The organism is Rhizobium sp. YTU87027, from assembly GCF_050644135.1.
Lineage (GTDB): Bacteria > Pseudomonadota > Alphaproteobacteria > Rhizobiales > Rhizobiaceae > Rhizobium.
In genome coordinates, this window is sequence record NZ_CP098440.1 from 3234576 (window position 1) to 3348106 (window position 113531).

Below are 113531 nucleotides of genomic sequence, written 5' to 3' on the forward strand. Positions count from 1 at the left end.
GATGCGCTCGCCGTTGATCAACAGTGCAAAATCATCTCCGTGGGCGCCGCGATCGACGTCGATCCGCCGAAAACCTGTTCGCCCTGCGTGATGGGCAACACCGTCAACGACAATCGAGTAATCGTAAAGTTGAGGCGCGCCGTGCGTGTGCGGCCACCAGAGATCGACGTCCTTCAGCTTCAGGATTGCCGAGTAGTGGCTCTCTCCAATCTTTTCAAAGGCCTGCTCGATCTCTCCACACCGAAGCGTCAAATCCGGATTGTCGACATTCGTGTGAAGCGAAACGCTCAACCGCCCGGTGCCGTCCGCCTCAAGCACGGCACGAACGGCGACATTGTCGATCGAAACGACATCGCGGCGCACGAGCGTGATGGGACGCCACGGACCAACCGCATGAATTTCCGGACACCAGCCCGGCATCCGCCCAAGCAAGGTCGTGCGAACATTCTTCAGGCCTTGCGGCGTGATCATCTGCGGACGCCAGCGGGCGCGTGGGCCGGGTTCGGTCAGCTTCGGCGCCAAGGCTCGGAAGCACAGCGCCAGCTCGTCGCCGCCGGAGAGCGTCACCGGTATCTCGTGCGTGGTGAACATGCTTTCCGACGCCAGTATCTCCTGGCCATTGAGAAAGACATGACACAGTGTCGCCAAGCCCTCGAAGCGCAGGATCACATCGCCGGGCTGCGCGTCAAAAAGGCGGCAGAGATACCACGCGTCGCGGGTATCGAGCGGCTCCGGATTTTCACGATCGAAGCGTCCCGCCTTTTCCAATGCCGAAGCGACAGTCCCCGGCACTTCGGCAGCGATGAACTGAGCGGACAGGGGAATATCATGAGGCGTTGCGCAAGCGCCCGGCTCCGTAAGAACCAGATTCCAGCCTTCGGCGAGCAGAGTTTCCTCTGCACCGACACTCGCCAACCGTCCCCGCATGCTAGACTCCCGGCTTCACAAGCGCTCCTTGAGCGAAGCCATCATGGAATCCCATGCATCGGCTGCCGGATCAAGCGCTGTGCGCAGTGGATCATACTTCTTCCGCGTCACGGCCCGGGCGAGCTGGAACTGCACTGACTTTGCAACTTCGGAAATCCGGCGCGCGTCATCAATGGCAGACGAAAATTCATTGGCAGAGAGCCAGGCAAGATGATCACCGGCAAGTTCGAAATTGGCGCCAAACTGGCGTAGCGTGTTGAACGCATATTTGTGAAAGAAACCAAACGGTCGCTCTGCCACTGCTTCCACCTGCTGCGGAAACACTTTGGCGAAAGCCAGGATAGGATTCGAGACCGGCCGGCGACCGAAGTGAAGTCCGAGGAGTTTGCGCGCCGTGGTGCTGACATGCGCAGCCTCAGGAATACGGGCGGGAAGCTTTACAAATTCCGTGTACGGAAGGAACAACGGATCTTCTGGCGTCAGGTGAAGCTGGAACAGGCCGTCGAAGTCTTCGCCCTCGAGCTGAAAATAACCACCGTTGTGAAAGTACTCGACGCGCTTTCCGGCAAAATCGAACCTGTTGATTGCCACGGTGGTCTTGCCATGCTCGGTTCGATAGGCAGTGCCCTGCGTGTCGGGCATATAGAACGAGTCCATCTCGATCAGGCAAAGGCGCCCGCGCGCAATCTGCACCTCGATGTGCCGTTCGACGCGGTCGAAGATGGCAAGTTCGGTAACGCGGATATCGTAGAGTGCCTCAAGATCCTCGAGGGGCACCTTGAAGAAGGTGAATTGATCGCCCTCGAAGTCCTGTGTGAGTGTGAAGCCAAGCATCGCCTCCGGCGCGGTGCCGACGGCGTTCAGCACTTCGATCCAGAGGTCGACATAGCAATTGGTTTCAGGCCACATCCGCTCACTGGAATGCAGCGGATGCGGCTGATAGCCATCCGGGTGGACCCGCGGAAAGACGGCTCTCATCGCTGCGCTCAGCTCCACAGCGCTTGACGCACCTTGGAAGGCCAATGCTTGACCTCGAGCCCGTGGTGATGAAACAGCGCGAGCGCGATGCGCTCAAGGCCGAAGCCAACGCAAGCCGTGTGCGCAACGCTGCCGTCTTCGAGATATAGCTCCCATTTCGTGCCAAACGCATCCTGATGGTAGTTGAAGCTCATGCAGGCCGTCGGCTTGGCAACCGAAGTGATCGGAATGAGCAGTTCAAATTTCAGGTTCTGATCGCGCTGATTATTGGCCAGCATTTTGCCGGCGCGGCCAAAGAACGGGTCGTTCGCGACATCAATCGTCACATCCAGGCCGACTGCCTTCATCATTTCGACGCCGCGATCCATCCAGCGTTGCCGGAAATCCGTGACATGCTGCTCCGTACCCATGCAAATATATTCACGCATGCGGAAAAGCTGCTGGCGCGCGGGATCCTGCGAAGGCTCGTGGCGGAAGCAATAGGATTGCAGATCGAAGAGACCGCCGCCCATCGGCAGTTTGCCGCGGCGAGCAACAGTCGGATAGAGCGGATAGCACGCAGCAGGAGTCAAAACGATGTCGGTTGCCTGCTGATCCTTCGTCCAGTCGTCTCCCACTTCCATGCACTGAAGGAGGCTGATGTGGTCGAGTTCACTGCCGCAGAAACTGTGAACCGTGCCCGCGAGCTGCGGGAAGCTCTTCATGTAACCGCTCTTCTCGAAGAAGGCACGGTTCATTCCGGGCGGAAAACGCATCGCTTCAGCGCCATCGGCGCCGCCGAACTTGTCGATCAGGCGCTCGAAGGCGGCAATCACGTCTTCAAACTGTCCGCTGCGTCCGTAAAGACCGTCAACGCCCGTATCGATCAAGAGACCCGATTCAAAAAGCCTGTCCAGAAACGTTGTCTGCACGTCCATGTCGTCACCCCAGTAAGCTAGTGTCCTGCTTGTGGACAAGAAGCATGCTCGACGTGTTGCCGAGGATGCGGTCGTTCGAGATCATGAGTTGTGCGGAATGGGCATCGCGCAGGTGCCGGCCGACGCTGAATGGCGTGCCGTTCTTGTAACCCATGATCCCACAAATCAGCATCACGTGATTGACGATCTCGAGAATCGTCTCCGACGAGGCAATCTTCACGTTGTTCATCGTGACAGCGAAGCCCATCGAGGAAAGCTTGTCCGCGTCGCTCTTGGCATCTTCGTAGGCCTTCAGGCCGGCGACGACGTTCGAGCGAACCATCTGCAGAAGGTTGGAGACCTCGGCCAACCGCAGGGCTCCGGGCGGTGGCGCCCCTGGTGACTTGCGCGCCGCTGCTCGCACGAACGCCTGGGCGCGACCCACAGCGTCGACGGCGATGCCATACCACACGCCGCTCCAAAGAAGGTGCGACGACGCCAGCATCGATTGGGCCGCGATCTCCGCGAAGGGCTTCGGAAGGATTTGCGCTGTGGGCGCCTCGCCGCTGAAGAGGAAGCCATCCGAGCACGTGCCCCGCATGCCGAGCGTATCCCACGCGTGGGTTTTTTCCAGCGTGTACTGCTCCTTGAGAAAAACGGTCAGAACCTGATCGGAAGAAGCCGCATTGGCATGGGCGCGCGACGTAATCATGATCGCATCGGCGTAGGAGCCGTAGGATATGACGGTGGCGTCTTTCTCCAGACGGCAGGTATCGCCATCCACCTCGATCGCGCAGATGCTGTTCCTGAGGTTGCCGCCAATGCCACCTTCGGTCGTCGCCGACCCAATCAGCAATTGCTCGGCCGCCACGCGTTGCATAAAGGCCCGATGCCATTCGCTCTCGGCGCCGTGCTCGACCAGGCTGCAAAGCTTGATGTGATGCATGGCGAAAACCATGGCAGCCGCAGAACACGCCTGCCCAAGCATCGAGCACAGTTCGGCGATCCGTGCGATCGTCGCGCCTTCGCCGCCGAAGTGGCGTGGAATCTGAATTCCGAGCAACCGCTCGGCCCTCATGGCCTCCACGGCTTCGTGTGGGAACCTCCCGTCAAAATCGACGGAGTCCGCATGCCTTGCCGCGATCGCGGACACGCGGGCGACTCTGGCGGCAAGATCTTCTTCCGTGATTTTGACCGGAAAGTTCATTTAGGCGACCTTCCGGCTATCTTTGATCTGGTCGACGGTCTTCGAGATCGCCGAAATGCTGGCGAAAGACTTGCGATTGAGGAGATTGTCGGGAAATTCGATGTCAAAGGCTTCTTCGATGCCAAGCATAAGCTGCACCGAAGCGAAGGAAGTTAAGCCCACGGCATAGAGGTCGGCATCGTCGGCGACTTGGTCAACAGAAACGGGAAGCTTTCCGAATTTGACGAGGAGCTCACGGATCGTAGTATTCATTATGACTTCTCCAAGATGATCATATCTCGAGTGGCGAAACTGCCTTGTTCTCGCGATAGGCGTAGTCTGGAAAAGACAAAATTCTCCTAAATGACGTAGTTAAAGTGAGCTAATCACCTCAGCTAAATTCTTAGAAGAGAAACGGGAGGAAGCGGAACTTACGTTGGATTTCAATATCTTGACTGAGTCATATATTTTCGCGCCATCAGAGGTCTGGCAACACTGTGTCCAAGAACAACACTTCGCTCGCACCTTTTTTACTAAGCTCCCGGCGGATATAAGTGCTCGACACCGCGATAATCCGACACAGAATAGCAACCTTCACCCATCTCTCTGATCGACTGTTCGCCTATCACGACCTTGCCATGGCCACCGGGGATATCGAGTATGTAGGTGGGTTGGCAGAGGCCGGAAATCCGGCCGCGCAAAGCGGCGACTATCTTCTGTCCTTCTTCGATCGTCAGTCGAAAATGGCTTGTGCCGGGAGCCAGGTCCGGATGGTGCAGGTAGTAAGGTTTTACACGCGTCTCGACGAAGGCCTTCATCAACTCTGCAAGTACTGTCGGATCATCATTGACGCCCTTCAGAAGCACCGACTGGCTGACCATGACCATTCCGGCATCAATCAGGCGGGCACATGCCGCGCGCGCCTCATCGCTCAGTTCGCGCGGATGATTGGCATGCAGCGCCACGTAGACGGTCTTGCCGCTTGCTCTGAGGGCCGCAATCAGGGCCGCATCCACTTTTGACGGATCAACCACGGGAACCCGGGTATGGAACCGCGCGATCTTCACGTGGTCGATCGATGCCAGTTCGCGAAGAATTTCTTCCAGCCGTCGCGGCGACAACACGAGCGGATCGCCGCCCGTCAGGATCACTTCCCAGATTTCCTTATGGTCGCGGATGTAGGCGAAGGCCGCAGACATTGCATTGGGGTCAAGCGTGCCCAAGCCCTGCGGACCGACCATCTCGCGGCGAAAACAGAAGCGACAGTAGACCGGGCAGACGTGCACGGCCTTCAACAGCACCCGATCCGGATAGCGATGAACGATCCCCTGTACGGGACTATGGGCTTCGTCGCCGATCGGGTCGGCGCGCTCTTCGGGCGTCGTGATCAGCTCGGCCGGCTCAGGAACGAATTGCCGGGCGATTGGATCTGAATCATCGCCTCGGTCGATCAAACCTGCAACAGTCGGAGTCAATGCAATGGCATAGCGCGCGGCGACATCACTCAGCGCGTCCCGGTCTCTCTGACCCAGCAGTCCTGCGCGTTCCAGCCCTTCGACCGTCTTGATAGGCCCGTTGCTGTTCATCTGCCGTACTCCGCGACCGGAGCCCACATCACCTGATCGATCCGCGAGGCCCCGGTTGTCAGCATCACCAGCCGATCGAAGCCAAGAGCGATGCCGCTTGCCTCGGGCATGATGGCAAGCGCGTCCAGAAAATCCTCATCGAGAGGATAGCTTTCGCCGTAGATACGAGCTTTTTCAGACATCTCGATCTCGAAGCGGCGGCGCTGTTCCGCTGCATTGGTAAGCTCGCCGAAGCCGTTTGCAAGCTCGACGCCGCAGGCATAGACCTCGAAACGTTCGGCAACACGGGGATCAAGCGCCGATGGGCGCGCCAGTGCCGCTTCCGACACCGGATATTCGTCAAGAATGGTCACACGGTCGAAACCCAGATGAGGCTCAACCTTTTCGACCAGCACGCGGCTGAACAAATCCGCCCAGCCATCGTCGTCTGCAACGCGCATTCCGGTCCGCTTCACTTGGTCAGCGAGATGCGCCCGATCCGTCGCACCATCGGCGGAAACGGAGGCCAGCAAATCAATGCCGGCGTAGCGCTCGAAAGCTGCGGCGACACTGATCCGCTCCGGTCCGGCAAACGGATCGCAATCCCGGCCCCTATAGGTGAGCCGCGTCGTCTTCATGGTTTCCGCAGCCAGCGCCAGGATCCGAACGCAGTCCATCATCAGGCTCTCATAGCTTTCGCCCACGCGATACCACTCGAGCATGGTGAATTCCGGGTGGTGCAGAGGGCCGCGCTCGCGGTTGCGATAGACGTGGGCAAAACAGGCGATGCGCTGTTCGCCGGCCGAAAGCAGCTTCTTGCAGGCGAACTCAGGTGAGGTATGCAGGTAGAGCGGCGCCGCCGTCTGGCCGTCCGTCGTCAAAGCCTCGGTGGCAAATGCGTGAAGATGTGCCTCGTTGCCCGGCGACACCTGCAGCGTGGCGGTGTCGACCTCAAGAAAATCCTCGCTCAGGAAGTAGCCGCGCAGTGAAGACTGGATCGCATTGCGTCCAATCAGGAACGGGCGGCGGTCCAAATGCACGCTCGGCGTCCACCACGACGAGACTTTGGCGATTGAGGGATTCATTGGCATCATCCTGACTGACCTGTCCAACGCTGGGGCTGGCTATTTGCCGGATTTTAGGTTAGTTGCGCCCCCAAAGAACAATCAATCGCGTCTCCGGGGCTGTATCGACAGTCCTCTACGACGCCAAAAGCCGAGTTACAAGGAAGTCTTAATGGTCAAGGTCATCGCCTCTTCCGTCCGCAAGGGCAACGTTCTCGACGTGGATGGCAAGCTCTACGTCGTTCTGACGGCCCAGAACTTTCATCCGGGCAAGGGCACGCCGGTTACACAGGTCGACATGCGTCGTATCGTTGACGGCGTCAAGGTCTCCGAGCGCTGGCGTACGACCGAACAGGTCGAGCGCGCCTTCGTCGAAGACGTGAACTTCCAGTATCTTTATGAGGATGGCGAAGGGTTCCACTTCATGAACCCGGCGACCTATGATCAGGTGGTCGTGAACGATGAAACGATGGGCGATCAGAAGGCCTATCTGCAGGAAGGCATGACCTGCATCCTGTCAATCCATGAAGGCGTTCCGCTTGCGCTCGAACTGCCGCGCCACGTGACCCTCGAAATCACGGAAACCGAGCCGGTTGTTAAGGGCCAGACGGCTTCGTCCTCCTACAAGCCGGCAATGCTGTCGAACGGCGTGCGCACCATGGTGCCTCCGCACATCAACGCCGGCACGCGCGTCGTTATCGCGACGGAAGACAATTCCTACGTCGAGCGCGCAAAGGACTGATCGTCCGCTTCAGCGCTGAGAAACCACGGCCGCTTCGGAAACGACGCGGCCTTTTTCTTGTCAGTGGCTACGTTCGTATCGCGACCACCGTTCAAACAAAAAGCGCCGGCTCAAGACGGCGCTTTCGATTTCAAAAATGATAAGGCCGCCGAACGCCGGCCTGGGCTTTAGTAGCGCGGGCAACGTGCCTCGTAGCGACGGCCATACCGATCCCGGTAGACGCAGTAGCCACGGCGCTCAACGGACTGGCCGATCAATGCGCCAGCAAGACCACCGGCAACAGCACCCACTGCAGCGCCACCCCAACTGTTGCTAACAGCACCACCGATAATGGCGCCTGTACCGGCACCGATTGCGGTGCCCTGCTCGGTCGCCGTGCAGGAAGCAAGTGCGCCAACGAGGGCGCCAATGAGTACAATCTTCTTCATCATGACATATCTCCCAGTTTTTTCCGTCGTTTAGATACGACCGAGCAGCACAAGAATAATAATAATCAGGAGAACTAGCCCCAAACCGCCCGAAGGTCCATAGCCCCATCCGCGGCTATAGCCCCAATTCGGTAAGGCGCCGATCAACAGCAGAATAAGGATAATCAGAAGTATCGTGCCAAGCATGGTTCAAGTCCTCAGCCTCATTACACCTGGAATGGACAAGAAACACACATCACCGTTTTTTGTTCCAAATGTATCAACCGTTCCACTTTGGCGGGAAAACCACTCAATCAGGCCCCGTTTTCGCTTCCGGTGAGTAACGTTGACATCATCAGGCGAGACTCGAGCCCAAATGGATCGTCGATTTTCCGCCAAGGGCTGTTGACAGCCCGGATGCAAAGCGAGTCGCACGTATAGCGCGAATCTCGCGATTCAGCATCTTGTGGGAAAAAGTGATTCAAAATCAATACTTAGCCGTGAACAAACACTGAATCAGCCGGAGTCAGCGATTCGTCTCCGATTCGTTCTCAAGCTGTTCCGAATCGCAAAACGAGCAATCTGCAAGCTTTTCGCGCAACAGAAACCGCAGAGTAAATTCAAATCAGCACTTGCGTTTAGGGCAATGGCTGTCCATGTGTTGTCTGCTTCGGAGAGGAGCTGACTTGATCTGGGGCACCCTCGCCTCATCTGCAGGACCATGACACTGACATCGCAGCCGATGATACTGAGTGGGCGCGGAGTAACCGCGGTGCTCGGACCAACCAATACCGGCAAGACGCATTATGCCATTGAGCGCATGGTTGCTCATGGCACCGGCGTGATCGGGCTGCCGCTACGGCTGCTGGCGCGTGAGGTCTATACACGTGTCGCCGAAAAGGTCGGGGTTCAAAACGTTGCGTTGGTGACGGGCGAAGAGAAGATATCACCTCCCAACGCCCGCTTTTCGGTCTGTACTGTCGAGGCAATGCCACGCGAGACCAAAGCCGCTTTCGTCGCTATCGATGAAGTTCAACTCGCCGGTGACCTCGAGCGAGGACACATCTTCACGGACCGTATTCTTCACTTGCGCGGCCGCGACGAAACGCTGTTGCTCGGCGCCGGTACCATGCGCCCGATCCTGCAGCAACTGCTCCCCGGAATCACCGTCGTCGAACGGCCGCGCCTTTCCCACCTGTTCTATGCGGGTCAGAAGAAGATCACTCGCCTGCCGCAACGCTCGGCGATCGTCGCGTTCTCCGCCGACGAAGTCTATGCGATTGCCGAGTTGATCCGCAGACAGCGCGGCGGAGCAGCAGTCGTTCTCGGAGCTCTCAGTCCACGCACCCGCAATGCGCAGGTAGCGCTCTATCAAGCCGGAGACGTGGAATATCTGGTCGCAACGGACGCGATCGGTATGGGTCTCAATCTTGACGTCGATCATGTCGCCTTCGCGCAAGATCGCAAATTCGACGGCTATCAGTTTCGCAATCTCAATCCCGCCGAGCTCGGGCAGATTGCCGGCCGCGCCGGACGGCATGTTCGCGACGGGACGTTTGGTGTCACCGGCCAGGTCGATCCCTTTGATGAGGAACTGGTCGAACGCATCGAAGGCCACGAGTTCGACAATGTGAAGGTGCTGCAGTGGCGTACCAAGAACCTCGACTTCGGCTCGCTTCACGCGTTGCGCACGAGCCTTGAGACCGGTCCGACGGTCTCCGGCCTGACACGCGCTCTGCCCGCCGTCGACCAGCAAGCGCTGGAGCACCTGTCGCGCTACCCCGAAATCATCGATCTTGCCAATAACCCGGCGCGCGTCGAGAAGTTGTGGGAGGCCTGTGCGCTTCCGGACTATCGACGCATCGCACCGGCCCAACACGCCGATCTGATTTCCACCCTCTTTTCCGATCTCGTCCGCTATGGCACGGTAAACGAGGACTTCCTTGCCGAGCAGGTGCATCGCGCGGATCGAACAGACGGTGAGATTGACACGCTTTCGGCGCGAATCGCGCAGATAAGGACTTGGACCTATGTATCGAATCGGCCCAATTGGCTTGCCGATCCGACACACTGGCAGGAAAAGACGCGGGAAATCGAAGATCGATTGTCCGATGCGTTACATGAAAGGTTGACGAAACGCTTTGTTGATCGCAGGACATCTGTGCTCATGAAGCGCCTGAGAGAGAATGCGATGCTGGAAGCTGAAATCAGTGTAAATGGCGATGTCTTCGTTGAAGGACATCATGTGGGGCAACTGTCGGGATTCCGGTTCACGCCCATTTCGGGAGCGGAGGGACCGGACGCTAAGGCCGTTCAGTCTGCCTCGCAGAAGGCGCTCGCTCTGGAATTCGAGGCACGCGCGGCTCGCCTCCATGCAGCCGGCAATGGCGATCTCGCGATCAGCTCCGACGGTTCGATCCGCTGGTTGGGCGACCCGGTGGCGCGCCTGACAGGCAGCGATCATGTCATGCGTCCGCGCGTCATCATCCTCGCCGATGAGCAGCTGACCGGCAATGCCCGCGACCACGTGGCCGCTCGTATCGAGCGCTTTGTAAATCATCATATCAGCACCGTTCTGAAACCGCTTGATGACCTGTCTCGCGCGGAGGATCTGCAGGGTCTGGCAAAGGGCCTGGCATTTCAGCTCGTCGAGAACCTCGGCGTGCTGTTCCGGCGCGATGTGACTGAAGAGGTAAAGTCGCTGGATCAGGATGCGCGCGCTTCGATGCGCCGCTACGGTGTCCGGTTCGGCGCCTACCACATCTTCGTCCCCGCCCTTCTGAAACCCGCCCCGGCAGAGCTCATCACGCTCCTCTGGGCACTGAAGAACGACGGTCTCGACAAGCCCGGCTATGGCGATCTCATTCCCGTGCTGGCCGCAGGCCGCACGTCGGTTGTCACCGATCCAGGTTTCGAGCGCACCTTCTACAAGCTGGCCGGCTTCCGGTTCCTTGGCAAACGTGCAGTGCGCATCGACATCCTGGAGCGTCTGGCCGATATCATTCGCCCTCTGCTCCAGTGGAAGCCGGGCCAGGCCAATCGTCCGGAAGGCGCATATGACGGGCGCCGTTTCACGACGACGACCGCCATGCTTTCGATCCTTGGCGCAACGTTGGAGGACATGGAAGAGATCCTGAAGGGACTCGGCTATCGCGCCGATGCTGTTAAGGCAGAGGAGGCGGCCGCCCATCTGTCGGCCCAAGACGCTGCAGCAACGCCCGCAACCGAGACTACGGCTGAGGACAATGCAGAGAAGGCGGATCACGACGATGCCGACAGCGCATCGGAAGAAACCGCTTCGGAAGCTCCAGGTGTTGTTGAAGCGGTGGCTACCGAACAACCGGTCGCCGCAAACTCCGAAGAAGCGGAGGAGCCGAAGCCTGTTCTTCTCTGGCGCCTCGGTGGCCGTACGGACAATCAGCGCCAGGCTCGCAACCCAGGCGAACGCCGTGGCGGCAACAATCGCGGCCAGGACCGCGGATCCGACCATCGCCGCCAGGGCGGTGCAGGTGGAGAAGGCCGCGACGGCAATCGCCAGCATCATGGCAAGGATGGCGGCAAGCCACATCAGGGACGCGGCGACCGCAACGAGCAGCGCGGCGACCGTCAGGACCGTGGCGACCGCAAGGATCGCAACAACAACCGTGGCGGCCCACAGCCGTTGCGCTTCGAGGCAAAGCCCCCGCGTAAGGAAAAGCCGATCGATCCGGATTCTCCTTTCGCGAAGCTCGCTGCCTTGAAGGAGCAAATGAAAAAGTAAGCGGATGGGCGGGGAGACACAGCCAGGAAGCGGTTCGCGGCAACGCATCGACAAGTGGCTGTTCTTCACGCGCATGGTTAAATCGCGCTCGCTGGCACAAAGCCATATTCAATCCGGGCATGTCAGGATTAACGGCGAGCGTGCCCTTCAGCCGAGTCAGATGGTCAAGGTGGGCGACAGGGTCGAACTGGCGCTCGAGCGGCGAGATGTTGTCCTCATCGTCAAATCAGGCGGTGAGCGACGCGGCCCCTATGAGGAAGCCCGGCTGCTTTATGAGGATCTGACGCCGCCACCCGACGAGGTGAAGCGCCTCACACCTTATGAGCAGGCAATGCGGGCAACGGGAGCAGGGCGACCCACAAAAAAGGAACGCCGTGCAATCGACAAGCTGATGTCGGACGAGGATTAGAAAACTCTGTCCGAACTGCGGGGTTTTGCGATTTCTTTATTCTTGAAATCCGCAGATAAAGCCGATACGTGACAATCAACTTGCCGGATAGCGTGACTGCCTCCCAAGCATCTCACCGCTTCCTTTCCGGTTGGGGGAAACGCGCGACGTTCCAGGTTGCCCGGCCCCATTGTATGGAAGTCCTGGAGTTCTTCATGACCTATGTCGTGACCGACAATTGCATTCGCTGCAAATATACCGACTGCGTGGAAGTCTGCCCCGTTGACTGCTTCTATGAAGGCGAAAACTTCCTCGTCATCCATCCTGACGAGTGCATCGACTGTGGTGTTTGCGAGCCGGAATGTCCCGCCGAGGCGATCAAGCCGGACACGGAGCCAGGCCTCGACAAGTGGCTCAAGATCAACGCCGAGTATGCCAGCATCTGGCCGAACATCACGGTCAAGAAGGATGCCATGCCCGAAGCAAAGGAAATGGACGGCGAAAGCGGCAAGTTCGAGAAGTACTTCTCGGAGAAGCCAGGAGCCGGCGACTGATACTAGAGTTCCAAGCTTAGGCCTGAAACCGGGTTCAGTGACCAAGAAAAATAGCTGAAGTGTGCCTGCGGCATATGGGTGTCATGTGTTGCGCGCATGACTCAGCCGCAGTAAATTATTGATTTCCTCATATTTTTGTGATAGCTTCCTCATACTGATCCATTTGCGGCATGAAGCATGCCCAAACCACCACGAAAGCAAAACAAATCCAAAAACGCGGTTTCCGTGACATATCAACGCCTTGAGCCGTGAGGTTCTAAGCTTGTGCGCATGGATGTGTTTGTTTTTGTCCAGTGGGACCAGAAGTAAGTCACCCGACGGATCTGACCGTCTCATCCGGGCCTGACTGACCCGGCTCCGGCTGCAGCCGGAAGCGTAACAGGGAGTGTTTGAATAGAATGACGACCCAGCAGAAAAAACCTTCTTCCGCACGTCACGGCTTCAAGACCGGTGAATCGATCGTGTACCCCGCACATGGCGTCGGTACCATCAGCGCCATCGAAGAGCAAGAAGTAGCAGGCATGAAGCTTGAACTTTTCGTTATCGATTTTGAGAAGGACAAGATGCGCCTGAAAGTGCCGGTCGCTAAGGCCATGAGCATCGGCATGCGTAAGCTCTCCGAAACCGATTTCGTCGAGCGTGCGTTGAAGGTTGTGCAGGGCAAGGCGCGCGTCAAGCGTACCATGTGGTCCCGTCGCGCCCAGGAATATGATGCCAAGATCAATTCCGGCGACCTCATTTCCATCGCTGAAGTTGTCCGCGACCTCTATCGCGCCGAGAACCAGCCGGAACAGTCCTATTCCGAACGTCAGCTTTATGAAGCTGCTCTTGACCGCATGGCACGCGAAATCGCTGCCGTGAACAAGATGTCGGAAACCGAAGCTGTCCGCCTCGTAGAGACCAACCTTAACAAGGGTCCGAAGCGCGGCAAGGCAATCGAAGAAGACGAATCTCAGGATGAAGCTGCGTAAGCTTTCTGTTTTTTCTGCAAAAAACCCGGCCTAGCGCCGGGTTTTTTATTGGAACTTTTTCAGTGCTCGCGCGTTTCAAGGATGTAGCTGCGGACCGCGTCGGGAACTGACATCACCCTCGAACGCTCGCATCCCTGTAAACGTTCGATGAGGAGCGGATCATGCCTTCCACGTTCTGCCTATCCGGCAACTTGAAGAAACTGGTCCTACCCGGCCGTATTACCGGCGCATAACCCTAAGCTAGGGCCCCGTCTGGAAACGTCCAGAGTTCGGGGCCTTTATACGTTCAAGACATGAATTTGGTCTGGGCAGCGATGTCCGGAAGCAAGGATTCTTTGCCCTTTTTTGGCGTCACGTCACGCCTGAATTCAGGAGACCGATATGAAGAACATGTCAGCAGACCGGCGCATGATTAAAATCGCCATGGCGGCTCCCTACCTTGCCCGCGAAGAGGAACACGATCTCGCAATCCGCTGGAAGAACAATGATGACCGTGGCGCCCGCAATCAGATCGCCATGGCCCATATGCGCCTCGTCATCTCCATGGCGGGTAAATTTCGTAACTTTGGCCTGCCGATGAGCGACCTTGTGCAGGAGGGCTACGTCGGCCTGCTAGAGGCTGCGGCACGCTTCGAGCCGGAGCGTGATGTCCGCTTCTCCACTTATGCAAGCTGGTGGATCCGAGCCTCCATTCAGGACTACATCCTTCGCAACTGGTCGATTGTTCGCGGTGGTACGAGTTCTGCCCAGAAGGCTCTGTTTTTCAATCTTCGTCGTCTGCGCGCCAAGCTCGCCAGGGGCGACACGCAGCTCACGCTCCAATCCATCCACCAGGAGATCGCGGCCGCGCTCGGCGTCAGCCTTTCAGACGTCCAGACGATGGATGCCAGACTTTCAAGCAATGACGCCTCGCTACAGGCACCTTCGGTTTCCGGCGATGCCGACAGCGCCGAGAAGATGGACTTCCTCGTCAGCGATGAGCCTCTGCCTGATGAGCAGGTATCGAACATGATCGACGGCGAGCGTCGCCGCAACTGGCTCGCTTCTGCCCTAAAGCACCTCAATGAGCGTGAAATGAAGATCATCAGCGCCCGGCGGCTCGCGGAAGACGGCGCTACGCTTGAGGAACTCGGCGCGGATCTCGGCATTTCCAAGGAACGCGTCCGGCAGATTGAAAGCCGGGCGATGGAGAAACTGCGCAGCGCGCTCGTCAGCGCGGACCCCTATATGGCCGCATCCGCCTAAAAGAGCTTACTCCCAGTGATGGAACTGGCCCGGTGAAAGCCGGGCCTCTTTTTATTCCGCGATAATCTTGACGCGGTCGCCCGGAGAAACGGAGGCACCCGTCGGCAAAGCATTGATAAGCTTGAAGAGATCGAGCTTGCGATCCGTGCCCATCATCCGCGCAGCAAGCGTCGTGATGTTCTCGCCCGGCCGTACTTTGACGACCCTGACCCGCAATGGCTTCAAGGAAGCCGTTTCTTCCGGGGTCATGCGGCGGAAGCTTGCCCGCAATACATCGGCGGTTTGCTGCAGCGTCGCGCTACCCTTCGGCACGGCCGTCAGGAACCGGAAGATCTGTGCGTTGTTGCGGATGACGGTGACGTCGAAGTCCCAGCGATCTGCGCTCGCCCGCGCCGTCGCGGCCTCCATTCCATTGACCGTGATCTGCTGAATGGTCGACGGATCAAGGCCGGTAACCCAACCGCTCGAGATGTAGTTCGTCAGGCTCTGGTTCTGATTATCAGCGACGCCGTCAAAACGGATAGCAACATCGCCGGGACCGGTCGCCATGACCGCCTCGACCTTGTTGTCGATCTTGAAATCAGGAGGCACGTCGAAGCGAATACCGAGACCACCGTGCAGGAAGGTCTGACCGCGCACATACCCTTCCTCCGGACTGTCGCCGTAAAGTAGGCCGTCGATTCCGTCGAGATAGTAGTCCCTGCCCGTGTCGCCAACCTTGCCTTCCTGACCGAAAGCACGCGCATGGTCGCGCGCAAGTTCGATACGCTGTGCCGAGTTCGGATGGCTGGACAGGAAGTCGAGGCTCTGATCCGCCTCAGGATCGACCGACATGAAACGGCTATAGGCAGCCATGGAATCCAAGAACCGCGCAGCAGCATAGGGATCGTAGCCCGCTTCGCCGAGCATGCGGACGCCGATCACGTCTGCCTGCAGTTCCTGTTGCCGCGAGAACGCTGCCAGTCGCAGCTTGCCACGCGCCAGGGCCTGCTTTCCGGCAATGTCGCTCGACAACACTTCGGCAACGACACGGCTGGCGATAACTTCCGCTTCCTCGCGCTTCTGCCGTTCGATGCCATGATTTGCGGTAACGTGGCCCATCTCATGCGAAAGAACAGCAGCGACCTCGGAGGCGTCGTTGGCAAGCGCCAGCAAGCCACGCGTCACATAGAGATAGCCGCCGGGCAAGGCAAACGCGTTGATAGCCGGCGAGTTCAGGATGGTGATGCGATAGGACTGACTCGGATTCTCCGAGACCGCCGTCAGTGCGCCCGCGATACGGGCAACCAAGCGCTCGGTCTTAGCGTCCTTGTATTCACCGCCATAGCTCGCGACGATGCGCGGATGCTCGCGGGCGCCCATGGCAGCGCGCGGATCGTTCTTCTGCACTTCATCGACGATCTGCGGATTGGAGGAGGGTGCAACACTTGGCTGATAGGACTGCTCGAGAATGGATTGGCAGCCGTACAACGCAACGCTTGTCGCACACACAAATGACACCCGTTGTACCAAGCGGCACGCAGACGAGAGCAAATCACTGGAAGGCGCGGGGAATTTCCACGTCGGCATACTGTCCAGTCTGGCTCTCCAAGTCATTTTGCTTGTCGGCCGGTCCGCTTCCGCGACCCGGTCGGTCTCATGGTGATTCAACAGGCGTCCGTCCCCGTTCTTGCACTGCACAATCGGGGACACAAGTCTTTGCTGTAACTGATTTCCGCATCGGTTGCATAGCGAGACTCTGACTAAATGTGGCGCCGTTGTATTTTAGCAAGCCTAACGTGCTTTCGAGTTCCCTCGGTCGCCTCAAATTATGGCGAAAGTGCCGTTGCAGCTGCCAGATTCGTCAACTGCGGAGAAATTGCGCCAATCCGGGATGATCCTCGTGGCCCAGAAATTCATCCATCGGAGCGGCCACGACAATCCTGCCGTCTTCGATAAAAAGGCCGAAGTCTGCGATGCGTCTGACCTCGTCAGGATCATGCGACACGACGACGACGGTATTGCCGGTCTCGCGATGCATGTCGAGCAGCAGCGCTGCCATTCCATTTCTCAAGCCGGGATCAAGCGCCGCGAAGGGCTCGTCAAGCAGAAGCACTGGGCGATTGCGAACAAGAGCACGCGCGAAGGCCACGCGCTGCCGCTCCCCGCCGGAGAGCGTCCCCGGCATTCGCCGCTCAAAACCGGCGAGCCCCACCTTTTCAAGCGAAGACATGATCGATTGCCGATCAGCAGCCATGAGTTTCATTGCCGGGTCAATGCCAAGGCCGATGTTAGTAAAAACATCGAGATGCGCGAACAGATTATTGTCCTGGAATACGAGCGAGACGGCGCGTCGGGCCGGATGCTCGCCGGTTACATCTTTTCCCGCGATCAGAATCCGCCCTCGAATGGCCGTGTCGAAGCCGGCAAGCAGGTTCAGGAACGTCGACTTGCCAGCCCCCGATGCGCCCGTCACTGCAATCACCGCACCGGCGGGAAGCCGGCAATCGAAGTGAAACTCTTGCGCGCCAAGTTGGAGACCGACATCGCGCATCTCGACCGAGAACTGCGGATCACCCATGGAGAGCCACCTCTCGCCGCGCAGGCCCCATGGTGCCGGCGATCGTCAGCAGCAGGCAGACGATACCAAGGATCAGCGCCAACCCATCCGCATCGTTCGTCCGATAGCTCCCCATGCGGCTATATACGAGCCAAGGCAGCGTGACGAAACTATCCGAACCGAACAGCGCGACGGCGCCGAGGTCGCCGAGCGACAGCGCCATCGCGAATGAAAATGCCGTGAGGATAGGCTTGAACAGGGCGGGCATGTCGATGAGACGTAGCTGCACCCAACCTGTGACACCGAGGCTCGCCGCAAGTTTTTGCGTCCGGCGTTTATGAACGATGAAAGCGGGCTCGAGAACGCGCATCACAAAGGGCAGAGACATCAAAGCGTTGATCGCAACAATCAGCAGAGGAGCGGCTGCGCTCACGTCACTGAAGCTTCTCAGCGCGAGAAACCAGCCCGTCGCAAGGACGATCGGTGGCACGAGCAAGACCAGCGACGACGCGCCACCCATGGCGGCAAAGAATGCTCCCGCACCCGAGACCCCTGGACGTCGGAGAAGCACCGCCCGGCGCGCACTCACCAGCATCATCGAGATCAGCAAAGCGAGGACCGCCGCGGAGATCGAGATGGCAAGGCTGGTGCCTGCCGACTGCCAGAAAATAGGTTCGCGCAACAGCTTCATGAGATCAGACCGAAGGCCTGCGAAAACCACTGACATCAAAGGCAAGCCCAGAAACAGAATGGCAAGCAGCAGGACGCTGCCATCCATAAGCCGCGCACCCGGCAGTCCCCCATCCGGGCGCCTGACGGCCTTACCGGCCGTCGTCCCCTCATCCCTCGGGGCCGGAAGAAACGACAGCGCCCCAAGGATCACAGCTGTAATAACGATCTGGAGCAGGGAGAGCGCGACGGCCCTGCCTGGATCAAAATCGAAGCGCAGCGATTGATAGATGGCGACCTCGACGGTCGTCGCGGCTGGTCCACCACCCAGCGTCAGCACCAGCGTGAAACTCGTGGCGCACAGCATGAAGATCAGGCCCGCGATGCCGGGAATGACCGAGCGCAGAACCGGCCATTCAACGAAGCGGAAAATCGAGCCAGGCCGCATGCCGAGACCACTCGCCATCAGCCAATATTCCGCTGGCACGCGTTCCAGTGCCGCCAGCATCAGGCGGCAAGCGAGCGGCATGTTGAAAAAAACATGCGCCAGCAGTATTCCAGAAAGCCCGTATATGCTGATCGGTTCCGCCATACCAAGCTTGAGCAGCACCGAGTTCAGGATGCCCTGCCGTCCCCAGATTCCGATCAACCCAAGGGCCCCGATCAGAACAGGGAGCCCCATCGGCACCGCCATGAGGCGAATGATCCAGATACGGCCGGGGAAATGCCGCTGACGCGCCAGGGCTTGTGCGACCGGAATTGCGAAAGCGATGGAGAGCAGCGTCGAGAATAGGGCCTGCAACAACGTGAAACGAAGGACCCGCAGGACGTATGGCTCGAACACCGCCGTCAGAATGGACGAGGTATCGTTCGAGAGAAGCAAGGCAAAGATTGCAAGGCCGACGAAAACGGCAATGCCGGCGAGGCTCGCAGCCCCGCCCAGCATCGCATGTCGCATCTCCGTCTTAGTCGGAAGCATCAATTTATGCTCATGGCAGCCAGCCACTCATCGACCCAGGCCTTGCGGTTTTCGGCGACGTCATCCGAGCTCATCAGAAAGGTCTTTGACGGATTCACGAGCTTGCCGAACGCATCCGGCAGCGGCTGTGACGTCGCGGCAACTGGCATCATCCAGTTGTTGGTCGGAATGGTATCTTGGAAGCCCGGCGTCACCATGAACTTCAGGAACTCACGCGCAAGCTCCTTGTCGGGCGCATTCTTAAGCAGGCCTGCCACCTCGATCTGTATGTAATGGCCTTCTGAAAATGCGGCCGCCTGATAACGGTCCGTATTTTCCGCGACCATGTGGTAGGCAGGTGAGGTCGTGTAGGAGAGTACCATCGGCGCCTCACCCTTGGTGAAAAGCCCATAAGCTTCCGACCAGCCGGGGGTCACCGTCAGCACCCGCTTCTTGAGTTTTGCCCAAGCCTCAGGCGCCTTATCGCCGTAAACAGACTTCACCCACAGCAAGAGACCGAGCCCTGGTGTCGAGGTGCGCGGATCCTCTATGACGATCTTTTGCGAAGGATCGCCCTCAACCAGATCCTTCATGCTTTTCGGAGGATTTTTGATCGTCTGAGTGTCGTAGATGACGGCAAAGTGGCCATAGTCGTAAGGCACGAATACGTCGTCTTTATAGTTCCCAGGCACTTTAAGCGCGCCAACATCGACACCGCTCGCATCGAACAGGCCGGTTGCTTTCGCTTCCGTGGTCAGATTCGTATCCAGGCCGAGCACGACATCGGCCTTCGTGCCGGCGCCTTCGAGTTTGAGGCGCGACAACAAGGCCACGCCATCGGCCACGCTGACGAAATTGACGCTGCAGCCGCAGGTCTTCTCGAATGCTTCCTTAACCTTCGGACCCGGACCCCATTCGGATGTGAAGCTTTCGTAGGTGTAAATGGTGAGCGTCTTGTCTGCCGCCTGCGCGCCTGCACCGGCCAGGCCGACAGTCGCGACCAAAGCCGTAGCAAGCAGCGAACGGCTCTTGAACTTGAATTTGAACATGGCACCTCTCCTCTGGTTTTTGCTTGAAGGGGAAAAGGGCGGTGCCAGATGTCACGCGTCTAATCCCTCCGCCGGTGTTAGCCGGATCAGGTTCCGCGGGTTGGCTTTCAGCCTCTCAGCCGCATGCCTAATGGCACGGGGCACCCCGTTAGAGCGTTTGAGATGTATCGCCACGCTTGGCGTCTTGCAAGTGGTGGCCCTAGGCCGCGCTCGGCATTTACTCGGCGGCTTCGGCACTTGCCGCCCGCCGCACCTCTGTCACCCGCGGCAACTGCGTCGGCTTCAGCATCACCGCCGCGCAAAGGCCAATGAGAGCGATCGCGCAAGATGTCATGAAAAGCGGCGTGAACGCATTGGCATAGGCGTCTGCAACGGCCTGGCGCGCCTGCTCCGGCAAAGCGGCCAACATCTTTGGAGTCAGTTGCTCGATGTCGGTTACCCCCGGAATGGAAGCACCCGTCTTGCCGAGCCGCGAACCGACGATCGCCCCGTAAATGGAGATGGCGATCGATGCGCCGCCCATGCGTGACAGCGTCACCGATCCCGTTGCGGCGCCAACGTCGCGCGCCGGGGCGGCATTCTGAACACCGATCACCGGCACCTGCTGTGCGAGGCCGACGCCGAAGCCGTGGAGAGCCATTACCGCCCCGATCAGCATCACCGGTGTCCCGACATGAACCTGCGTGAGCAGCACGAATGCGATGGCACTGCAGGTCAGGCTTGCGATCGCGAACGGCTTGTAGCGTCCGGTCATGGAAATGATGCGGCCCGCGGAGAGCGACCCGCAAACGATGCCGCCGGTCAGAAGAATAAAGAACGCTCCAGCCGCCGACGGTGAAAGACCGGTCGTCGTTTGCAGGAACAACGCAAAATAATTGACCATGCCAATACCGATCGCACCACTCATGACAGACATAACAAGCAACAGGCTGAACGTGGAATTGCGAAACAGAGACAAGGGAACGATCGGTTCTGCAGCGCGACGCTCGACGAAAATCCAACCAATGACCGCCGCTACGCCAAGCGCCATGATGGCTAGATTTTGCGGCGCAACCAACGAGCCGAAGACCTGTGCGCCATCGGCGGCCAGAACGATGCTTGCCGTCGTCAAGGCGAGCAGCAGGGCGCCGGCGTAATCGATCTTCGGACGGCGGTTGGGCTTCCGGTAAGGCAGCATCGAAGCCAGACCGACAAGGACGACGAAACCGATCGGAACGTTGACGAGGAAGATTGAGCGCCAGCCGAAAAGATCGCTCATCGCACCACCGAGAACGGGCCCGATCGCACCGGATGCCATCAACACAAGGCTGGAATAGCTCTGGTACCGCGCACGTTCGCGCGGCTCGAACAGGTCCGCGTTGACGGCGAAGATCGACACCATGATGCCGCCCCCGCCAAGTCCCTGCAGCACGCGGGCCGCAATCAGCGTGTTCATCGATATTGCCAGCCCGCAGACGGCGGAGCCGACCGTGAAGATCATGATCGCGGCCATCATCACGTACTTGCGGCCGAAGAGGTCGCCGAGCTTGCCGTAAAGCGGCATCACCGCGCTCACGGCGAGCAGATACGCCGAGCCAACCCAACTGAACCGCTCGAGGTGGCCGAACTCTCCGACGATCGTCGGCAGAGCCGTTGCGACAATCTGGTTGTCGAGTGTCGCCATGAACATGGCGGCCATCAGGAAAAGGAAGAGGATGAACCGCCGGCGATGATCCGTCACAAGCGGCGCTGCAGCAATTTGAGTGTCCATGAAAGCGTCGTTCCAGATTAGGGAGTGGCCATTTATGTGCTGTTAGCATATATTTGTCAATGTCACCTGTTTGACATCGGCATATTCTCATTTGCCGCCTGAGATGCTATGTTTCCGCAATGAACGAGAGCTTGACGAACCTGACCGACACCGAGGCCGAGACCCACGAACCGGACATCCTGCGCATTGGTCAAAGCATGACCCGCATGCGCTTGATGACCGGGCGCAGACTGATCGGGAGGCTCGCCATCCAAAGTGTGGCGCCCGGGCTTGAACTGTCCCACCTCGACGTGCTGGACGCGGTGCGGCGCGCGCATGAGGTTGGCGACGTAACGGTTGGAACGATTGCCGAAATGATGCGGATCGACCCGTCGCGCGCAAGCCGCATCGTCGCGGAGATGGTGGGGCGGAACATTCTGCGGCGAAAGGCATCTCAAGCGGATGCGCGGCGGATTATCGTCGTGATGACGCCACTTGGACAGAGGCTGTTATCAGAGATACGTGCGCAAAAGCTCACATTCGTTTCCGAGGTGGTCAGGGACTGGAAGCCCGAAGAGATCGAGGCGTTCGGGGAGCTGTTCGAGAAGTTCATTTCCGGCTTCGAGAGTGTTTTTGAGGCCCGCATCAAGGATATCGCCGACGAAGGCTGAGCTGCGGCCCTTTCCCTTCCCCCCTGCTTTGCGCTAAGGGCAGTGCGCATGAACCAATCCACCTTCACCATTCTCCTTGGCGGCGAGCTGCAGATAACCGATCGCCTGCGAAATGCCATCTCGGGCAGCCGTTTCATTGCCGCCGACGGGGGAATGCGTCATGCGGCAGCACTCGGTGTCGTTCCAGAGTTGTGGGTCGGTGATTTCGACTCGACGCCTGCGGATCTCGAGGGGGCTTTTCCCGGCGTGCCCAGGCAACCTTATCCCGCCGCGAAGGCGTCCACTGATGGCGAGATTGCCGTCTCGGAAGCGATTGCGCGCGGTGCAAAACGTCTCGTCTTGGCGGGAGCCCTTGCGGGTGAGCGTTCCGATCATGCCATTCAGCACCTGCTCTATGCGGTCAGCCTCGCAGAACAGGGTTATGACGTGCTCCTGACGTCCGGCAGCGAGGAGGCAGTGCCGCTAGTTGGCGGCGCAATCGAGCTGGACCTGCCGCCTGACAGCCTCTTTTCGGTTCCTGGCTTCAGCGAACTGCGCGGCCTGACGATCGAAAACGCGCGCTACCCGCTGGCCGATTTCCATTTGCCCTTCGGCTCGTCGCGTACCATTTCCAATGTCGCGAAGGGCAAGGTGCGCTTTTCGCTTGAGAGCGGCCGCGCCATTGTGCTCGCCCGCCCCTATGACCTTTCCGGAGTCTGATCTTTGGCGCCTCCCATTCTGAAACTCGATGACATCTTCCTCAGCTTCGGTGGCACGCCATTGCTTGCCGGCGCGGCCCTGCAGGTGGAACCCGGAGACAAGATCTGCCTCGTCGGCCGCAACGGCTCCGGGAAGTCGACGCTGCTGAAAATCGCCGCCGGCCTCGTCGAAGCGCAATCGGGTGAGGTCTTCCGCCATCCCTCCTCGACTGTCCGCTATCTGGAACAGGCCCCGGATTTCGCAGGCTTCAATACCGTACAGGCCTATGCCGAAGCGGGGCTTGGTCCTGGTGACGATCACTACCGCGTGACTTATCTCCTCTCACACCTTGGGCTGACCGGCGAGGAAGACCCCAAAAACCTCTCGGGCGGCGAGGCGCGCCGCGCCGCGCTTGCGCGCGTTCTCGCGCCGGAACCCGACATCCTTCTCCTTGATGAGCCGACCAACCATCTCGATCTGCCGACCATCGAATGGCTGGAAGGCGAACTGCAGAAGAGCCGCAGCGCACTCGTCCTGATCTCCCACGACCGCCGCTTCCTCGAGAAGGTCTCGACTGCGACCGTCTGGCTAGACCGCGGCACATCGCGGCGGCTCGACAGGGGCTTTGCGCATTTCGAAGCCTGGCGTGACCAGGTTCTGGAAGCGGAAGAACTCGAGCAACACAAGCTCGGCAAGGCGATCGAGCGCGAAGAGCATTGGCTGCGCTACGGCGTCACTGCCCGACGCAAGCGCAATATGCGCCGTCTCGGCGAACTACAGACGATGCGCTCGCAGTATCGCGGCCACAAAGGCCCGCAGGGCGCCGTACAAGCAACGGTTTCCGACGCGCAGGAATCCGGCAAGCTCGTCATCGAGGCCGACAAGATCACGAAGACGTTCGGCGATCGGCCGATCGTCGCTCCCTTCTCCATTCGCGTGCATCGCGGTGATTGCATCGGTCTCGTCGGCCCGAACGGGGCCGGTAAGACCACACTGCTGAAGATGCTGACCGGACAGCTTGCGCCGGATAGCGGCACCGTCAAGCTTGGAACCAATCTGGAAATCGCGACGCTGGATCAGAAGCGCGAAGACCTCAATCCGGAAGAAACGCTCGCCCACTACCTGACGGATGGGCGCGGTGAGAACCTCCTCGTCAACGGCGAGCAGCGACATGTGACGGGCTACATGAAGGAGTTCCTGTTCCAGCCCGAACAGGCGCGTACGCCGATCAGGAACCTTTCCGGCGGCGAGCGAGCGCGGCTCATGCTGGCCCGCATCATGTCGCGCCCGACAAACCTGCTGATCCTCGACGAACCGACCAACGACCTTGATATCGAGACGCTGGATCTGCTGCAGGAAATCGTCGCAGGCTTCCCCGGTACTGTAATCCTTGTCAGCCACGACCGCGACTTCCTCGACCGCACCGTGACATCGACGATCGCGCCGGCAGTTCCAGATGCACCTGATGGGCGCTGGATAGAATACGCAGGCGGCTATTCGGACATGCTTGCGCAGCGAAAGGGCGCGGTCGAAGAGCGGAAGAAGGCTGAAAAGGCGGCGGAACGATCAAAGCCGCAGGAAGCAGCAGCTTCCTCCGATACGGCGAAAGGAAAGGGCAAGCTTTCCTACAAGCAGAAGTTCGCTCTCGATAATCTTCCAAAGGAAATGGCCAAAGCCGAAGCCGAGATCACCAAACGCGAGGAGCGGATGGCGGACCCCAGCCTGTTTACCAAGGACCCTACCACATTCAACCGCTTGGCAGCAGAAATGGAGAAGCTCCGGGACAGCCTGACGAAGATGGAAGAGGAATGGCTGGAGCTTGAGATGCTCCGGGAGGAATTGGAAGGCTGAGGCATCTCTCGCCCGCTAATTCCATCCGTCTGTTTGCTACGCAACCTGGCTTTCACGTTTCATTGATTCGTCAGCCTCCGATCGGCCGGACTAAGCTGCACCCGTATTCGCAGCTTGCACGACGGCAAGGAAGCAGACCATGCCACAAAATCTCAAAGGATCTACCGCGCTCCTCTGGGTCGCGGGTTTCCTCACTATTGCATCGCACGGCGCGCTTGCCCAAGAAGCGCAGCGTGTGCGTGGAGCCATTGAAAGCCTGAATGGCAACACGTTGGTGGTCAAAACACGGGAAGGCACCGATCAGACGATAACATTGAAGCCGGACTGGAAGGTCCGCGGCATCAAGAAGGCCTCTGTTGACGACATCAAACCGGGCGACTTCGTTGGCGTTGCATCGCTGCCGAAAGCAGACGGCGGCGACGGCGCTCTTGAGGTGCTGATCTTTCCAGCAGCCATGAAGGGCACCGGAGAAGGCAGTCGCCCCTGGGACCTGCAGCCAAACAGCACGATGACCAACGCAACCGTCGCTAAGGCTGTCAAGGCAGTCGACGGCCACACCATCACGCTCACCTACCAGGGCAAGGAAAAGACGATATCCATTGCCGACGATACACCCATCGTTGCCATCGCCCCTGCGGGAAAGAAGGACCTTGTCGCAGGAGCGCGCGTGATCGTGATGGGTGAAAAAGCTGCCGACGGTAGCGTGTCCGCGACAAATGTCACGGTCGGCACAAACGGCGCCATACCGCCGATGTAAGTGATCAGAGTGCTGGTGCCGGCGCGTTCGGGGCTTTTACCACAACCTTCGCTTCAGGCTTCGCGTGCAGGGCTTCGAGATGCAGCACGCGCGGCTTGAAAGTCTCGACGTAAGTGTCTGACCGGCCGATGTAGATCATCGTCGCCTCTGGCATGGAGGCGAGGACCTGCATCATTGTGGATTGCCATTCCGGCTCCATGCCCTCCAGCACTTCGTCGAAAACAATCCATTTCGGCCGCACGAGCAGCAAGCGAGCGAACCCGATCGCCCGCTGCTCGTCTGAGTCAAGCAGTTTGTCCCAGCGGGCTCGGGTATCAAGTCGAGAAACCAGATTTTGGAGACCTGCCTTTTCCAATGCCGCAACGACATCGGCATTCTGATAGGCGTCCACAGGTTCGGGAAACGCCAATGCTTCGCGAAGCGAACCACCCGGGATGTAGGCCGATTGCGGGATAAAAAGCATATCCTCCGTGGGCGGTAAGCCGATCCTGCCGCCACCGCACGGCCACAGCTCGGAGAGTGCAAGGAAAAGCAGTTTGCGATTCACGTTGTGATCGCCATTGATCATGACCTTTTCGCCGGCCTTGATCGTCACCGCGCTTTCCTGCACACGAAAGCCGCCGCATTGATCAATATCTTCGCCGATCTTGGCGGCAATCCGGACATGGTCCAGCGTCAGGATTCCGGGAGGATTCCGTTCGTACTTGATCGTGCCCTTCAGATTGATCTCATCGCTCATGCTGGTGAGCGCCTGCCGGAAATCGGTGACGCGCATCAGCGTGGCGCGCCATTCGGCAATGGGGCCAAAGTTCGCGACATACCAGCGAAGGGCGGTATTGACTTGGTTGAAGGCGCCGACCGACACCATCAGCTGCCCGAACGTCAGTCCGCCGGAGAAGTAGGCGGGTGCAGCGACGATGATCGGGATAACCACGACAAGCCAGCCGTAGCCGGCCGATACCCAGGTGAGGTTGACGTTGGCCATCGCCACCCGCTTGATAACAGCAAGCACCGCACTGATGTCGGTATTGATACGCTGCTGCTCATTCTCCTCGCCGCGAGCCACAGTAATCGCCGGCATGTTCTCATTGGCGTGCATCAGCGCGAAGCGAAGTTCCGCTTCCTTCGAAAAACGGTCGGCATTGAGCTTCACCAGCTTGCGGCCAACCAGCTGACTGAGAATCGATGCGGACGCCGCATAGAAGATTGCCGCCCAAACCATATAGCCCGGAATGGAAAAGGAGCGCGTGCCGAAATGGAAGACAAAGCCGCTGGAGAGGTCCCATAACACGCCGATAAAGCTGATAAGCAGAATCGTCGCCTGTACCAGCCCGATCATCAGGCTGGTTGTGCTCTCGGCGAGATTGCGGGCATCTTCGTGCAGGCGCTGATCGGGATTGACGCCGATGAGGCCGCTGGCTGAAAGCCGAAGCGCACGCTTGCGTTGGAGCCATTGGTTGACCAGATCGCGCGTCAGGCCTTCGCGCATATAGAGCGCGGTCATCTGGTTTAGCCATGCCTGTACGACATTGAGCAGCAGCAGCATGCCTGCGATCAGGGCAAAGACCTTCAGCTGATGAAAGAAACCAGGCAGATCGCGCCGAGCGATGCTGTCGTAGAAGGGCGCATTCCACTGGTTAAGGATGACGGTCGCATAGGCAGTGGCGAGAATAATGGCGATCAGCGCGGTCGCGATCACCAAGACCCTTCCCCGCACGGGCGAATGCCAGAAGGCCGAGAACATGACCCTCAAGCGATAGCCCAGGCTCAGATCGTATCCTACTCTGTCCTGCCCTTGAATGCTTGGCCTGCCTTCGAGGTCATCTGCCATTACGCGTCCCTAGCCATCATTCTACTTCAATAAACATGGTGTTTCGCTGTGTCCACCAACAGATTCTAGCAGTCATTAACGCTGCGGTGACTTCATATCGCCCCGACCTTTCGTTTGAGCAATTGATTCGCGGATCGAGTGACGCTATTTAAGACGCTCCGTGGTGATTTGGCCGGCCGGCTTGCAGCCACGTTAAAGAAGTTGCTAAAGGGCCGCGTGCGGACCGATAGCAATGTATTCGTTGTTTTGATCGAGTGACCGCAATGCCCATCAAGATCCCCGATACCTTGCCTGCGTTTGAGACCCTGGTTCAGGAAGGCGTGCGCGTGATGACCGAGACGGTGGCTATCCGTCAGGACATCCGTCCGCTGCAGATCGGGCTGCTCAATCTCATGCCGAACAAGATCAAAACGGAATTGCAGATGGCCCGCCTGGTCGGCGCCTCTCCGCTGCAGGTCGAGCTTTCGCTCATCCGCGTCGGCAACCACAAAGCAAAAAACACCTCGGAGGACCATCTTCTCGCCTTCTACCAGACGTGGGAGGAAGTGAAGCACCGCAAATTCGATGGTTTCATCACGACAGGCGCGCCGATCGAGACGCTGCCTTACGAAGACGTGAACTATTGGGGCGAAATGCAGCAGATTTTCGACTGGACGGAAACCAACGTCCATTCGTCGATGAACGTCTGCTGGGGCGCGATGGCCGCGATCTATCACTTCCACGGTGTTCCCAAGTACGAACTCAAGGAGAAGGCCTTCGGTGTTTACCGGCACCGGAACCTGAAGCCGTCGTCGGTCTACCTGAACGGCTTCTCCGACAATTTCGAGGTCCCTGTTTCGCGCTGGACGGAGGTCCGCCGCAGCGACATCGAGAAATCGGGAAGCCTGGAGATCCTGATGGAATCCAGCGAAATGGGCGTCTGCCTTGTGCACGAACGTAAGGGCAAGAGGCTCTATATGTTCAATCACGTGGAATATGATTCAACGTCGCTTTCCGACGAATATTTCCGCGACGTGAACGCCGGCGTGCCGATCAAGATGCCGCACAACTACTTCCCGCACAACGATCCGTCGCTGACGCCGCAAAACCGCTGGCGCAGCCACGCACACCTGTTGTTCGGCAACTGGATCAACGAGATCTACCAGACCACACCCTACGATCTCAACGATATCGGCAAGAGCGACTGACACGAGCTGATGCAAGGCGGCTGGCGCAACGAATGCCGGGTCCGGCCGCGTTTCTTTTCGACGACACCGTTGCGGTTTGTGGCAAATGGGGGCAGGTTCCTTGCCTCAATCGAAGATATATCTGGATGGTCGCTATGGCGGAAATGTTGAAACGGCAAGTTTTTGGGCAGACCCAGTCGGGCGAGACCGTCTATCGCGTCGAGATCAAGGGTGGCGGGCTCACGGCCAAGATCATCACCTGGGGTGCCGTCATTCAGGATCTTCGCCTTGACGGTCACGATGCGCCGCTGCTGCTCGGCTTCGATGATTTTGACAGCTACCCCGCCCACTCCTCCTACTTTGGCGCGACGCCCGGGCGCTGCGCAAACCGCATCGGCGGCGGCAAGTTCGCGCTGGACGGCAAGAGTCATCAGCTCGATCTCAACGAGAAGGGCGTGACCCACCTTCATGGCGGCAAGGACAACATCGCCAAGCGGAACTGGACAATCGTCGAGCATGATCTCGACCGCGTCGTGCTGAAGATCGTCGATCCGGACGGTCGCGGCGGTTATCCCGGCAACTGCACCATCCAGGCAACTTACTGGGTGCATGGTGACGGCGAATTTTCTGTCATCTACGAATCGACGAGTGATCAGCCGACAATCGCCAACGTCTGCCAACATGCCTACTTCAACCTCGACGGCCGCGAAGATGCGCTCGGCCACGACATCATGATTGCAGCCGAGGGCTACCTCGTGACAAACGAGTTGCAGATCCCGACCGGAGAGGTGCGGCCCGTCGCCGGAACGGTCTTCGACTTCCGCGAAATGTCGCCCATGAAGCGGTTCGACGGCAGCGAACAGGCGCTCTACGATCACAATTTCTGCCTCTCCACCGAACGCACGGCCAAGCGATCCGTCGCGCTTGCCCGCAGCCTGAATTCAGGCGTTTCGCTGGAAGTCCGCACGACGGAGCCCGGCATACAGTTTTACGCCGGCTTCAAGCTCGACGTGCCTGTACCCGGCCTGGACGGACGCAAGTACGGTCCGTTCGCCGGCTTCTGCCTGGAAACGCAGGTTTGGCCGGATGCAATCAACCACGAGGGCTTCCCCAATGCGGTTCTGCGTCCGGGCGAAGTGCTGCGTCAGGAAACGGATTACATTTTCTCGAAGAGCTAACGCCTCCGTTCGGCTCGAAGAAACAAACCCTTGCAGGTCGCCTGCGAGGGTTTTTCTTTTTCCGCCTGATTTTCCGGCTTGCGATTGGTTCTAAATAGGTTCTATTGTTGGTACATGGATAGAACCAGTCTGATAGCGGAGCTGAACAGCCGTGGCCTGCGCGGCGTGGCGCTTAGCGGGCCGCTTTACAAGCGGTTGGCGCAGGCCCTGACCGGCCTGGTCCAGGAAGGATTGCTGAAGCCTGGCACGGCGCTTCCCGGCGAGCGCGACCTTGCTGAAGCCCTGAAGGTCGGACGCGTGACCGTTCGGACCGCCTATCGCGACCTAATGAATTCAGGCACGCTTGAATCCCGGCATGGAAGCGGCACCTTCGTCTCGAGCAAGGTCGAGCGGATGGAGCAGTCGCTGTGGCGGCTTTCTTCGTTCTCCGCCGATATGCGCTCACGCGGTCGTGCGCCTGCTGCGAGGATCTTGTCTCGAACCGTCAATACGCCATCTCCTGACGAAGCCTTTTTGCTTGGGCTCGGCCTTGATGAACCTGTCCTTCGTTTGGATCGCCTGCGCCTTGCCGACGGCCTCCCGCTTGCGATCGAACGCGCTGTCGTACCGGTGAAGTTCCTGGGAGAAAATGCCGGCGGGGAAGGATCTCTTTACGAAGCGCTTACGGCAAACGGTCACCGCCCCGTTCGAGCGCTGCAGAGATTGACGGCGGTCACGCTCGATCCGTCATCGGCTGCGGCGCTGGACGTGAAGGCCGGTGCCCCCGCGCTGCTGATTGAACGTGTGTCGCGCCTGGAAGACCAGCGTGTCGTTGAATACACCCGCTCCCACTATCGTGGTGATGCATATGATTTTGTTGCAGAATTAAGAATCGGAGATGACCTATGAGTGAAAGCCATTCGCTGATGTTGCAAGAAGCCGGCCAGTCGCCGGAGGTCGTTGCAACGCTGCTTCAGAACGAAAAGCCCGTCTTCGACGAAATTGCGAAGCTGTTTGCATCGGGTGCGCCGACTGTGGTGACGACAGCAGCCCGCGGATCCTCGGACCACGCAGCGACCTTCTTCAAATACCTGTTCGAGATCACCTGCGGCGTGCCGGTCGCGTCGGTTGGTCCGTCGATCGCGTCGGTTTATGGCGCGTCCCTGCATCTCAAAGGCGGCATCCACTTCACCGTCTCGCAATCTGGTGCGAGCCCCGACATCATTGCCTTGCAGGATGCGGCAAAGCACGGCGGCGCAACAACGATCGCCGTCGTCAACGTCACCGACAGCCCGCTCGCCAAGCAGGCCGACATCGTTCTCGGCCTCAATGCAGGCCCGGAGAAGAGCGTAGCGGCAACCAAGTCCTTCATCGCTTCAGTCGCCGCGCTTTCCGGTGTCACAGCAGCCATCAGCGGCAAACGCGACCTGCATGCCTCGCTGGAAAAGCTGCCGGAAGCCCTGCAGGCGACCAGCGGGATCGATACGAAGGCAGCCGAGGATGTACTTTTCGAGGCCAGTTCGCTCTATACGGCCGGCCGCGGCCCCGCTTTCGCTATTGCGCTCGAGGCAGCTTTGAAAGCCAAGGAGACGGCTGGCTTGCATGCAGAGGCCTTCTCGCTTGCCGAACTGATGCATGGCCCGATGCGTCTTGTTCAGCCAGGCTTCCCGATCGTCGCCTTTACGCCAGATGATCCGGCATTCAGCAACAACGTCCAGGCGCTCGAGCGACTGCGGAAACTCGGCGCGACCACCGTGCCGTTCTCGGCGCAGCCAGTCTCCGGCATCAACCTGCAAGTGCCGACGACCGGCAGCGGCCTACTTGATCCGCTCGTTTCGCTGCTGGTCTACTACCGCCTGATTGAGTCGGTGACGCGCCGCAAGGGTTTCGACCCGGACAAGCCGGCCAACCTGCTCAAGGTCACGGAGACGATGTGATGGTTCGCAAGATCTTCTCCGGCGCGCGGATCTTCGATGGTCAGCGCTTCCACGACGACAAAGCGCTCATTATCTCGGACGGGCGCGTCGAGGCCATTGCGGCGGCGGGCGAACTGCCGGAGGGCGAGCACACGCGCTTTGAGGGCGGTGTCCTCTCAGCAGGCTTCATCGATGCGCAGGTGAATGGCGGCGGTGGCCGGATGCTCAACGACGAGCCATCCGCAGCCTCCATGTACATCATTGCCGACGGTCATCGGCCCTACGGCACGACCGCACTGCTGCCGACGCTGATCACCGATACGTCAGACGCGACCGCTGCGGCGATCGAAGCAGCCAAGGAAGCCGTCAAGGCGAACCGGGGGGTCGCGGGTCTCCACCTTGAAGGCCCGCATCTGGCGCCGGCGCGCAAGGGCGCCCATCTTGCTGAACTCATGCGCCCGGTCGAAGACAAGGACGTGAAAGCTTTCATTGCGGCAAAGGAGGCGATCGGCACACTGCTGGTAACGATGGCGGCCGAGCAGGTCACGGCGAAGCAGGTGCGTGAACTCAGCGAAGCCGGCGTCACCGTCAGCATAGGCCATTCCGATTGCTCCAGCGAGGCGGCAGAGGCGCGCTTCGACGCCGGCGCGCGTGGCGTGACACATCTCTTCAACGCCATGAGCCAACTCGGCCACCGGGCCCCCGGCCTTGTCGGTGCGGCCATCGACCATCCTTCAGTCTGGTGCGGCATCATTGCGGATGGTCACCACGTCGACCCGAAGGCGCTGCGAACCGCTCTTCGCGCCAAACGGGGCGAAGGTAAGCTCTTCTTCGTCACCGACGCGATGTCGCTGGTTGGATCGGAACAAGACTCCTTCACGTTGAATGGTCGGACCGTCCGACGCGAGAGAGGTGGCTTCTGCTCCAAACTGGTGCTCTCCGATGGCACGCTCGCCGGTTCTGACGTCGATATGGCGTCCACCGTCCGCTATGGTGTCACCTATCTGGAGTTGACGCTCGCAGAGGCCCTTCGCATGGCGACGCTCTACCCGGCGCGCTTCCTGCGCCTTGAGGATCGCGGCCATCTTTCGCCGGGTGCCCGAGCCGATCTGGCGCATCTGACCGACGCCCTGGAGGTCACAAGGACGTTCATCAGCGGCGAAGCAACCTAGAACGCGAGGACGTGATGACAGCGATCACCGATGCCTATTTTTCCAACCTGATCGGCCGACTAGAGACCTTGAAGGCGGAACTCGCCGGACCGATGACCCTGGCCGCCGATGCGATCCTGGAAGCCGCCCGCAATGACAAGCGGGTTTATGTGTTCGGTACGGGACACTCTCACATGCTGGCGGAAGAGGTCCACTATCGGGCAGGCGGCCTCGCTTTTACTGTTCCGGTTCTCGTCGGCTCCGCGATGCTGCACGAGGGCGCGGTGATCAGCTCCGTTTACGAGCGTACGGAAGGATTGGTGCGGCCGGTGTTGGAACGCTATGGAATGCAACCGGGTGACGTCGTCATCATCGCGTCGAACTCCGGCGTGAATGCAGCGCCGATCGAGGCTGCCGATTACGGCCGCGAGATCGGCGCCAAGGTGATCGCGCTCACCTCGGTCTCCTACTCGAGCGCAGTTGCGAACGGGCGGCGCCGTCTTGCGGACATCGCCGACATCGTCCTGGACAACGGCCTCCCGCCCGGCGATGCGGTGATCGAGCTCCCGGGCACGGAACTGAAGGTTGGTCCGGTTTCGACCGCTATTGGTGCAACGATTCTCAACGCCATCTTGGCGGAAGTGGCGTCAGAACTGTCGAAAGGCGGCGACGCACCAATTTATCTCAGCGCCAATATGCCCGGAGCTGCGGCAGTCAACCAGCGACTGGTCAAGAAGTATCGGCCGCGCAATCCTCATCTCTAAGAGCGCTCGGCGCCCGATTGTCAACGCCACGCCGACAGTCGGTCGCCAAAGTTCAATCTACCGGACCGTGAGGGTCGGGCGCATATTTCTTTCAAGAACAGCGGCGAGGCCAATGTCTCGCGGGCTTGGAAAGGAATGGTCCCATGACCCAGATCATCTTAAATTCAGCCGTCGCCATCCTCGTTGCGGTCGCCTTCGCAACAACAACCGCCGCCGCTCTTCGTGGCGAGAACCGCGCTATGCAGAAGGTGCCGGTCCGGGCCAAAGCAAGGCGCCACCCAAAGGGCTGAAAGACAGCCAAATAATTCCTCAAATCGGCCCCAATATCGACACCGGGTTGGACGACCAATGCATCGTGGGGAATTTGGAGTGCAGGGCAATGACCAGAATTATCGGCGCAGCCGCATTGTTGACCATCGCCATGGCGGCCTATGCGGCATACTTGAATCCGTACGATAAGCGCAGCCAGCAAGGCCGCTATTCGCAGCAGATCGAGAGCCGCGATAACGGCCTTACAGCGTCCATCCGTTAAACGAACAACTGACCGCCATTGGCGCTAAGCGTCGATCCGGTAATGAAGCCTGCGTCGTCGGAAACGAGAAAGACGACACAGCGCGCCACCTCCTCAGGTTCGCCGAGACGACCAACCGGTATCTGCGGAATGATTCTTTCGTTCAAGACTTTCTCCGGAACCGCAAGAACCATTTCTGTCCCGATGTAACCTGGGCAGATCGCGTTCACGGTGATGTTCTTGGCAGCACCTTCCTGCGCAAGCGCCTTGGTAAAGCCGAGGTCACCTGCCTTGGCAGCGGAGTAGTTCGCCTGGCCCATCTGGCCCTTCTGGCCGTTAATCGAGGATATGTTGACGATCCGCCCATAGCTCCGGTCGCGCATGCCGCCCCAAACCTGGTGCGTCATGTTGAAGAGACCGGTGAGGTTGGTGTTGACGACCTCATGCCACTGCTGCGGCGTCATCTTGTGGAACATTGCGTCCCGCGTGATGCCGGCGTTGTTGACGAGGACATCGATCGGACCAAGTTCAGCTTCAACCTTCGCGATACCCTCGCCGCATGAGGCGTAGTCGGAAACATCCCATTTGAAGACGGGAATGCCTGTCGCGCTGTTAAAGGCGTTCGCCTTCTCATCGTTGCCCGCGTAATTGGCGGCAACCGCATAGCCTGCATTCTTCAGTGCGACGGAAATTGCGGCGCCAATGCCGCGGGTACCACCAGTGACAACAGCCACTCTACTCATGTTCCGCTCCCTCATTTGAAGGCCCCGCTATCCCGCGGGGCTCAGGTTATAGTTGGATTGCCTGCTATTCAAAGAGCTTCAAAGCACATTGCGACACCCATGCCGCCACCGATGCAAAGTGTCGCCAGCCCCTTCTTCGCGCCGCGGCGCTTCATCTCGAAGAGGAGCGTGTTGAGCACGCGTGCGCCGGATGCGCCGATCGGATGGCCGATTGCAATCGCGCCACCGTTGACGTTGACGATCGACGGGTCCCAGCCGAGGTCCCTGTTGACCGCGCAAGCCTGTGCAGCAAAGGCTTCGTTCGCTTCGACGAGATCGAGATCGCCGACGGACCACCCCGCCTTTTCCAACGCCTTCCGCGATGCCGGGATAGGACCCGTTCCCATGACCTGCGGATCAACACCTGCGGTCGCCCAGGAAACGATGCGGGCGAGCGGCTGGATGCCCCGGCGGGACGCCTCGGCTTCCGTCATCAGCACGGCTGCGGCAGCGCCATCGTTGAGGCCGGAGGCATTCGCTGCAGTGACCGTGCCCTCCTTGTCGAAAGCCGGACGCAGTTTGGCCATCGAGTCCAACGTCGCGCCGTGACGGATGTATTCATCGGCATCAACCGTCACGTCGCCCTTTCGTGTCTGGATGACGTAGGGAATGATTTCATCGACAAAACGCCCGGCCTTCTGCGCGGCTTCCGCCTTGTTCTGCGATGCAACCGCGAATCGGTCCTGTTCCTCGCGGGAAAGCTGCCACTGGCGGGCGATGTTCTCGGCGGTGATGCCCATGTGGTAGCCATAGAAGGCATCCGTCAGGCCGTCCTTGATCATGGTGTCGACCATTTTCATGTCGCCCATTTTGACGCCGCCTCGCAGATGCGCAGCATGCGGCGCCATCGACATCGACTCCTGGCCGCCGGCGACGATGATCTTCGCGTCACCGAGCGCGATCTGTTGCATGCCGAGCGCCACGGCGCGCAGGCCAGAACCGCAGAGCTGGTTGACGCCCCACGCCGTTGCTTCCTTGGGAACGCCTGCCTTCATGGCCGCCTGCCGGGCCGGGTTCTGGCCCTCGCCAGCCGGGAGAACCTGACCGAGAATGACCTCGTCGACTTCGCTGGCGTCGACACCCGCACGTTGTAGCGCGCCCTTGACTGCGGCCGCACCCAGTTCATGGGCAGGGACGGTGGCGAAGGCCCCATTGAATGAGCCAACGGCAGTGCGACCTGCACTAGCGATGACGATGGATGAACTCGACATTACGATCTCCTCGTTAACTCGACCAGATTAGAGGAAACTGACAAAGCTTCACCGTCAAGTCAAACGACAAGAGTATGCCATTCAATTTTAGGGATTGCTTACGTTGAGACAAATTATCTCTGCCGCAAAAGGGGTTGCCGCATCGCACAAAGAGATTGTCACTGGGCTTCGTTTGCGTCTACATTCCTAGGTGGAGGAATTTCCATAACAATCAGACGGGCTTCGGGAGACTGATATGGCGAAGAATGACGGGCAGATCGTAATCAAGAAATACGCCAATCGCCGCCTCTACAACACAGGCACCAGCACATATGTGACGCTGGAAGATCTGGCGGAGATGGTGAAGAAGGGAGAGGATTTTACAGTTCAGGACGCAAAGAGCGGCGACGATATTACCCACTCTGTGCTGACGCAGATTATTTTCGAACAGGAATCCAAGACGGGCAACACACTGCTGCCGATCTCGTTCCTTCGCCAGCTTATTACCTACTACGGTGACCAGATGCAGATGGTTGTTCCGAGCTTCCTGGAACACTCCATGCGCGCCTTTACCGAGCAGCAGGCACAGATGCGCGAGCAAGTCACGCGTGCTTTCGGCGAAACGCCAATCGGCAAGAATCTGCAACTGCCGATGCAGATGGTGGAAGATCAGGTGCGTCGCAATACCGAGATGTTCCAGCAAGCCATGCAGATGTTCTCGCCATTCATGACCCCACCGGCCAAGGAAAGCCGCAAAGCGGAAGCAAAGGATATCGATGAGCTGAAGGAACAACTGCGCGCGCTTCAGAACAAACTCGATAACCTCTAAACTTCAGAGCCCAATCGAAACATCGCGCCCGGCGGTGCGAATAGATACGGCAAAGCCGCCAATCACGTCGATCAATGCAATCGTCATCAGGATGAAGAAAACCTGAGTGGCTGCATCCTGGACGAGGAGAAACTCGACCAGGAAGGCAATAAAAACGAGCATCGATAGCATGTGGTTGGTCAGGCTGCCGTCATTGCGCGTCGCCTTCAGGATCTCGAAGAACAGGACACCGAGCGCGACGACGATGAAGAGGTCGCCGAGCGACATGCTCCACATAGCTCCCGAAATCATCGACAAAACGATGATGTCGTTCTGCAGCGAGGGAAGCCCATCGCTGCCCATCAAGCCCAGCATCGACATATTGTAAAGAATGAATGGAATAATCATCAATGGCACGGCATTGAACATATGGCACAGCTCCCCCTCGGCCGGAGAATAGTGCCGTAAACAACCGCATCACTTCAAGATATCAGAAGAATGTATTTGTGCCGGGGGAAAAAGCAAAAGGCCGGCACATGGCCGACCTTGCAACTCTCGCTCAAGCAAGCGCAAAAGTATTATGCGCTTTCCTTTGGCGTCAAAACCTGACGGCCGCGATACATACCGGTCTTCAGATCGATATGGTGCGGGCGGCGCAGTTCGCCGGAGTTCTTGTCTTCAACGTAGGTCGGAGCCTTCAGTGCGTCTGCAGAGCGGCGCATACCGCGCTTGGACGGGCTCGTTTTTCTCTTCGGTACAGCCATTTCTCTTACTCCACTTCACGGGCAAACACATCCCACGGCCAGACTGGCGGCCGAAACGACGTATCGCGATTTCGGAAATTTTGCGCGCTTATACATGCCTTGAGGGTACTTGACCAGTCCCCAAGCTTATTTTTTGAGATTCCCGCGATTCATAGGTCAGACCTCGTCTTCTTCGACAATCCAGGGCTCGGATCGCGCCGCCTCTTCCCACTTCTTCCAGGCAGGATGCGCCTTGACGGCTGCAATATAACTTAGCGTGTCGCCGGCCGATACCAGGTCATAGACGTCGAACCGACTGACAACGGGTGCGAACATCGCATCGGCGCCAGAAAAATTGCCGAAAAGGAACGGCCCGCCGGAGTGGGCGCGCAGGTCACGCCAGATCGTCTCGATCCGGGCGACATCGGCCATCACACCGTCGGCAAGCGCGATCTTGCCCTTCGGCCGCCGGACATTCATCGGGCAAGCATTCCGCAAGGCCCTGAAGCCCGAAAGCATCTCCATGGAAACAGCGCGCGCGACCGCTCGCTTCTTGCGCTCACTTGGCCATATCCCGGCTTCCGGGAAAAGCTCGGCAACGTATTCGATAATCGCCAGCGACTGCCAGACCCGAATATCGCCGTGCTGAAGCACAGGAACCTGACCGGTCGGCGAAAACTCCCTGAAGCGCGGATTGCCGGCGGCGAAATCGAAGGGAACCAGCACCTCCTCAAAGGGAATGCCGGCGGCTGTCATGGCGATCCATGGCCGAAACGACCAAGACGAATAGTTCTTGTTACCGATGTAGAGCGTGAGCCTGTCCAACAAGATCTTCCTTTTACGTTTTGGGCGCGAACACAAGCCGCTCCTCGAAATGGTTCATGTCCTCGAAAGTGCAGAAGGCAGGCGGCCTCAATGCTATCACCGGAGTGGTTTCGCGCAGCGTGGCGAGCGCGCGGTCGAGCATGGCCTGCCATGCGGGAAGCGCTGCTTCCTGTAACCGCGCGATCGGGTAGCAGAATGTGATATGGAATTCATAGGTGTCATGATCCGGATGCCGGTAGCCGAACACATGTGCGAACGCGTCACGCCATTCCTTCATAATACGCCGATCCGCAGCCGTAACACCGTTCACGGTAAGCCCTACCGGCGTTACGTCGGTAACTTCAACATCGAAGGGGCCTAGCGGCCCGAAGGATTGCAACCGATCCAGATAGATCTCGCTCATGCGCTCGATCGCGGTATCAAGCGCCACATCCTGCGGCCAGTAAGGCAGCCTGCGACGATACTCGATAATACCCTGAAACAGGGTCATGTGCAGACTGGAGATCGGCGTGAAGGCGAACTGAGATGCCTCCGGCATCGCCAGAAAACTCTGGCGCGCCTCAATGATTGCCTGCTGCGATGGCGATCCCTCGACCAGATGGCAAACGACGGTATTGCCAGGCTCGCGCAGAAACGTGCCGGTTGCGTCATAGCGGGTCCCGAGATGGTTCGGCGGCGCCCGGTTATGAACGGCGGAATACGTGAGAAGGCTAGGCGAAAAGGCAGAAATCATCGCTGGCAGTCCAGTCATTGGTGGCGGGATTTCCGTCCATACGTTTGAAGCACGAATGCCAGATGACACTCATGAACACCAACGACTTATTGCGATATCAATCATAAATGCATCTGATGTAATCGCCTGACCCGCGCGCGCGCCGCTCGATGAGGCCGGCGAGCCGTCGCAATCCACGCCCGGGCTTGCCGGCGTTGCGATCGAAGGGATTGGGAAGCGACACGGCGAGAAGAGCTGCCTGCCGGCTGGTCAATTTCGATGCCGGCACCTTGAAGTGGTGACGTGCCGCAGCCTCGATGCCGTAGATCCCCGGTCCCCATTCTGCAATATTGAGGTAGATCTCCATCAGGCGCCGCTTGGACCAGATGAAATCCGCCGTCACAGCCAATGGCAGTTCCAGCGCCTTGCGAACGAAGGACCGGCTGTTCCACAGGAACAGATTCTTCACCGTCTGCATCGGGATCGTGCTGCCGCCGCGGGTCGCCTGGCCGCTCAGCGTATCCTCCAACAGCATCCGCATCTCACCCCAATCGACGCCGCCGTGGAAGCAGTACTGCCCATCCTCGGACATCATCACCGACTGAACGAGAACCGGCGAAATATCATCGAGTGATACCCATTGCCGGTCGTAGCCGCGCAGCAACACCAAATCACGGAGCATGAGCGTGGAAACGGGGTGAACGAAGGGGAGCAGATAAAGGACAATCAGGACATACGGAAGAATGACGAGCCCCGCCAGCGCGAGAGCGATGCGCGTGATCAAGGGCCGACCCTTGAGCCAAAGCAACGCGTGCCTGTGAAACGGCACGGTCATGCTTTCCTCTCTCTCCGGCGTTATGTCCAATTCCCCGACCCAGTCTCTTGCCCTTCTCCTCCATACCGTTTGCGAACTGGCATTGCCAGAGACAAAGGAAATCTTCACCGCACCATCGACAATTCCGTTGCAAGCAGAAGGCGGCTCATGCCAAACAGCGCGCCATGGACGCAAGCTCTGAAACATTCGAAGCCAGATTGACGACCACCGCACGCGAGGTCGAGGCTGTGCTCGGCGTTTTACTGTCGCCACCTGCGCTGAACGACGAAATCACCCGGCCGGAACGGCTGCGTTCAGCCATGCACTATGCCACCCTGAACGGCGGCAAGCGGTTGCGGCCCTTCCTTGTCGTGGAGGCGGCATCGTTGCTCGGTGGAAACAGGGACGCGGCACTGAGGGTGGGTGCGGCACTCGAATGCGTACACTGTTACTCGCTCGTTCACGACGACCTTCCGGCAATGGACAACGACGACCTGCGCCGAGGCAAACCGACCGTGCACATCGCCTATGATGAAGCGACTGCCATCCTCGCTGGTGACAGTCTGCTCACCTATGCCTTTGACATCATCGCCGCGTCCGAAACGAAATTGCCTGATGCCGCCAAACTGGCGTTGACGCTGGCTCTGGCCCGCGCTGCGGGCATTGGAGGCATGGCAGGCGGGCAGGCTCTCGACCTTGCCGCCGAGAAACAGGCGCCCGACGAGCAGGGCATCGTCACGCTACAGGCGATGAAGACCGGCGCCCTTATCCGCTTCGCCTGCGAGGCGGGCGCCATCATCGCCGGCGCTTCGCCGGACGATCGCGAGCGATTGCGTCAGTTCGGCGAGCGGATCGGCCTCGCCTTCCAGCTCGCGGACGACATTCTCGATCTCACCTCCGATGCTGCCACGATGGGCAAGGCGACAGGCAAGGATGCCGGTCGCGGCAAGGGCACGCTGGTGGCAATGCATGGCATGGCTTGGGCAGAAGCCAAGCTTGCCGAGCAGGTGCGCGAGGCAGAAGCATTGCTGGCGCCATACGCCGAGCGGAGCAGCATGCTTGCGCAAGCGGCCCGCTTCATCGCCGGTCGCAAGAGCTGAAAAGCGTCACCGGGACAATGTTTCCGCTAACAGACTCTATGCAGTCTCTTGTCTATCGCGGGGAACCACGCCTAAGAACGATGGACAGTCGCCGGCCAAACAAGAGACGCACGATGCATGAGATCCTGACCTACTTCCCGCAGATTCTGCCGGCCTACGTCGCCTATCTGATCGCCGTCATCAGCCCTGGCCCTGCGATCATGGCAATCGTGTCCACTTCGATGACGCATGGTCGAAAGGCAGGCATGACCATTTCGCTTGGCATCTTCGCAGGCTCGTTCACCTGGGCCTGTGCTGCCGCTCTCGGCCTTGCGACCATCCTCCAGACCTATGCCATGGCGCTGGAGATCCTGAAAATCTTCGGCGGCCTCTATCTGCTCTATCTCGCCTATAAGGCTTTCAGAGCCGTGCGCGCCAATCATGACCTGCCGCAGGCCGTCGTGCAAAAGAGCCTCACGACACGCGCCCTCTTGCTGCGCGGCTATGGTATCCACGTCACCAACCCGAAGGCCATCTTCGCGTGGTTGGCGATCATAGCGCTCGGCATGCCGCAGGGCGCCCCGGCATCGGTCGCCGGCCTGATCATCGGCGTATGCATGGTGACGGGCTTTAGCGTCTTCATGGGCTACGCGGTGGCGTTCTCGACACCGCACGCATTGAAGATTTACCGCAACCTGCGCCGCTGGATCGAAGGGGCTATGGCCGCTTTCTACTGTGTCGCGGGATTGAAGCTGCTGACCAGCCGCATCTGACGGTTTCGGTTGCGCCCTATTCGGCTGCGGTCTTCTGTCCGAACCGCTTTTCGATGTAGTCGACGACAAGCGCCTCGAAGTCCGAAGCAATGTTCGGGCCGCGCAGGGTCAATGCCTTCTTGCCGTCGATGAAGACAGGCGCAGCCGGCGTTTCGCCAGTGCCGGGCAGGGAAATGCCGATATCGGCGTGCTTGCTTTCACCCGGCCCATTGACGATGCAGCCCATGACCGCAACGTTCAATGCTTCGACACCAGGATATTTTTCGCGCCAAACCGGCATGTTCTTGCGAATGTCGTTCTGAATGTTTTGCGCCAATTCCTGGAATACGGTCGAGGTCGTGCGGCCGCAGCCGGGACAGGCCGCAACGACAGGCACAAACTGGCGGAAGCCCATCACCTGCAGCAGCTCCTGGGCAACCTGTACTTCGCGCGTCCGGTCGCCATTCGGCTCCGGCGTCAGCGACACGCGGATGGTATCACCGATGCCCTGCTGCAGCACATAGCCCATGGCAGCCGACGAGGCGACAATCCCCTTGCTGCCCATACCAGCTTCGGTAAGGCCGAGATGCAGGGCGTGGTCAGAGCGTTCGGAGAGCATCGAATAGACGGCAATCAGATCCTGCACCTGGCTGACCTTGGCAGACAGGATGATGCGGTTGCGCGGCAGACCGATTTCTTCGGCCAGATTGGCTGAAATCAACGCGGACTGGACGATCGCTTCGCGGGTCACCTGGCGTGCCGAAAGCGGTGAGCCAGCCTCGGCGTTCTGGTCCATCAGCGCCGTCAGCAACTCCTGATCCAGTGAGCCCCAGTTCACACCGATGCGGACAGGCTTATCGTATCGGATCGCCATCTCAATGATGTCGCCGAACTGCTTGTCCTTCTTGTCCTTGAAACCGACGTTGCCAGGATTGATGCGATACTTCGCCAGTGCCTCGGCGCAGGCCGGATGATCGGCAAGAAGCTTGTGGCCGATGTAGTGAAAATCGCCGACAAGCGGGACGTCCATGCCAAGCCGCAGCAGTCGCTCGCGAATCTTCGGAACCGCGGCCGCGCTCTCGTCGCGGTCGACGGTGATGCGAACGAGCTCGGACCCCGCCTTGAAGAGAGCCGCCACCTGCGCAACGGTGGAGTCAATATCCGCCGTATCGGTGTTCGTCATCGACTGGACGACAACGGGCGCACCTCCGCCCACGATGACGCCGCCAACGTCGACGGCGACAGATGCGCGGCGTGGTTTCGGATCAAAATCTGCAGCAGAAGACATATAGAGTTCTTGAACCCCTGAATTTCGTGTCTTTCAGGTGGATCATGCCTGCTTTGTTGTCAACCGCCCGCACATCACTTTTGCTTGGAGCCGTTTCAGTGGCCGCCACCCGATATGCCGTCGGCATAGCGCGCAAGGTTCGAGAACAACAGCACGACGACCAGCAAGACCGGCAAAGCCATGAAGACAACGCTGAAGCCGATATGCTCCGCCACGAAACCGATCGCCGATGGCGCTACCAGCATACCGGAATAGCCCATCGTGGTGACAACCGAGAGACCAATGCCGGCACGGAGACCGGGAATATTGCCGGCAGCGGAGAAAGCAATCGGAACCATGTTCGAGATCCCGATCCCACAAAGTGCAAAGCCTAAGATCGCAATTTCCGCATTGGGCGCGAAGGCGGCCAGCAGCATGCCTGATATTGCAAACAGCGTGCAGATCCGAAGCGTCATCACGCCGCCAAGCCGATCACGAACAAGATCGCCGCCAAAGCGCATGACTGCCATCGTCAATGAAAACGCCGCAAAACCGAAACCGGAAAGTGCCACCGACGCCCCCAGTTCCTGGCGCAAGTAGAGCGCACCCCAATCCAGCACGGCACCCTCGGGAACCATGGAAAACAGCGCCATCAGGCCGATCAGCCACGGCAGCGGAACCAATGGCAGCCGGAGCTTTTCCTTCTTCTCGTCCGGATGGGGAGGGTCGGCAAGGATCATCCTCCAGGCGATGCCCAGAACAATCGCTGCAAGCGCAGTCGCAATCTGCGCATGCCAGAGCACGCCGACCCTGGCGATCAGCAGGCCACCGAGACCGGCACCGATCAGACCGCCCAAACTCCAGAAGGCATGGCATGAAGACATGATCGACCGCCGCATCGATTGCTCGACCGCAACCGCGTTCGCATTCATGGCAACGTCCATGGCGCCCATAAAGCCGCCAAACAGGAAGATCGAAACCGCCCCCGTCACAACGTTGGGCGCAAGCGTCAGCGCGAGAAGCGCCGGCATAAGGCAAACCGCAGCGATCTGCGCGACAAGCTTCGAGCCATAGCGCGCAATTTGCGATCCGGCGATTGGCATGAGGGTAAGCGAACCGACGCCAAGAACCAGGATCATCAGACCCAACTGAAACTTGCTCAGTTGCAAGCGCTCCGCGAATTCGGGAATTTTCGGCGCCCAGCAGCCGACTATGAAGCCATTGATGAGGAACAGCAGCGAAACCGCAATCCTGTTCTTCGTTATGAAGCCGCTTCTGACCATCGGCGCTGTGTTAACGCGGTTGTCCATTTCTCTTCCCACAATGTCTCAACGCCGGCACTCGCGCACGACGCGTTCATGAATGATACTTACGTCGATCCGCCAGCCACGATCGTCCTGCAGCCGCTGTCGCGATAGCGAGCCAGCATGACCGGGTCTGCATCACCCTCGACCACCAGACATCCGCATTGCGCCACCGGAAGCACGCTATGAGGCGCGGCCGTGCCGAATTTGTCGGACGTCGCGGCGACAAGGACCTTCCTGCTTCGCGATGCCGCAAAACGCTTGAATTCGGCATCTTCGAAGCCGAAGGTTGTTACGCCGGCCGTCAGATCGATGCCGCAAGCACCGAGGATGCAAAGATCGGGTGACAGGGATTCCATGTCGCGCAGAGCCTTCGCACCGAGCGCGCCGCCGACCTGCCGGTCGATAAGGCCGCCAATCAGGATCACGTTGACGGCAGGCTTCTCGATCAGGGCGCCGGCGATCGCTGGAGCGTTTGTTGCAGCCGTCAGTGACAAATCCATTGGCAGGGCCATCGCAATTGCAAGATTGGTGCTGCCCGCATCGAAAAAGACCACTGAACCGGGAACGATCTCCGAGACCGCGGCCACGGCAAGCGCCTGCTTGCGATCCCGCGCGATACCCGTCCGATGATTGAGGCTTCCGCCAGCGGGGGAGAGCGGCAACGCGCCGCCATAGACGCGCTCGCACAGGCCTGCGGCCGCCATCTCACGCAGATCTCTGCGCACCGTGTCTTCGGATACACCGAATTCAACTGCAAGGTCTGCAGCAAGCACCCGACCATCGCTCCGCAGCTTCCGCAGGATTACGCTCTGGCGCTCCTGCAGGAGGAGTTCGTTCGTGTTCATGCCGATTTTAGCCCGATTGATACAGAATTGATATAAACATGCATAAACCGATGCAAACGTGCAAACAAGTGCACAACCCCCTGTCGGTCTTCACAAACTGAAACATGCCGCGCCAAATCCGTGATAAATGAGAAAAATATTCGCAGATGCCGATTTTCTTTGCAGTTTTCTACGCTTCGCATCGCCGGCTTTTCTGCGACTTTCTGAGCATCGAACACCCCGTGAATTGGATAAAAAATGAACCTTCTGAAGACCATCGCCGCAGCAGCACTCATCCAGGCCGCCGCGCTTCTTCCCGCTGTTGCCGGCGAGAACCTCGCCGCCATCAAGTCATCAGGTGTCTTCAAGATCGGCACCGAGGGAACCTATGCGCCGTTCACCTTTCATGACGACAGCGGCAAGCTGGTCGGCTTCGACGTGGAGATCGGCGAAGCGGTTGCCGCCAAGCTTGGCGTCAAGCCGGAATTCGTCGAAGGCAAATGGGACGGCCTGATCGCCGGTCTCGATGCGAAACGCTACGACACGGTTATCAACCAGGTCGGCATCACCGACGCGCGCAAGCAGAAGTATGATTTCTCCGAGCCCTACATCGCTTCAAAGGCTGTACTCATCATTCGCGATGGTGACGACAGCATCAAGGGCTTTGCAGACCTCAAGGGCAAGAAGTCGGCGCAGTCGCTGACCAGCAACTTCGGCAAGCTTGCTGAACAGTCGGGCGCCGAACTCGTCGGCACCGACGGCTTCGACCAGTCGATCCAGCTCGTGCTGACCAAGCGCGCGGACGCGACGATCAATGACAGCCTCTCCTTCCTCGACTTCAAGAAGCACAAGCCGGACGCTCCGGTGAAGATCGTCGCCCAGCAGGAAAATGCCGACTATTCCGGCATCATCATCCGCAAGGGCGAGCCGGAACTGCTGGAAGCGATCAACAAGGCGCTGGCCGACATTAAGGCTGACGGCACCTATAAGAAGATTTCCGACAAGTACTTCGGCCAAGACGTTTCGAAATAAGTCGCCACCAGAGGCGGCTTGCTGCCGCCGCTACATCCTTTATATGTGCGTGAAAAGCGTCCAGCGAAGCCTCGCTGGACGCATCTTTCTTTGAGGGTTTCACCTTGCAGCACTGGCTTCAACTGATGGCGGAGTCGCTTGGTCCGCTCCTCTGGGCCGGCCTGATCTTCACGATCCCGCTGACGCTCCTGTCATTCACATTCGGCCTCATCCTTGGATTGATTACGGCAATCGCACGGCTCTTCGCACCAGCGCCAGCTGCCGCGATCGCGCGCTTCTACGTCTGGGTTATCAGAGGCACGCCGCTTCTGGTGCAGCTCTTCGTGATCTTCTACGGGCTGCCGAGCATCGGCATCCTGCTCGATGCCTTTCCGGCAGCGCTGATCGGCTTCACCCTCAACATCGGTGCCTACAGCTCCGAAATCATCCGCGCCGTCATCTCATCCGTACCGAAGGGACAGTGGGAAGCGGCCTACTCGATCGGTATGAGCTGGCGTCAGGCAATGAGCCGCACGATCCTGCCGCAGGCGGGGCGCGTTGCGGTGCCACCACTCTCCAACACGTTTATTTCGCTGGTGAAGGACACGTCGCTTGCCGCCGCCATTACGGTGCCGGAGCTGTTCCAGGCAGCGCAGCGCATCGTTGCAACGACTTACGAGCCACTCATCCTCTACATCGAGGCCGCATTGATATACCTTGCTCTGAGCTCCGTTCTGTCAGCGCTACAAGTCCGCCTCGAGCGTCGCTTCGCGCGCTATGGCGGCATGCTGGAGGCAAACGCATGATCGAGCTTTCCCATATCGAAAAGCGCTTCGGCGACGCCGTCATCCTGAAAGATATCAGCATCCGTATTCCGGAAGGCAGCGTTACGGCACTCGTTGGTCCGTCCGGTGGCGGCAAAAGCACGCTGCTACGTTGCATCAACCTGCTGGAGATTCCGACAGCAGGCATGATCCGCCTCGGCGAAGAAAAGCTGAACTTTGCGCCGGGCCAGAAGACCGGCTGGCAGGCAATCCAGAAGATCCGCCGACAAACCGGCATGGTATTCCAGAATTTCCAGCTCTTTCCGCATCAGACCGCTATCGAGAATGTGATGGAAGGCCTTGTCACCGTCCTGAGGTGGCCGAAGGAGAAGGCGAGAGAACGGGCGATGGAATTGCTGACGAAAGTCGGCATGGCCCACAAGGCCGACGCCTGGCCGTCGACACTCTCGGGTGGCCAGCAGCAGCGTGTCGCGATCGCCCGCGCGCTCGCCCCGTCTCCGCGTGTTCTTCTCTGCGATGAACCGACATCGGCACTCGATCCCGAACTTTCGGCCGAAGTCGTCGATGTTCTCGGCCGCCTCGCCAGCGAGGGCACGACCATGGTGATGGCGACGCATGACCTGCGTCTTGCCTCCAAGATCGCCAACGACGTCGTCTTCCTCGAGGCCGGCAGCGTGGTCGAAACGGGAAGTGCGAGGAACATCTTCACGGCGCCGGAGCGCGAGCGCACCAAGCGCTTCATCTCGACGATCAACGCCGCCCATACCTACGACATTTAGGCACGGGCGGCGGGTGGAGCGTTAGATCGCGCGCGCCGCCTTCAGTGCTTTGCCCCACCAAACAAGCTGATCGAGCTGGTTCTTGGCGGCCTCGATGAGATGCGCGTAGTCGTTCAGGCTCCTTCCATCCTTGGCGACCGAGAGATATTCCGGGAAGGAAATATGGACGCCGGTCTTTACCGAGACGGCGCTCATTTCGACGAAGATCAGCCGCAATTGCTCGACCGCGCGTGCACCGCCGACGCCGCCGTAGCCGACGAAAGCGACCGGCTTATGGATGAAATCGCCAAGGTCGATCGCATTCTTGAGGACCGCGGTCGGGGCATGGTTGTATTCGGCGGCCGTGAAGATGTAGCCGTCGAATTCGCGCAGCTTCTTCTTCCAGCGCTCCGCCGTTTCGTTCTGGGCGTCAGTCGCGTTTGCCTGTCCGAGGAAGGACATCGGGTAGTCCAGGAGATCGAGGACTTCGACCTCGAGTTCCGGACGGCTTGCGGCAATCTCGGCGATCCACTTGGCCGGATGATCCGCAAAGCGTCCGATACGCGTGCTCCCGACGATGACGGCAATCTTGAGCTTGCTCATATCAATCCCTTTCGTAAAAAATAACGGGGCGGCCCAAAGGCCGCCCCGTCGTGTCGTTCCAGTCTCCATCAGCCGGTATAACTGACCAACAGGTCCTTGGCGTCGATCTGATCGCCGGCCTTGACGAGCACTTCGGCGATCGCACCATCCTTCTCGGCATGGATTGCCGTTTCCATCTTCATGGCCTCGATGGAAACAAGCACGTCACCGGCGTTGACCGCCTGACCCGGCGAAACGAAGACGCGGGAAATGACGCCCGGCATCGGCGCACCGACATGCGCAGCATTGCCCGGCTCTGCCTTGCGGCGGGCGGCGGCACCGGTCGCGCCATGCGCACGATCCGGAACCTTGATGCGACGCGGCTGTCCATTGAGCTCGAAGAACACCGTGACCATACCCTGACTGTCCGTGCCGCTCATCGCCTGGTTGACGATGACGAGCGTCTTGCCCTTCTCGATGTCGGCAAACAGTTCTTCACCGTCGCCTAGGCCATAGAAGTAGGCCGACGTCGGCAGAACGGAGACCGGGCCGTAGGTGTCGGAAGCCAGCGCAAAGTCGGTGAAGACCTTCGGATACATGAGATAGGATGCGAATTCGAAGTCGCTGACCACGCGCTCCAGCTTGGTCTCGATAACCTTGCGCTCGGCATCGAGATCGGCGTCGACAAGCAGCGAACCCGGGCGGACCGTATAAGGCGCATCGCCCTTCAGTGCCTTCTTCTGCAGCGCTTCCGGCCAGCCGGACGGCGGCTGTCCGAGGTCCCCCTTCAGCATCGAGACAACCGATTCCGGGAAGGAGACTTCCTTGTCGGCGCTGACGACATCGGCAACCGTCAGGTCTTGGCTGACCATCATCAGCGCCATGTCGCCGACAACCTTCGAGGATGGCGTCACCTTGACGATATCGCCGAACATCTGGTTGGCGTCGGCGTAGGCCTGCGCCACCGCGTGCCAGCGGGTCTCGAGACCCAGCGAACGGGCCTGTTCCTTGAGGTTGGTGAACTGGCCACCCGGCATTTCGTGCAGATAGACTTCCGACGCCGGTCCCTTGAGGTCGCTTTCAAAGGCCGCATACTGATGGCGCACCGCTTCCCAATAGAAGGAAATGCGGCGGATCCACTCCGGATCGAGGCCCGGATCGCGTTCGGAGCCGCGCAGCGCCTCGACGATCGAGCCGAGACAGGGCTGCGACGTATTGCCAGACAGAGCGTCCATCGCCGCATCGACGGCATCGACGCCGGCATCGACAGCAGCAAGAACCGTTGCCGCTGCAATGCCGGAGGTGTCGTGCGTGTGGAAGTGGATAGGCAGGCTGGTCGCGTCACGCAACGCCGTGAAGAGGACCTTGGCAGCAGCCGGCTTCAGGAGACCTGCCATATCCTTGAGCGCGATGATATGCGCGCCGGCCTTTTCAAGTTCAACAGCAAGGTCCGTATAGTACTTGAGATCGTACTTCGGGCGCGCGGAGTTCAGGATATCGCCAGTGTAGCAGATCGCTGCTTCACAGAGCTTGTTCTCTTCAGCCACCGCATCCATCGAGACACGCATGTTCTCGACCCAGTTCAGGCAGTCGAAGACGCGGAAGAGATCGATGCCGCCGGCCGCCGCCTGCCGGACGAAATATTTGACGACGTTATCAGGATAGTTCTTGTAACCGACGCCGTTTGCGCCGCGCAGCAGCATCTGCAAAAGCAGGTTCGGTGCGGCTTCGCGCACAAGCGACAGACGCTCCCACGGATCTTCCGTCAGGAAGCGCATCGAGACGTCGAAGGTGGCACCACCCCAGCATTCGAGCGACAGAAGATTCGGCAGGGCGTGCGCATAAGTACCGGCGATCCGCGCGATATCGTAGGTGCGCATGCGGGTCGCAAGCAGCGACTGATGGCCGTCGCGCATCGTCGTGTCGGTCATCAGGATGCGCTTTTCGTTCCGCATCCACTCGCCGAACTTCTTAGGGCCAAGCTTGTCGAGAAGCTGCTTGGTACCATCAGGGATGCCGCTGCCGTTCGTATAAGGGACGATCGGCTCGGCGATATCAGCCGACGGCTTCGGACGGTCCTTGGCTTCCGGATGACCGTTGACGGTGACGTCGGCGAGATAGGTCAGAAGCTTGGTCGCGCGGTCCTGTCGCTTGACTTGCTGGAAGAGCTCCGGCGTCGAGTCGATGAAGCGCGTGGTGTAGCTATTATCTTTGAACTTCGGATGCGTGATGATCGCTTCCAGGAAGGTCAGGTTTGTAGCGACGCCGCGGATGCGGAACTCGCGCAGCGCACGGTCCATGCGCGAGATCGCTTCAGACGGGCTCGGCGCCCAAGCCGTGACCTTGACCAGCAGCGGATCGTAGTAGCGGGTGATGATCGCGCCGGAATAGGAGGTGCCGCCATCGAGGCGAATACCGAAGCCGGAGGCCGAGCGGTAAGCGGTGATGCGGCCGTAGTCCGGAATGAAGTTGTGTTCCGGATCCTCGGTCGTGATGCGGCACTGCAGAGCGTGGCCGTTGAGGCGAATGTCCATCTGCTCGGGCACACCCGACTCCGGCGAGCCGATCGCAAAGCCGTCGAGGATATGGATCTGTGCCTTGACGATGTCGATGCCGGTGACGACTTCGGTGACGGTGTGCTCGACCTGGATACGTGGATTGACTTCGATGAAGTAGAATTTGCCCGTATCGGCATCCATCAGATACTCGACCGTACCGGCGCCGATATAATTCGTCGCCTGTGCGATTTTCAGCGAATAGGCCGCCAGTTCCTGGCGCTGCGCCTCGGTCAGGTAGGGAGCAGGCGCACGCTCGACGACTTTCTGGTTGCGGCGCTGGATCGAGCAGTCGCGCTCGAAGAGGTGAACGACATTGCCATGCGTATCGCCAAGGATCTGGCTTTCGACGTGGCGGGCGCGCTCGACGAGCTTTTCGAGATAGACCTCGTCCTTGCCGAAGGCGGCCATCGCCTCGCGCTTGGCTTCCGTCACTTCGCGCGCAAGATCGGCTTCAGAGCGGATGACGCGCATGCCGCGACCGCCGCCGCCCCAGGAGGCCTTCAGCATCACGGGGTAGCCGATCGCTGCGGCCATCTTGGCGACTTCGGCCATATCGTCCGGCAGCGGCTCGGTTGCCGGTACGACAGGGACGCCGACGGAAATTGCCAGATTGCGGGCGGCGACCTTGTTGCCGAGCTGGCGCATGGTGTCGGCCGTCGGACCGATAAAGATGATGCCGGCCTTGTTGCAGGCATCGACGAATTCCGGGCTTTCCGACAGCAGGCCGTAGCCGGGATGGATCGCGTCGGCTCCGGAAAGCTTGGCGACGCGGATCACCTCGTCGATAGAGAGATAGCTTTCGATCGGGCCGAGATCGCGAGCAAGATGCGGGCCGCGGCCAACCTGATAGCTCTCGTCGGCCTTAAACCTGTGCAGTGCCAGTTTGTCTTCTTCCGCCCATATCGCGACCGTTTTTATTCCGAGCTCGTTGGCCGCGCGAAACACGCGGATGGCAATTTCCGAACGGTTGGCAACAAGTATCTTGGAAATGGGCAATGCTGTCTCCTCACGGCATCGAAACGGGCAATGCTGCACCCGCGAAGAGAAGTCTTAACGTGCTGTCACGGAAAGTTCAATTTCTGGAACCGACCTAAATAGAATTTCTCTAGACTCTCGAAAACTAGGTGATGAGCCCATGCCGGAAAGCAACGGCAACCGCATGCTGTCTGTTTTTTGCCTTCAGCTTGTCTTGGAGGCCATTCATGTACCAGTCGACGGTATGGTTCGAAATCTTCAGACGTTTCCCGATCTCGACGGAGGTCATCCCTTCGGCAAGATACTGAAGGATCTCCATCTCTCGGCGCGTCAAGCGCGTGTCGATGCCGGAAACTTCCTCCAGTGCCGGAGCCTCTCCCTTGAGATCAAGGAGACGCCAGAAAGCCTTTCGAGCGACGGCGCCAAAGAGCGAGATCTCGACGGGAGAAAGATCCACGGGCATTCCCCCCATGCTCATGTTGCCAAGGATACCGTTTCGACCATGGATAGGAAAAATGTAACCGTCTTTCAGACCATGGCTATTGGCGTCAGCCATCATCTGCTCCATGCGCCGGTGATGCGGATCCTTGCGGAAAGCCGTCAGGCTGTCTTTCCAACGAAACGGTCTTTGCGCATGTGCGAGATAGCGCACCGTCGGGTCGGTCAGAACGTACTTCTTCGAAAGATAGATTTGTGCCCACTTCTCGGGCCAATGGCCAGCAAACATAAGGCTGACCGGATCTTCAGTCGCTCTGAGGTGTCGCATAAGACCATAATACTGGAAGCCATAGGAGTGGACGACATCCTCGAGTTCCGCGATGACGCCCTCCGCCTTCCGGCACTCCTCTAGAACCACAAGCAATTGAATTAACGAATGAATATTCACTAAGGCGCCCCCACCCCAACTGGGCTTCACATCGAACAGCAGGCCATGCCCCGATGGTGGGACGCCTTTCGATGCAATCAAAACATCAATCTAGAATATGTATTATCGTGTGCCAGTGTAGTCGTTCAACGCAAGCGAAAATTGCGAAATTTCCAAACCGCCCCAAAAAATTTTAGAACCAGGGCATTTACCTGCGCTTCGAGACCCAAAGAATCTTCATTGCGAGAGCCCCCTGAACGCTTCGTTAATCGCCGGTTCAGGTATCTTTCTGTAGCGTCACAACTCCACTATTTCGCAGATGCACAAGAGGTATCGCTGTGTCGCTATTCAAGGTCTATGCAAGAGCTTTGCGCTATCTTGGCGCCTACAAGCTCCGCGTATCCCTGGTCGTTATCGCGAATATCGTGCTTGCCGCGATCACAATCGCCGAACCCATTTTGTTCGGCCGCATCATCGATGCGATCTCGGGCAAGGGCGAAGTGAAACCCATCCTTTTCATGTGGGCCGGTTTTGCCGTCTTCAACACCATAGCATTTGTTCTGGTCGCGCGTGAGGCGGACCGGCTGGCTCATGGCCGCCGCGCCACGCTGCTGACGGAGGCGTTCGGCCGCATCATCTCGATGCCGCTGTCCTGGCATCATCAGCGTGGCACGTCGAATGCGCTGCATACGCTGCTGCGTGCATGCGAAACGCTCTTCGGCCTTTGGCTTGAGTTCATGCGCAACCACCTGGCGACCGCCGTAGCGATCGCGCTTCTGGTGCCGACCGCGATGTCGATGGACCTGCGTCTTTCGGGCGTGCTTGTCGTGCTTGGCGTGGCCTACTGGCTGATCGGCCGTCTCGTCATGAGCCGCACCAAGGATGGCCAGGCGTCGGTCGAGAACCACTACCATACGGTATTTTCGCACGTCAGCGACTCGATCAGCAACGTGTCGGTTCTGCACAGCTACAACCGCATCGAGGCGGAGACCAAGGCGCTGAAGTCCTTTGCCGACCGCCTGCTGCAGGCTCAGTATCCGGTTCTCGACTGGTGGGCGCTGGCCGGCGCAATGAACCGCATGGCATCGACCATCGCCATGATGATCATCCTGGTGATCGGTACGCTGATGGTTCAGTCCGGCGAGCTCCGCATCGGTGACGTCATTGCCTTTATCGGCTTTGCGAACCTGCTGATCTCGCGTCTCGATCAGATGCGTCAATTCGCCACGCAGATTTTCGAGGCCCGCTCGAAACTCGAGGATTTCTACTCGCTCGAAGACTCGGTCCGTGAACGCGAAGAGCCGGCAGGCAATGCCGATATCGCCGACGTGAAGGGCGAAGTCGAATTCCGCAACGTGTCGTTCCGCTTCGGCAATACCGCACAAGGCCTGCACAACGTGTCGTTCACCGCCAAGGCTGGCCAGACGGTTGCGATCGTTGGCCCGACCGGCTCGGGCAAGACGACGATGATCAACCTGTTGCAGCGCGTCTACGATCCGGACAGCGGCCAGATCCTGGTCGATGGCCACGATACGACGAAGATCACCCGCAAGTCGCTTCGCCGCTATATCGCAACCGTGTTCCAGGATGCCGGCCTGCTCAACCGCTCGATCAGTGACAACATTCGCCTCGGCCGGGAAGGCGCTTCGGATGAAGACATGCGTCGCGCAGCCGAAGCTGCTGCCGCAGCCGACTTTATCGAGACACGCGAAGATCAGTACGACACCCATGTCGGCGAGCGCGGCAACAAGCTCTCGGGCGGTGAACGTCAGCGTGTTGCGATCGCCCGCGCCATCCTCAAGGATGCGCCGATCCTGGTGCTGGACGAAGCCACGAGCGCGCTTGACGTCGAAACGGAAAACCGCGTGAAGGCCGCAATCGACAACCTGCGCCAGAACCGCACGACCTTCATTATTGCGCATCGCCTTTCGACGGTTCGTGAAGCAGACAAGGTCCTGTTTTTGGATGGCGGCCGTGTCGTCGAAGAAGGCAGCTTCGAAGAACTCAGCCAGAGCAACGGTCGCTTCGCTGCGTTGCTCCGTGCGAGCGGCATCCTGACGGATGAGGAAGTTCGCAAGGCACACACGACAGAAGCCGCCTGATCGGAAGCAGGCAAATCGATTGATCGAAGCCGGATGGTCCTGCCATCCGGCTTTTTTCTTGCCCACCGGCGATCATTTTCTAAATATCGGAAACGAAACCGCGGGGAGGTCGTATGCAAGTCAGACGAATTGTCGCCAATCTTCAAACTCCCAGCCCGGCCGTCGCAAGCGCATTCTATCGGGATATCCTCGGGCTGGATCTCCTGATGGATCACGGCTGGATCGCAACTTACGGCTCGAGCCAGCAGATGTCAGTTCAGGTCAGCTTCGCAAGCGAAGGCGGCGCTGGAACGCCGGTTCCAAGCCTGTCGATCGAGGTCGATGACGTCGATGAGGCACACGCAGCCATGCGTACTGCCGGTTTCGAAATTTGTTACGGCCCGACAGACGAGCCGTGGGGCGTACGCCGTTTCTATGTTCGCGACCCCTTCGGAACCCTAGTGAATATCCTTTCCCACAAGTCCTGAATGCTCCCTGCATCACGGCAAGCGCGCGACGGTTCTTGCCTGCGACAATCTGCGCGACGGCGTTAGACTAAAGTCATAATCCCAAAGCCGCTCTCTGTATGAGGGAGCTTTTCTGTCACACTCTCGTCAGGCGAACCGCGACCTCGGGGTATGCTTTGAGGAGAGTATGGTCGCGCGCCGCGTTTCACATCGCTCTGTGGAGGACAGAAAATGGCAAATGTCGCAAGCGTCGACGGCACAAAAGCCGGCCCGATGACGGGCGAAGAGAAGAAGGTTATCTTCGCCTCGTCGCTCGGTACCGTTTTCGAATGGTACGACTTCTATCTTTACGGTTCGCTCGCCACCTATATTGGCGCGACCTATTTCACGCAGTATCCGGAAGCAACACGAAACATCTTCACGCTTTTGGCCTTTGCCGCCGGCTTCTTGGTGCGCCCGTTTGGCGCGCTCGTCTTCGGCCGCCTCGGCGATCTCGTCGGGCGCAAGTATACGTTCCTGGTGACGATCCTCATCATGGGCCTCTCGACGTTCCTCGTCGGCGTCCTTCCCGGTGCAGCGACGATCGGAATCGCAGCACCCATCATCCTGATCGGACTTCGCCTGCTGCAAGGTCTTGCGCTCGGCGGTGAATATGGCGGCGCGGCAACATACGTGGCCGAGCATGCGCCAAATGGGCGCCGTGGCTACTTCACCTCATGGATTCAGACAACGGCAACGCTCGGCCTCTTCCTGTCGCTTCTCGTCATCGTCGGCGTCCAGTTCTTGATGGGCAAGGAAGCCTTTGCGGCATGGGGCTGGCGCATTCCGTTCCTCGTCTCCGTCGTGCTCCTCGGCGTTTCCGTCTGGATTCGACTGAAGATGAATGAATCTCCGGCTTTCCAGCGTATGAAGGCCGAAGGCAAGGGGTCTAAGGCACCGCTGACGGAAGCTTTCGGGCAGTGGAAGAATGCCAAGATCGCGCTGATCGCGCTTCTCGGCGCGACGATGGGTCAGGCAGTCGTCTGGTACGGCGGCCAATTCTATGCGTTGTTCTTCCTGCAGAACGTGCTCAAGGTCGACCTGCAGGCGGCAAACATCATGGTCGCCATTGCACTCTTCCTTGGCACGCCCTTCTTCATCGTCTTCGGCGGCCTGTCCGACAGGATCGGCCGCAAGCCGATCCTCATGGCCGGCCTCTTGATTGCGGCCGTCACCTACACCCCGCTGTTCAAGGCAATGACCTGGACCGCCAATCCGGCGCTTGCTGAAGCCCAGGCCTCGGTCCGAGCAACCGTGACGGCCGACGCTGCTGACTGCAAATTCCAGTTCAACCCGACAGGAACGTCGAAATTCACCAGCTCCTGCGACGTGGCGACGGCCTTCCTGACCAAGAACTCGGTACCTTACGATGTTGTGCCAGGCCCGGCGGGACAGCCGGCGACAGTCAAGATCAACGACGAGACAATCACCAGCTTCGATGCCGTTGCAGCCGGCGACAAGGCAAAGGCAATGACCGGCGCTTTCGAAAAGAGCGTCAATATCGCCCTGCATGATGCCGGTTATCCGCTGAAACGCGGCGCCGTCAAAGTTCCGGATGCAAAGCTGGACGCCTTCATCGCGGCCAACCCGGAACTTGCACTCAACGCCGATGCAGTACGCGCCGGCGACAAGCAGACGGTCCCAGCTGACAAGCTTGTCGCCGACAAGCTTCTGACGGCCGACGAAGCTAAGGGCGCCACCGACATGGCGGTCTACACCATCGCCAATGGCGGCAGCTTTGCGATGACGGCTGACCCGGCCCGCGTCAATTGGATCGGCACGATTGCCATTCTGTTCGTGCTCGTTCTCTATGTGACGATGGTCTACGGTCCCATCGCCGCCCTGCTGGTCGAACTCTTCCCGACCCGCATCCGCTACACCGGCATGTCGCTGCCTTACCATATCGGCAACGGTTGGTTCGGTGGCCTGCTGCCGGCAACGGCCTTCGCAATGAGCGCCGCTACCGGCGATATCTACTTCGGCCTCTGGTATCCGATCGTCTTCGCGGCGATCACGCTGGTCATCGGCCTGATCTTCCTGCCGGAAACCAAGGACCGCGATATCCACGCGATGGATTGAAACGGGGGAAGACTGCAAACGCGAACCCGGCGCTCACAAGGCGCCGGGTTTTTCATTTATGGAACTCAGAGAAGGCGGCTTAGCCGCGGTGTCGGCCAGCCGCCATCGCGATCGATGGAGAAAACTAGGCCGAAGCGCGCGAAGAGGACGGAAGTGGCAAAGGCAAACCAGGCGCCCAGCGCAAGGCCAGCCACAACATCGCTTGGATAATGCACGCCGATGATGATGCGCGTAGCGCCAAGCCAGAGCCCTATACCGATGAAACCAAGGCGAAAGCGCGGGAAGAGAAGCGCGAGCGCCACGAACAGCGCGCCAATGTTGGCCGAATGTCCAGAGGGAAAGCTCTGGTGTAGGAAATCCATGTTGAAGGGCGCGAAGCTGAAAATCCCCTCCTGATCATAGAGTAATGGTCGCGCCCGGCCGATCGCGTCCTTCAGGAGGTTGGCGGCGATGCTGGTGAACAGCACGCTCAGCGCGACATAGGCCGTCATCTGCCCAAAATAGACCATGCGAAACCGTCTCCGGACCTTCCAAAGTCGACGACGGACAAGATAGCCCGTGGCGAAGATCGTAGAGAGGCCGGCAAGAATCCAGGCGAGCCTGCCGACATCGGTAACATCGCCGGCAATCGAGATCAGTGGCGGCGCCAGATCCTTGGCTGCCAGGCCGAGCGGGCGATCGAAAACGAAGAAGGCGATGGCAATGGCATTGACTGCCGAAAACGCAAATCCCTTCCAGGGAACCCGCCGATGGATCGTGCGCCGCGCCTCGTAGCGCTTTCGCAGATAACTCCAGAAATTTGGCTTACGATCGACCGTCTCGCTCATTCCACTCCGCTCTTTCCTCAATGCAGAAGGGAGATAGGAGCGGTAACAACTGCCTTCAAGCAAAGACCTCCCGCATCGATCGATGCGAGAGGCCCAAAGCATGTTTCACGTGAAATATCAGGCAGAAAGCGCCTTGAACTCGGCGAGGATCGCGTCGCCCATCTCAATGGTTCCAACCTTCGTGCAGCCTTCGGCCATGATGTCGCCGGTGCGAATGCCCTTGTCGAGCACATTGGCGATCGCCTTTTCGAGGTTGTCGGCTTCCTTCACGAGGTTGAAGGAATAGCGCAGGCACATCGCAAAGGAAGCGATCATCGCGATCGGATTGGCAATGCCCTTGCCGGCAATGTCAGGAGCCGAACCATGCACCGGCTCGTAGAGCGCCTTGCGCTTGCCGGTCTTGGCATCCGGAGCGCCGAGCGAAGCGGAGGGCAGCATGCCGAGCGAGCCCGTCAGCATGGCGGCAACGTCGGACAGCATGTCGCCGAACAAGTTGTCGGTGACGATGACGTCGAACTGCTTCGGCGCGCGCACCAGCTGCATGCCGCCCGCGTCAGCCAGCATATGCTCGAGCTTGACGTCTGAATACTTGTCCTTGTGCGTCGCGGTGACGACCTGGTTCCACAACACGCCCGACTTCATGACGTTGCGCTTTTCCATCGAGCAGACGCGGTTCTGGCGCGTGCGGGCCATTTCGAAGGCCACGGCCGAGATGCGCTCGATTTCGTATGTATCGTAGACCTGCGTGTCGATAGCACGTTTCTGGCCATTGCCGAGATCGGTGATGGTCTTCGGTTCGCCGAAATAGACACCGCCGGTGAGCTCGCGGATGATCAGGATATCGAGGCCTTCAACGAGCTCCGGCTTCAGCGAGGAAGCGGAAGCGAGCGCTGGGTAGCAGATGGCCGGACGCAGGTTGGCGAAGAGCTCTAGATCCTTGCGCAGGCGCAGCAGGCCGGCCTCGGGGCGCACGTCATAGGGAACGTCATCCCACTTCGGGCCACCGACGGCGCCGAAGAGAACCGCATCAGCGGTAAGCGCCTTCTGCATGTCGCTTTCGGAGATCGCCGCACCATGCGCGTCATAGGCGCTGCCGCCGACCAGGCCTTCGTCGGTGACGAAGCCTGTATTCATTGCCTCGTTCATATAGGCAATGATCTTGCGGACCTCGCCCATGGCCTCTGGGCCGATGCCGTCGCCCGGCAGCAGGAAAAGATTGCGCGCTGTCATGAAACCCTCCGCGGAAAAACAAGTTGCGGCTTCTTAGACCCGCAAAAACGGCATTTCAAGCGAGTGGGAGGCCGATTCGGTACGGTTGCGGAATTACGGTGAGATCGCTCGTTGACCGATCAACGCAAGCGGGTCCACAAGGAGAGCATCGCCAAGCTCATCGGATACCGCCATGCCATCTGCACCACTCCACCTCGACACCCCGCTTTTCCGCACCTCCGCCGATTACAGCGCGAGCAACAAGCCGCTTTGGCTGAAGCTCGATGCGCTGCAGCCCTCAGGAAGCTTCAAGCTTCGCGGCGTCGGCAGGCTTTGCCAGCATGAAATCGAAAACGGTGCCCAAGAGATTTTCTGCGCCTCCGGCGGTAATGCCGGGATCGCTGCAGCCTATGCCGGACGAGCGCTCGGCATTCCGGTCACGATCGTCGTGCCCGAGACGACATCGGCGGAAGTGCGTCAATCGATCGAGGCAACCGGCGCCGCGGTTATCGTCCACGGAACGGTGTTCGATGAAGCCAACGCTTTCGCGATCGAGCAAGCGAAGGCCAGCAAGGCCGCCTATGTGCACCCGTTCGACCATCCGCTTCTGTGGGAAGGGCATGGCACATTGATCGACGAGGTTGTCGCCAAAGGTGCCTACTTCGATTGCGTCATCACGAGCGTCGGCGGCGGCGGATTGCTTGCGGGCATCGTTGCCGGCCTTCAGCGAAATGGCTTGTCTGATGTGCCCGTCATTGCCGTCGAAACCGAAGGGGCCGCGTCCCTCCATGCCAGCCTTGCCGCAGGAGAGCGCATCACCTTGCCGGGTATTACCTCCATCGCCAGCTCGCTCGGCGCACGCCAGGTAGCCCAGCACGTCTTCGACCTGCCAAAACACCACCCCATCGAGAGCGTGACAGTCACCGACGCACAGGCAGTCGCCGCCTGCCTGAAGTTCGCCGATGCCTATCGTATTCTGGTCGAACCCGCCTGCGGAGCCGCACTCGCGGTCGCCGACGTGCATCCCGATATCCTCGCCCGCTTCAACAATCCGCTGATCGAAGTCTGCGGCGGCATCGGCGTCTCGCTGGAGAAGCTCAAGGCCTGGAAAGAACGGCTGCTGTAAGCCGCCAAAGAAAAAGCCGGGCGAAAACCCGGCTTTGACCATGCTATGTTTTGTCAGACTTAAGCTGCCCAGGGGCGCGATGCCGTGTTCTTGGCTTCGAAGTTGTCGATCGCCTTGCCCTTCTCGAGCGTCAGGCCGATATCGTCGAGGCCGTTCAGCAGGCAGTGACGCTTGAACTCGTCGAGATCAAACTTGATCGAGCCACCGTCCGGACCGGTAATTTCGAGGTTTTCCAAGTCGACCGTCAGGATTGCGTTGGAACCGCGCGAGGCGTCGTCCATCAGCTTGTCGAGATTTTCCTGACTGACCTTGATCGGCAAAATGCCGTTCTTGAAACAGTTGTTGTAGAAGATGTCGGCGAAGCTGGTCGAGATGACGCAACGGATACCGAAGTCGAGGAGCGCCCACGGCGCATGCTCGCGCGAGGAGCCGCAACCGAAATTATCGCCGGCAACGAGGATCTTCGCATTCTGATAGGCCGGCTTGTTCAGCACGAAATCCGGGTTCGGCGAGCCATCTTCATTGTAACGAGCCTCGGCGAAAAGACCCTTGCCAAGACCGGTGCGCTTGATCGTCTTCAGATAGTCCTTCGGGATGATCATGTCGGTATCGATGTTGACAACCGGCAGAGGGGCTGCGACGCCCGTCAGCTTTACGAATTTGTCCATGGCCTGGCTCCAATATCAGCAGACGTAGTTTTGTTGATCAGCGTTTAGTCCAGATTGCCGCCGAAATGAAGGAAAATTTATATCGTAGGTGCGACTGCGCGCGGATTCGACGCGCAGCCGGCTATGGTCGACATGGGATCAGTTTGCATTCGCTGGCGCATTCATCGCCCAGAGAACCCCGAACGGGTCACGAAGCTGGCCGTATCGATCACCCCAGAACATCAACTGAACAGGCATGATCACCTCTGCGCCGGCAGCAACCGCACGATCCCACCAGAAATCGATATCGTCGATAACAAGCTGAAGGGTGAAGCCCTGGTGCCTTTCGAACGGGTGACCATGCTCGGGATAGGCATCGCATAGCATCAACGAGCTTCCGTTGATGTAGAGGTGGACATGCATCGTCCGCCCGTTTTCATCCGGAGGGACAACAAACGCCTCCTCGGTGCCAAACGCACGCCTGTAAAATTCCGCGGCCTTTAACGCACCATCGACCGTGACATACGGCAGCAAGCCGTTCTTGACCGGCGGCATCTTCATCGTGCCGGTTTCCGTTGCGGTATCCATACTGTCCTCCATCGTTTGATTGGTTCGGGCAGAAGCCCTGGCCTCTCAAAGACGCGGGAAGATCAGTCGAGCCGACAGCAATGTCGAAATTTTTCTGAAAGTGACCCGACGGTCAGAGGTCAATGATCGTGCCACGACCGTCATTCCAGATGCGCATGTTCTCGCCGGAATGAGATTTGGTCTTGGCGGTGGCGCGGATCGGCGCCGGTTTCATCTTCAACGAAAGCGCACGGCCAACCATAAGCACCGTCAGAATACCGCCGACTGCGAGCGTCACGGAAAAGGTGACGAACGCCAGCGCAACGAAGGCGGTGATGCCTGCGAGCAGGAGGAAGACGGAACGAATGCTTTGCATGAGTTTAGACCTTTCTTCGGAAAGGAATGTGGTCCTTCATTTCTTTCTCTGCAAGGTGAGCATGGCTTTTTGTTGTCTTGCCACCCATCACAAAGCTTGGCACACATTTGTGATGACCCGCAATTCTCCGACTCGTTCCTTGAATCTCCGCCGTTCGGTGCTGAGCGTTCCGGCCATCAATGCACGCGCACTGGAAAAGACCCGTGCACTCGATTGCGACGCCGTGATCTTCGATCTCGAAGACTCCGTGGCACCGGAGCGAAAGGCGGAAGCTCGCGAGAATCTGAAGGCCTTTTTTTCAGGCGCTCCTCTTCTGAACAAGGAGCGCATCATCCGCATCAATGCGCTTGACTCCATATTCGGCAATGCGGACATGGAACTGGTCCTGGCACTGGAGCCGGATGCCGTGCTCCTGCCGAAAGTGGACGAGCCTCAGGATGTGATGTCCATCAGCGACCGGCTCGCCGATGCCGACGCGCCGGAAAGCCTCCGCATCTGGGCGATGATCGAAACGCCCCGCGGCATTCTGAACGCGGCAGCGATTGCCGAAGCCGGGCGCACACCGGGCTCAAGACTCGATTGTTTCGTCGTCGGCCTCAACGACCTGCGCAAGGAAACAGGCGTCCTGCCGCAACCGGGCCGCACCTATCTCGTGCCCTGGCTGATGCAGGTGGTACTTGCCGTGCGCGCCTATGGCCTCGACGCAATCGACAGCGTCTTCAACGATTTCAAGGATGCCGATGCCTTTGATGCCGAATGCGCACATGCCCGTGCCATGGGCTTCGACGGCAAGATGCTGATCCACCCGGCTCAGATCGAAGCCGCCAATCTGCATTTCGGCCCCGATGAGGCGGCAATTGCCGAAGCGGAGGCGATCATCGCCGCCTTTGCCGACCCTGCTGCCGATGGCCTGAACGTCATCAATGCCAATGGTCGGATGATCGAGCGGCTGCACCTTGTCCAGGCGGAAAGTCTGGTTCATAAAGCTCGCCTGATTACAGAACGCCAAACGGCGAAGTGAAAGACGACTTTAGATGAAGCTTTATCGCCTTCTGACCGGCCAGGATGATGCCGCTTTCTGTCACCGCGTGACCGACGCCCTCAACAAGGGCTGGTCGCTGAACGGCTCGCCGTCGCTGACCTTCAACACCCAGACCGGCCAGGTGATGTGCGCTCAGGCGATCGTCAAGGAAGTCGAAGGCAAGGACTACCACCCGGACATGAAGCTGTCCGAACAGTAAGCGAAAGCTTAGCGTTCGCCCGCTTCTTCGGCGCTCGCCTCTATCCGTTCCATGTCGTCGTCGCTGAGACCGAAATGGTGGCCGATCTCATGGATGAGGACGTGAGTGATGATATCGCCCAGCGTCTCGTCGTTCTCAGCCCAGTAATCGAGGATCGGCCGCCGGTAGAGGCGGATACGGTTCGGCAATTCGCCGGTTTCCATCGTGAAACGCTCCGAGATGCCTCGGCCCTCAAAGAGGCCGAGAAGATCGAACGGCGTTTCCAGCGCCATGTCCTCGAACACGTCGTCGTCGGGGAAATCCTCGATCTCGATCGTCAGATTGGTGGTCAGCGAGCGGAACTCTTCCGGCAGGTGGCTATACGCCTCCATTGCCAACGACTCGAAAGTGCTGATCGTCGGCGCGTGGCGATCCCGCCAATCCTCGCTCTGGTCTATGCGGGCCATGAATATTCCTTCCTTTGCGGCCCATATAGAACCTTTGCGTACGATTTTCGAGAGCGGAATCAAAGGCAGGAATAAATTCACATCAAATGGCTGTTGACTCTTCGGCCCACCTCTGGAATCCATAAGAACATAACAGGAACATACGAGACTTGGAGAACGTCATGGCACAGTCGGCCGTGACGCGCGAGCGGCTTTTTGCGCTCCGCGAAACCATTGCAAAGCTTGAAGGAAAGCCCGCGCCGGCCTTGGCTGCCGCGGAAAGCGAAGCCTTGGTCGATAAGGGACTCTCCGCGAAGAACGAAAGCGTCCTGCGTCTCCCGCTTGGAATACCCGCGCTTGACGAGGCGATTGATGGCGGTCTACCGCTCGATGGGGTCACCGAGGTTCGCTCCGATCTTTTGCGCGAAGCCGGTGCCGGCAGCGGCTTTGTGCTGGCACTTGCCGCCATGCTGCAGAGCCAAGTGGAAGAGAGCCCCAGTGCATCGCTGCCGATCCTGTGGATCGCGGACATGGTTTCCACGATAGAAGCAGGCGTCCCTTACGCGGTGGGCCTGCGCGATTTCGGTCTGAAGTCGGACCAGTTCTTCTATGCCAGTCCACGCAAGCTTGAGGACGCTCTGTGGCTTGCCGAAGCGGCAGTCGAAAGCGGCGTCTTTTCTGCGACAATTCTGGAGGTTCGCGGCAATCCGAAGCCCTTCAGCCTTACGGAAAGCCGTCGTTTGAGCTTGCGGGCGAAAGCATCGAAACGCCCGCTTTTCCTGTTGCGGCAGGCTGGAGAGGAAGAGGCCAGCAGCGCTTGCCTCCGCTTCCTTGTCGCACCCGCGCCGGCGCAGGCGCGCCCCTTGCCGGATGGCACGATGCTGGGCGGTAGCATCGGCAATCCGGTTTTTCATCTCACCCTGGAGAAGAGCCGCAACCCGGCTCCCCTCTCCTTTCTACTGGAGTGGAACCCTCATGACCGCCGTTTTTTCGCCGTCTCACGATCAGTCGACCCTCGCCTTCCAGACGAACGCGCAGCGCATTCTGGCACTCCACTTTCCGCATCTTCCAACCGACCGGATATCAAGAAAGAAATGGGGGCTCTCCTGGCGTTCGCGCGGACGTCCTGAGGTCGCGCCGATTGTCTGTTCCAGCCGCCTCAACAATACCATGCGGCTGACAGCGCTCGACGAGGCAGCCGAAACCCTCAATCTCCGAAAGCATATGGGCGTCGCCGAAGCCCGCGCCATCTACCCCACGCTTGATGTGATCGAGGACGATCCGGCCGCCAACCAACGCTTCCTGGAAGCGATTGCCGACTGGTGCGATCGCTATACCCCGCTTGTCGCTCTCGACGGCGTGGATGGCCTGTTTCTCGACATTACCGGCTGCGCCCATCTGTTCGGCGGTGAGACGTCCCTTCTCAAGGATATTCTCGCAAGGCTCTTCCAGATGGGAATTGACGCCCGTGGCGCCATCTCCTCGTCGCCGGGATTGTCTTGGGCCATCAGCCGTTTCGGCCAAGGCGGCATTATCGAACATGGGGAGGCCGAGCAGGCGCTTGCGCCCTTGCCCGTCGCGGCCCTGCGTCTCGAAGAAGAAACCGTAAGCGCCCTGCATAAGATGGGACTCAAATATGTCGGCGATTTACTGAGTGCGCCACGCGCCCCGCTTGCCCGTCGCTTTGGAGGAGCATTGCTCTTGAGGCTCGATCAGGCGCTTGGAACAGATGAGGAGCCAGTCTCTCCACGCCTTCCGGTCGCGAGCCTCTCGGTCGAACGTCGCCTGATTGAGCCGATCGGAGCCGAAGACGATATCCTTGCGCTCACCGATCAGATTGCTGTCTCCCTGAAGCCCTCATTGGAAGCGCGTGGCGTCGGCGGCCGCATCTTCGAACTGGTACTATTCCGTGTCGATGGCAAGGTGTTCCGGATTTCTGCCGGGACCGCGCAGCCCTTGCGAGAGCCCAAGCGCATCGCCGCTCTCTTTGCCGAACGCCTGCAGGCAATTCACGACGATTTCGATGCCGGTTACGGATTCGAGATCCTTCGTCTCAACGTGCTCCTGCACGAAGATTTCGTAACGTCACAGGGTGATTTCGAACACCGCCAGCAGAAGGATGCGTCGCTTGCTGCCTTCGTGGATCGAGTTTCCGCCCGCCTTGGGGGGGACTGCTTGCAAACCTTCCAATTGCGGGAGAGCCACATACCCGAAAGAGCCGTCATTGCCGTGCCTGCAATCGATCAGCTATCCGCCCAGAAAACCCGAGAAGGACATCCGCCGCCGGCCAGGAACGAGCGACCCATCCGGCTATTGCGGAAACCGGAGCCGATGGACGCTTTTGCCGTCGAAGTCCCCGATGGCGCACCGGCAAGCTTTCGCTGGCGACGCATGCAGCATCGTGTCTTGAGGAGCGAGGGGCCGGAACGGCTGGCAATGGAATGGTGGCTCGATGGATCGGATGCTGAGGACCGAGACTACTTCCGGATCGAAGACGATCAGGGACGCCGCTTCTGGATCTATCGCCATGGCCATTATGAGCGTGACGCAGCACAGAACTGGTACATGCATGGGGTCATCGCCTGATGTCCGCCTTCTTCGAAATCGGCGCGAAGACCAATTTCTCGTTTCTGGAGGGCGCCTCCAAGCCTGAGGAAATGACCGTCCAGGCTGCCGTTTTGAAGCTTGGAGGACTTGGCATTGCTGACCGTAATTCGGTTGCGGGTGTCGTTCGGGCGCATGCCCAGTCAAAGGCGATCCAAAAGAAGTTCGAACGAATGAGAGCCGGACTTTTGGAGGAGCACGAAAAGAATGACGTCATTCTCGATCCGATCCGTTTCCAGCCGGGCGCCCGTCTGGTCTTTTCGGATGGAACCCCTGACATCCTTGCCTACCCCCGAAATCGTCAAGGTTGGGCGCATCTTTGCCGGTTGCTGAGCGCCGGAAACCTGAGAGCCGAGAAGGGAAAATGCATTCTGTCGGAAGCGGATCTAATGGAATGGGGCGACGACATGATGCTTGCGATCATTCCGCACCCGTCCATTGCTGATGATAACAATCACGCCGCGTTCGAAGCCTGTCTGGAGCGTTTCAGAAAGCGCTTCCAGAAAAACATCCACATGGCGCTCGCTCCCGCCTATGACGGCCGCGACAAGCGCATGTTTGCAACCGTCTCCATGCTGGCTGACCGCAGCCGTATCCCGCTGATCGCCACCAACCAGCCACTCTATCACGATACGACCCGCCGCCCTCTCGCCGATATCGTGACATCTATCAGGGAGCATGTTCCCATTCCCGAGGCTGGCTTTCTCCTGGCTCCGAATGCCGAACGCTATCTCAAGAGTGGCAGCGAAATTCTGCGCCTTTTCAGAGACTATCTGCACGCCGTAACAAACACAGGGAAGTTCTTTGGAAGCCTTTCCTTTTCACTCGACGAACTGGAGCACAACTACCCCCCCGAGAATGACGAGGGGGAAACGCCATATGAAACACTGGAACGTCTTACCAGATCAGGTGCCGCAAAGCGCTTCCCCGACGGCGTACCTGAGAAAGTTCGGAAGAACATTGAGTACGAGTTGAGCCTTGTTCGTCAGAAGCAATATGAACCGTACTTCCTGACGGTCCACAGGATCATCCAGTATGCCCGGCACGAGAAGAAAATCCTCTGCCAGGGTCGCGGCTCTGCGGCAAACTCGGTCATTTGCTATTGCCTCGAGATAACCGAGGTCAATCCGGAGAAGAGCACCCTGCTCTTCGACCGCTTCCTCTCGATGGACCGTGACGAGCCGCCGGATATCGATGTCGATTTCGAACATGAGAGGCGCGAGGAGGTCATCCAGCATATCTACGAAAAATACGGCAAGGAACATGCCGGCTTGACGGCAGGGGTAACGACCTACCGCACCAGGTCCGCCGGGCGCGAAGTCTCGAAGGCCTTCGGTCTTTCCGAGGACGTCCAGTCTGCCATCGGCAGCTTGGTCTGGGGCTGGTCGGAAGAGAAGCTGTCTGAGCGGGAAGCAAAAGCAGCCGGGCTCGAAACTTCCGATCCCATGACCAGGAACGTGCTGAAATATGCATCCGAGCTTCTCGGTTTTCCCCGGCACCTCACCCAGCATGTCGGCGGCTTCGTCATCACCAGGGACAGGCTGGATGAAGTCGTTCCGATCATGAAGACGGCAATGCCCGGGCGCTACATGGTCGAGTGGGATAAGGATGACCTCGACAATCTGAAGATCCTCAAGGTCGACATCCTGGCGCTCGGAATGCTGACCGCATTGAAGCGGGCATTCGATCTGCTTCTCCTGCACTACGACGTCAAGAAGACACTCGCCGATCTCGGCAACACCACGCATGAAGACGAGGAGCCGGTCTATGCGATGATGTGCCGGGCCGACACGCTTGGCGTCTTCCAGATCGAGAGCCGGGCGCAGATGAGCATGTTGCCGCGTCTGAAACCTAGAAAGTTCTACGATCTTGTCATCGAGGTTGCCATCGTCAGGCCCGGCCCCATTCAGGGCGATATGGTCCATCCATATCTCAAGCGCAGGGAAGAAAAGGCGCGCGGCATCCCGACGACATACCCGAGCCCTGAACTTGAGGGAGTCCTAGAGCGAACGCTCGGCGTACCACTGTTTCAGGAGCAGGCCATGCAGATTGCCATTACGGCAGCTGGTTTTAAGCCGGCTGAAGCGGATCAACTGAGACGCGCCATGGCAACCTTCAAACGAACAGGCACCATCGGCAATTTCGAAACGCGATTTATCGAAGGCATGGTCGCGAAAGAATACTCTCGTGATTTTGCCCAGCAATGTTTCAACCAGATCAAAGGTTTTGGCGAATACGGCTTCCCGGAAAGCCACGCCGCCTCTTTCGCCTTGCTCGTCTACGCCTCCTCCTGGGTAAAGGCTTACTATCCCGACGTTTTCTGTGCTGCGATGCTGAATTCGCAGCCAATGGGCTTTTATGCCCCCGCGCAGCTTGTCAGGGATGCCAGGGAGCATGGCGTTGAGATCAGGCCCGTCGACATCAATGAATCGAACTGGGACTGCTTGCTTGAGGAGGTCGAATTCAACAAGCGCGCAGTCGATTTCCGGCATGCCAGCATGCGGGATATCATCAAGACAAAGCGAGCCGTTCGGCTTGGCTTCAGGCAGATAAAGGGCCTTTCGGAAACAAGCATGGAGCAGCTCGTTGCCAATAGAGGCAAGGGCTATTCTTCCATCCGCGATCTCTGGCTGCGTTCAGGCCTGCAGAAAGCGGATATAGAACGGCTCGCTGATGCGGATGCTTTTCATTCCATAAAACTGTCGCGACGGGATGCACTCTGGGCCGTACGGGCGCTTGATGCGAAGAGCGCCGCGGAAAAGCTACCTCTGTTCGACCAGGTGAGCCACATCGACCTGCAGGTCGAGCCTGAGACCCTGTTGCCGGAAATGTTGGCTGGTGAACAAGTCGTCGAGGATTACCGCTACCTTTCGCTCTCCTTGAAGGGCCATCCCGTCTCATTCCTTCGAGATGAATTCCGCAAAGTCGGGGTCGTTCGGAATGTCGATCTTCTCACCGTCCCGAACGGCAGAAGGGTGACGATTGCCGGCCTGGTTTTGGTGCGTCAGCGCCCCGGCTCGGCCAAGGGCGTCATCTTCATGACATTGGAAGACGAGACGGGTGTTGCCAATGCCATTGTCTGGAAGAAGGTATTTGAGAAGTACCGCCCGATTGTCATGGGAGCACGGCTCGTGAAGATATATGGCAAGCTTCAAAGCCAGAGCGGCGTGATCCACACAGTCGTCGATCATATCGAGGATATGACGCCCGCACTTGGCATCCTGCAGAAGGAAGCCCGTCGTTTCGGCGTTAGTGATCGTTCGGATGAAGCGCTCAATCCAACGATGGATCCGCGCCAAAGGAAACTCGCAAATTCACTTGAGAAGGCAGTCATGGAGAAAAGGCTGATCTCAAGCAGCCATGTCGGAGCGATAGAAACAACTCAAGTCATGCCGAAAGGTCGCAATTTTCATTGACGAGAGATCATCAGGTCGTGACCTGCTGGGTCGCAGCACCCACGAAGAGCCTCTTTCGTTTCAACTGCAATGAATGGCCTCGTCCATCACTCGATTTTTCTTGACACTGGCCGTCTCCTTTTGCAGAAAAGACGATAGTGAATGTCATGTTTGGAATGACGCCGTGCTTGTCTGCAGCTGCAATTACATAACGGATCATGAAATCCGGGAAGTCATCACTGAGCTTCTCGAGCAAGATTGTTGGCAGCTGATCGTGCCTGCAAAGGTATACCACGCCATGGGAAAGCGCGGCCGCTGCTGTGGCTGCTTCCCAAACGTGGTCGATATTATCATCCAGACGACCGAGGAATATCACGCCCGTCACCACTCGACGGAAGCCGAAATATTTGATTTCATGTCCCGCCTGAGAAAATTCCATGAAGAAAACAGGAGAGCGGACATTGAAAGGCGACAAAAAAGTCATCGAGCGGCTTAACGAGGCCCTCTTTCTCGAACTCGGCGCCGTAAACCAATACTGGGTCCATTACCGACTTCTTGAAGACTGGGGCTACACCAAGCTCGCCAAGAAGGAACGGTCGGAATCCATTGAGGAAATGCATCACGCCGACCGCCTGGTCGCACGCATCATCTTCCTCGAAGGCCATCCCAACCTCCAGACCCTTGCTCCGCTTCGCATCGGCCAGAACGTCAAGGAAGTTCTGGAGGCCGATCTTGCCGGCGAATACGATGCGCGCACGGCTTACAAAAAGTCACGCGACATCTGTCACGAGGCCGGCGACTATGTCTCGATGAAGCTTTTTGAGGAACTCCTGGCAGACGAGGAAGGTCACATCGACTTCCTCGAAACGCAGCTGGAGCTGCTCGGCAAGATCGGCGAATCGAAGTACGGCCAGCTCAACGCCGACTCCGCCAACGAGGCCGAGTAACGATTGCCATGACCGGCAGCCCTCAGCCGCCGGTCATTTACTCTGCGGCACTTAGGCCAACCAGGTGCCTGAACTCGTCGACCACCTGCTCATAGACAGCCCGCTTGAAGGGCACAATGAGACCCGGCAGGCTCTCCATCGGCTTCCAATCCCAAGCATCGAACTCAGGCGCGTGGCCGCCGGGCGGCGGATTGATCGCGACCTCGCTCTCGTCACCATCGAAACGGAACGCAAACCAGCGCTGCGTCTGGCCACGGAACCTGCCCTTCAATCCGATGCCGATCAGCTGGGGTGGTAAATCATAGTTGATCCAATCCCGCGCCTCGGCGAGCAGCGTCACGGTGCGGATGCCCGTCTCCTCGTAAAGCTCGCGGTAGGCCGCCTCAAGGGGATCCTCGCCCTTGTCGATGCCACCCTGCGGCATCTGCCAAAGCTGCGGCGATCCGTCATACTCGGAATTTTCTTCCGGAATCCGTCGCCCTGCCCATACGAGGCCATGGCGGTTGAGAATCATGACACCGACGCAGGGGCGATACGGCAGGTCTTCGGCTTTGACGATCGGCTTGCTCATAGGCTATCTCTGTTCAAGGTCTTCTCGGATCATTGGTCAGCGCTGCTACACCGACAATCTCAATGCCTCGCATTGCCGCTTCCTGCGTCCATTGCGCGATGGCGTCAATGCTCTCATCGAAGGCGGCAGCGACGCCAATCGCCTGGCCGTTACGCTTCGCGACGCGTTCCAGTTCGTCCAGTTTCTGGATGATCGCGTTCACGTCAAGCTGCTTGTCCAACTGCACATCTGCGAAGGCGTAGGGCGCCTCTGTTCCCTTTGCGATCGCGGCGGTCTTGGACTGAGCCGACGTTCCGTCATCGAGAAACAGCAGCCCGCGCTTTCCGATATCGCGCATGACCGGCTCCATGGCGTTGGGGTCGGAGAGGAAGCGCCCACCCTGGTAGTTCATGATACCGGTATAGTTCGTGATCTCGCCCATCGCCCTGTGCAGGTTTTCGATATTCTTCGCAACCGACGTTGCCGTCAGCAGCGTGTCCGGGCCGGGATCATTTGCCGGGTAATCAAAAGGCTCGAACGGCACCTGCAATAGGATTTCGTGGCCACCACGGCGCGCTTCCTGCATCCAGCGCTGCAAGCTGTTGCCGCTGGCGGCAAAGGCGAAGGTGACCTCCTCCGGCAACTGCTGGATGGCCCGTTGTGTGCCCGTCTGGCTAAGCCCGAGACCGCTGACGACGATCGCGATGCGAGTCCCGTGAGCGCCGGACCATGGTCGCGCATACTGGTCCATCGGGCGACGTCCGTCTGGCCCGACGATCGGCAGCCGTCCCAACGGCGTGTCTTCCAGAAGCGCGTCGTTCGGTAGCGCCGCCATCCGTGGATCCTGCCCGACCTGTGAGGCATCGACCAACACCGGTCCATTTCCGTCGCGTTGTCTGGGGGAGTATTTCGTGACGACAGATCCGTCGCCGGTGACCATCCGCTCCACATTTGCGCCCGATCTCGGATCGGATGGCACCATGCCATTGGGAGCGGCAGCGGATGAAGTCTGCGACGGCACCTGATTCGGAACGGTGTCGGAAGGCGCAGCTGTCTGGTCCTGTGTCCACGGCACCTCTCGCTTCAATCCGTCGCCACGAAATGCCGTATAGAGCGACGTCGCTCCAATCAGGACGAGGCAGATCCCGGCGACAACACGCCCGGTGCGCAGAATACCCGGCCGTTGCGGCTTAGCCTTACGGCTCTGTCCTAGAGGGGCGTGCAGATCGGTATTCAAACTTCTTTCCCGCTTCAGAATCAGGACAGCAAAAAGGCGTCAGGCTGGACATACCATCCGGCCTGACGCCTCAAATTGCAATTACTTGGCGCTGACGGCCTTGTCCGGATTGGGCGGGAAGGCCGGATCGGTCTTCTTGCCGCGAAGCAGATCAAGCGCGTAGTTGAGCTGGACGTCGTCCTTCGGATCCGGCGGAATATAGGCAATCGAACCGGAGCCTTCGTCTGTCTCGCTCTGGCCCTTGATGTGCCCGCGCAGGCTCGACTCGCCTTCCGTGACCATCTTGCCCTTCAGGTCATCCGGAAGCGGCTCCTCGACCTTGATGTCAGGCGTGATGCCCGTGCCCTGGATGGAACGGCCGGACGGCGTGTAGTAGAGCGCTGTCGTTAGCCGCAGCGCGCCGTTTTCGCCGAGCGGGATGATCGTCTGAACCGAGCCCTTGCCGAACGAACGCGTGCCGAGAACAGTCGCACGACGCAGGTCCTGCAGCGCACCGGCAACGATTTCCGAAGCAGACGCCGAACCGCCGTTGATCAACACGATCACCGGCTTGCCATCCGTCAGGTCACCCGGACCAGCATTGAAGCGGCGGGTCTCGTCCGGATTACGACCGCGGGTGGATACCACTTCGCCACGCTGCAGCAGCGCGTCGGAAACCTGGATTGCCTGATCGAGCAGACCGCCCGGGTTTAGACGAAGATCGAGGACGTAGCCCTTCAGCTTGTCAGCCGGGACTGTCTTCTTGATCTTCTCAATCGCCTTCTCGAGATCAGGGTAGGTCTTTTCCGTGAAGGAGATGACGCGCAGATAGCCAACATCATCCTCGACGCGCGACTTCACGGCCTGAACCGCGACGACATCGCGAACGATCGTCAGCTCGATCGGCTTGTCGGCACCCTTGCGGATCAACGTCAGCTTGATCGGCGTGTTGACCGGACCACGCATCTTTTCGACCGCGTCTTCCAGCTTCAGGCCGCGAACCGATTGACCATCGATCTCGGAGATATAATCACCAGCAAGAACGCCGGCCTTGGCTGCAGGCGTGTCATCGATCGGCGTAATGACCTTGACGAGCTCGTCTTCCATGGTGACCTCGATACCGAGACCGCCGAATTCGCCCTTCGTCTGGGTCTGCATGTCAGCTGCATCCTTGGCATTCATATAGCTCGAATGCGGATCCAGCGAAGAAAGCATGCCATTGATGGCGTTTTCGATGAGTTTGTCTTCGGCCGGCGGCGTCACATACTGTGCGCGCACACGCTCAAAAACGTCACCAAAAACGGAAAGCTCCTTGTAAGTGGAGGCTCCGGCTGCTTCCGCAGGCACGCCCGCCGAATAGATGACGCTCATCGCGGTCGCACCCATTAATGCGCCGACCAGAACAAGAGAAGCCCTACGAATCATTGCGTGCCTTTCCAGTGTCTTTAGCGGTCCACCATGGTCGGGAATCGACCGGTTTTCCATCTTTTCGAAATTCAATGTAAAGCGTTGGACGGTTGGTTTCCAGCGCCAATGCAGTCGCGCTCGCCACTCTTTTTGCACCCATGGCGGCAAGCGGCTCGCCGGCGAAAACGAACTTGCCCTGACGCGTGCTGATCGTCTCCATTCCAGAGAGGACAAGGTGGTAGCCGTCGCCTGCGTCGAGGATGATCATCTGGCCGTAGCTGCGGAATGCACCCGCATAGACGACAAGGCCGTCTGCGGGAGCGGTAACCACCGTTTCCGGATTGGTGGCAAGCGTCATTCCCATCGCCTCATGGCCGGTTCCGTCGGCATCGCCGAACTGGCGGAGGACATCGCCTGCCACAGGCAATTCCAGTTTCGCCTTCAATTCTCCGAAGGGATATGCGGGCGCAATGCGGTTTTTATCAGGCACACCGCTCTCCGCGAGCGCCTTGGCGTGGGCACGCTGCTCGTCGGTGAGAAGCTTGCGGTTCTCCTCGGCTTGGCGGGCTGCAGCGGCGGCGTCGCGAACCGATGCGATCTCGGTTTCCATCGATGCGACCAGCCCCTCCAGGCTTGTCGCCTTGCTGGCAAGATCCTCCGAGCGCTTCTTCTCTGCATCCAGTTCCGCGGCGCTGCTGCGGCTCAGCTTCTCGTTCTCAGTGAGAAGCAAATCCATCCGTCGCTCTTCCTCGATGCTGTTCGTCATCGTGGCGGTGAAGGCAGATTTCTCCGCGGCACTTGCTGCCTGCAACGAAGACAGGTTGGCAAGATCGGCGACGAGCTTGTCGGTCTCCTTTCGGATACCGGGAACCACCGCGCCAAGCAGGATTGCGCTGCGGACCGAAGCGAGCGCATCGTCGGGTGTCACGAGGAGGGCCGGCGGCGGATTGCGGCCCATGCGCTGCAAGGCCCCCAGCACCTCGGCCAGCAAACCACGCCGTTCATGCAGCGACCGGCGAACCGCGTCTTCCTTTACACCCAGATCGGCCAGCTTCTTCTCGCTTTCCAGGATCTGCTTCTCAAGCGACTTGCGCCGCGTCGCTGAATCGATCAGCGCCTGACGAACGCTGCTGCTGTTCTTGTCCAGATCCGCGATGCTCTTCTGAAGCTCGGCGACCTTATCCGATGAAAGATCGATCGTTTTAGACAAGGCTTCGAGTTCAGTCCGCGTCTCGTCGCGCTTCCTTGCCAGATCAGCTGCCGGATCGGGCCGCTCCTGGGCGGCCGTGCCAGTTGTGGCGGCAGGCGTTTCGCCCGGCGGCATCTGCGCTGCGTCCGGCGCATCCTGAGCGACGGCGCGGTTCTCAACTGCTGCCACAGACACACTCAAGCCTACGGCCATGGCCGTCAGAATGACGTATTTTGGCTTGAACGCACGTGTCGGCATACGAACTTTGAAATCCTTTCAAATCGCGCGGAGATTAGGCTGATTTGGCGTTCTTTGCCAGATCGATTGAGGGTCCGCCACCTCCATGACGGACACGCCTGCGTGAGCAGTAAGGCCCATCATACGCGATGATAGGGATGGCCGGAAAGGATCGTCACGGCTCGATAAAGCTGTTCGGCGATCAGCGTACGAACCAACTGATGCGGCCAAGTCATCTTGCCGAGACAGAGGGTTGCATCGGCAAGGTTGTATAAAGACGGATCAAGACCGTCGGCGCCGCCGATGGCAATCATCAGGTCGCGCTTGCCCTGGTCGCGATAGTTTCCAAGGAGATTGGCAAACCCTTCGCTGTCCACCGCCTTGCCTCGCTCGTCCAACAAAATGAGAACACTGCCGTCCGCCAGCGACTTCTGCAGCATCGCCGCTTCGTCACGCTTGCGGGTATCGGCGTTCGACGCACGACTTTCGGCAACTTCGGCCACGCGGGAGAATTCGAGGCCGACCGCAGGGCCGGCCTTGGCAAAACGATCGAAATAGCGGGCCGCAAGATCCTTCTCGGGGCCGGACTTCAGCCGCCCCACTGCAAAAAGACCAACACGCATCATCCGCTCCCTGCAGCTCGGCATAGGCGGCACACACCTGCCGCCGGCCGGATTCGTCCGGCCAATAAAATGCCGTCTATCAGGCGGCGGACATAGCGTCCAGCAGCCTGTTAGTGCACCGTTTCTTCGTCCATATCGGGCGCGGCCCACATCCTTTCGATGTTGTAGAACTCGCGTATTTCAGGACGGAAGACATGGACGATGACATCGCCGGTGTCGATCAGGATCCAATCACCGCCTTCCTGACCTTCGACACGGGCGCTTCCAAGCCCCTCGTCTTTGAGATCAGTCAGCAGGTGGTCAGAGATCGCCATGACATGCCTGTTCGAGCGCCCGGAGACGACGACCATGAAGTCTCCCAGTGCCGATTTTCCAGCAATGTCGATGGTAACGATATCTTCAGCCTTAGAGTCCTCAAGGCTTGTGAGGACGGCGTGCAGGGCGCGGGCGGCAGCATCGGCGCCACGTTCCGGGCTCTTCGGGACAACGGCAAGCGTTTTTCCCTTGGCGTGTACTGTTGTCAGTGCTTTCCCTTTCTCGGAATGACAAAACATGCACATCACTGATTTGGTGACCAAATCATAATTAAGATAGGCATCAAACCATTAACGTTTCAAGACGTGTGCAATCACAAAGCGTGAATGTCCGTCTTGATCACAAACCATTATTGAATGGAGGACTGCGCATGCGGCCTGCTGTGTACAGTCCTTATCACCACACGTAAAGTAAGTTCCGTTCCGACCGCAAAGATCCGTCCGATGAAAAACCCCGCCGAAGACACGCTCATTCCTGTGCTCCGCATCAGCTTTCCTCATGAGGACCGGCTCGGCCGCGGCAAGATGGAACTGCTCGAACATATCAGGGAAACCGGATCGATTTCCGCCGCAGGCAGGGCGATGGACATGTCCTATCGTCGCGCCTGGTTACTTGTCAGCGACATGAATCGGATGTTCCGGGATCCGGTGGTCGAGTCCCAGCGCGGTGGCCAGAAGGGTGGGGGCGCAGCGCTGACACCGTTCGGTGATGAACTCCTTGCCCGCTTTCGAAAGATGGAGCGGATGGTGAAGTTCACCCTTGCGGAGGATCTGGCCTGGCTCGAGGCCAACAGATCGCCCCAAACCGGTCGTTGATCACTGTTCCAGCGCGACGGTCTTTATGACGGCAAAAACAGAGGCTCCGATGCACACGCCCAGCCGCTCCGCCGAAAAACTCGTGATCCGCGAGAGAATTATATCCCCCCCGCAATCGACGAGCACATCGATCGTGGCGTCATCGGCCTGCGTCATGTCCTGAACAGTGCCTTCAAGCACGTTCAGCGCGCTGAGCGCCTCGGGCCTTCTCATTGCGAGCATCACGTCGCGAGAGGGGATCCGGACCCGAACCGCCTTCCCGGGCGTGAGCGCCGCGCCCGGGACATGAAGCCGCGTTGATTTCAGTGCAATCGTCGCAATGCGATGCTGCGCATCGACGCTTTCGACCCTTCCCTCGAGGAGCGAGCCCGCATCACGCCGCTCGAACGAGGCAGGCGGGTGGTTCAACACATCCACGGCCGGGCCGACCGCCTCCACTTCGCCATCCCGCATGACCACGACCTGATTGGCGAGGCGCGCCACCTCGGCGATCGAGTGGCTGACATAGACGATCGGAATATCCATCTCGTCGCGCAACCGCTCGAGGTAGGGCATGACTTCTGCTTTTCGCGCATCATCCAATGCCGCTAAGGGTTCGTCCATCAACAAGAGGCGGGGAGTCGAGAGCAGGGCCCGGCCGATTGCTACGCGTTGCTTCTCGCCACCGGAGAGCCTTTCCGGTCTGCGCTCGAGCAGGCTTTCGATACCGAGCAGCGCAACAATTCGATCCAGGCTCTCCGCCGGACCGGCGATTTTACCAAACCACTGACCGTATGACAGGTTGTGACGGACACTGAGATGTGGAAACAACCGCGCCTCCTGGAACACATAGCCGAATCTTCGGCGGTGCTTGGGGACAAAGATCCGCCGGTCGGTATCCGTCATGACATCGCCGTCCAGGATCACTTGCCCGTTGTCGGGCCTCGCTAGCCCGGCGATAATGCGAATCATCGACGTCTTGCCTGAGCCCGAACGACCGAAAAGGGCAGTGATCCCCCGCTCAGAGGTGAAGCTGGCATCGAGGGAAAAGGTGCCAAGCAGCTGCTTTGCTTTCACGACGAGCGTCATTCCGGGTCAATCCTCCTGCCGGCGATGCGCGAGAGGAATTCCGAGGCAAGCAAAGCGACCATCGAAATGGCGACGGCGACGAGTGTCAGCCGCAGGGCACCGGCATCACCGCCCGGGACCTGCGTGAAGGAGTAGATCGCCGAAGAAATGGTCTGTGTTTCCCCGGGGATGTTGGAGACGAACGTGATGGTTGCCCCGAACTCCCCCATCGCCTTGGCGAAGGAAAGGATCATTCCGGCGATGATCCCGGGCAATGTCAGCGGCAACGTGATCGTCATGAAAACCCAGAGCGGGCTGGCTCCCAGCGTGCCGGCCGCCTCCTCCAGCTTTCGGTCGACCGCTTCGATCGAGAGCCGAATGCTACGCACCATCAAGGGGAAGGCCATCACCGCGCAGGCGAGTGCCGCACCTGTCCAGCGAAACGAAAAGACGATGCCGAAATACTGGTCGAGAAAACTGCCGATCGGTCCGCGACGCCCAAAGAGGATCAGCAAGACGAAGCCTGTGACGACAGGGGGAAGGATCAGCGGCAGGTGAACGACCCCATTCAGGATCGACTTACCCCAAAACCGTCCGCGCGCCAGCAACAGGGCGACTCCGATACCGAATGGCAGGCTCGCCAGCATCGCGACCACTGACACGCGCAGGCTGAGCAAGATCGCCGTCCATTCATCATTGCTCAGGCCGAGTGCGTCCAAGCCATTCTCTCCAAAATAGAAGGCCCGTCCGAGCGGGCCTTCTCACGCTATGTCTTCATGCGAAAAATCGCAATCATTTCAAGATGGTGAAGCCCTGCTCGGTAAAGAAATGAGCGGCTTTTTCCGACTTCAGGAAGTCCAGGTAGGCCGCAGCATCCGGATTCTTGCTCTCTGAGAGAATGGCGATCGGATAAATGATCGGCGGATGCGAATCCGCCGGGAAAGTGCCGACAACGGCAACGCCGGCGTCCGCGGAGGCATCGGTCTGATAGACGATGCCATAGGGAGCCTCACCGCGCGATACCAACGCGAGCGCGGCACGAACGCTTTCAGCGCCGGCGACCTTGGCTTCAACCGAGGGCCACACGCCAAGCGCTTCAAGCGCAGCCTTGCCGTACTTGCCGGCCGGAACCGACTTCACCTCGCCCATGGCAAGCTTGCCGTCTCCGAGCAGCGCGGCAAGATCGAAGCCCTTCAAGATCTCGACCGGTTTGGCGTGATCCTTGGCTGCGACAAGCACGATCTTGTTACCCAGCAGATTGGACCGGCTGTCGGACTTGATCAGATTCTTTTTCGCAAGGTAGTCCATCCAGTCTAGATCGGCGGAGATGAAGATGTCCGCAGGTGCGCCGCCTTCGATCTGCTTAGCAAGTGCAGAGCTCGCAGCGTAGGAAGCAACAGCCTCCTTACCACCCTCTTTCGCCCAAGCGGCATTCGCCGCGTCGAGAGCATTCTTCAGGCTGGCCGCCGCGAAAACAGTAACCTTCTCCGCAGCCGCGGCAGGTGTCGCGGCGACACCCAGAAAGGCGGCCGAAATGGCGGCGGCGGCGAATTTGATCCATTGGCGGCGACTGCGCATGATATCTCCCCGAGTTCGAAATATTCGCAGAGATATAACGTCGCCAGCGCCTTGGCTAGCGCTATATTTACACAAGCATAACCCTCCGGCTCGCCGATCAACCTCAGACTTCACGCATTCGTGAATCGCATATCTAAGCACCATCGGCTCACAAAATCGCAGAAATGGCCCTGTGATTTTAGGGTAAGATCCTCCAAGGGTTTGAAATTTCTGCAAAAGTAGCCAAGATTGCGAAATAATTAGGCAAGAAAGGAGAGGTCTCGGCCCGGAGCCATGCTTGTATCACATTGCTGCAATGCAATGAACCCGGTTCAAAAATCCGGCGACTATGATACAACACACGCATCGAACGGCGATCTCCTCCTCCCAAAGCCGTTGGATATGGATCGGCAACACTCCTCCTCCCAGTTGTCGATCAAGTTTATGAAGCCCGACGGATCTCCTCCCCCGTCGGGCTTTTCATTTGTCAAACCTCGGAAAAATCGAATTATCTGATGGTGCCGTTCGTGGCGCGGATGGCGGTCGAGCTGTGGCCGGAGCGCGGACCGTGTATGAAGGTCCAGGCTGGCGCTCGGCGCTTCCAGAGCGCGCGGGAATCGTCCTCGTCAACGCGGGCGAAATCAAACGTCCTCGCCATCTTCGATGAAAGGAACGACAGAGTGGAGCCGGGGCGGTCAATCACGGCAATCGGAAATGTGTTGACGATGTCCTGCCAGCGTTGCCACTGATGGAAAGTCTTCAGGCTGTCCGCCCCCATGATCCAGATAAAGTGGACATGCGGATTGCGCGCTTTGACGCGAGCCAGCGTGTTTGCCGTGAAGCTTGTCGCGAAATCGCGCTCGAATGCTGTGACCTTGATCGAGGGATGGCGGGCAAGCCGCTCGCTCAGCGCTATGCGTTCGGCAAGCGGCAACAGATGGCGTCGATCCTTGAGCGGATTGCCCGGAGTGACAATCCACCACAACTGATCGAGGCCGAGCCGCTTGATCGCGATTTCAGCCACCAGCGCATGTCCGTCATGCGGCGGATTGAAGGAACCGCCGAAAAGACCGACGACCATGCCGCGCTCCGTATGCGGCATGCGAAGATAACGTCGGTCGACTTCGTCGTTGATCACGTCAGGGCCGGGTCTGTCCGGTGCCGTGCACCCGATACTTGAATGATGTCAGCTGCTCGACGCCGACGGGGCCGCGGGCGTGCATCTTGCCGGTCGCGATGCCGATCTCCGCACCCATTCCGAACTCGCCGCCATCAGCAAACTGGGTCGACGCGTTGTGCAACAGGATCGCGGAATCGACCTCGGTGAAGAACCGCTCCACCACATCAGGATCGTCGGCAATCACTGCCTCGGTGTGGTTGGAGGAATAAGTCTGGATATGCTGGATCGCCTCGGAAATGCCGTCGACAATGGCAACCGAAACGATCGCATCCAGATATTCCGTCGACCAATCCTCCTCGGTGGCGGCCTTCGCGCCAGGCATTGCCTGAACAACCTCAGCCGAACCGCGAATCTCGCAACCGGCTCCCGCGAGGGCCTCCAGCAGCGGGCGAAGATGGGTCTTGGCAACGGCCCGGTCTACGAGGATCGTTTCCACCGCACCGCAAATACCCGTGCGCCGCATCTTGGCGTTGACGACAATCTCCTTGGCCATGCCGAGATCGGCCGACGCGTCCACATAGATATGGCAAAGCCCTTCAAGGTGCGCAAAGACAGGCACCCTTGCCTCGTTCTGAACACGCGCAACAAGACTCTTGCCGCCCCGTGGAACGATAACGTCGATCGTACCATCCAGTCCGCGCAACATCGCGCCAACGGCAGCGCGATCGGTCACCGGCACGAGCTGAATTGCATGCTCCGGGAGTCCGGCAGCCTTCAGGCCCTGAACGAGGCAGGCATGGATTGCCTGCGACGAACGCCGGGAATCGGAACCGCACCGCAAAACGACTGCATTGCCGGCTTTCAAGCAGAGCGCACCAGCATCCGCCGTGACGTTCGGACGGCTCTCGAAAATCACGCCGATGACGCCGAGCGGCGTGCGGACGCGCTCGATCTTCAGGCCATTCGGCCGTTCCCACGCCGCGATTACTTCGCCGACCGGGTCCTTCAAAGCAGCAATCGCGCGAATGCCTTCAGCCATCTCGGCGATGCGCTTGTCGGTCAGCGTCAGACGATCGACAAAGGATGCGAGCATCTCGGTGCCGGCGACATCCTTCAGATCCTTGGCATTTTCGGAGAGGATATGATCCCTGTTGGCGAGGATCGCATCTGCCATAGCATTCAATGCCCTGTTCTTCGCCTCGGTGGATGCGAAGCCCAACGGTCGCGCCGCAGCCTTGGCCTTGCGGCCGATGTCATTCATCAGCGCGTCAATGTCAGGGCTCTGCGCAACAGTATCAAGCATAGCTTGTGTCCTTCTTCTGCCTTTCCGATTTCGAACCGATCTGCGACGTCATCACCATGTCGTCGCGATGGATCATTGCCGCGCGTCCCGCGTAACCGAGGATTGCCTCGATCTCCGTCGATTTGCGACCAGTGATCTGCCGTGCCTCTTCGGCATCATAGCCAGCAAGCCCTCGCGCGATCTCGCGGCCCTGGGGCCCCACAATCGCCACCGTATCGCCGCGGCTGAAAAGCCCGATAACCTTGCGAACACCTGCAGGAAGCAGGCTCTTGCCGGCGCCGAGCGCAGCAACGGCGCCCTCATCGACGTGAAGTTCGCCCGCCGGCTGCAACTGTCCGGCAATCCAAGTCTTTCGTGCCGTGACGGGCGTCCTTGAAGGGGCAAACCACGAGGACCGCGCCCCATTCTCGATTGCCGAGAGCGGGCTGTCTGTCTTGCCGGACGCAATGATCATTGCACAGCCGGCCGTCGTCGCGATCTTGCCGGCATCGATCTTGGTGCGCATACCGCCACGCGACAGCTCGGACGCGGCACCGCCAGCCATGGCTTCAATCTCAGGCGTGATCTCAGCGATCGTGGCCAGAAACTCCGCCTGCGGATCGAGGTGCGGCGGCGCCGCATAGAGGCCATCGATATCCGACAGCAGGATCAGCAGATCGGCGCCGGTCATCGTCGCAACACGGGCGGCGAGGCGATCGTTGTCGCCGTAGCGAATTTCGCTGGTGGCAACGGTATCGTTCTCGTTGATGATCGGCACGGCACCGATCTTCAAAAGTTGGTTGATGGTGGCGCGCGCGTTCAGATAGCGGCGACGCTCTTCCGTGTCGCCGAGCGTCAGCAGAATCTGGCCAGCGACGATCTCATCGCGCGACAGGCTTTCTGACCAGGCGCGCGCCAAGGCGATCTGGCCGACGGCCGCCGACGCCTGGCTTTCCTCCAGCTTCAGCGCGCCGGAAGGCAGGTCCAGCACCGAACGACCGAGCGCGATGGCACCCGAGGAAACGACGAGGACGTCAACGCCCTTGGCTTTCAGCGCCGCAATATCGCGGCACATTGCATCCAGCCATGCCTTCTTCAGACCCGTCTTGCGATCGACAAGGAGAGCCGAGCCAATCTTGATAACGACGCGGCGATAGCGCCCAAGCGACTTACGCGTCGTCATTGGCCTCGCCTTCATCTTCCGACACCATATCGCGGTGGCGAAGCTTCGGTGCCTTGGCAAGCTTTTCCGCCGCGCCGGCATTCGCCTCGACGATGATATCGCGTAGGGCACGCAACACTTCCGTCATGCCCTTGCCCGTCGCTGCGGAAATCTGGAACGGTGTCTTGCCGCAGGCCTTAGCAAGTTCCTTCATCTTCTTCTTCAGCGTGTCGTCGTCGAGAACATCGATCTGCGACAGAGCGACGATCTCAACCTTGTCGCCAAGGTCGCCGCCATACGCCTCGAGTTCGCGGCGGACGGTCGTGTAAGCTTTACCAACCTTTTCCTCCTGCGAAGACACGAGATGCAGCAGTACGCGTGTGCGCTCGACGTGGCCAAGGAAGCGGTCCCCGATCCCGACGCCCTCATGTGCGCCTTCGATCAGCCCCGGAATATCGGCAAGGACAAATTCCTGCCCGTCGACGGTCGCGACACCGAGGTTCGGGTGCAGCGTCGTAAAGGGGTAGTTCGCAATCTTCGGTCGGGCGCGGGTGACGGCTGCGAGGAACGTGGACTTGCCGGCATTCGGCAATCCAACAAGGCCCGCATCGGCAATCAACTTCAGATGCAGCCAGATCGTCTTTTCCTCGCCGGGAAGACCGGGATTGGCCCAGTCCGGCGCCTGATTGACCGAGGATTTGAAGTGCGCATTGCCGAAGCCGCCATTGCCGCCCGCGGCGAGCCGGAAGCGCTGTCCTTCTTCGGTCAGATCGCAGATCAGCGTCGCCCTGTCTTCCTCGAAGATCTGCGTGCCGACAGGCACCTTGAGCGCCACGTCGTCACCATTGGCGCCGGTACGGTTCTTGCCCATCCCATGCATGCCGATCTTGGCCTTGAAGTGCTGCTGATAACGGAAGTCGATCAGCGTATTGAGACCGTTGACCGCCTCGACCCACACATCACCGCCGCGTCCGCCGTCGCCACCATCAGGGCCGCCAAACTCGATGAACTTCTCGCGCCGGAACGAGACACTGCCCGCGCCGCCGTCTCCGGACTTGATATAGACCTTTGCTTCGTCGAGAAATTTCATCTTACTTCCATTGTGCAGTGGCAGTTCATCGCCCCTCTTGCCGCTTTCGATATAGGCGGTTCAATCGGAGGTCAAAGGATTATCGTGAAGTTTGCGAGCTATAACATACAGTACGGCTTCGGTCTTGATGGCATCTACGACCTCGACCGAATCGCTGCGAGCCTTAAGGGCGCTGACATCATCGCGCTCCAGGAGGTGACCCGGGGCTTCGTCCGCAACGATTATGCCGACATGGTCGCGGACCTGGCGGCGCTTTTTCCCAACCATTTCTGGGTCTATGGACCGGCTTGCGACCTGTATCTCGAGGAGGCGTCGGAAGGCTGGCCGCCGCGCGGAACCCGCTTCCAGTTCGGAAACATGGTGCTCTCGCGCTGGCCGATCGTCTCGACCCGAACGCTGCTTCTGCCGCGCAGCCGAACGATCTCCAGGATCAATCTCCAGCGTGGCGCGACCGAGGCCGTTATCGAGACGCCTGCCGGCGCGCTGCGCGTCTATTCGGTGCATCTCGATCATGTCTCCATCGACGAGCGCAGCCGGCAGCTTTCTCATCTGAACGAGCGCATAAATGCCTTCGTGTCCGAAGGCGGATCGCTTACGGGTGGCAAAGAATTCGATATCAGCGATCCGCCGTTGCCCGAGGACTACATCGTGATGGGCGACTTCAACATGACGCCGGAATCGCCGGAATATTGCATTTTTGCCGGCGCCAGCGACGGCTATTACGGCCGTGTCCAGCGTATCGGCACGCCGATTGACGCATTTGCGGTGTTGAGGGCCCACACGCCCGGCAGCTACAGCTGGATGGATCCCAAGGATCACGGCAAACGCATGCATCTCGACTACTGTTTCGTCAGTTGCGGCCTCGCGGGCCGCCTGAAATCCGTGAAGATCGACACAAATTCGGTCGGCTCCGATCACTTCCCTGTCTGGGCAGAGATCGATGGCTAGGGTTGAGGCGTCCCGACACATCGGGACGCCTCCTTTTCATCTCAAGCGATCCTAGCCTGTTGCAGGGCGCCCGGCTTCAGTATCGTCTCGACATGCGTAACCATGGTGTTGCGCGCGTAGCTGTAGATTTCGCTGCAACCGGTCATCCGGAAGCCGAGCTTTTCCTGCAGTTTCAGCGAAGCCGGGTTATCGGCAAAGACGCCGGAATGAACCACCGTCTCGGGCATACGGCGCGAAAACCGCTCCAGAACAGCCGATACCGCCTCGCTCATATAGCCGCGCCGCCAGTAGTAGCGGTTCAGCCAGTAACCGAGGTGCCATAGACCATGGCGAAGCTCGATGGCGACGACGCCGATATGGGCGTCGTCACCAGCAGTGATGGCAAACTGCCAGTCGGGCATGCCGCCCGCCGTCACCGGCACCAGCCAGTCGAGCGCGTCCTGCCTGTCGTAAGGCGCAGGGACGCGCGCGAGCATGCGGGTAACGGCAAAGTCGGACAACGTGTCGGCGATCGCATCTGCATCGCTCAGCCTGTGCGGGCGGAGCACCAGCCGGTCCGTTGCAATGACCGGCAACGGACCGGGCGTCATCGACTGGCTCCTGGGTCTTTGAAGACTGATCGCGTTCATAGGACGCTCCCCCAGCTTCTCAGCGACATCCAGGTCTTGCGGTCGAGCCTGTACCACTCGACCGGCACGTTGCTGCCGAGCGCCAGCGATGCCGCCAGCCCCGATCCCTGGAACTGGAAACCGCACTTCTGGATGACTCGCCGCGAAGCGACGTTCATCACCCGGCACCGGGCATCGATCTGATCGACATCCTGCCGCGTGCGGAAGACCATATCGACCAGAGCATGGCATGCCTCAGTCATAAAGCCTTGATTCCAGTAAGGTTCTCCAAGCCAGTAACCGATCTCGACGGTTCGCCCGTCGAGATGCGGTTCGACCCCACAGCACCCGATAAAGGCGCCGTTTTCGGCCTTGGTGATCGCATAGACGCACTTGCCAATCTCGCCGTTTTTCGTGCGTCGCACGAAGTCGGCGGCATCATTGGCCGTGTACGGGTGCGGCATACGCGACACCATGGTGGCGACTTTGGCGTTGTTGGCAAGATGGGCAAGGGCGTCAATGTCTTCTTCGTGCGGCGCGCGCATAACGAGTCGCTCCGATAGTAAGACAGGGCAATCGGTCCTTAACCGCTCCGGCCTCAGCCGTTCCTTGGGAGACCGCTGGTCTTCCCGGGGAGACCACGATTGGCCTTCCCTCAACAATTCGCCTTGCATGTTCAGTCCTCCTTCGTTGGACAAGAAAAAAGGGGAGATGGCGCCCCATCTCCCCTGTTTTCTGGACTGAACCTGATACGCTCAGCCGGGTCGATGAGACGCCGGCTGTTTTAGAGCGCTACCGGCTTATTCCGCTGCTTCCGCTTTCGGCATTACAGACACGTATACGCGACCGTTGGCCTTCGTTCGGTAGTTCACATTGCCGGCGGTAAGAGCAAAGATCGTGTGATCCTTGCCGAGGCCGACGTTGGAACCCGGATGCCACTGCGTACCACGCTGACGCACGATAATGTTGCCTGCGATGACGGCTTCGCCACCGAACTTCTTCACGCCAAGGCGCTTGGATTCGGAATCACGACCGTTGCGCGACGAACCGCCAGCTTTTTTGTGTGCCATTGGTGTTCTCCTTTAAACCTTAAAGTCCCGTGATCTTACTTGGCAGCCACGATGTCCGTGATGCGGACAACCGTGTGATGCTGACGGTGGCCGCGCGAACGCTTCGAGTTCTGACGACGGCGCTTCTTGAAGGCGATGACCTTCTTGCCGCGGTTGTGCTCGACCACTTCGGCCTTGACGGAAGCGCCCTTGACGAAGGGAGCACCAATCGCAGCGTCGGCGCCTTCGCCGATTACGAGGACTTCGGTGAATTCAATTGCGTCGCCAGCGGTTGCTTCAAGCTTCTCGATGGTCAGCACGTCGTTTGCCGCCACCCGGTACTGCTTACCGCCGGTCTTGATGACTGCGAACATTTTTTATCCTTTCATGTTCGTTCCGGCTCATACCCGCCAAACAAGCAGGTGGCCGTCTTTTTATCAGTCGAGGTTAAGCAGGGATTTCAGAGGCTTTCGCCCAGAACTCTCGCTGCCGGTGATCCGCCTGCGCGAGCGCGAAACGGGCAGGCGCGGACTTATCCACACCTATTGCGAAGCCGAGATACGCGAGGCCCAAAACACTGTCAAGGCAAAAGGATGAAAAGCTTTGAGATTTCGTCTTGCCAGCCCGTCATTCTGTCGCTATGTAGCCCACCGCGCCGAACAAGCGCCGACCAGACCGCGGAGAGGTGGCAGAGTGGTCGAATGCACCGCACTCGAAATGCGGCATACCTGCAAGGGTATCGTGGGTTCAAATCCCACCCTCTCCGCCATAAATCCCTCGGAATGCCAAGGTTTTCCGGCCTCTATTACGATACCCCTAAAAATTGGATTCTAGTGCCGGAATCGGCTGCAGCCACGCTCTCGGCACTTCGCTTGCTCGTGGACTGACGCCAGGCGTCAACTCGATCAGCTGCAAGCAAATTTGATGTCCGATGCCGTTAGGCCGTTCCGGCAGACTTGATCCCCGGGCCGCCCATCGTTCTTGGTGGAAAGCGCATATGCCGTAGAGACGGCGGCGTTGGCATTTCGTTCTATTGCTGCCATGAAGTGTAAGGTCTCAGGAATTGGTAGCAAAATGAGTCGCCCGCTTACGCTTTACATGGACGAGACGGGAAATCGCCACCCGGACAAGAAGTCGGACGCCTCTCGACAGGGGCGTGATTGGTTTGGATTCGGTGGTATTCTCGTGAAGGGTGAGGATAACGATGAGGTGCGCGCGCTTCGTCAATCCTTTGCAGAGAAATGGAAGCTTGGTGATAATCCGGCCCATATCACTGACATGCTTTCTGAACACAAAAAATTTGCGTGGCTGGGAAGGGTATCTCAGTCACAGCGCGACGAGTTCTGGGATGACTGGCGGAAGGTGTTGTGCCGAGCCCCGGTGATGGGATTGGGTTGCGTTGTTGATAGGCCGGGCTACGTCGCTCGAGGATATCTTAAGAAGCATGCCGATGCGTGGAGGCTTTGCCGCAGCGCATTTGACATCACCGTCGAGCGTGCGGTCAAAATTGCGAGGCTAGAGGGTCGAAAGCTTCATGTCGTGTTCGAGCAAGATGCGGCGATCAATGAGAGTATCACTAACTACTTCAAGAACTTGAAGGAGAATGGGCTGGAGTTCGATGCTAGCAATAGCGCAAAATATGAGCCGCTAACTCAGGCAGATTTCGCTGAGACGCTTGGTAGAATACAGCACAAGCCCAAAGCGCACCCGGTGCTTCAGCTCGCAGACAGCTACATCTATGCAATGTCGCGTCATGCCTACGATAAAAAGTTCGCGCTGTATCGCCATCTCCGGGACGCGAAACGAATCGCCGACTTTGCACTCGAGAACGAGCATCTGCCGCACATGGGCGTGAAATACTACTGCTTTGATTAAAAACGAAAAAACCGGGCTAAACCCGGTTCTTCGCGGCCCCCATACGGTGAACCTGAAAGGCTTGCGCCTCGAAAGCGAAAATAGTCATTAGAGTCTTACTGTCAAGTTAACGGTGGAGATTTTTTTCCTGGCCGCAAGCTTGAGGGGTAAGGATGCTGCGCCAAGCAGCTCTTGGGGCGCATCTATAGGTATCTAATAAAATAGCATCATAGAGGTTGTCGTTGTCGCCTTCGTTGCGACGCTGCAGCCTATCGTCTGATGCATTCAGAAAAACGTCGCCTTCGCGTTACCGTCGAGCATTCCATGATGCCAATCGCGTGCCAACGATGTCGCTGAGAAACAGCACGGACGACATGACCGCCGCATTGGCCGCCCAGTAATTGAGGGTATTGATCAATGTGTTGGCATCCGGCCCGCTAGCTTTTGTCGCTATCGCGGAGCTGGCAAGCCACCACATACCACTGATGACGGCCGCCAGAGTTCCATAAATCTTCAGCGACTTTGATAGATGATTAAACCAGTCGGGCCAGAAAAAGGCGAGCAGCAAGCAGAGCAAGAAGATTATCAATGATAGATAAACAATAAACACATTTTCCTCTTGGTAGTATTTGGAGTTCCCTGCATCGCACAGATGCCTAAGGCTGATGACGAATAGTCCGCAGAGTTTAACAATACCTTTCAGAGGCCTCGACAGTCTCTCGCCGACGATGCGGATCTAGGTGTCTAGTGGTCCTTGGCTCCCCGCTCGGGGTATCCTACGCGTGTTCGACGCACTAGAGAGGATTGACATGGCGACAATTCGAAAACTTAGAGGACGCTGGCAAGCCCAGGTGCGTCGGCGTGGTATGAAGCCCCGCTGCAAGTCGTTCGACAGCAAGCTCGAAGCTGAGAAATGGGCACGCGACCTGGAGGCCCAGGTCGATCGCTTCGGTGCTGCACCCGATACCAGGATCCTCGAGAGCACGACACTCGGCGAATTGCTGGAGCGCTATCAGCGTGAGGTTTCACCGACCAAGCGGGGTTCTATCCAGGAGATCCAGAGGATCGATGTTCTGCGACGTCACGAGCTGGCTTACCGGACCATGATCGGACTGAGCCAGCAGGACATCGCTTCGTTCCGTGACGAGCGCTTGCGTTCGGTAGCTCCATCGACGGCCGTCCGTGAGCTTGCGATCCTCAGCCATGTCATCGAGGTGGCGATCCGCGATTGGGGGCTACCGCTCAGCCGCAATGTGGTGAAGCTTGTGCGCCGTCCGGTCATCCGGAATGAGCGCAGCCGCCGGCTGACGGGCGACGAGGAACAGCGTCTGCTGGATGGCTGCGACGCCGGACAGATCTCATTCCTCAAGACGCTCGTCATTCTCGCGATCGAGACCGGGATGCGCCGAGGGGAGATCTTGGGACTGATGTGGTCAGATATTTCGCATAATCGCCGGGTGATCACATTGACGATGACAAAAAACGGCTCCGGACGCGAGGTTCCGCTGTCTCAGCGGGCGTTCCAGGCTCTTGTAGAGTGGAAGGAACGAGCAGAGGTAGATCAATCTACCGTCTTCCCAACGACAGCCGGTGCACTCGAACAAGCCTGGCGCCGTTTGCTGGCTCGGTCGGACGTCAAGGCGTTGCGTTTCCATGATCTGCGTCACGAAAGCGTCAGTCGAATGTTCGAGCGTGGTTTGAACATGATTGAGGTAAGCAGCGTCTCCGGTCACAAGGAGCTCCGGATGCTAAAGCGCTACACCCATCTCAGCGCAGATGCCCTGGTCGGACGTCTCGGATAGATTATGCTCGACAACAACACGCATAGGAAGGTTGCAAAAAGTTGAAACTCGCCATATGATTGTGACAAAAGTGACAACTTTTGAGACTACATGCCACATGAGATGTCAACTTTTCATCCATTCCTGTGCTCAAAATCGCCGATTTGGTTGCGCTAAGTTGACAGAGCTTTACGTTTGGTTGGCACTTTTGCGCCGAAATCATGGTTTTCCCGAAAGTGTCAACTTGAGTGAAATCTAAAATGCGATTAGCACCGGCGACACATCTGAGCGGCTGAGGTGGTCGGTTATCGTTCATCTGAAACCGCGCGGAACACAGTAACCGATCGTTCACCACCATTGCCGGAAGCCTTGCCTGGTCGCACCGAAAACGTATTCAGCTCCCTTATCCTGGAGGCTCTCAAGAATGACTGCCGAGCGCGCTCAGCCAGCTCTTAAGTCAGGCTCATTGTCTCAAGGGACACCGTCGGGGGCTGGGATATTCACTGGCCGTCGCCAACATGGACGATGCTAATTTCCGCGCCGTCATTCTCTCTGCAGTCTGGTGGTGACCGCTAACCTCCCTTGCCCGCGAGAGCTGGGCTTCCTTATCGCTGACTTGGTGTCGTTGCCGAAATGGAGGTCCTAGAAAAAGGCAATGCGCTCGATGGGGATGGCTTTTGGGTTCACCGAATTCCGACGACCAAACCTCCCATGCCGGGAAATTGACACAGCGGCTTGCCGGCAGGCTTTTGGGGCTAATCAGCTCATTAATCACAAACCATCACGGATCGCGCCAGCACGCATCCTCGAGTCGGCAAGACACACCAGGCTCGCACTCCTTTAAATTCCGAATGCGGCGAAGCCGGAGCTAGCTGCCGCAGGTAAGCGGAGGGCGATAGGCGCTGTCTCCGTTTCCCGGGCAGGGTCACGCTTTGTGCGGTCTCTCTCCATATCTATACCTTTGTAAATATTAATATAAGGGAGAAACAGCACAAAGCGTGACTGGAAGAAAATGGGCGCTCCGGCTCAGGACCTGGCTATAACTAAGTTAGACGCAGAAAGGAGCGCGCTCTATGCACGAAGTAGATATCGAACACTCTTCCGGAGAAGAAGGCGGATCACCGGTTTTGGATGGCGGACGGCTTCGTCTTCAGCCCGCGTCGGCGCTGCGGCATGCTATTGACGAATGGCAGAAGCGCCTAGCGGAATTTCAGCGCAGCAATCCCAACCCTATTGCGCTTGCGTCGGCGGCGGAGTCGCGCAGGATTTATCGTTTGAGGAGGGAGGCGGAGGGCAAGACTGTCCGCCCCTACAACTACCACGACCACGAACCTTGGAAGTTCGGCGAAACTCATGAGAGTCGTGAACGTCGCCTTCATCGCGACAGAGCCCGCGCCAAGCGTGGTGTAGACGAAACGAGCGTCCGCTCTTGGACTGATCTTTCTTCGATGTCAGACGAGGAGAAAGCTGTCCACCGGCGGAGGTTGGCTGCTGAACGGAAGGCCCGTGAACGCGAGCGTGCGCGGCTTTCGCTGAGCGCGAATGGTGCCAATGCCGACGGCTCAAGCGAAACCGTCGGCGGAGATGTCGACTGGAACATGTTCTAAAGGAAGAATGCGATGATCAGCGAAGAATTGAGTGCGAGAGTTAGGGCAATGGCCGAGAAGTATCGCCAGCGGGAACTGGATTTTCTGGAGATGCTCGGAAAGATTCCGAACCACGTGCCGGAGCCGCGGAAGCCGCGGATTCGGGTAAAGGCGATTTCTCAGGCCTGGTCTCGTCCTGCGGAGTCATAGGCCCGTGTCCTCGGGGTGTAGAACGCCCGGCTTCATCCCCCGTATGAGGGTGCGGGGATGGACCTTAAAGCGTTGGGCAAGCTCGTCGATCGAGACTTTATCGATTATGAAGGCGTCTCGTGCCTCGAGAATCTGTTCTTGTGTGAGCGCTGGTCGCCGCCCGATCAAACTGCCCCTGGATCGCGCGGCGGACATCCCCGCCTTGGTTCGTTCGCTGATGATGGAGCGCTCGAATTCGGCCATCGCCGCCATGATGTGGAATGTCAGCCGTCCGCCGGAGGTGGATGTGTCAATGGCCTCATTAAGCGAACGGAATTCGACCTCTCGCTTTCCAAGATCGTTAATAACCTGGATCAAATCTATCAGCGACCGGCCGAGCCGATCTAGCCGCCAAACCACCAGCATGTCGCCGCCCTCTGCTATGCTCAACGCTTCAGCAAGACCAGGCCGATCAAAAGTCGAGCCCGAAATGCCCTGATCGGTGAACACGAGCTCACAGTCATTCGCCTCCAGAGCCTTCAAGGAGGTCCAGGTGCTGCTCGTTCGTTGAGACCCGAGCGTATCCAATTTTCCGCATAACATGCCTTCAATTCCATGACGCCCCATCGGGCATAATACCCGGTAACCCATTGACTTAAAGGAACCTTTTTGTCGGACGCGGGGTTTTATGTAGACCGCTGAAGCGAGCTGAGTAGAAACAGAGGCTTACGGCGGGGCGGATTGGTGAGAGCGAGTTATGGGATAAAGGTTCCCTTTTGTCGGCTAGATTCCCTGGATTTCGCATGAGACTTCACGTCGCGCTTTTCGCCTTAGCAATCGCCTCAAGCGCTCCTGCTATAGTTTGCGCGCAAGAAGCAAGCGTCTACCTCTTTCTCAACGAGGATACCGCAGAGATCAAGCTTGACGGTCTCAATGTAAGATTGCGAGCCGAGCTAACGGACAAGGATCTTTCGGAGCGCGAATTCATGCGCACGCCGCGCGTTTGGTTGACTTGCTACGATAGCGGCCGCCAAGTTATGTCGATCGACACCGCTGATGATCTCGACCCCTGGCCTTCAATTGGCGACGATCACGATGTCGATGTGGACGCAAGGCTCGTTTCTCAGGCAGGTTCCTTTCCGGAGCTCCAAACCAGGCTGAACGCCTCGCGTGTTACCCACCTCATGACCATCAGTATCGACGTCACCGGCCATGCCGAAGATATAGCGCGCTCGTGGATGCAGGGTTTCCCTATTAAGCTGAAGGCGTCGCCAGGTGGAGGGCTGAAGGATCTCGACCTTGTCATCTTTTCCGAAGCCAGGAGCCAGATATTCCGCACAAACGCTGCAGCGCTAGTTCGTGGATGTGAAGCGCTCAAAGGAGATTAATCGGCTTAAGGTTGATTAGGGGCGTGGATCTTCAGCTACGGCCACTTTTCGATAGCAGCGAGCAGATCTGGTTTGAGATGCCACCGGCGTCACTCGCCGATGAGCCACAGAAGCTCACAGGCGCGATGGGCACGTTGGAAGCTGCGAATCAACGTTTGCGACCACCGAGCCAGCCAATGAGCACCTCTGAGTCAAAGAACACATACTGCGCGCTAGACCGACGGCTCCACCTTCTCCCAGCCCAGCATGTGTTCATTCTTGTCGAGCCAGTCCTTCCGCACCGCCCAGTCCGGCAACACGCGCCCAACGAGATCCCAGAATTCCGGCTCGTGGTTACGGTGCTTCAGGTGGCACATCTCATGGACGACTGCATATTCGAGCACGGGCTTCGGCGCGAAGATCAGGTGCCAATTGAGGTTGATCTGTCGGTCCTGGCCGCAGCTGCCCCACATGTGCTTCTGGTCTTTGATTTGCACGCCGCGCGGCTTCAACCCATGGCGTTCGCCATGTCGGCGAACGAAGTCGCGGGCGTCGTCGCGCACGCGGCGTTTCAGCCAGAGCCGGAGAGCGCTCTCGATGATGGCGTCGGACGATTCCTGAGACAGGTCGGCGGGCTTGCGGATCTGAAAACCGTTGCGGAAGCTGACCTCGACCAGGGAGCCGTCGAAAGGCTCGATGGTGAGCCTCGTCATCCGGCCACGATAGGGGATCTTGGCGCCGGTCACGAATTGGTAGACGCGTGTCTGCGCTCTTGCGCGCTCCGCCATGTGCTGCACGGTCTCGATGATCCAAGCGCGCCTGCGGTTCAGCACGGCGCTGATCTGCTCGTCGGTGGCTTCCTCCGGCACCAGGAGCTCGAAGGATTTTGGCGTGACGCTGAGGCTCGCCTTGCGGGCCCTGGGCGATCGCCGCAGGGTGTATTCGATTTCTTGGCTGCCGATGTGATAGACGGCCATGTCACTGTCCCGCGAAATGCTTGAGCGCGTAGGCCTCCACCTCCTCCGGGATCTCCCTGAGCTGCGTCAGGCCGGCCAGGTGCGCCATCGAGCGCACCTGCTGGCGCAGGCTCTTGCGCAGACCGTCCTTCTGCCACCAACCTGATGGAGCGGTCACGGGGTCGGTGTAGAGCCCCTCCAGACGGATCGCCAGAGCCTCGCCCTCCGGCTGGGAGGTGAAGCCGTTGAGGATCTGCAGGATGCCATAGGCGCCGGGCGACAGGCCCGCCTCGACATGGGCGGCATCTTCGGCGGTGATGTCCTTCGCCAGTTCCTCCGCAGCCTTGAGCTTCTCCGACCAGGAGAGCTGCGCGCTTTCGAGCTTTTCCAAGAGCTGGCGCAGCCGTTCGGAGAATTTGCCATATTGGTGCGGGCTATCGTCGATCCGCTCGGTGACGGTCTTGCGCAGCTCCGTCGTCTTGCGGATCGCTGCCGTCATCAGGTCTTCCTCGGTCTTGCCCTCAGGATCGAAATCCCCCCAGAACTCCGGATCGGTGATATGGCGCAGCTTGACGGTGACGCTAAGGCCCGTTGCCTCCAGATGCTTTTCCAGCATCTCGCGGATCTTCTCGCTGTAGTTCATCTGGTCGAAGGCCTGGCGCTTTTCGAAGTGCTGGGTGCCATAGAGCAGGAAGTTAGCGACCCACTTTAGGTCGGCGGTGAACTCCAGAACGCTCGGGTCCGGGCTCAGCGTCTCATAGAGCGCGATGAAGCTGCGGGCCTTCGCCTTGAAGTCGAACCATTTGTCCTCGGTGCCGAGCAGCTTCACGAAGGTATCGTATTCGGCCTTCAACGCGTCCTTGTCGCTCGCCTTGCGTTTCAGCGGCTTCATCAGCGCGGTGACGGCAGAATGCGCAGCCCGCAGCTGATTGCGCAGATCGTCCAGGTCGCGCATGGCGTTCCTCACGTCATCGGCGCGATAGGAGGATAGCGCCTCCTCAAGATGGCCGGAGACACCGATGTAATCAACGATCAGCCCGTTGCGCTTCCTGGCGTCAGAAACGCGGTTAGTTCGGGCGATCGCTTGCAGTAGGCCGTGTTCCTTGAGCGGCTTGTCGAGATACATGACACTTTCGATCGGGCAGTCGAAGCCGGTCAAGAGCTTGTCGCAGACGATCAGGAACTGCGGATCATCGCCCTTGCGACCGAATGCCTTCTTGGCCAGCTTTTCCGCCTCGGCATCCAGATAATGCGCCTTGAGCTCAGTGCGGATCGCCTGTTTGTGGGCATCCTCGCTCGGCTTGCCGTCTTCCTGGTTCATCGAATAGACGCAAGCCGACATGGCATCGGCGCGGGCGAGCGCCTCGGCAGGCTCCATGCCCTCTGCCTCAAGATCCTCGGCAATGACCTTGGTCAGTGCCTGCTTGTAGAGGATCACCGCCTCACGATCGATGGCGACGATCTGCGCCTTGAACCCATCTGGTCGGGCATACTGCTTGAAATGCGTCCAGATATCGTAGGCGATCAGTTCGATGCGGCGCGGATGCTTGACCAGATCCTCGATCTGAACCCCGCGCTTCTTGATCTCGTTCAGCTTGTCGTCGTCCAGCTCAGCAAACCAGGTGTCGAACAGGATGTCGATCTTCGCCTCGTCGATATGCCAGTCGGTCTTGCGACCGGTATAGTAGATCGGCACGGTCGCGCCATCGGCCACGGCGTCGTCGATGCCGTATTTGTCGAGATAGCCTTCTCCCAGCACACCAAAATTCTCGTAGGTGTTCTTGTCATCCTTCTTCACCGGCGTGCCCGTAAAGCCGAAGAAGCGGGCATGGGGCAGCGTGGCGCGCAGATAGGCGCCGAGATCCTTTTCCTGGGTGCGGTGGGCCTCGTCCACCATCACGATCCAGTTTTCGGAATTGGCAATCGCCTCCTTCGAACCCTGGAACTTAAAGATGGTGGAAAGCGCCGTATGCCCGTCTTTGCCGCTGCGGATCAGAGCGTGCAGGTCCTTAATGCTGTCGATCGCCGTCGGGTTCGGCAGGCCGCACGCGACAAAGGTGCCGCTGATCTGGGAATGCAGGTCGACGCGGTCGGTCAGCACCAGAATGTTCGGATTGGTTAGCGCCTCGGACTGGATTGTCCGGTGCGTCTTCAGCTTCAGCGCGGCAAACACCATGGTCAACGATTTTCCGCTGCCCTGGGTGTGCCAGATCAGCCCCTGGCGATGCTTGCCCTCGATGACGCGGTCGACGATGCGGTTGACGGCGCGGAACTGCTGGTAGCGGCAGATCTTCTTGATCGTGCCGGTCTCTGTCTTTTCGAACACGACATAATGCGCGATCAGGTCGAGGAGACGGCTCGGCTCCAGCAGGGACCAGAGACCCTTAGCGAGCGTGTCGGGAAAATCGGCCTCCCGTTTCGGCCAGGGGTCGCGCCACTCAGCAAAGTATTTGGAGCCCGAGCCGCTCGCGCCATAGAGCACCAGCGCGCCGTCGGTCACGATGTTGAACACATTTGAGAAGAACAGGCGCGGAATGTCCTGCTCATATTGCTTGATCTGCTCGAAAGCCTCGCCAGTCTTATCTTTGACGTTCAGCGGGCTTTTCGCTTCGATCACCACCAGCGGAATGCCGTTGACATAGACCACGACATCCGGCCTGCGCGTGTTCTCCGCCTTCACGCGCAGCTGATGCGTCACCGAGAACTGGTTGTTGCGGGGCTCCAGCAAATCGATCACCCGCAGCGTCTGGCGCGTCTCCTGGCCAGTCACCTTGCGAGCATAATCGCCGCGCAGCACCTTCAGCCAGGCCTCGTTGTCGCTGATCACAGCCAGCTCGCCATAGGCTGCCTCGGCCGAGGCGCGGTCGATCCCGTTGATGCGCATCAGCGCGTCGATCAGATGAGGGCGAAACAGAACCTGGTTCTCGCCCTCGCGCAAGGCTGCATGGTCTGCCGGCGCCACGAAGCGATAGCCAATGGCCTTCAGGTGCTCGATCGTCGGGCGCTCGGCAAAATGCCATTCGGGACCGTGGCTCATGGGGCGCTTACTCCGCAGCCATGGGCAGGGCGTCGGTGACGCGCTTGCGGCCGGTGAGCACGTCGGACATCAGGGCGGATTTGCAGTCCTCAAGGCGCGATAAAGTCTTCTCGTTTCTGTGTAGCGCCTCATCCAGCGACCTGAGGGTGGAAGTCAAGCGCAACTGAACCTCTCTGGGAGCCACAGGTATAGGTAGCGCACGAACATCTCCTACTCGCAGATGGCCGACAGTAGAACCGCCAGCCCGCCGGAACATCTCCTGTTTTACTGATCCTGACTGGAGCGCATACAACAGGAAATCGGAGCTCACACGAGATGGATCCGGCCGCATGAACATCATCCGCTGCCCCAGACAAAACGCCATTGCAGGGGCCATGCAGACCTCGCCATATGGAGCCTCTCGCGTGAAAAGAATATCCCCTGCTCTAGGCACTCCCTTCGCCGTCCATTCTTGAAAGCTGTGCTTGTCAGTGAATTGAAGCCCATCATATCGGAAGCGGCCGTTACGAACATTTGGCGTTCGAACAACTGCGTAACCATTTTCGGTCACCGGAGGAGTGCGATTTTTGCAGTCAATGATGCTCTCGCAAATGCTTGAAGCAGGTTCTACCGACCATCCTTTGAAGGTGTCATCCGTAGTTGACCGCCCGACAGCCCGATGTTCTGGGAAGGACGTCGAAAGGATCTCTGAGCGGACCTTTCTCGTCTGCTCGATTACCGCCCGCGTTGCCGCAATGGCCTCATCGACGCTGGACAGGATTTCGGCGATGCGGCGCTGCTCTTGGAGTGGAGGGAGAGGCAGTGTCAGTTTCGACAGATCGCCCCGATTGATAGCATCGAACGTGCTTCCCTGAGATACCGAATGCAACTGCGGCGCGGAGAAGTGTAAGGCGTGCCAGAGAAACGAAGTGTCAACTTTCCGTGCTCTAATTGCCCCGAGCCCTCGTCCGATGACACATCGAAAAGGTGCAACGTTCAGTTCGCCCACGGGCGCCCGGACGCTTATTAGAATATCTCCTTCTTCGGCCAATCGTGGGCCATTTAACGCCCATCTCCGCGGGATGGGATAACGCTCACCGAACTCGCCGTTTCCTTGAAAAAAAGGCAGACCAATCCCTTGCTCGTTCGTTTCGGATGAGTTCGGGGACTGGCCTAGCGATAAGTCCGCCACATCACTTAAGGAAACTGCACGCCACCCCTCTGGCATCTCACGCGACATAGCCAAGCTCCCGCAGAAAGCCCATTATCCGCGCTTCCGCCGCATCCCGCTCGGCCTGAAGCTCGACCAGCTTTTCCACTTCCGCAGCGACATTCACTTCCGCTGCCTCTCCACCTAGGTGAATATAGCGAGTGATGTTGAGGTTGAAGTCGTTCGCCGCGATCTCGCTCACCGGCACCACCCGCGCCAGCCGCTCGGCATCAACAAAGTCACCATAGGCCTTTGTCAGCGCTGCGACATTAGCTTCCGACAGATGGTTCTGTGCCTTGCCCTCGACCAAATGCTCCGCGCCATTGACGATCAGGATCTGGCCCTTGCGCGCTGCCGGCTTCTGCTTGCGCAGGATCAGGATACAGGCCGGAATGCCCGCGCCATAAAACAGGTTGGGCGCCAGGCCGATGACGGCCTCGATAAGATCATCTTTGATCAGCCCTTCGCGGATCTTGCCTTCCGCGCCGCCGCGAAACAGCACACCATGCGGCAGCACTACGCCGCAGACGCCGTCTTCCTTCAGGCTTGCCACCATATGCTGCACGAAGGCGAGATCGCCATAGGATTTCGGCGGGCAGCCATAGCGGTCGCGGCCATAGGCATCACCCTTCGACCAGACATCATGGCCCCAGCTTTTCAGCGAAAAGGGCGGATTGGCCAGCACCCGGTCAAAGGTGCGGATGGCCTTCACATTGTCGCCCATCAGATGCTTCGGCTCCAGCAGCGTATCGCCGCGCGCCACCTGCGCATCGTCGATATCATGCAAGAAGAGGTTCATCTGGCAGATGGCCCAGGTGTTGAGGTTCCGCTCCTGGCCGAACAGCGAAAGGCTTTTCGGGTTCTTGCCCTGCCGCTCTAGATGATGCACCGCCTCCAGGAGCATACCGCCCGAGCCGCAGGTGGGGTCATAGATCGACATGCCTTCTTCCGGCTTCAGGCACTCGACGATCAGCCGCACGACCATTTTCGGCGTATAGAACTCGCCACCCTTCTTGCCGGCATCATCGGCAAACTGCGCGATCAGATATTCATAGGCCTGGCCCAGCACATCCGGCTCAACATCGGAATTGCGCAGCCGATAAGTCTCGAAATGCTGCAGCAGCTTTTCCAGCATGGCATCCGGAAAGCGCTCCTTGTTGTTGAAATCGACATCCTGAAAGACGCCGCGCAGCTTCATGTTCGCGTCTTCAATGGCGCGGAAGGCAGCGTTCAGATGGGTGCCGATATCGGTCGTGTGCTTACGCAAATCCTTCCAAAAATGGCCCTTGGGAATATCAAATCGATGCTCGTCCGGATCAGCGGCGAGATCCGCATCGTGATAGCGCGCTAGCCGCTCCTCATATTCCTCCTCCCAGACATCCGAGAGGCGCTTGAAGAACAGAAGCCCGAAAATGTAGTGCTTGTAGTCGCCGGAATCGATCGATCCGCGCAGGATATCCGCCGCCCGCCAGAGATGGTTCTCCAGCTGCGACAAGGTCAGAGTCGTCACTTTATGCAATCCCCGTCATGATTTGCGACCGATCCTATCAGATCGGTGTGCGCTGGCAATTTACCTAGACAACGCCGCACAGGCGAATAGAACTTGTCTGCAATCTATGAGCTTACTCGGAGTCGATTTTGAGCGACATTAAGCTGTTTCATTTCAATGGCGCCCAGGTGACCGAGCTTGCCGGTGCGGCCGTCCAGGTCGAAAAGTCGCTTCAGAAACTATTCGAAGCAAATCTGGAAGCACTGCTTGGGATCCGATTTCTCGCCAGTGAACATTCCACCGGTGCTGTGCATGGCGGCAGAATTGATACTCTCGGTCTGGACGAGGACAATTCGCCGGTCATCATCGAATACAAGCGCTCGGTGAACGAGAACGTCATCAACCAGGGGCTCTTTTATCTCGACTGGCTGCTCGATCACCGGAAGGAGTTCCAATGGTTGGTGATGGAACGCCTCGGGCCAGAGGCTGGCAAGGCGGTGGATTGGACCTCGCCACGGCTGCTCTGCATAGCCGGCGATTTCACTCGATATGACGAGCATGCGGTCAAGCAGATAGCCCGAAACATCGAGCTTATCCGCTATCGCCGCTTCGGCGAGGACCTTTTAATGATCGAGCTCGTCCACGCACCAAAGGCAGCACGGGTTGGTGCCACTAAGACGTCGGCCGAATCGAGACCCGTTAACAGTGCGGATCAACCAGCCGAGGTTGGCCAGGATAACGATCCCTATCTCAGCCAACGGATGAGTTACCGGCTCTCTCAGTCATCGCCGGATCTGCGCGACATCTACGACGCGGTCTACCAGTTCCTCATCGGCCTTGGGGACGACGTCCAGGTCAAGGAGCTCAAGCTCTACACCGCGTTTAAGAGGCTGAAGAATTTCGTGTGCATGGAGATCTATCCACAGGCGCGCACGGTGACACTTTTCCTCAAGTTGAACCCCGGGGAGCAGGACCTTGAGGATGGCTTTACGCGCGATGTTCGTAATGTCGGGCATTTCGGCACTGGTGATCTGCAGGTGACGCTCAAATCGATGGCGGATTTCGAGAAAGCGCAGCCCCTCCTGCGACAGGCTTACGAAGGGGGATGAGCGTGTCCGCCAGCTTTACCTCAATAGTCGGCTTCGATTCGGCCTGGACCGACAATCCAAGAACTCCTGGAGCAATCTGTGTCATCCGCCTAGAATCCGATGGCGCTCATTTACATCTCGCGCCACGGCCTGCCTCGTTTGCGGAGGCTCTGGACGTCATCCGGGGCGAGGGCCAGCATGCTCAGAAGTGCCTCGTGGCACTGGATCAGCCTACAATCGTCCCAAACCTCACAGGCTCGCGCCCGGTCGATAAAGTAGCCGGCTCGCTGATTTCCTGGATCGGAGGCGGCGTTCAGCCTGCCAGTCGATCGAAGAAGGGCATGTTCGATGACGCCGCACCAATTTGGCGCTTTAAGCAGGTTTTGGGAGCGATAGAAGATCCGGAGTTGGCACGAACTGCATCGAGCGGCCTCTTTCTGTTCGAGGTCTTTCCTGCGCTGGCACTGGCGACTCTTGAGAGCGCGTTCTGTTCGCGACTTGGGGCCCCGAAATACAACCCCGTCAACCGGAAGCGCTTCAAAATCGGCGACTGGCAGGCCGTCGCTGAAGTCGTCAGATGTTTTGGCGCGCTCAATTCGCTGCGGCACCTGGACGAATGGTGTTCAGTGGTAGCGAACTCCGAGGCACCGAGAAAGGCAGACCAGGACAAGGTCGACGCGGTCATCTGTGGGCTGATCGGACTACATTGGCTTGTCGCTCCACGCGAACAGTCGGTAATGATCGGCGACCTCGAGAGTGGCTACATGATTGCGCCAGCAACACGAGGCATCCATAGCCGGCTGATCGCTGCAGCCACTCAACGCAACGTATCAATTAGATAGAGCTTGCAACCAGAAATTTGACCCGAACGACAGCCGAGGCGGAGATGAAGGAAGAAGTGAATCTGATCAAACCGTCGAGCATCCGCTATATCAAGCTGGGGCGCGGCGGCGTATTTGCAAGCGATGGCATCGACAAAGGGCGCCTCAACTTCGGATATCATTCGATCGATCACAAGTTATGCCTCGCAAACGATTGGGGTGGGGTCGCGGCACAACTGGGTTCGAGCCGGAAGTCGCAAGGTGCGCTAGCCAACGGCGTTCGCGAGCTTCGTGATTTCTATACCCTTGATGACAATTGTCTTTGGGTCACATTCGCGGATAAGCATCTCTACTGGGCCTTTGCCGAACCCAAGGTCCATTTCGTGTCGACAGTTCCAGATGCGCCGAGCCGCTATCGCCAAACGATCGATGGTTGGAAGAAAACTGACATCCGGCTCAATCCACTGAGGATGAGCGCGCTAAGCTCCCGTCTAACGCAACTTGCCGCCTACCGGGCGACTATATGTTCCGTCAAGGACGAGGACTACCTGCTGCGGCAGATCAACTGCCGACCCGACCCTCTCATCGTGGAGGCGCGCCAGGCGCAGGAGAGACTTTTCGACTCGGCAGAGAGACTTATCAAAGGGCTTCATTGGTCGGACTTTGAAATTCTCGCCGATCTCATATTTGCCCGCTCCGGTTGGATCAGGAGCACACAGGTTGGGGAGGGACTCGCTGACATTGATATGATCCTTGAACAGACGACAATCCGTGAGCGTGCATTCGTGCAGGTCAAGTCTCGTGCGAGCCAATCGGTTCTGGACGACTACAGATTGAGATTTGTAGAGAGCGGATGCGACAGGTTCTTTTTTGTCTGCCATTCTCCAAAGGGCAATCTATCACTCACCGGGCCGAACGAGCATCTTTTCACGGGGAGAACCTTAGCCGTGACTGCGGTGCAAAACGGGCTCTTCCAATGGCTGATTGAACGCTCGGGCTAAGGGGTTAGCGATCACGGCACGCGCGCGGCGCGCCCCGGTTGCGGGATGTGCCCCTCATTCTGTCGCTATGTAGCCCACCGCGCCGAACAAGCGCCGACCAGACCGCGGAGAGGTGGCAGAGTGGTCGAATGCACCGCACTCGAAATGCGGCATACCTGCAAGGGTATCGTGGGTTCAAATCCCACCCTCTCCGCCATAAATCGCCTGTCCGCCAGGTTCTTCCGCACCCGTCGACGCCAGCCTCTAAGAATTCGACCGGCGCTTTTCGAAGAAGGCCGCAATGCCGGCCTGCGCCTCTTCCGTCTCCCAACTGTCCGCTAGTTGAGTAATCACGCTGTCAATGATCTCGTCCGTGATAGGTGAGGCGAGAGAACGCGCGAGGGCCTTGGCGCGCGCTGCAGCTTGTGGCGAGGCCGCGATGAATTCGTCGATTTCCTTGTCGACCGCGCGATCGAGATCGGCGGACACAACAACGGAAGCGACAAGACCGATCGACTTGGCGCAGGCAGCATCAAACGTTCGCCCTGAGACGAAGAGGGATCTTGCGGCTGGGCTGCCGATCCGCGCCACGACGTAAGGGCTGATCGTTGCCGGTATCAGGCCAAGCCGGACCTCTGTCAGGCCGAAACGTGCGGCCTCCGAAGCGATAACCGTGTCACAGACGCTGATCAGCCCGACCCCACCGCCGAAAGCGTTCCCGTGGACGCTGCCAATGAGCGGCTTCGGAACCTCGTTCAATGCCTTGAACATCATCGCCAGTCGTCGCGCTTCGGCGATTCTCTCCAACCGGCTCGCCTTGAACTGGGCCCTCATCCACTCCAGATCGCCGCCGGCACAAAAGCTCTTTCCCGCCCCGGCAAGCACGATGACGCGCACACTCCTGTCCGATCCGAGAGCACTTGCGGCTTCGGTCAATTCGTCGATCATCTCGGCGGACATTGCGTTGTGCTTGTCTTCGCGGGTCAGCGTAAGCCGAGCAACACCGCGTTCGTCGATCGAAATCATCAGCGTTTCCGGCATTATCCTGCGCTCCTAAGGCTCTGGGCAAAACGCGCAGCTTCGTCGAGCTTCTCCGGCGAGAGCCCGGTTCGGTACCCCTTTCGGGAAAGGAACTGCGCGACTTCCAGCGTATCCACATTGCCCTTTGCGCCCGGTGCGTAAGGGCAGCCGCCCAATCCGCCGACCGACGCATCGAAAACCCGCAGCCCGTGCGTCAACGAAACATCGATATTGTCGAGGGCCCAGCCATCGGTATCGTGGAAGTGACCGGCAAGCATCGTCGCGGGTGCATAGGAGAGGACGGTCACCAACATCTGATCGACCTCTTCCGGTCGTCCTTTACCAATCGTATCGCCGAGGCTGATCTCGTAGCAGCCCAACGAATGCAGGCTCTCGACGACGCGCGCCGCCGCATCCGGCGAAATGGCGCCCTCGTAGGGACATTCGACGACGCAACTGACATAGCCGCGCATCGGGACGCCGCGCGCACGGCTTGCTTCGGCAACCGGCTTAAAGCGTTCGATGCTCTCGGCGATGGAACAGTTGATATTCTGTTGCGAGAAGCTCTCCGAGGCGGAAGCGAAGATCGCGACTTCGTCGGCGCCCGCGGCCATTGCAGCCTCGAACCCTTTCATATTCGGCGTCAGAACTGCATAGCGGACCCCTGGCCTGCGCTTGATACCAGCCATCACCTCGGCGGCATCGGCAAGCTGTGGCACCCACTTCGGGCTGACAAAGCTCGTCGCTTCGATCCGCTCGAAACCGCATTCCGAGATCATGTCGATCAGGGCGATCTTCGTCGCCGTCGGTATCAGGTCCTTCTCGTTCTGGAGGCCATCGCGCGGCGCCATCTCGACGATCGAGACATCCCGCGGCAGCAGTGTGGATTCTCCGGGCTGCACAATCACGTCTCCTCTACCCGGAGTGTCAGAAGCACGGCGCCTTCATCGACCTGCTGTCCTTCGCTCACCTCGACAGCCTCCACCGTCCCATCGCGGGCCGCGACAAGCGTGAGTTCCATCTTCATGGCCTCCATGACGACAAGCGCATCGCCCTTGGAGACTTCCGCCCCCGAACTCGTGCGCACGATCTTCACGAAGCCCGGCATCGGGGCGATCAGCCTGTTGCCATCCGCCACGTCAGCCGCGCTGAAATCGAGCGGGTTGCCAAGGTGAAACACATGCGTCCTGTGGTCGACGCTGACCACCAGGTGATGCGCTGCTACACTTGCCTTGACCTGGACCTGCCGGCCGTCGACCTCCGCCCTGCATCCGTCATCCTGCCGGCTGACGATCTTCACCGGAATGACCCTCCTGCCGTCGTGCACGGCAAAGAAATCGAACCCCTTGGCGGCAACCCTCAGGGTTGAATGCCCGCCTTCATAGGTCAGGGCGACAATACGCTGCATTTCACTCCACAGCTGCCAGTGCCCCAGCGTCAGCCATGGATCGCCATCCGATGATGACGCAAGCGCGCCCAACGACAGGACGGCAGCGAGAGCAACGACTGTGTCCGCTGGCGGCTCGATGGCTGTCAGCGATTGAAGATTACGATCGATCAGGCCGGTATCCGGATGGCCAGCAGTAAATTCCTCCTGCACGCTCAGTCTGGCGAGGAAGTCGAGATTGGTGGTGACGCCGACGACATGCGAGCTCTGCAAGGCCCGGGTCAGTCGCAACAGGGCAACGCTCCGGCTAGGCCCGTGTACAACCATCTTGGCGATCAGAGGATCGTAATGGGCGGAGACCGTGTCGCCGGGACGAATGCCGGCATCGATCCGCGCCGTAACGTCAGGAAAATCCAGATGCCTGATCGTTCCTGTCGCGGGCAGAAAGCCCTTGGCCGCATCCTCGGCATAAATTCGCGCTTCGAATGCCCAGCCGTAGATTTCGAGCTCTGACTGCTTCTTCGGCAGCGGCTCGCCGGCGGCAATACGCAATTGCCATTCGACGAGATCGACCCCGGTGATCGCCTCGGTGACGGCGTGCTCGACCTGAAGGCGGGTATTCATCTCCATAAAGTAGAAACGATCCGGCCAGAGGCCGTTTGACACGTCCGCGATGAACTCCACAGTGCCGGCGCCACGATAGGAGATGGCACGCGCCGCGCGCACCGCGGCATCGCCCATCGCGCGGCGCATCTCCGGCGTCATCCCTGGCGCTGGCGCCTCCTCGATCACCTTCTGATGGCGGCGCTGAAGCGAGCAATCGCGCTCGAAAAGATGAACAACGTTGCCATGCCGATCCCCGAAGATCTGAACCTCGATATGGCGCGGGCGAATGAGATAGCGCTCTATCAACACGGCGTCGTCGCCGAAAGCGGCCTTTGCCTCGCGCCGGGCGGCAGCAAGCGCTTCCGGAAAGTCCTCTTCACTATCGACACGGCGCATGCCCTTGCCGCCACCGCCGGCGCGGGCCTTGATGAGCACGGGGTAACCGATCAGGGTCGCTTGATCGGCCAGAAAGCCGTCATTTTGTTCTTCGCCATGGTAGCCGGGGACAACGGGCACGCCCGACTGATCCATCAGCGCCTTTGCCGCATCCTTTAATCCCATCGCGCGAATGGAAGATGCCTGCGGTCCGATGAAGACGATGCCGGCGGCCTCCACGGCTGCCGCAAAATCGGCGTTCTCCGAAAGAAACCCGTAGCCGGGATGAATGGCTTCGGCGCCCGTTCGTTCCGCCGCGGAAAGAATCCGTTCGATCGAGAGATAGCTTTCCTGCGCACTGGCCGATCCCAGGCGGACCGCCTCGTCCGCCATCTCGACGTGCAGCGCCCCGACATCGGCATCCGAATAGACCGCCACCGTGGCGATCCCCATGCGCCTGGCGGTTCGGATTACCCGGCAGGCTATCTCGCCACGGTTTGCGATGAGAATTTTCTGGAACATCGCTACCTCACATCCGGAACAGGCCGAAGCGCGTATCTGCAATCGGTGCATTCAGCGCCGCAGACAGCGAGAGACCGAGCACATCGCGGCTCTTGGCCGGGTCGATCACCCCATCGTCCCATAGGCGTGCTGACGCATAGAGCGGATGGCTCTGCCGTTCGAAGAGATCGAGCACCGGCTGCTTAAAACTGCTCTCCTCCTCCGGCGTCCAAGGGGTGCCGGCGCGAGAGAGCGCTTCTCCCCGCACAGTCGCAAGGACACCCGCCGCCTGCTCTCCGCCCATGACCGAGATGCGGCTGTTCGGCCACGTCCAGAGAAAGCGCGGCGAGAAGGCGCGACCTGCCATGCCGTAATTGCCCGCGCCGAAAGAGCCGCCAACCAGCATCGTTACCTTCGGCACGCCGGTCGTCGCGACCGCGGTCACGAGCTTGGCGCCGTTCTTCGCGATGCCTTCGGTTTCGTATTTGCGGCCAACCATGAAGCCAGTGATATTCTGCAGAAAGACGAGCGGTATCCTGCGCTGCGAGCAGAGTTCCACGAAATGGGCGCCCTTCAGGGCCGATTCCGAAAACAGCACGCCGTTGTTGGCGACGACGCCCACCGGTATACCATGGACATGGGCGAAGCCGCAGACCAGGGTCGTCCCATAGCGTGCCTTGAATTCATCGAAACGCGAGCCATCGACAATGCGGGCAATGACTTCGCGCACGTCGTAGGGCGCGCGCAGGTCGGCCGGAACGATACCTGCTATTTCCGAGGGATCGAACAGCGGCGCCTCAACCGGCTGACGCGCGACGCCGCCGACCTTTGAGCGATTGAGATTGGCGACAACGCGCCTCGCCAGCGCGAGAGCGTGTGCATCGTCACGAGCGAGATGGTCGGCAACGCCGGAGAGCCTTGTATGCACATCGCCACCGCCGAGATCTTCCGCGGAGACGACTTCGCCGGTCGCGGCCTTGACCAGTGGAGGACCGGCAAGAAAGATCGTCCCCTGGCCTTCGACGATGATCGCCTCATCGGACATGGCAGGCACATAGGCACCGCCCGCCGTGCACGAACCCATCACCACGGCAATCTGCGGAATTCCCGCTGCCGACATATTGGCCTGATTATAAAATATCCGGCCGAAATGATCGCGATCCGGGAACACTTCGTCCTGATTCGGCAAATTCGCACCGCCGGAGTCCACCAGATAGATGCAGGGCAAATTGTTCTGGGCGGCAACTTCCTGCGCGCGCAGATGCTTCTTCACCGTCATCGGAAAATAGGTACCGCCTTTGACGGTCGCATCGTTGCAGACGATCATGCAATCGCGCCCCGAAACGCGGCCGATACCGGTAATCAGGCCAGCGCCGGGAGCCTCGTTGCCGTACATGCCGTGGGCTGCGGTCAATCCGATTTCCAGAAACGGTGTGGCCGGATCGAGCAGACCGGCGATCCGGTCGCGTGGCAGCATCTTGCCGCGGGCAACATGACGTTCACGCGCTGCAGGTCCGCCACCGTTTGCGGCACTCACAGCCGCCTCCTCGATGACATGGATTGCTTCGGCCATCGCCGCGCGATTTGTCCTGAAGCTCTCCGAATTCGTCGAAATCTGCGACTTCAAAACCGTCATTGGTCACCAGGATGGTTGTCGGATGAACGTTCGGATCAGGCCGTTTCTGCAAAGAGTTCGCGGCCGATCAGCATGCGTCTGATTTCAGAGGTTCCGGCACCGATCTCGTAGAGCTTCGCGTCACGCAGTAGCCGGCCAGCGGGATAGTCGTTCGTGTAGCCGTTGCCTCCGAGTGCCTGGATCGTCTCAAGGGCAAGAAGCGTCGCCTTCTCGGCGGCATAGAGAATGCAGCCCGCCGCATCCTTGCGTGTCGTCTCGCCGCGATCGCAGGCGGCCGCCACCGCGTAGACGTAAGCGCGCGCCGTGTTCATGGTCACGTACATGTCGGCGAGTTTACCCTGCATCAGCTGGAACTCGCCGATCGGCTGGCCGAACTGCTTTCTCTCGTGGAGATAGGGCACGACGACATCCATGCAGGCCGCCATGATGCCGATCGGCCCAGCGGAAAGGACGACACGTTCATAGTCGAGCCCAGACATCAGAACGCGAGCGCCGCCACCGAGAGTGCCAAGCACATTTGCCGCGGGTACCTCGCAGTCCTCGAAGATCAGTTCGCAGGTATTGGAGCCGCGCATGCCGAGTTTGTCGAGCTTCGGGCCGGTTGAAAAGCCTTTGAAGGTCTTCTCGATGAGGAACGCCGTGATGCCCCGCGGTCCCGCTTCCGGGTCGGTCTTGGCGTAGACCACCAGAACGTCTGCATCCGGACCGTTGGTGATCCACATCTTGTTGCCGTTGAGAACGTAACTGTCGCCTCGTTTCTCCGCCCGAAGCTTCATCGAAACGACATCAGACCCAGCGCCCGGCTCAGACATGGCGAGTGCGCCGATGTGTTCGCCCGAAATGAGCTTCGGCAAATACCGAGACTTCTGCGTTTCCGTTCCGTTGCGGCTGATCTGGTTGACGCAAAGGTTGGAATGGGCGCCGTAGCTAAGCCCAACGGAGGCCGAAGCGCGGCTGATCTCCTCCATCGCGACGCAATGGGCCAGATATCCCAAGCCGGCACCGCCATAGGCCTCCTCGGCCGTGATCCCGAGCAGCCCCATGTCACCCATCTCGCGCCAGAGCGGCATTGGGAAACTGTTGTTGCTGTCCGTCTCTGCGGCGAGCGGCGCGATGCGCTCCGTCGCGAATCGTCGAACGCTGTCGCGGAGCGCCTCGATCTCGTCCGCCAGACCAAATCTCAAACCACCGGAATACATGCCTTCCCTCCCAAGTCCGGCGCGCGACTAGCGCAGCATCCGGTATGCGTGTGTCGTGATTCTCCCGTCATTGTTCTTCACGCGCTTATCTTGTCGGCAGCTCCTCCACTGCCGGTTGGCCCGATAAATTTCGTTGAAGAACGCGAAAATGGCAAGCTTTTCCGGTCGGCCAGACATTTCTGACCGCCAGTTTGCTCCGGCGAATATTCGATAGATCTTCCGCCAGCATCTGCCCTTCCTCCCGAGATAGGCAACAACCTGAATACACACCGATCTCTGCAGATCCGCGCGAGAACGAAGGGATGCTAGCACCGAGCGCGCGGAATTTCTGAACCAAGACGGTTCGTCTGGCGCAAAATATGGAAAGATTTCGTCGGCGGGACGACGCGTTCAACCCCTCGAGGGCTGTCCGACAAAGCAGCAGCCCAAATGGCGGCAGGAACCGATCGTGATGTGATCAGCGCTTGATGGCGCGGCCGCTGCGGCTTTCGGCGATTGCCCGGACTTGATGGCGGCGAACCAGCTCGGCCTGGACCTCGGCTTGGAATGTCATGACCTGGTTGCGGACCTCATCGTCGGAGCAGCCAAGCGACGTCAGCTCAGCAGCCAGTCGGCGGCACTCCGTCTTCCAGAAGGCGACTGCATCCTCGCCGTGGCGGCGATCCAGTTCGGCCGCGCACCGTTCAATGTCACCGGCGCGCGAAGCGACCGGGAAAAGCACGATTTCGCTCGTCGTCATTGCTTGCAGAGTTTGGTTTGACTGTACTGGCATCGACTCATTCCGTTGCGTCCGACTCATTCCTAGCCGACCATGGTTAACGCTTTCCTCTTCGCCTCAGATAAACGTGCCGGTTCGATCTCTCGCGAATCTCGGCGATGCGTCGGAGCGGGCAATTTTGAGGGGTGGCCTTCCATCGCAAGCAGGACTTCCGAACCATCAAAAATGCAGCTAGGTTTCTGTGCTGCTTTGTCGATGCAGCGAGGGGGCTGAAATCGGTGAGAAGGGTAATTGCGAAGCCTGTCGCGGCGGCCATCGTGGTATTCGCGCGCGCACTTACCGCCGTGCGCGCCATCTGGCCGAATGAGGGCATTCCTCAGGGCCAGTGCGTTTATTTTGCCAATCATTCCAGCCATGGCGATTTCATTCTGGTCTGGGCGGTCCTGCCACCGAGCTTGCGGCGCCGGACGCGCCCCGTCGCCGGCGCGGAATATTGGCTAAAGTCGTCGATCAACCGTTTTATCGGCCGCGATGTCTTCGACGCCGTGCTTATCGAGCGGGATCGCGATAAGCGTACCCGCGATCCGATTGAAGTCATGGCCGAGGTCATCGATTCCGGAGCGTCGCTGATCCTCTTTCCTGAAGGCACGCGCAACCAGACGGATGCCCAGCTATTGCCGTTCAAAAGCGGGCTCTTCCATCTCGCCTCGATCCGGCCCGACGTTCAGCTCGTGCCGGTCTGGATCAACAATCTCAATCGCGTCATGCCAAAGGGCGAGATTGTTCCGATCCCCCTCATCTGCACCGTGACCTTTGGCGACGCCCTGCAAATCGAAGCCGGTGAGAACAAGGAAACCTTCCTTGACAGGGCGCGCAGAGCGTTGCTCGATCTGTCACCAAAGCACCCGGGCGGTGACCAATGAACGCAAACTCCGACCTGTGGATGCTCGTCCTCGGCATTTTCACGCTCCTCGTCGTTTCCTCGACCATCGGCTACCTGCTGCAGCGGCGACTGCCTGCCGGTCAGTCGAATGCCGCGATCGAGAATCTGAATGCGCGCATCAAGGCATGGTGGATCATGGTCATCCTGATCGGGCTCGCCTTTCTTGCCGGTCGCGTTGGCGTGCTGCTGCTCTTCGGCTTCTGCTCTTTCGCGGCGCTACGCGAGTTCATCACCCTGACCGACACCAAACGTGCCGACCATTGGGCCCTCGCAGCCGCCTTCTTCGTCGTACTGCCGCTGCAATATTGGCTGCTGTGGGAGCGACAATACGGCATCTTCTCGATCTTCATTCCCGTCTACGCGTTCCTGCTGATGCCAATCATTTCGGTACTGCGCGGCGATACCGAGCGTTTCCTGATACGCATTGCCGAAGTGCAGTGGGCGCTGATGATCTGCGTCTTCTGCGCCTCACATGTCCCCGCGCTGCTGACGTTGACGATCCCGGGTTATGAAGGCCGCAACGTTCTCCTAATCGCCTTCCTGGTGATCATCGTGCAACTCAGCGATGTCCTCCAATATGTCTGGGGCAAGCTGTTCGGTCGAACGAAGATCGCGCCAAGCCTGTCCCCTTCGAAGACTGTGGAAGGCTTTGTCGGCGGCGTAGTGAGCGCAACATTGATCGGTGCTGCCCTATGGTGGATCACGCCTTTCACGCCGTTTCAGGCCGGCGTCTTGGCCCTTGTCATCACAATGATGGGCTTCTTCGGCGGCCTCGTCATGTCAGCAATCAAGCGAGATCGCGGCGTCAAGGATTGGGGCCACCTGATCGAAGGACACGGCGGATTGATCGACCGGCTTGATTCCGTAGTCTTTTCCGCACCGATCTTCTTCCACATTGTCCGCTACTGGTGGTCGGTCACATGATGGCGCTGATACGTCGCCTGGCTCAGAGCAATGTGACGCACGTTCTCTTCGCGTTTGTCGCCATGGGTGGTTGGGCGCTTCTCGCCAATAGCAACCACCCGCTGCCGCGAGCCTTGCTGGCTGGCGTTGTGCAGGGCGGACTCTCGGCCTGCCTCACCTTTTTTCTCAAGACGGTCATTGAACGGCTCTCGAGACAGTTCAAAGGGCGCGCCGGTCTGTGGGCGCCACCGCTGATCGCATGTCTTGCTTCCACTGCCGCACTGATCTCGATCCACGCACTGAGCGGCACGCCGGAAATCCTGAAAACCATAGCGGTGCCGCTGGCTGTCTCGACGAGCTACGCAGCGGTCTACAATTACTTTCTCTATCAACAGAGGATCGAGGTATGACGGAAACGGGCGATCGGCGGCCGCTGGCAAGCAGAGACACACAATGGGCAAAGCGCATTGCACAATGGCTGGCCGCGAGGTCGATTACGCCGAACCAGATCTCGCAAGCGAGCATGATCGCCGCAGCCCTGGCGGGCGGCATGTTTTTCCTCGCCGGACGAGATGACGGGTTGAGCAGAGCACTCCTCCTAGTCCTTGCGGCCGCCTTCTGCCAATTGCGGCTGCTCTGCAATCTCTTTGACGGCATGGTCGCCGTCGAAGGCGGCAAGGGCACAGCCGATGGACCGTTCTGGAACGAATTCCCCGACCGTATCGCCGATATACTGATCCTGGCTGGCGTGGGATATGGCATCGGATCGCCTGGGCTTGGTTGGGCAGCGGCATCTTTTGCCGTGCTGACAGCCTATGTTCGCGAGCTCGGGCGAGCGACGGGAATACCGAGCGACTTCTCAGGCCCGATGGCAAAACAGCATCGGATGGCGACAATTACGGCCGCGGCTCTTCTATCGATCCTCGAGCCGCTGTGGGACGGGC

112 protein-coding genes, 2 tRNA genes and 2 riboswitches (2 of these 116 cut by a window edge) are annotated in these 113531 nt (G+C 59.0%); of the genes, 51 read left to right on the forward strand and 63 right to left on the reverse strand.

Features of this window, described 5'->3' with window-relative positions; genetic code table 11:
- From NBG89_RS16040 to epmA, 7 genes are all read right to left on the reverse strand, one after another.
- On the reverse strand, positions 1-927 hold the beginning of the coding sequence (locus NBG89_RS16040; protein ID WP_431320756.1) for a glycoside hydrolase family 2 protein. The gene continues 1548 nt to the left of window position 1, outside the view; only the first 927 of its 2475 coding nucleotides appear in the window; it begins with the start codon at positions 925-927; its stop codon lies off the left edge, out of view.
- Between the two features lie 15 nt (positions 928-942).
- Positions 943-1905, reverse strand: a complete 963-nt coding sequence (locus NBG89_RS16045; protein ID WP_431320757.1) for a DUF1839 family protein — start codon at positions 1903-1905, stop codon at positions 943-945.
- Between the two features lie 8 nt (positions 1906-1913).
- A complete protein-coding gene (locus NBG89_RS16050; RefSeq protein WP_431320758.1) occupies positions 1914-2822 on the reverse strand; it encodes an amino acid--[acyl-carrier-protein] ligase in 909 nt (302 codons plus the stop codon).
- Positions 2823-2826: 4 nt separating this feature from the next.
- Entirely contained in the window at positions 2827-4008 is a 1182-nt protein-coding gene (locus NBG89_RS16055) for an acyl-CoA dehydrogenase family protein (RefSeq protein WP_431320759.1), read from the reverse strand.
- Positions 4009-4260, reverse strand: a complete 252-nt coding sequence (locus tag NBG89_RS16060) for an acyl carrier protein (RefSeq protein WP_431320760.1) — start codon at positions 4258-4260, stop codon at positions 4009-4011. It lies immediately after the preceding gene.
- Between the two features lie 260 nt (positions 4261-4520).
- Positions 4521-5573: a lysine-2,3-aminomutase-like protein gene (locus NBG89_RS16065; protein WP_431320761.1), complete on the reverse strand. Its 1053-nt coding sequence runs from the start codon at positions 5571-5573 to the stop codon at positions 4521-4523.
- Positions 5570-6637, reverse strand: a complete 1068-nt coding sequence (gene epmA / locus NBG89_RS16070) for an EF-P lysine aminoacylase EpmA (protein ID WP_431320762.1) — start codon at positions 6635-6637, stop codon at positions 5570-5572. Before epmA ends, NBG89_RS16065 begins: the two co-directional genes overlap by 4 nt.
- A 151-nt stretch (positions 6638-6788) precedes the next feature.
- On the opposite strand from epmA, the gene efp reads away from it, so the two are divergent.
- Positions 6789-7358 carry an elongation factor P gene (gene efp / locus NBG89_RS16075; RefSeq protein ID WP_018855880.1) on the forward strand — a complete coding sequence of 190 codons (570 nt, stop codon included), beginning with the start codon at positions 6789-6791 and terminating at the stop codon, positions 7356-7358.
- A gap of 167 nt (positions 7359-7525) precedes the next feature.
- Here the strand turns inward: efp and NBG89_RS16080 are convergent, their stop codons facing one another.
- Together NBG89_RS16080 and NBG89_RS16085 are read right to left on the reverse strand one after the other, a co-directional pair.
- Positions 7526-7789, reverse strand: coding sequence for a YMGG-like glycine zipper-containing protein (locus tag NBG89_RS16080; RefSeq protein ID WP_007794616.1), 264 nt, complete (start codon positions 7787-7789; stop codon positions 7526-7528).
- Between the two features lie 27 nt (positions 7790-7816).
- A complete protein-coding gene (locus NBG89_RS16085) occupies positions 7817-7972 on the reverse strand; it encodes a DUF3309 family protein (protein ID WP_088693054.1) in 156 nt (51 codons plus the stop codon).
- A 514-nt stretch (positions 7973-8486) separates the two neighbouring features.
- On the opposite strand from NBG89_RS16085, the gene NBG89_RS16090 reads away from it, so the two are divergent.
- From NBG89_RS16090 to NBG89_RS16110, 5 genes are all read left to right on the forward strand, one after another.
- Positions 8487-11525 carry a helicase-related protein gene (locus NBG89_RS16090; RefSeq protein WP_431320763.1) on the forward strand — a complete coding sequence of 1013 codons (3039 nt, stop codon included), beginning with the start codon at positions 8487-8489 and terminating at the stop codon, positions 11523-11525.
- 4 nt (positions 11526-11529) lie between these two features.
- Positions 11530-11934 (forward strand): RNA-binding S4 domain-containing protein, encoded by a 405-nt coding sequence (locus tag NBG89_RS16095; protein ID WP_431320764.1) that lies wholly within the window; start codon positions 11530-11532, stop codon positions 11932-11934.
- A 194-nt stretch (positions 11935-12128) separates the two neighbouring features.
- On the forward strand, positions 12129-12467 hold the full coding sequence (gene fdxA, locus NBG89_RS16100) for a ferredoxin FdxA (protein ID WP_431320765.1): 339 nt from the start codon (positions 12129-12131) through the stop codon (positions 12465-12467).
- Between the two features lie 398 nt (positions 12468-12865).
- A complete protein-coding gene (locus NBG89_RS16105; protein WP_007528356.1) occupies positions 12866-13438 on the forward strand; it encodes a CarD family transcriptional regulator in 573 nt (190 codons plus the stop codon).
- Positions 13439-13819: 381 nt separating this feature from the next.
- The gene (locus tag NBG89_RS16110; protein ID WP_007528357.1) at positions 13820-14683 is read left to right on the forward strand and encodes an RNA polymerase factor sigma-32; all 864 of its coding nucleotides are present in this window, start codon (positions 13820-13822) and stop codon (positions 14681-14683) included.
- Between the two features lie 51 nt (positions 14684-14734).
- Here NBG89_RS16110 and NBG89_RS16115 read toward each other — a convergent pair whose 3' ends face one another.
- The 5 genes from NBG89_RS16115 to NBG89_RS16135 form a co-directional block, all read right to left on the reverse strand.
- Positions 14735-16279, reverse strand: coding sequence for a M48 family metalloprotease (locus NBG89_RS16115; RefSeq protein WP_431320766.1), 1545 nt, complete (start codon positions 16277-16279; stop codon positions 14735-14737).
- A gap of 247 nt (positions 16280-16526) precedes the next feature.
- On the reverse strand, positions 16527-17243 hold the full coding sequence (locus NBG89_RS16120) for a thiamine ABC transporter ATP-binding protein (RefSeq protein ID WP_431320767.1): 717 nt from the start codon (positions 17241-17243) through the stop codon (positions 16527-16529).
- The gene (thiP, locus tag NBG89_RS16125; protein ID WP_431322713.1) at positions 17236-18870 is read right to left on the reverse strand and encodes a thiamine/thiamine pyrophosphate ABC transporter permease ThiP; all 1635 of its coding nucleotides are present in this window, start codon (positions 18868-18870) and stop codon (positions 17236-17238) included. Before thiP ends, NBG89_RS16120 begins: the two co-directional genes overlap by 8 nt.
- Entirely contained in the window at positions 18870-19898 is a 1029-nt protein-coding gene (thiB, locus tag NBG89_RS16130) for a thiamine ABC transporter substrate binding subunit (RefSeq protein WP_431320768.1), read from the reverse strand. Before thiB ends, thiP begins: the two co-directional genes overlap by 1 nt.
- 46 nt (positions 19899-19944) lie before the next feature.
- Positions 19945-20056, reverse strand: a riboswitch (TPP riboswitch).
- A 59-nt stretch (positions 20057-20115) separates the two neighbouring features.
- Positions 20116-21648, reverse strand: a complete 1533-nt coding sequence (locus NBG89_RS16135; protein ID WP_431320769.1) for an MDR family MFS transporter — start codon at positions 21646-21648, stop codon at positions 20116-20118.
- Positions 21649-21767: 119 nt separating this feature from the next.
- Here NBG89_RS16135 and NBG89_RS16140 point away from each other — a divergent pair, with 119 nt between their 5' ends.
- From NBG89_RS16140 to NBG89_RS16155, 4 genes are all read left to right on the forward strand, one after another.
- Entirely contained in the window at positions 21768-22298 is a 531-nt protein-coding gene (locus NBG89_RS16140) for a MarR family winged helix-turn-helix transcriptional regulator (RefSeq protein ID WP_431320770.1), read from the forward strand.
- Positions 22299-22346: 48 nt separating this feature from the next.
- Complete coding sequence (locus NBG89_RS16145; RefSeq protein WP_088693062.1) at positions 22347-22997, forward strand: thiamine diphosphokinase; 651 nt, start codon at positions 22347-22349, stop codon at positions 22995-22997.
- 3 nt (positions 22998-23000) lie between these two features.
- On the forward strand, positions 23001-24827 hold the full coding sequence (locus tag NBG89_RS16150) for an ABC-F family ATP-binding cassette domain-containing protein (RefSeq protein WP_431320771.1): 1827 nt from the start codon (positions 23001-23003) through the stop codon (positions 24825-24827).
- A gap of 139 nt (positions 24828-24966) precedes the next feature.
- Positions 24967-25584 carry a DUF5666 domain-containing protein gene (locus tag NBG89_RS16155; RefSeq protein WP_431320772.1) on the forward strand — a complete coding sequence of 206 codons (618 nt, stop codon included), beginning with the start codon at positions 24967-24969 and terminating at the stop codon, positions 25582-25584.
- A 4-nt stretch (positions 25585-25588) separates the two neighbouring features.
- Here NBG89_RS16155 and NBG89_RS16160 read toward each other — a convergent pair whose 3' ends face one another.
- Complete coding sequence (locus NBG89_RS16160) at positions 25589-27415, reverse strand: ABC transporter ATP-binding protein/permease (protein ID WP_431320773.1); 1827 nt, start codon at positions 27413-27415, stop codon at positions 25589-25591.
- Between the two features lie 150 nt (positions 27416-27565).
- Positions 27566-27643, forward strand: a riboswitch (SAM riboswitch).
- Between the two features lie 35 nt (positions 27644-27678).
- Here NBG89_RS16160 and metA point away from each other — a divergent pair.
- From metA to NBG89_RS16200, 8 genes are all read left to right on the forward strand, one after another.
- Positions 27679-28602 (forward strand): homoserine O-acetyltransferase MetA, encoded by a 924-nt coding sequence (gene metA, locus NBG89_RS16165; RefSeq protein WP_431320774.1) that lies wholly within the window; start codon positions 27679-27681, stop codon positions 28600-28602.
- 134 nt (positions 28603-28736) lie between these two features.
- The gene (locus tag NBG89_RS16170) at positions 28737-29759 is read left to right on the forward strand and encodes an aldose epimerase family protein (RefSeq protein WP_431320775.1); all 1023 of its coding nucleotides are present in this window, start codon (positions 28737-28739) and stop codon (positions 29757-29759) included.
- Between the two features lie 114 nt (positions 29760-29873).
- On the forward strand, positions 29874-30647 hold the full coding sequence (locus NBG89_RS16175) for a GntR family transcriptional regulator (protein ID WP_431320776.1): 774 nt from the start codon (positions 29874-29876) through the stop codon (positions 30645-30647).
- A complete protein-coding gene (locus NBG89_RS16180; protein WP_431320777.1) occupies positions 30644-31675 on the forward strand; it encodes an SIS domain-containing protein in 1032 nt (343 codons plus the stop codon). The genes NBG89_RS16175 and NBG89_RS16180 overlap by 4 nt, the downstream gene beginning before the upstream one ends.
- Positions 31675-32826, forward strand: coding sequence for an N-acetylglucosamine-6-phosphate deacetylase (gene nagA, locus NBG89_RS16185; protein WP_431320778.1), 1152 nt, complete (start codon positions 31675-31677; stop codon positions 32824-32826). The genes NBG89_RS16180 and nagA overlap by 1 nt, the downstream gene beginning before the upstream one ends.
- A gap of 14 nt (positions 32827-32840) precedes the next feature.
- Positions 32841-33569 (forward strand): SIS domain-containing protein, encoded by a 729-nt coding sequence (locus NBG89_RS16190; protein WP_431320779.1) that lies wholly within the window; start codon positions 32841-32843, stop codon positions 33567-33569.
- A gap of 143 nt (positions 33570-33712) precedes the next feature.
- The gene (locus NBG89_RS16195) at positions 33713-33859 is read left to right on the forward strand and encodes a hypothetical protein (RefSeq protein WP_189637152.1); all 147 of its coding nucleotides are present in this window, start codon (positions 33713-33715) and stop codon (positions 33857-33859) included.
- A gap of 89 nt (positions 33860-33948) precedes the next feature.
- Positions 33949-34101, forward strand: coding sequence for a hypothetical protein (locus NBG89_RS16200; protein WP_431320780.1), 153 nt, complete (start codon positions 33949-33951; stop codon positions 34099-34101).
- On the opposite strand, the gene NBG89_RS16205 is transcribed toward NBG89_RS16200, so the two are convergent.
- Positions 34098-34823: a beta-ketoacyl-ACP reductase gene (locus tag NBG89_RS16205; RefSeq protein WP_431320781.1), complete on the reverse strand. Its 726-nt coding sequence runs from the start codon at positions 34821-34823 to the stop codon at positions 34098-34100. The genes NBG89_RS16200 and NBG89_RS16205 overlap by 4 nt on opposite strands.
- A gap of 68 nt (positions 34824-34891) precedes the next feature.
- Complete coding sequence (locus NBG89_RS16210; protein WP_431320782.1) at positions 34892-36073, reverse strand: acetyl-CoA C-acetyltransferase; 1182 nt, start codon at positions 36071-36073, stop codon at positions 34892-34894.
- 235 nt (positions 36074-36308) lie between these two features.
- On the opposite strand from NBG89_RS16210, the gene phaR reads away from it, so the two are divergent.
- Entirely contained in the window at positions 36309-36881 is a 573-nt protein-coding gene (gene phaR / locus NBG89_RS16215) for a polyhydroxyalkanoate synthesis repressor PhaR (protein ID WP_007528399.1), read from the forward strand.
- Between the two features lie 3 nt (positions 36882-36884).
- Here phaR and NBG89_RS16220 read toward each other — a convergent pair whose 3' ends face one another.
- The 5 genes from NBG89_RS16220 to mtgA all read right to left on the reverse strand — a co-directional run bounded on the left by NBG89_RS16220 (position 36885) and on the right by mtgA (position 40005).
- Entirely contained in the window at positions 36885-37289 is a 405-nt protein-coding gene (locus NBG89_RS16220) for a hypothetical protein (RefSeq protein ID WP_088693073.1), read from the reverse strand.
- A gap of 149 nt (positions 37290-37438) precedes the next feature.
- The gene (gene rpmF / locus NBG89_RS16225) at positions 37439-37624 is read right to left on the reverse strand and encodes a 50S ribosomal protein L32 (RefSeq protein ID WP_003543812.1); all 186 of its coding nucleotides are present in this window, start codon (positions 37622-37624) and stop codon (positions 37439-37441) included.
- A gap of 156 nt (positions 37625-37780) precedes the next feature.
- A complete protein-coding gene (locus NBG89_RS16230) occupies positions 37781-38428 on the reverse strand; it encodes a glutathione S-transferase family protein (protein WP_431320783.1) in 648 nt (215 codons plus the stop codon).
- A gap of 13 nt (positions 38429-38441) precedes the next feature.
- Positions 38442-39161: a DUF1868 domain-containing protein gene (locus tag NBG89_RS16235; RefSeq protein WP_431322714.1), complete on the reverse strand. Its 720-nt coding sequence runs from the start codon at positions 39159-39161 to the stop codon at positions 38442-38444.
- Between the two features lie 97 nt (positions 39162-39258).
- Positions 39259-40005 carry a monofunctional biosynthetic peptidoglycan transglycosylase gene (gene mtgA, locus NBG89_RS16240; RefSeq protein ID WP_431322715.1) on the reverse strand — a complete coding sequence of 249 codons (747 nt, stop codon included), beginning with the start codon at positions 40003-40005 and terminating at the stop codon, positions 39259-39261.
- A 134-nt stretch (positions 40006-40139) separates the two neighbouring features.
- Here mtgA and NBG89_RS16245 point away from each other — a divergent pair, with 134 nt between their 5' ends.
- Positions 40140-41054 (forward strand): polyprenyl synthetase family protein, encoded by a 915-nt coding sequence (locus NBG89_RS16245; RefSeq protein ID WP_431320784.1) that lies wholly within the window; start codon positions 40140-40142, stop codon positions 41052-41054.
- Positions 41055-41167: 113 nt separating this feature from the next.
- Positions 41168-41806: a LysE family translocator gene (locus NBG89_RS16250; RefSeq protein WP_431320785.1), complete on the forward strand. Its 639-nt coding sequence runs from the start codon at positions 41168-41170 to the stop codon at positions 41804-41806.
- Positions 41807-41822: 16 nt separating this feature from the next.
- Here NBG89_RS16250 and ispG read toward each other — a convergent pair whose 3' ends face one another.
- From ispG to NBG89_RS16265, 3 genes are all read right to left on the reverse strand, one after another.
- Positions 41823-43073: a flavodoxin-dependent (E)-4-hydroxy-3-methylbut-2-enyl-diphosphate synthase gene (gene ispG / locus NBG89_RS16255; RefSeq protein WP_088693077.1), complete on the reverse strand. Its 1251-nt coding sequence runs from the start codon at positions 43071-43073 to the stop codon at positions 41823-41825.
- Between the two features lie 95 nt (positions 43074-43168).
- Positions 43169-44362, reverse strand: a complete 1194-nt coding sequence (locus NBG89_RS16260; protein WP_431320786.1) for an MFS transporter — start codon at positions 44360-44362, stop codon at positions 43169-43171.
- A 59-nt stretch (positions 44363-44421) separates the two neighbouring features.
- Positions 44422-45204: a DeoR/GlpR family DNA-binding transcription regulator gene (locus NBG89_RS16265; protein ID WP_431320787.1), complete on the reverse strand. Its 783-nt coding sequence runs from the start codon at positions 45202-45204 to the stop codon at positions 44422-44424.
- A gap of 237 nt (positions 45205-45441) precedes the next feature.
- Here NBG89_RS16265 and NBG89_RS16270 point away from each other — a divergent pair, with 237 nt between their 5' ends.
- From NBG89_RS16270 to NBG89_RS16280, 3 genes are all read left to right on the forward strand, one after another.
- Positions 45442-46215: an amino acid ABC transporter substrate-binding protein gene (locus tag NBG89_RS16270; RefSeq protein WP_431320788.1), complete on the forward strand. Its 774-nt coding sequence runs from the start codon at positions 45442-45444 to the stop codon at positions 46213-46215.
- Between the two features lie 104 nt (positions 46216-46319).
- Positions 46320-47000: an amino acid ABC transporter permease gene (locus NBG89_RS16275; RefSeq protein ID WP_088693081.1), complete on the forward strand. Its 681-nt coding sequence runs from the start codon at positions 46320-46322 to the stop codon at positions 46998-47000.
- A complete protein-coding gene (locus tag NBG89_RS16280) occupies positions 46997-47758 on the forward strand; it encodes an amino acid ABC transporter ATP-binding protein (RefSeq protein WP_431320789.1) in 762 nt (253 codons plus the stop codon). The genes NBG89_RS16275 and NBG89_RS16280 overlap by 4 nt, the downstream gene beginning before the upstream one ends.
- A gap of 21 nt (positions 47759-47779) precedes the next feature.
- On the opposite strand, the gene NBG89_RS16285 is transcribed toward NBG89_RS16280, so the two are convergent.
- The 3 genes from NBG89_RS16285 to NBG89_RS16295 form a co-directional block, all read right to left on the reverse strand.
- Positions 47780-48340, reverse strand: a complete 561-nt coding sequence (locus NBG89_RS16285) for an NADPH-dependent FMN reductase (protein ID WP_088704566.1) — start codon at positions 48338-48340, stop codon at positions 47780-47782.
- 68 nt (positions 48341-48408) lie between these two features.
- Positions 48409-51873, reverse strand: coding sequence for a pyruvate carboxylase (gene pyc / locus NBG89_RS16290; protein WP_431320790.1), 3465 nt, complete (start codon positions 51871-51873; stop codon positions 48409-48411).
- Between the two features lie 124 nt (positions 51874-51997).
- On the reverse strand, positions 51998-52738 hold the full coding sequence (locus tag NBG89_RS16295; protein WP_431320791.1) for a helix-turn-helix transcriptional regulator: 741 nt from the start codon (positions 52736-52738) through the stop codon (positions 51998-52000).
- 317 nt (positions 52739-53055) lie between these two features.
- On the opposite strand from NBG89_RS16295, the gene NBG89_RS16300 reads away from it, so the two are divergent.
- The 3 genes from NBG89_RS16300 (at position 53056) to NBG89_RS16310 (ending at position 57383) form a co-directional block, all read left to right on the forward strand.
- Complete coding sequence (locus tag NBG89_RS16300) at positions 53056-54819, forward strand: glucan ABC transporter ATP-binding protein/ permease (RefSeq protein ID WP_431320792.1); 1764 nt, start codon at positions 53056-53058, stop codon at positions 54817-54819.
- Between the two features lie 113 nt (positions 54820-54932).
- Positions 54933-55286 (forward strand): VOC family protein, encoded by a 354-nt coding sequence (locus NBG89_RS16305; protein WP_431320793.1) that lies wholly within the window; start codon positions 54933-54935, stop codon positions 55284-55286.
- A 210-nt stretch (positions 55287-55496) separates the two neighbouring features.
- Positions 55497-57383, forward strand: a complete 1887-nt coding sequence (locus NBG89_RS16310) for an MFS transporter (protein WP_431320794.1) — start codon at positions 55497-55499, stop codon at positions 57381-57383.
- 65 nt (positions 57384-57448) lie between these two features.
- Here NBG89_RS16310 and NBG89_RS16315 read toward each other — a convergent pair whose 3' ends face one another.
- Both NBG89_RS16315 and leuB read right to left on the reverse strand, forming a co-directional pair.
- The gene (locus NBG89_RS16315; RefSeq protein WP_431320795.1) at positions 57449-58210 is read right to left on the reverse strand and encodes a phosphatase PAP2 family protein; all 762 of its coding nucleotides are present in this window, start codon (positions 58208-58210) and stop codon (positions 57449-57451) included.
- 117 nt (positions 58211-58327) lie between these two features.
- Positions 58328-59440: a 3-isopropylmalate dehydrogenase gene (gene leuB, locus NBG89_RS16320; protein ID WP_431320796.1), complete on the reverse strand. Its 1113-nt coding sequence runs from the start codon at positions 59438-59440 to the stop codon at positions 58328-58330.
- Between the two features lie 172 nt (positions 59441-59612).
- Between leuB and NBG89_RS16325 the strand changes: the two genes are divergently transcribed.
- Positions 59613-60545: a pyridoxal-phosphate dependent enzyme gene (locus tag NBG89_RS16325; protein WP_431320797.1), complete on the forward strand. Its 933-nt coding sequence runs from the start codon at positions 59613-59615 to the stop codon at positions 60543-60545.
- Positions 60546-60604: 59 nt separating this feature from the next.
- Here the strand turns inward: NBG89_RS16325 and leuD are convergent, their stop codons facing one another.
- From leuD to NBG89_RS16340, 3 genes are all read right to left on the reverse strand, one after another.
- Positions 60605-61213: a 3-isopropylmalate dehydratase small subunit gene (gene leuD / locus NBG89_RS16330; RefSeq protein WP_431320798.1), complete on the reverse strand. Its 609-nt coding sequence runs from the start codon at positions 61211-61213 to the stop codon at positions 60605-60607.
- Between the two features lie 138 nt (positions 61214-61351).
- Complete coding sequence (locus tag NBG89_RS16335) at positions 61352-61780, reverse strand: VOC family protein (RefSeq protein WP_431320799.1); 429 nt, start codon at positions 61778-61780, stop codon at positions 61352-61354.
- Positions 61781-61892: 112 nt separating this feature from the next.
- A complete protein-coding gene (locus tag NBG89_RS16340; RefSeq protein ID WP_431320800.1) occupies positions 61893-62135 on the reverse strand; it encodes a hypothetical protein in 243 nt (80 codons plus the stop codon).
- A 112-nt stretch (positions 62136-62247) separates the two neighbouring features.
- Between NBG89_RS16340 and NBG89_RS16345 the strand changes: the two genes are divergently transcribed.
- Both NBG89_RS16345 and NBG89_RS16350 read left to right on the forward strand, forming a co-directional pair.
- Positions 62248-63156: an HpcH/HpaI aldolase/citrate lyase family protein gene (locus NBG89_RS16345; protein WP_431320801.1), complete on the forward strand. Its 909-nt coding sequence runs from the start codon at positions 62248-62250 to the stop codon at positions 63154-63156.
- 13 nt (positions 63157-63169) lie between these two features.
- Positions 63170-63376: a DUF1737 domain-containing protein gene (locus NBG89_RS16350; protein ID WP_018855932.1), complete on the forward strand. Its 207-nt coding sequence runs from the start codon at positions 63170-63172 to the stop codon at positions 63374-63376.
- Between the two features lie 8 nt (positions 63377-63384).
- On the opposite strand, the gene NBG89_RS16355 is transcribed toward NBG89_RS16350, so the two are convergent.
- Positions 63385-63822, reverse strand: coding sequence for a metallopeptidase family protein (locus NBG89_RS16355; RefSeq protein WP_088693093.1), 438 nt, complete (start codon positions 63820-63822; stop codon positions 63385-63387).
- Positions 63823-63983: 161 nt separating this feature from the next.
- Between NBG89_RS16355 and NBG89_RS16360 the strand changes: the two genes are divergently transcribed.
- From NBG89_RS16360 to bfr, 5 genes are all read left to right on the forward strand, one after another.
- Complete coding sequence (locus NBG89_RS16360; protein ID WP_431320802.1) at positions 63984-64931, forward strand: ImuA family protein; 948 nt, start codon at positions 63984-63986, stop codon at positions 64929-64931.
- Between the two features lie 40 nt (positions 64932-64971).
- Positions 64972-66387 (forward strand): Y-family DNA polymerase, encoded by a 1416-nt coding sequence (locus NBG89_RS16365; RefSeq protein ID WP_431322716.1) that lies wholly within the window; start codon positions 64972-64974, stop codon positions 66385-66387.
- Positions 66387-69821: an error-prone DNA polymerase gene (locus tag NBG89_RS16370; protein ID WP_431320803.1), complete on the forward strand. Its 3435-nt coding sequence runs from the start codon at positions 66387-66389 to the stop codon at positions 69819-69821. The genes NBG89_RS16365 and NBG89_RS16370 overlap by 1 nt, the downstream gene beginning before the upstream one ends.
- Before the next feature lie 73 nt (positions 69822-69894).
- Positions 69895-70296: a (2Fe-2S)-binding protein gene (locus NBG89_RS16375; RefSeq protein ID WP_088693096.1), complete on the forward strand. Its 402-nt coding sequence runs from the start codon at positions 69895-69897 to the stop codon at positions 70294-70296.
- Positions 70262-70747: a bacterioferritin gene (gene bfr, locus NBG89_RS16380; RefSeq protein ID WP_431320804.1), complete on the forward strand. Its 486-nt coding sequence runs from the start codon at positions 70262-70264 to the stop codon at positions 70745-70747. The genes NBG89_RS16375 and bfr overlap by 35 nt, the downstream gene beginning before the upstream one ends.
- A 37-nt stretch (positions 70748-70784) precedes the next feature.
- Here bfr and NBG89_RS16385 read toward each other — a convergent pair whose 3' ends face one another.
- From NBG89_RS16385 to rsfS, 6 genes are all read right to left on the reverse strand, one after another.
- Positions 70785-71318 (reverse strand): RNA pyrophosphohydrolase, encoded by a 534-nt coding sequence (locus tag NBG89_RS16385; protein WP_431320805.1) that lies wholly within the window; start codon positions 71316-71318, stop codon positions 70785-70787.
- A 13-nt stretch (positions 71319-71331) separates the two neighbouring features.
- Positions 71332-72534 (reverse strand): divergent polysaccharide deacetylase family protein, encoded by a 1203-nt coding sequence (locus NBG89_RS16390; protein WP_431320806.1) that lies wholly within the window; start codon positions 72532-72534, stop codon positions 71332-71334.
- Between the two features lie 81 nt (positions 72535-72615).
- Positions 72616-73938: a S41 family peptidase gene (locus NBG89_RS16395; protein WP_431320807.1), complete on the reverse strand. Its 1323-nt coding sequence runs from the start codon at positions 73936-73938 to the stop codon at positions 72616-72618.
- Positions 73928-75367, reverse strand: coding sequence for a murein hydrolase activator EnvC family protein (locus tag NBG89_RS16400; RefSeq protein WP_431320808.1), 1440 nt, complete (start codon positions 75365-75367; stop codon positions 73928-73930). The genes NBG89_RS16395 and NBG89_RS16400 overlap by 11 nt, the downstream gene beginning before the upstream one ends.
- A 119-nt stretch (positions 75368-75486) precedes the next feature.
- Positions 75487-75969, reverse strand: a complete 483-nt coding sequence (gene rlmH / locus NBG89_RS16405; RefSeq protein WP_431322717.1) for a 23S rRNA (pseudouridine(1915)-N(3))-methyltransferase RlmH — start codon at positions 75967-75969, stop codon at positions 75487-75489.
- A gap of 110 nt (positions 75970-76079) precedes the next feature.
- A complete protein-coding gene (rsfS, locus tag NBG89_RS16410) occupies positions 76080-76523 on the reverse strand; it encodes a ribosome silencing factor (protein ID WP_431320809.1) in 444 nt (147 codons plus the stop codon).
- 204 nt (positions 76524-76727) lie between these two features.
- Between rsfS and NBG89_RS16415 the strand changes: the two genes are divergently transcribed.
- On the forward strand, positions 76728-77099 hold the full coding sequence (locus tag NBG89_RS16415) for a winged helix-turn-helix domain-containing protein (RefSeq protein WP_431320810.1): 372 nt from the start codon (positions 76728-76730) through the stop codon (positions 77097-77099).
- On the opposite strand, the gene modC is transcribed toward NBG89_RS16415, so the two are convergent.
- The 7 genes from modC to obgE form a co-directional block, all read right to left on the reverse strand.
- On the reverse strand, positions 77100-78167 hold the full coding sequence (modC, locus tag NBG89_RS16420; protein ID WP_431320811.1) for a molybdenum ABC transporter ATP-binding protein: 1068 nt from the start codon (positions 78165-78167) through the stop codon (positions 77100-77102).
- Complete coding sequence (modB, locus tag NBG89_RS16425; RefSeq protein WP_431320812.1) at positions 78164-78865, reverse strand: molybdate ABC transporter permease subunit; 702 nt, start codon at positions 78863-78865, stop codon at positions 78164-78166. Before modB ends, modC begins: the two co-directional genes overlap by 4 nt.
- Positions 78866-78938: 73 nt before the next feature.
- Positions 78939-79724, reverse strand: coding sequence for a molybdate ABC transporter substrate-binding protein (gene modA / locus NBG89_RS16430; protein WP_431320813.1), 786 nt, complete (start codon positions 79722-79724; stop codon positions 78939-78941).
- A 487-nt stretch (positions 79725-80211) separates the two neighbouring features.
- Positions 80212-80805, reverse strand: a complete 594-nt coding sequence (locus tag NBG89_RS16435; RefSeq protein ID WP_431322718.1) for a nicotinate-nucleotide adenylyltransferase — start codon at positions 80803-80805, stop codon at positions 80212-80214.
- A 37-nt stretch (positions 80806-80842) separates the two neighbouring features.
- Positions 80843-82126: a glutamate-5-semialdehyde dehydrogenase gene (locus tag NBG89_RS16440; protein WP_431320814.1), complete on the reverse strand. Its 1284-nt coding sequence runs from the start codon at positions 82124-82126 to the stop codon at positions 80843-80845.
- Positions 82119-83288, reverse strand: coding sequence for a glutamate 5-kinase (proB, locus tag NBG89_RS16445; protein WP_431320815.1), 1170 nt, complete (start codon positions 83286-83288; stop codon positions 82119-82121). The genes NBG89_RS16440 and proB overlap by 8 nt, the downstream gene beginning before the upstream one ends.
- Positions 83275-84357 (reverse strand): GTPase ObgE, encoded by a 1083-nt coding sequence (gene obgE, locus NBG89_RS16450; RefSeq protein WP_431320816.1) that lies wholly within the window; start codon positions 84355-84357, stop codon positions 83275-83277. The genes proB and obgE overlap by 14 nt, the downstream gene beginning before the upstream one ends.
- Positions 84358-84441: 84 nt before the next feature.
- Here obgE and NBG89_RS16455 point away from each other — a divergent pair, with 84 nt between their 5' ends.
- Entirely contained in the window at positions 84442-85305 is an 864-nt protein-coding gene (locus NBG89_RS16455) for an endonuclease/exonuclease/phosphatase family protein (RefSeq protein ID WP_431320817.1), read from the forward strand.
- Positions 85306-85346: 41 nt separating this feature from the next.
- On the opposite strand, the gene NBG89_RS16460 is transcribed toward NBG89_RS16455, so the two are convergent.
- The 4 genes from NBG89_RS16460 to rplU form a co-directional block, all read right to left on the reverse strand.
- Positions 85347-85934 carry a GNAT family N-acetyltransferase gene (locus tag NBG89_RS16460; RefSeq protein WP_431320818.1) on the reverse strand — a complete coding sequence of 196 codons (588 nt, stop codon included), beginning with the start codon at positions 85932-85934 and terminating at the stop codon, positions 85347-85349.
- A complete protein-coding gene (locus NBG89_RS16465; RefSeq protein ID WP_431320819.1) occupies positions 85931-86587 on the reverse strand; it encodes a GNAT family N-acetyltransferase in 657 nt (218 codons plus the stop codon). The genes NBG89_RS16460 and NBG89_RS16465 overlap by 4 nt, the downstream gene beginning before the upstream one ends.
- A gap of 126 nt (positions 86588-86713) precedes the next feature.
- A complete protein-coding gene (gene rpmA / locus NBG89_RS16470; RefSeq protein ID WP_004127267.1) occupies positions 86714-86983 on the reverse strand; it encodes a 50S ribosomal protein L27 in 270 nt (89 codons plus the stop codon).
- A gap of 35 nt (positions 86984-87018) precedes the next feature.
- The gene (gene rplU, locus NBG89_RS16475) at positions 87019-87336 is read right to left on the reverse strand and encodes a 50S ribosomal protein L21 (RefSeq protein ID WP_007528566.1); all 318 of its coding nucleotides are present in this window, start codon (positions 87334-87336) and stop codon (positions 87019-87021) included.
- A gap of 305 nt (positions 87337-87641) precedes the next feature.
- Here rplU and NBG89_RS16480 point away from each other — a divergent pair.
- Together NBG89_RS16480 and NBG89_RS16485 are read left to right on the forward strand one after the other, a co-directional pair.
- Positions 87642-87731, forward strand: a tRNA-Ser gene (locus NBG89_RS16480).
- Positions 87732-87979: 248 nt separating this feature from the next.
- Entirely contained in the window at positions 87980-88837 is an 858-nt protein-coding gene (locus tag NBG89_RS16485; protein WP_431320820.1) for a DUF3800 domain-containing protein, read from the forward strand.
- 286 nt (positions 88838-89123) lie between these two features.
- Here NBG89_RS16485 and NBG89_RS16490 read toward each other — a convergent pair whose 3' ends face one another.
- The gene (locus NBG89_RS16490; protein ID WP_431320821.1) at positions 89124-89426 is read right to left on the reverse strand and encodes a hypothetical protein; all 303 of its coding nucleotides are present in this window, start codon (positions 89424-89426) and stop codon (positions 89124-89126) included.
- 199 nt (positions 89427-89625) lie between these two features.
- Between NBG89_RS16490 and NBG89_RS16495 the strand changes: the two genes are divergently transcribed.
- From NBG89_RS16495 to NBG89_RS16505, 3 genes are all read left to right on the forward strand, one after another.
- Positions 89626-90618: a tyrosine-type recombinase/integrase gene (locus tag NBG89_RS16495; RefSeq protein ID WP_431320822.1), complete on the forward strand. Its 993-nt coding sequence runs from the start codon at positions 89626-89628 to the stop codon at positions 90616-90618.
- Positions 90619-91670: 1052 nt separating this feature from the next.
- Positions 91671-92204 (forward strand): hypothetical protein, encoded by a 534-nt coding sequence (locus NBG89_RS16500; RefSeq protein ID WP_431320823.1) that lies wholly within the window; start codon positions 91671-91673, stop codon positions 92202-92204.
- A gap of 12 nt (positions 92205-92216) precedes the next feature.
- Positions 92217-92393: a hypothetical protein gene (locus NBG89_RS16505; RefSeq protein ID WP_431320824.1), complete on the forward strand. Its 177-nt coding sequence runs from the start codon at positions 92217-92219 to the stop codon at positions 92391-92393.
- Here NBG89_RS16505 and NBG89_RS16510 read toward each other — a convergent pair.
- Positions 92388-93023 carry a recombinase family protein gene (locus NBG89_RS16510; protein ID WP_431320825.1) on the reverse strand — a complete coding sequence of 212 codons (636 nt, stop codon included), beginning with the start codon at positions 93021-93023 and terminating at the stop codon, positions 92388-92390. The two genes, NBG89_RS16505 and NBG89_RS16510, sit on opposite strands and share 6 nt — an antisense overlap.
- Positions 93024-93175: 152 nt before the next feature.
- Here NBG89_RS16510 and NBG89_RS16515 point away from each other — a divergent pair, with 152 nt between their 5' ends.
- On the forward strand, positions 93176-93760 hold the full coding sequence (locus tag NBG89_RS16515) for a hypothetical protein (protein ID WP_431320826.1): 585 nt from the start codon (positions 93176-93178) through the stop codon (positions 93758-93760).
- A 212-nt stretch (positions 93761-93972) separates the two neighbouring features.
- Here NBG89_RS16515 and NBG89_RS16520 read toward each other — a convergent pair whose 3' ends face one another.
- From NBG89_RS16520 to NBG89_RS16535, 4 genes are read right to left on the reverse strand one after another with little or no spacing between them, the layout of a single operon-like run.
- Positions 93973-94716 carry a M48 family metallopeptidase gene (locus NBG89_RS16520; RefSeq protein WP_431320827.1) on the reverse strand — a complete coding sequence of 248 codons (744 nt, stop codon included), beginning with the start codon at positions 94714-94716 and terminating at the stop codon, positions 93973-93975.
- Position 94717: 1 nt separating this feature from the next.
- Entirely contained in the window at positions 94718-97732 is a 3015-nt protein-coding gene (locus tag NBG89_RS16525; RefSeq protein WP_431320828.1) for a type I restriction endonuclease subunit R, read from the reverse strand.
- 7 nt (positions 97733-97739) lie between these two features.
- Positions 97740-98951: a restriction endonuclease subunit S gene (locus NBG89_RS16530; RefSeq protein ID WP_431320829.1), complete on the reverse strand. Its 1212-nt coding sequence runs from the start codon at positions 98949-98951 to the stop codon at positions 97740-97742.
- On the reverse strand, positions 98941-100431 hold the full coding sequence (locus NBG89_RS16535; protein WP_431320830.1) for an N-6 DNA methylase: 1491 nt from the start codon (positions 100429-100431) through the stop codon (positions 98941-98943). Before NBG89_RS16535 ends, NBG89_RS16530 begins: the two co-directional genes overlap by 11 nt.
- A gap of 128 nt (positions 100432-100559) precedes the next feature.
- On the opposite strand from NBG89_RS16535, the gene NBG89_RS16540 reads away from it, so the two are divergent.
- From NBG89_RS16540 to NBG89_RS16555, 4 genes are all read left to right on the forward strand, one after another.
- On the forward strand, positions 100560-101519 hold the full coding sequence (locus NBG89_RS16540; protein WP_431320831.1) for a DUF5655 domain-containing protein: 960 nt from the start codon (positions 100560-100562) through the stop codon (positions 101517-101519).
- Positions 101516-102340: a DUF429 domain-containing protein gene (locus NBG89_RS16545; RefSeq protein WP_431320832.1), complete on the forward strand. Its 825-nt coding sequence runs from the start codon at positions 101516-101518 to the stop codon at positions 102338-102340. The genes NBG89_RS16540 and NBG89_RS16545 overlap by 4 nt, the downstream gene beginning before the upstream one ends.
- Positions 102341-102384: 44 nt before the next feature.
- Positions 102385-103320 carry a restriction endonuclease gene (locus NBG89_RS16550; protein WP_431320833.1) on the forward strand — a complete coding sequence of 312 codons (936 nt, stop codon included), beginning with the start codon at positions 102385-102387 and terminating at the stop codon, positions 103318-103320.
- A gap of 106 nt (positions 103321-103426) precedes the next feature.
- Positions 103427-103516, forward strand: a tRNA-Ser gene (locus NBG89_RS16555).
- Positions 103517-103563: 47 nt separating this feature from the next.
- Here NBG89_RS16555 and NBG89_RS16560 read toward each other — a convergent pair.
- From NBG89_RS16560 to NBG89_RS16585, 6 genes are all read right to left on the reverse strand, one after another.
- Positions 103564-104340: a crotonase/enoyl-CoA hydratase family protein gene (locus tag NBG89_RS16560; RefSeq protein ID WP_431320834.1), complete on the reverse strand. Its 777-nt coding sequence runs from the start codon at positions 104338-104340 to the stop codon at positions 103564-103566.
- Positions 104340-105170 (reverse strand): hydroxymethylglutaryl-CoA lyase, encoded by an 831-nt coding sequence (locus NBG89_RS16565; RefSeq protein WP_431322719.1) that lies wholly within the window; start codon positions 105168-105170, stop codon positions 104340-104342. The genes NBG89_RS16560 and NBG89_RS16565 overlap by 1 nt, the downstream gene beginning before the upstream one ends.
- A 53-nt stretch (positions 105171-105223) precedes the next feature.
- Positions 105224-107209 carry an acetyl/propionyl/methylcrotonyl-CoA carboxylase subunit alpha gene (locus NBG89_RS16570; RefSeq protein WP_431320835.1) on the reverse strand — a complete coding sequence of 662 codons (1986 nt, stop codon included), beginning with the start codon at positions 107207-107209 and terminating at the stop codon, positions 105224-105226.
- 7 nt (positions 107210-107216) lie between these two features.
- Positions 107217-108824 carry a carboxyl transferase domain-containing protein gene (locus tag NBG89_RS16575; RefSeq protein WP_431320836.1) on the reverse strand — a complete coding sequence of 536 codons (1608 nt, stop codon included), beginning with the start codon at positions 108822-108824 and terminating at the stop codon, positions 107217-107219.
- Between the two features lie 35 nt (positions 108825-108859).
- Positions 108860-110023 carry an isovaleryl-CoA dehydrogenase gene (locus tag NBG89_RS16580; RefSeq protein ID WP_431320837.1) on the reverse strand — a complete coding sequence of 388 codons (1164 nt, stop codon included), beginning with the start codon at positions 110021-110023 and terminating at the stop codon, positions 108860-108862.
- A 457-nt stretch (positions 110024-110480) separates the two neighbouring features.
- Complete coding sequence (locus NBG89_RS16585) at positions 110481-110795, reverse strand: DUF6074 family protein (protein ID WP_431320838.1); 315 nt, start codon at positions 110793-110795, stop codon at positions 110481-110483.
- A 224-nt stretch (positions 110796-111019) separates the two neighbouring features.
- Between NBG89_RS16585 and NBG89_RS16590 the strand changes: the two genes are divergently transcribed.
- The 4 genes in view from NBG89_RS16590 to NBG89_RS16605 are tightly spaced (each overlapping or abutting the next) and all read left to right on the forward strand, a layout consistent with a single transcriptional unit that may run on beyond the window.
- Positions 111020-111664, forward strand: a complete 645-nt coding sequence (locus NBG89_RS16590) for a lysophospholipid acyltransferase family protein (RefSeq protein WP_431320839.1) — start codon at positions 111020-111022, stop codon at positions 111662-111664.
- On the forward strand, positions 111661-112608 hold the full coding sequence (locus NBG89_RS16595) for a phosphatidate cytidylyltransferase (protein ID WP_431320840.1): 948 nt from the start codon (positions 111661-111663) through the stop codon (positions 112606-112608). The genes NBG89_RS16590 and NBG89_RS16595 overlap by 4 nt, the downstream gene beginning before the upstream one ends.
- Positions 112605-112997, forward strand: a complete 393-nt coding sequence (locus NBG89_RS16600; protein ID WP_431320841.1) for a hypothetical protein — start codon at positions 112605-112607, stop codon at positions 112995-112997. The genes NBG89_RS16595 and NBG89_RS16600 overlap by 4 nt, the downstream gene beginning before the upstream one ends.
- Positions 112994-113531 carry the 5' portion of a CDP-alcohol phosphatidyltransferase family protein gene (locus tag NBG89_RS16605; RefSeq protein ID WP_431320842.1) on the forward strand. Its footprint extends 116 nt past the window's final position, so 538 of the gene's 654 nt are visible here — the first part of the coding sequence; its start codon is at positions 112994-112996; its stop codon lies off the right edge, out of view. Before NBG89_RS16600 ends, NBG89_RS16605 begins: the two co-directional genes overlap by 4 nt.

What these genes read in the sequence shown, in the direction of transcription:
- NBG89_RS16520 (WP_431320827.1), bottom strand. Translation starts at nt 94,716, where the DNA reads ATGGCCGTCTATCACATCGGCAGCCAAGAAATCGAATACACCCTGCGG.
- NBG89_RS16110 (WP_007528357.1), top strand. Translation starts at nt 13,820, where the DNA reads ATGAAGAACATGTCAGCAGACCGGCGCATGATTAAAATCGCCATGGCG.
- NBG89_RS16260 (WP_431320786.1), bottom strand. Translation starts at nt 44,362, where the DNA reads ATGGACAACCGCGTTAACACAGCGCCGATGGTCAGAAGCGGCTTCATA.
- NBG89_RS16505 (WP_431320824.1), top strand. Translation starts at nt 92,217, where the DNA reads ATGATCAGCGAAGAATTGAGTGCGAGAGTTAGGGCAATGGCCGAGAAG.
- NBG89_RS16560 (WP_431320834.1), bottom strand. Translation starts at nt 104,340, where the DNA reads ATGCCGGAAACGCTGATGATTTCGATCGACGAACGCGGTGTTGCTCGG.
- NBG89_RS16395 (WP_431320807.1), bottom strand. Translation starts at nt 73,938, where the DNA reads ATGATTCGTAGGGCTTCTCTTGTTCTGGTCGGCGCATTAATGGGTGCG.
- NBG89_RS16245 (WP_431320784.1), top strand. Translation starts at nt 40,140, where the DNA reads ATGGACGCAAGCTCTGAAACATTCGAAGCCAGATTGACGACCACCGCA.
- NBG89_RS16060 (WP_431320760.1), bottom strand. Translation starts at nt 4,260, where the DNA reads ATGAATACTACGATCCGTGAGCTCCTCGTCAAATTCGGAAAGCTTCCC.
- metA (WP_431320774.1), top strand. Translation starts at nt 27,679, where the DNA reads ATGCCCATCAAGATCCCCGATACCTTGCCTGCGTTTGAGACCCTGGTT.
- nagA (WP_431320778.1), top strand. Translation starts at nt 31,675, where the DNA reads ATGGTTCGCAAGATCTTCTCCGGCGCGCGGATCTTCGATGGTCAGCGC.
- modC (WP_431320811.1), bottom strand. Translation starts at nt 78,167, where the DNA reads ATGACGCTCGTCGTGAAAGCAAAGCAGCTGCTTGGCACCTTTTCCCTC.
- NBG89_RS16600 (WP_431320841.1), top strand. Translation starts at nt 112,605, where the DNA reads ATGATGGCGCTGATACGTCGCCTGGCTCAGAGCAATGTGACGCACGTT.
- NBG89_RS16140 (WP_431320770.1), top strand. Translation starts at nt 21,768, where the DNA reads ATGAACGAGAGCTTGACGAACCTGACCGACACCGAGGCCGAGACCCAC.
- NBG89_RS16370 (WP_431320803.1), top strand. Translation starts at nt 66,387, where the DNA reads ATGTCCGCCTTCTTCGAAATCGGCGCGAAGACCAATTTCTCGTTTCTG.
- NBG89_RS16160 (WP_431320773.1), bottom strand. Translation starts at nt 27,415, where the DNA reads ATGGCAGATGACCTCGAAGGCAGGCCAAGCATTCAAGGGCAGGACAGA.
- leuB (WP_431320796.1), bottom strand. Translation starts at nt 59,440, where the DNA reads ATGACAGCGCGCAATCTTTTCCTGCTGCCGGGCGACGGCATCGGCCCA.
- NBG89_RS16220 (WP_088693073.1), bottom strand. Translation starts at nt 37,289, where the DNA reads ATGTTCAATGCCGTGCCATTGATGATTATTCCATTCATTCTTTACAAT.
- NBG89_RS16460 (WP_431320818.1), bottom strand. Translation starts at nt 85,934, where the DNA reads ATGAACGCGATCAGTCTTCAAAGACCCAGGAGCCAGTCGATGACGCCC.
- NBG89_RS16285 (WP_088704566.1), bottom strand. Translation starts at nt 48,340, where the DNA reads ATGAGCAAGCTCAAGATTGCCGTCATCGTCGGGAGCACGCGTATCGGA.
- NBG89_RS16210 (WP_431320782.1), bottom strand. Translation starts at nt 36,073, where the DNA reads ATGTCGAGTTCATCCATCGTCATCGCTAGTGCAGGTCGCACTGCCGTT.
- NBG89_RS16385 (WP_431320805.1), bottom strand. Translation starts at nt 71,318, where the DNA reads ATGAGCAAGCCGATCGTCAAAGCCGAAGACCTGCCGTATCGCCCCTGC.
- proB (WP_431320815.1), bottom strand. Translation starts at nt 83,288, where the DNA reads ATGACGACGCGTAAGTCGCTTGGGCGCTATCGCCGCGTCGTTATCAAG.
- rlmH (WP_431322717.1), bottom strand. Translation starts at nt 75,969, where the DNA reads ATGCGTGTTGGTCTTTTTGCAGTGGGGCGGCTGAAGTCCGGCCCCGAG.
- NBG89_RS16325 (WP_431320797.1), top strand. Translation starts at nt 59,613, where the DNA reads ATGCCATCTGCACCACTCCACCTCGACACCCCGCTTTTCCGCACCTCC.
- NBG89_RS16570 (WP_431320835.1), bottom strand. Translation starts at nt 107,209, where the DNA reads ATGTTCCAGAAAATTCTCATCGCAAACCGTGGCGAGATAGCCTGCCGG.
- NBG89_RS16265 (WP_431320787.1), bottom strand. Translation starts at nt 45,204, where the DNA reads ATGAACACGAACGAACTCCTCCTGCAGGAGCGCCAGAGCGTAATCCTG.
- NBG89_RS16190 (WP_431320779.1), top strand. Translation starts at nt 32,841, where the DNA reads ATGACAGCGATCACCGATGCCTATTTTTCCAACCTGATCGGCCGACTA.
- fdxA (WP_431320765.1), top strand. Translation starts at nt 12,129, where the DNA reads ATGACCTATGTCGTGACCGACAATTGCATTCGCTGCAAATATACCGAC.
- NBG89_RS16055 (WP_431320759.1), bottom strand. Translation starts at nt 4,008, where the DNA reads ATGAACTTTCCGGTCAAAATCACGGAAGAAGATCTTGCCGCCAGAGTC.
- NBG89_RS16145 (WP_088693062.1), top strand. Translation starts at nt 22,347, where the DNA reads ATGAACCAATCCACCTTCACCATTCTCCTTGGCGGCGAGCTGCAGATA.
- thiP (WP_431322713.1), bottom strand. Translation starts at nt 18,870, where the DNA reads ATGCTTCCGACTAAGACGGAGATGCGACATGCGATGCTGGGCGGGGCT.
- efp (WP_018855880.1), top strand. Translation starts at nt 6,789, where the DNA reads ATGGTCAAGGTCATCGCCTCTTCCGTCCGCAAGGGCAACGTTCTCGAC.
- NBG89_RS16500 (WP_431320823.1), top strand. Translation starts at nt 91,671, where the DNA reads ATGCACGAAGTAGATATCGAACACTCTTCCGGAGAAGAAGGCGGATCA.
- NBG89_RS16400 (WP_431320808.1), bottom strand. Translation starts at nt 75,367, where the DNA reads ATGCCGACACGTGCGTTCAAGCCAAAATACGTCATTCTGACGGCCATG.
- phaR (WP_007528399.1), top strand. Translation starts at nt 36,309, where the DNA reads ATGGCGAAGAATGACGGGCAGATCGTAATCAAGAAATACGCCAATCGC.
- NBG89_RS16595 (WP_431320840.1), top strand. Translation starts at nt 111,661, where the DNA reads ATGAACGCAAACTCCGACCTGTGGATGCTCGTCCTCGGCATTTTCACG.
- NBG89_RS16515 (WP_431320826.1), top strand. Translation starts at nt 93,176, where the DNA reads ATGAGACTTCACGTCGCGCTTTTCGCCTTAGCAATCGCCTCAAGCGCT.
- NBG89_RS16375 (WP_088693096.1), top strand. Translation starts at nt 69,895, where the DNA reads ATGGCCTCGTCCATCACTCGATTTTTCTTGACACTGGCCGTCTCCTTT.
- NBG89_RS16585 (WP_431320838.1), bottom strand. Translation starts at nt 110,795, where the DNA reads ATGCCAGTACAGTCAAACCAAACTCTGCAAGCAATGACGACGAGCGAA.
- NBG89_RS16305 (WP_431320793.1), top strand. Translation starts at nt 54,933, where the DNA reads ATGCAAGTCAGACGAATTGTCGCCAATCTTCAAACTCCCAGCCCGGCC.
- rsfS (WP_431320809.1), bottom strand. Translation starts at nt 76,523, where the DNA reads ATGTTTTGTCATTCCGAGAAAGGGAAAGCACTGACAACAGTACACGCC.
- NBG89_RS16415 (WP_431320810.1), top strand. Translation starts at nt 76,728, where the DNA reads ATGAAAAACCCCGCCGAAGACACGCTCATTCCTGTGCTCCGCATCAGC.
- NBG89_RS16310 (WP_431320794.1), top strand. Translation starts at nt 55,497, where the DNA reads ATGGCAAATGTCGCAAGCGTCGACGGCACAAAAGCCGGCCCGATGACG.
- NBG89_RS16575 (WP_431320836.1), bottom strand. Translation starts at nt 108,824, where the DNA reads ATGACGGTTTTGAAGTCGCAGATTTCGACGAATTCGGAGAGCTTCAGG.
- NBG89_RS16315 (WP_431320795.1), bottom strand. Translation starts at nt 58,210, where the DNA reads ATGAGCGAGACGGTCGATCGTAAGCCAAATTTCTGGAGTTATCTGCGA.
- rplU (WP_007528566.1), bottom strand. Translation starts at nt 87,336, where the DNA reads ATGTTCGCAGTCATCAAGACCGGCGGTAAGCAGTACCGGGTGGCGGCA.
- NBG89_RS16355 (WP_088693093.1), bottom strand. Translation starts at nt 63,822, where the DNA reads ATGGCCCGCATAGACCAGAGCGAGGATTGGCGGGATCGCCACGCGCCG.
- obgE (WP_431320816.1), bottom strand. Translation starts at nt 84,357, where the DNA reads ATGAAATTTCTCGACGAAGCAAAGGTCTATATCAAGTCCGGAGACGGC.
- epmA (WP_431320762.1), bottom strand. Translation starts at nt 6,637, where the DNA reads ATGAATCCCTCAATCGCCAAAGTCTCGTCGTGGTGGACGCCGAGCGTG.
- NBG89_RS16495 (WP_431320822.1), top strand. Translation starts at nt 89,626, where the DNA reads ATGGCGACAATTCGAAAACTTAGAGGACGCTGGCAAGCCCAGGTGCGT.
- NBG89_RS16065 (WP_431320761.1), bottom strand. Translation starts at nt 5,573, where the DNA reads ATGAACAGCAACGGGCCTATCAAGACGGTCGAAGGGCTGGAACGCGCA.
- NBG89_RS16270 (WP_431320788.1), top strand. Translation starts at nt 45,442, where the DNA reads ATGAACCTTCTGAAGACCATCGCCGCAGCAGCACTCATCCAGGCCGCC.
- NBG89_RS16135 (WP_431320769.1), bottom strand. Translation starts at nt 21,648, where the DNA reads ATGGACACTCAAATTGCTGCAGCGCCGCTTGTGACGGATCATCGCCGG.
- NBG89_RS16195 (WP_189637152.1), top strand. Translation starts at nt 33,713, where the DNA reads ATGACCCAGATCATCTTAAATTCAGCCGTCGCCATCCTCGTTGCGGTC.
- leuD (WP_431320798.1), bottom strand. Translation starts at nt 61,213, where the DNA reads ATGGACAAATTCGTAAAGCTGACGGGCGTCGCAGCCCCTCTGCCGGTT.
- NBG89_RS16120 (WP_431320767.1), bottom strand. Translation starts at nt 17,243, where the DNA reads ATGGGTGATCCGCAGTTCTCGGTCGAGATGCGCGATGTCGGTCTCCAA.
- NBG89_RS16105 (WP_007528356.1), top strand. Translation starts at nt 12,866, where the DNA reads ATGACGACCCAGCAGAAAAAACCTTCTTCCGCACGTCACGGCTTCAAG.
- NBG89_RS16545 (WP_431320832.1), top strand. Translation starts at nt 101,516, where the DNA reads ATGAGCGTGTCCGCCAGCTTTACCTCAATAGTCGGCTTCGATTCGGCC.
- NBG89_RS16205 (WP_431320781.1), bottom strand. Translation starts at nt 34,823, where the DNA reads ATGAGTAGAGTGGCTGTTGTCACTGGTGGTACCCGCGGCATTGGCGCC.
- rpmA (WP_004127267.1), bottom strand. Translation starts at nt 86,983, where the DNA reads ATGGCACACAAAAAAGCTGGCGGTTCGTCGCGCAACGGTCGTGATTCC.
- NBG89_RS16465 (WP_431320819.1), bottom strand. Translation starts at nt 86,587, where the DNA reads ATGCAAGGCGAATTGTTGAGGGAAGGCCAATCGTGGTCTCCCCGGGAA.
- NBG89_RS16340 (WP_431320800.1), bottom strand. Translation starts at nt 62,135, where the DNA reads ATGCAAAGCATTCGTTCCGTCTTCCTCCTGCTCGCAGGCATCACCGCC.
- NBG89_RS16550 (WP_431320833.1), top strand. Translation starts at nt 102,385, where the DNA reads ATGAAGGAAGAAGTGAATCTGATCAAACCGTCGAGCATCCGCTATATC.
- modA (WP_431320813.1), bottom strand. Translation starts at nt 79,724, where the DNA reads ATGCGCAGTCGCCGCCAATGGATCAAATTCGCCGCCGCCGCCATTTCG.
- thiB (WP_431320768.1), bottom strand. Translation starts at nt 19,898, where the DNA reads ATGTTCAAATTCAAGTTCAAGAGCCGTTCGCTGCTTGCTACGGCTTTG.
- NBG89_RS16170 (WP_431320775.1), top strand. Translation starts at nt 28,737, where the DNA reads ATGGCGGAAATGTTGAAACGGCAAGTTTTTGGGCAGACCCAGTCGGGC.
- NBG89_RS16350 (WP_018855932.1), top strand. Translation starts at nt 63,170, where the DNA reads ATGAAGCTTTATCGCCTTCTGACCGGCCAGGATGATGCCGCTTTCTGT.
- NBG89_RS16115 (WP_431320766.1), bottom strand. Translation starts at nt 16,279, where the DNA reads ATGACTTGGAGAGCCAGACTGGACAGTATGCCGACGTGGAAATTCCCC.
- rpmF (WP_003543812.1), bottom strand. Translation starts at nt 37,624, where the DNA reads ATGGCTGTACCGAAGAGAAAAACGAGCCCGTCCAAGCGCGGTATGCGC.
- NBG89_RS16280 (WP_431320789.1), top strand. Translation starts at nt 46,997, where the DNA reads ATGATCGAGCTTTCCCATATCGAAAAGCGCTTCGGCGACGCCGTCATC.
- NBG89_RS16200 (WP_431320780.1), top strand. Translation starts at nt 33,949, where the DNA reads ATGACCAGAATTATCGGCGCAGCCGCATTGTTGACCATCGCCATGGCG.
- NBG89_RS16045 (WP_431320757.1), bottom strand. Translation starts at nt 1,905, where the DNA reads ATGAGAGCCGTCTTTCCGCGGGTCCACCCGGATGGCTATCAGCCGCAT.
- NBG89_RS16365 (WP_431322716.1), top strand. Translation starts at nt 64,972, where the DNA reads ATGCGGCTGACAGCGCTCGACGAGGCAGCCGAAACCCTCAATCTCCGA.
- NBG89_RS16095 (WP_431320764.1), top strand. Translation starts at nt 11,530, where the DNA reads ATGGGCGGGGAGACACAGCCAGGAAGCGGTTCGCGGCAACGCATCGAC.
- NBG89_RS16235 (WP_431322714.1), bottom strand. Translation starts at nt 39,161, where the DNA reads ATGATTTCTGCCTTTTCGCCTAGCCTTCTCACGTATTCCGCCGTTCAT.
- NBG89_RS16440 (WP_431320814.1), bottom strand. Translation starts at nt 82,126, where the DNA reads ATGCTTGATACTGTTGCGCAGAGCCCTGACATTGACGCGCTGATGAAT.
- NBG89_RS16090 (WP_431320763.1), top strand. Translation starts at nt 8,487, where the DNA reads ATGACACTGACATCGCAGCCGATGATACTGAGTGGGCGCGGAGTAACC.
- NBG89_RS16580 (WP_431320837.1), bottom strand. Translation starts at nt 110,023, where the DNA reads ATGTATTCCGGTGGTTTGAGATTTGGTCTGGCGGACGAGATCGAGGCG.
- NBG89_RS16085 (WP_088693054.1), bottom strand. Translation starts at nt 7,972, where the DNA reads ATGCTTGGCACGATACTTCTGATTATCCTTATTCTGCTGTTGATCGGC.
- NBG89_RS16335 (WP_431320799.1), bottom strand. Translation starts at nt 61,780, where the DNA reads ATGGATACCGCAACGGAAACCGGCACGATGAAGATGCCGCCGGTCAAG.
- ispG (WP_088693077.1), bottom strand. Translation starts at nt 43,073, where the DNA reads ATGTCTTCTGCTGCAGATTTTGATCCGAAACCACGCCGCGCATCTGTC.
- NBG89_RS16050 (WP_431320758.1), bottom strand. Translation starts at nt 2,822, where the DNA reads ATGGACGTGCAGACAACGTTTCTGGACAGGCTTTTTGAATCGGGTCTC.
- NBG89_RS16155 (WP_431320772.1), top strand. Translation starts at nt 24,967, where the DNA reads ATGCCACAAAATCTCAAAGGATCTACCGCGCTCCTCTGGGTCGCGGGT.
- NBG89_RS16180 (WP_431320777.1), top strand. Translation starts at nt 30,644, where the DNA reads ATGAGTGAAAGCCATTCGCTGATGTTGCAAGAAGCCGGCCAGTCGCCG.
- NBG89_RS16080 (WP_007794616.1), bottom strand. Translation starts at nt 7,789, where the DNA reads ATGATGAAGAAGATTGTACTCATTGGCGCCCTCGTTGGCGCACTTGCT.
- NBG89_RS16250 (WP_431320785.1), top strand. Translation starts at nt 41,168, where the DNA reads ATGCATGAGATCCTGACCTACTTCCCGCAGATTCTGCCGGCCTACGTC.
- NBG89_RS16360 (WP_431320802.1), top strand. Translation starts at nt 63,984, where the DNA reads ATGGCACAGTCGGCCGTGACGCGCGAGCGGCTTTTTGCGCTCCGCGAA.
- NBG89_RS16175 (WP_431320776.1), top strand. Translation starts at nt 29,874, where the DNA reads ATGGATAGAACCAGTCTGATAGCGGAGCTGAACAGCCGTGGCCTGCGC.
- NBG89_RS16525 (WP_431320828.1), bottom strand. Translation starts at nt 97,732, where the DNA reads ATGAGCCACGGTCCCGAATGGCATTTTGCCGAGCGCCCGACGATCGAG.
- NBG89_RS16565 (WP_431322719.1), bottom strand. Translation starts at nt 105,170, where the DNA reads ATGGCGCCGCGCGATGGCCTCCAGAACGAGAAGGACCTGATACCGACG.
- NBG89_RS16510 (WP_431320825.1), bottom strand. Translation starts at nt 93,023, where the DNA reads ATGGGTTACCGGGTATTATGCCCGATGGGGCGTCATGGAATTGAAGGC.
- NBG89_RS16345 (WP_431320801.1), top strand. Translation starts at nt 62,248, where the DNA reads ATGACCCGCAATTCTCCGACTCGTTCCTTGAATCTCCGCCGTTCGGTG.
- NBG89_RS16435 (WP_431322718.1), bottom strand. Translation starts at nt 80,805, where the DNA reads ATGCCGCATACGGAGCGCGGCATGGTCGTCGGTCTTTTCGGCGGTTCC.
- NBG89_RS16530 (WP_431320829.1), bottom strand. Translation starts at nt 98,951, where the DNA reads ATGTCGCGTGAGATGCCAGAGGGGTGGCGTGCAGTTTCCTTAAGTGAT.